The organism is Streptomyces sp. DG2A-72 (genome assembly GCF_030499575.1).
GTDB lineage: Bacteria > Actinomycetota > Actinomycetes > Streptomycetales > Streptomycetaceae > Streptomyces.
In genome coordinates, this window is sequence record NZ_JASTLC010000001.1 from 2,070,001 (window position 1) to 2,185,343 (window position 115,343).

Below are 115,343 nucleotides of genomic sequence, written 5' to 3' on the forward strand. Positions count from 1 at the left end.
GAAGGTGCGACGCTCAAGGACGCTCAGGTCTACGCGGCCGGCAACACGTCGCCGCAGCTGCGGTGGGAGGGCTTCCCGCCCGAGACCAAGAGCTTCGCCGTCACGTGCTACGACCCGGACGCCCCTACGGGCAGCGGGTTCTGGCACTGGGTCGTCTTCGACATCCCGGTCTCGGTGACCGAGCTGCCGGAGGGCGCGGGCAGCGGCAAGTTCGAGGGCCTGCCCGAAGGTGCCGTACAGGCACGCAACGACTACGGCACGAAGGACTTCGGCGGGGCCGCGCCGCCGCCCGGAGACGGACCGCACCGCTATGTGTTCACGGTGTACGCCGTGGACCAGGAGAAGCTGGGGCCGGATTCGGACGCCAGCCCGGCCTTTGTGGGCTTCAATCTGCGGTTCCATACGCTGGCGCGCGCCCAGCTCATCGGTGAGTACGAGGTGCCCGCCGAAGCCTGACGTTCATTGAACGTTTGCCCGTCCCTGGTCTTGGAAGTGATCAGGGGCGGGCATTTTTGTTGCCGGGGGACGCGGGGGCCACCCCCCGTGGGAGCAGCAGATATTGCGTTGTCCATCTCGGCGTGCCCGGCCAGAGTTGATCCCAGCCCGCCACGCGGTGGGCCGGTGCGACACGGGAGGTGGGCTGGTATGCGGGACACGCTGGTACTGAACGCGAGCTTTGAGCCGCTGTCGACGGTGACGTTGAACCGAGCCGTCGTTCTGGTGCTGCAGGACAAGGCCGTCGTCGAGCAGGCCCACCCCGAACTGCGTATGCGCGGAGCCGCTGTCGATATACCGGCGCCCCGGGTGATCAGGTTGTGCAGGTATGTCCGGGTGCCGTTCCGAAGACAAGCTCCGTGGTCGCGGCGGGGTGTTCTGGTGCGGGACCGGCACAGGTGCGCGTACTGCGGTCGTCGGGCGACGACCGTGGATCATGTGGTGCCGCGGTCGCAGGGTGGGCAGGACACGTGGCTGAATACGGTCGCTTCGTGTGCGGAGGACAATCACCGGAAGGCGAATCGGACGCCGGCGGAGGCGGGGATGCCGCTGCTTCGGGAGCCGTTTGAGCCGACGCCGGCGGATGCGATGCTCTTGGCTTTGGGGCAGGACGACTTTGCTGCGCTGCCGGATTGGCTTGCGCAGCCGGCCGCCTAGACCGTAGGGGCACGCGTCTTCGTCTGGCTGCGGGTTGCTTGTGGTTGCTCGCGCAGTTCCCCGCGCCCCTTCGGGGCGCGGGGAGTGACCGTCAGTTGTCAGTCGAGCGTCGGCTTCTCTCGTCGTTCCGTTCCCTGGCCCCCTGAGGCGCCTCCGTTGCCTGAACCTCCGCCCATCGGGCCGAAGTTGCCCATGGCGCCGCTCAGGCCCTTGAGGGCGTCGCCGATCTCGCTGGGCACGATCCAGAGCTTGTTGGCGTCGCCCTCGGCGATCTTGGGGAGCATCTGGAGGTACTGGTAGGCGAGGAGCTTCTGGTCCGCGTCGCCGGCGTGGATGGATTCGAAGACCGTGCGGATCGCCTGGGCCTCGCCCTCGGCGCGCAGGGCGGCGGCCTTGGCCTCACCTTCGGCGCGCAGGATCTGGGACTGCTTCTCACCTTCGGCGCGCAGGATCTCGGACTGCCGGACACCTTCGGCCTGGAGGATCGCGGCGCGCTTGTCACGGTCGGCGCGCATCTGCTTCTCCATCGAGTCCTGGATGGAGGTCGGGGGCTCGATGGCCTTGAGTTCCACGCGGTTGACGCGGATGCCCCACTTGCCTGTGGCCTCGTCGAGGACGCCGCGCAGGGCCGCGTTGATCTCCTCGCGGGAGGTCAGGGTCCGTTCGAGGTCCATGCCGCCGATGATGTTGCGGAGCGTGGTGACGGTGAGCTGCTCGATCGCCTGGATGTAGCTGGCGACTTCGTACGTGGCGGCCCGGGCGTCGGTCACCTGGTAATAGATGACGGTGTCGATGTTGACGACCAGGTTGTCCTGGGTGATCACCGGCTGCGGCGGGAACGGTACGACCTGTTCGCGCAGGTCGATGCGGTTGCGGATGGTGTCGATGAACGGGACGACGATGTTGAGGCCCGCGTTCAGCGTCCGCGTGTAGCGGCCGAAGCGCTCGACGATGGCGGCGCTCGCCTGTGGGATGACTTGGATCGTCTTGATCAGGGCGATGAAGACCAACACCACCAGAATGATCAGGACGATGATGACCGGTTCCATCGTTGCTTCCCCGTACCCTTCTCCGCCTCGGCGCCTTCGGGAGATCTTATGCCTGTTGAAGATCTTGTTGTTGAAGATCTTGCTGGTCGAGTGTGACAGACCGTCGCGTAACTCGTGGGTTCTTCGGTTCAGTTGCGTGATACGCCGACTGACGAGGTCACATGACGATCGCCGTGGCACCCTCGATGTCCACGACATCGACTTCCTGGCCCACTTCGTAGGCGCGGTCGGTGTCGAGGGAGCGTGCCGACCAGACCTCCCCGGCGAGCTTGATCCGGCCGCCTGAGCCGTCGACGCGCTCCAGTACGACGGCCTGTTTGCCCTTCAACGCCTCTACACCTGTGGCGAGTTGGGGTCGCTGCGCTCGATGTCGGGCCGCGATGGGCCGTACGACGGCGATGAGCGCGGTCGATACGACGGCGAAGACCACGACTTGGATGACGGCGTCACCGCCGAAGGCGCCTGCGGCCACCGCCGCCGCGATCGCGCCCACCGCGAGCATGCCGAGTTCGGGCATCGTGGTGATCACAAGCCCGACACCGAGCGCTGCCGCGCCGATCAGCCACCACACCCACGGGTCGATTTCCACAAGGTCATGGTAGGACCGGGGATCGCGCGCGGACAGGGCGCAGATCAGGTCGGCACACGCTTCTTACGTTGTGGGTCCGGGAGTTCAGGACAACGGGAGGCCCTGTGCGGTCCAGCGCTCGCCGACCTGTTCGACGACGAGGGGCAGTCCGAAGCAGAGGGAGAGGTTGCGGGAGGTGAGTTCGAGTTCCAGAGGGCCGGCGGCGAGGACCTTGCCCTGGCGGATCATCAGGACGTGGGTGAAGCCGGGGGCGATCTCCTCGACGTGGTGGGTGACCATGAGCATCGAGGGGGCGATCGGGTCGCGGGCGAGGCGGCCGAGGCGGCGTACGAGGTCCTCGCGGCCGCCGAGGTCGAGGCCGGCGGCGGGCTCGTCGAGGAGGAGCAGTTCGGGGTCGGTCATCAGGGCGCGGGCGATGAGGGTGCGCTTGCGCTCGCCCTCGGAGAGCGTGCCGAACTTGCGCTCCAGGAAGTTGCTCATGCCGAGGCGGTCGAGGAAGGCGCGGGCGCGCTGTTCGTCGATGTCCTCGTAGTCCTCGTGCCAGCCGGCGGTCATGCCGTAGGCGGCGGTCAGCACGGTCTGCAGGACGGTCTGGCGCTTGGGGAGCTTGTCGGCCATGGCGATGCCGGCCATGCCGATGCGCGGGCGCAGCTCGAAGACATCGACCTTCCCGAGGGTGTCACCGAGGACGGTGGCGGTGCCGCTGCTGGGGAAGAGGTAGCTGGACGCGACATTGAGGAGGGTGGTCTTGCCGGCGCCGTTGGGGCCGAGGATGACCCAGCGCTCGCCCTCCTTCACCGACCAGGACACCTGGTCCACGAGAGCCCGGCCCTCCCGGACCACGGATACGTCCTGAAGCTCCAGAACATCGCTCATGAGCGCGTTGTCTCCCCTTGCAGTGTGACCGGTCTCGGCGTCTCGGCTTCTCGCATGCGCCGTCAGGCGCAGCCCTCAACGAAATCTACGCCACCGGCCGCCCGCTCCATTCCATCGGTCCGGTCCTTAGGGTGGACGCATGCTTTCGGAACCGCGTTCAGGACGCCTTGCCGCTTGGGGAAATGCCCTTTTGGCCGGACTTGTCTCTCCGGATGACGCCGTTCTCGCCATCGTCGGCGAGGACGCGGTGCATCGAGTGGAAGGGCTGCCGGGCGAGGCCGCGCCGGTCGGGCTCACGCTCGCGCTGGGGAGGCTGCGGGCGCTCGGGGTGAGCGGGCTGCGGGTCGCGCTGCCCCAGCCCGGGCATCCGCTGGGGCTGAGCGGACCGCCGGAGTTCAATGCGCGGGCGCTGGAGGCCGAGGAGGCGGTGATCTGTTACGGCGCCGCCCTCGGGTTGGTGCCCGAGGTGTACGAGGCCGGGCCAGACGGCGATGTGCATGTCGAGGTCGTATGGCACTGCCTGGCGGTACGGGAAGCTCCGCCCGCGGATGTGCCGTCGCTGGGTGAGGCCGAGCGCGAACTGGCGGAGGCGTTGCGGGACGCGACGGAGGTGCTCTCGCGGCTGGATGTCGCCGGGTCCGGGCCGGTGGCCGAGGCGGCGATCGACGCGTATCGGGCGCGGGCCGAGCGGGGGCGTGAGGTGCTGGCGCCGGGGTATCCGCCGCGGGCGGTGCGGGTGCTGGAGCTGGCGCAGCGCGTGGGGATGCTGATCTCGGTGGCGTACGAGAACGGGCACGGGGGTGCGGTGAGCGCGGGCGAGATGGCGGCTCGGGGGGCTGCGCTGCGGCCGGTGGAGCGGACGGCTCGGCGGGCGCAGGTCGCGGCGTACAACTCGGTGGTGGAGGAGCGGGAGCGAGGGGCGCGGTAAGGGACGGCGCTGGGCGGGCGAGACGCTGACCGGCCTCCCGGGGGGTGGGTGCCCGGGAGGCCGGAGGTCACTGCTGCTCCGCGAGGGAGGTCAGCGGTTGATGCCCGTGTTGCCGAAGGCGGGGTTCAGCACACCGACGACGTTCACGCTGTTGCCGACCGCGTTCACGGGGATGTGCACCGGGGCCTGGACGACATTGCCCGAGACGATGCCCGGCGAACCCACGGCCTTGCCGTTGGCCACAGCGCCGTCGGTGGCGGAGGCCATGCCGGCACCCGCGGCGACCAGCCCGCCAGCCACCATCGTCACGGCCGCTACCTTCTTCAGGTTCTTCACTTCTAAGCCCTCCTTGCGATCGCCGCGGCAGTCGCCGCAGCACGCACTGGAGAACGGCGGAGATCCACAGAGGATGCGCCATCTGGGGGACATTCCCACGACGGTATGAATCTCAGCCCGGAGTGGAACCCTCCGTATTGCCGCTCGGAACGGCCCTTATCCGGCCACACCATGGCGTACCGCCCACAGCGCGGCCTGGGTGCGGTCCGCCAGGTCGAGCTTCATCAGGATGTTCGACACATGGGTCTTCACCGTCTTCTCGGAGAGGACCAGGGCGCGGGCGATCTCCCGGTTGGAGCGGCCGTCGGCTATCAGCCCCAGCACTTCGCGCTCCCGTTCCGTGAGCGAACCGGCTCTGCCCTGGCCCGAGTTGGCCTCCTCCTGGGACAGCAGGGCGCCCGCGACCTCGGGCTGGAGCAGGATGTGGCCGGCATGCACGGAGCGGATGGCGCCGGCGAGGGCGTCCGGGTCGACGTCCTTGTAGACATAGCCGGCGGCGCCGGCGCGCAGGGCCGGGATCACCGTGCGCTGTTCGGTGAAGCTGGTGACGATGAGCACGCGCGCGGGGTTGTTCAGTTCGCGGAGTCTGCGCAGCGCGTCGACGCCGTCCATGCCCGGCATCTTGACGTCCATGAGGACGACGTCGGGCTTCAACTCCTCGGTGCGCGCGACTCCTTCGGCGCCGTCCGCGGCCTCGCCCACGACCTCGATGTCGTCCTGCACTTCGAGGAAGGTGCGCAGGCCACGGCGGACCACCTGGTGGTCGTCGACGAGCAGCACCCTGATTGCGTCAGCCACCGGGGACCTCCATCTCGATCGTGGTGCCCTTGCCGGGCGCCGATTCCACCGTCAGGTTGCCGCCGACCCCGCTCGCCCGGTCCCGCATGGAGACCAGACCGAGATGGCGGCCCGCGCGGCGTATCGACTGCGGGTCGAAGCCGTTGCCGTCGTCGGTGACGCGCAGGACGGCTCCGCTGCCGCGCCGGTCCAGGGTCACGTCTACGTGCTGGGCGCCCGAGTGTCGCAGCGCGTTGTGCAGGGCCTCCTGGGCGACGCGGAGCACGGCCTCCTCCTGGGCGGCGGGCAGGGCCCGTGCCCCGTGCCCGGCGAAGGTCACGCGCGCGGCGTGGGCGCGGTCGAGGACCTGGATCTGGGTGCGCAGGGTGTTGACGAGCCCGTCCTCGTCGAGGGCGGCGGGGCGCAACTCGACGACGGCGGCGCGCAGTTCGTCGGCCGCCTCGGCGGCGAGCAGGGCCACCTGCTGCAGCTCGCCCTTGGCGCGGGACGGGTCGCGGTCGACGAGGGCGGCGGCGGCCTGGGCCGTCAGGCGCAGGGAGAAGAGCTTCTGGCTGACCGCGTCGTGCAGTTCGTGGGCCAGGCGGGAGCGTTCCTCCGCGATGGTCAGCTCGCGGCTGCGTTCATAGAGGCGGGCGTTGGTCAGGGCGATGGCCGCGTGCTGGGCGAGGATGGCCAGCAGCTCTTCGTCGTCCTCGGTGAAGCCGCAACTGCCGTCCGGCTTGGGGCAGTTCTTGTTGGCCAGGAACAGCGCCCCGATCACCTCGTCGCCGTCACGGATCGGCAGGCCCAGGAAGTCGGCCAGATCGGGATGGGCGGAGGGCCAGCCCTCGAACCTGGGGTCCTTGCGCACGTCCGCGAGGCGTTCCACCTTCGCCTCGCGCAGCATCGAGGCGAGGATTCCGTGCTGCCGCGGCAGCGGGCCGATGGCCTTCCACTGCTGGTCGCTGACGCCGTCGACCACGAACTGGGCGAAGCCTCCGTGGTCGTCCGGGACGCCCAGCGCGGCGTACTGCGCGTCGAGCAGCTCGCGGGCCGAGGCGACGATCGTCTTGAGGACGTCGCGCACCTCGAGGTGCCTGCTCATGGCCAGCAGCGCGGAGCTCACCGCGGCGAGGCCGGACCGGGGGCCTTGACTCATGTCCACACGGTACCGGCGGGGTCGGACAACGCGGATCGGACCGTCGGCGGCCACCGCCTAGGGCTGTGGGCCTAGGCCGCAGGTCCCCGGAGGCACGGCTTAGGGCGAAAGGACCCACTCCTTTGCGGCCCGCGTCCGAGGCGGCGACCGCACGGCCGTTCCTACGTTGAGGGCGAGCCGATCACAAGGAGACGTGTGCCATGCCGGTAGCGATCATCACAGGGGCGTCGAAGGGGCTGGGGCGGGCGCTCGCCGAAGCACTGGCCGCGCGGGGCTGGGATCTGGTGCTGGACGCCAGAACGGCGAAGGTGCTGGACGAGACGTCGGCGGCCGTGTCCGCGTACGGCACACGCGTTACGGCGCTGCCCGGCGACGTCACGGACGCCGCGCACCGGGCCCAGCTGGTCGCGGCGGCCTGGAAGCTCGGCGGGGTCGACCTGGTGGTGAGCAACGCGAGTGCGCTGGGCGTCGAGCCGATCGTACGGCTGGACGCGCTGCCCCTGGAGGGGCTGCGGCGGGCGCTGGAGGTGAACGTGGTGGCCGCGCTCGGCCTCGTCCAGGAGGCGCTGCCGCTGCTGCGTGCGTCGGGGGCGGGCGCGGTGATCACGGTCAGCTCGGACGCCGCCGCCGAGGCGTACGAGACCTGGGGCGGCTACGGGTCCTCGAAGGCGGCCCTGGACCACCTCGCGGCGGTGCTCGGCGCGGAGGAGCCCGGGCTGCGGGTGTGGGCGGTGGATCCCGGCGACATGGCCACGGACCTGTACGCGGCGGCCGTACCGGACGACGACGATCCGCGGCCGGCGCCGGCGAGTGTGGTGCCCGCCTTCCTGCGGCTGCTGGACGAGCGTCCGGACAGTGGCCGGTACAGCGCGCCCTCCCTGGTGGAGGGGCGATGACGCTGGCGCTGGAGGTTCCGGAGGAGCTGTCCGCGCGCGTGCCGGTCGAGCAGCGGGGGCCTGGGCTCGACCGGGACTCCGTACGGCTGCTGGTGTCGCATGGCAGTGCTGTGTCACATCACACCTTCACGGAGCTGCCGCGGCTGCTGCGGGCGGGAGACCTGCTCATCGTCAATACGTCACCGACGCTCACCGCCGCCGTGGACGGGCGGATCGGGCACGCGCGCGTGGTCGTGCACTTCTCCACCCTCGGGGACGACGGGCGGTGGGCGGTCGAGCTGCGGGAGCCGGACGGGAAGGGCACCACACGCGCGCGTGCGGGCAGCCCTTCGGGTACCGCGGTGCGGTTGCCCGGGGGCGTACGGCTGGTCCTGGAGGAAGCGCTGAGCGAGCGGCTGTGGTGGGCGCGGGTGGCCGGAGCGGAGGTGCTCGGCATGCTCCGGGAGCACGGGCGGCCGATTCGCTACTCGTACACGGAGAGGGACCAGCCCTTGTCCGTGTACCAGACGGTCTTCGCCCTCCCCACCGCCGACGGCTCGGGCAGCGCCGAGATGCCCAGCGCCGCCCGGCCCTTCACGGCCCGGCTGGTGGCGGAGCTGGTGAGCCGCGGGGTGCAGTTCGCTCCGGTGACGCTGCACACCGGGGTGGCCTCGGCCGAGGTGCACGAGCCGCCGTATCCGGAGCGGTTCGCGGTGCCGGAGGCTTCGGCGCGGCTGATCAATGCGGCGGCGGCCGGGGACGGGCGGGTGGTCGCGGTCGGTACGACGGCCGTGCGGGCTGTGGAGTCGGCGGCCGGGGCCGACGGGATCGTACGCGCGCGTGCGGGATGGACGGATCTCGTCGTCACCCCGGAGCGCGGGGTGCGGGTGGTGGACGGGCTGCTGACCGGGCTGCATGAGCCGCAGGCCTCGCATCTGCTGATGCTGGAGGCGGTCGCGGGGCGCGCGGCGGTCGACCGGGGGTATGAGGAGGCGCTGCGCGAGCGCTACCTGTGGCACGAGTTCGGGGACATGCATCTCGTCCTGTCGGCGGAGAACGCTCACACAGAGCATTGCTCCAGCAACAGCTGGTGAGACTGTCACGCGGCCGATGTGAGGCCGCACATAGGGCGCAGATCACGTACGAAGGAGCATAGGAGACAAAGAGGCCCTGCATGAGCGGGACAGACGCTCCGATCTGTCCCGTTTTGCCCTTCCCTGATCCACTAACAGGGATCGTAGGTCACACCTTTGCATGGCAATTTTGCGGCCGCTAACAATGGCTGCCGTCGCTCAGCGCCGCGGGCATCGCCCCGCGGCGTTTGTGCCGGAAGCACCCGTGTCCCCCTGCCGGACAGCGAGCGACCACCGCGCTATTCGAAGAGGTCCATCTGCCATGCCCAAGATCACCAAGAAGTCTGGTCACAGTCGCGCTCTTACGCGCACGCACAAGATCGCCATCGCCGGTGTCGCCACACTCGGCGCCGCCGCGGTCGCGATCTCCGCGGTGCCGAGCAACGCACAGTCGACCACGGCCGAGGCTGCCCCCGCGGGCAAGGTGGCGTACAGCTCCGAGCAGATCAAGGATGTCAAGGCCAGCGTCACCGACCAGCTCGCCGGCGCCAGCCTGAAGGCCGAGCAGATCGCCGCCAAGAAGCACGCCGCCGCGGCGGCCGAGGCGAAGAAGAAGGCCGCTGCCGAGGCCGCCGCGAAGAAGAAGGCCGCCGTGGCCCACGCCAAGCACAAGGCCACCGTGGCCCACGCCAAGCACAAGGCTGCCGTTGCCGCCGCGAAGAAGAAGGCCGAGGCCGCGCGCAAGGCGAAGGAGGCCGCGAGCCGGTCCGCCAAGCGCGCCGCGGTCAAGCCCGTCGCCGCGAAGACGTACGCCAACAACCTCAACGGCTGGATCAACCACGCCCTCGACATCATGAACGACAAGGGCATCCCGGGTACCTACAACGGTCTGTACCGCAACATCATGCGGGAGTCCTCGGGCAACCCGAACGCCATCAACAACTGGGACATCAACGCCATCAACGGTGTCCCCTCGATCGGTCTGCTGCAGGTCATCAAGCCGACGTTCGACGCCTACCACGTCGCGGGCACGGCCAAGAGCCAGTACGACCCGGTCGCCAACATCGTCGCCGCCGCCAACTACGCGGCCGACAAGTACGGCTCGATCGACAACGTCAACAGCGCGTACTGAGGTCGGCGCGGACCTCAGCCTCGCGTAACGCCGAAGCGCGGCGCCCCCGACGGGGTGCCGCGCTTCGGCGTCGTACGAGAGCGGTGTCGTACGAGAGCGGTTACTTCCGCATGACCTCCGGCTCGTGGCGGCGCAGGAAGCGGGCCACGAAGAAGCCGCAGATCACGCCGATGGCGATCAGGGCGGCCATGTCCATGCCCCAGGCCGCGACCGTGTTCTCCCACAGCGGGTCGCTGCTCTCGCCCTTGGCGGGCGGGCTGATCCGGTTGAAGTCGAGCGTGGCGCCCGCGGCGGCGACCGCCCATCGCGACGGCATCAGGTACGAGAGCTCGTTGACTCCGACCGAGCCGGCCAGGGGGAACAGACAGCCGGTGAAGACGACCTGGACGATCGCGAACATGACCAGCAGCGGCATGGTCTTCTCGGCGGTCTTCACCAGGGCCGAGATGATCAGGCCGAACATCATCGCGGTGAAGCCCAGCGCCATGATCGGAATGCACAGCTCCAGGAGCGTCTGGCTGCCGAAGATCAGGCCCTCGTCGGGGATGGTGCGGGTGGAGAAGCCGATGACGCCGACCATCAGGCCCTGCAACACCGTGATGAAGCCGAGCACGAACACCTTGGACATCAGGTACGCGGACCGGGACAGGCCGGTCGCGCGCTCCCGCTCGTAGATGACCCGTTCCTTGATCAGTTCACGGACGGAGTTGGCAGCGCCGGCGAAGCAGGCGCCGACCGCGAGGATCAGCAGGACGGTGAGGGCCGTGCCGTTCGCGACGGGCTGGCCGGTGTTCGGGTTGATCTCCGTGTTGACCAGGAGGTCCTTGCCCTGGTCGATGAGCAGGCTCACCGAGCCGAGGACGAGCGGCAGGATCACCGTCAGGGCCAGGAAGCCCTTGTTGGAGGCGATGACCGAAACGTAGCGGCGCACCAGGGTCAGGAACTGGGACATCCAGCCCTGCGGCTTCGGCGGCCTCATCGCCTGCATCGGCGGCATCTGTACGGACTGCGCAGCGATCGCGTCGATGTCCGCGGCGTACATCTGGTAGTGCTGCGAGCCCTTCCAGCGTCCGGCCCAGTCGTAGTCGCGGTAGTTCTCGAAGGCGGAGAAGACGTCGGCCCAGGTGTCGTAGCCGAAGAAGTTCAGTGCCTCCTCGGGCGGGCCGAAGTAGGCGACCGCGCCGCCCGGCGCCATCACCAGGAGCTTGTCGCAGATCGCCAGCTCGGCCACGGAGTGCGTGACCACGAGGACCGTACGGCCGTCGTCGGCGAGGCCGCGCAGCAGCTGCATGACATCGCGGTCCATGCCCGGGTCGAGACCGGACGTGGGCTCGTCGAGGAAGATCAGCGACGGCTTGGTGAGCAGTTCCAGGGCCACCGAGACGCGCTTGCGCTGGCCGCCGGAGAGGGAGGTGACCTTCTTCTCCTTGTGGACGTCCAACTTCAGCTCGCGCAGCACCTCGTCGATGCGCTGCTCGCGCTCGCGCGCGGTGGTGTCGGCCGGGAAGCGGAGCTTGGCCGCGTACTTGAGGGCCTTCCTGACGGTCAGCTCCTTGTGCAGGATGTCGTCCTGCGGGACCAGACCGATGCGCTGACGCAGCTCGGCGAACTGCTTGTACAGGTTCCGGTTGTCGTAGAGGACGTCGCCCTCGTTGGCGGGCCGGTAGCCGGTGAGCGCCTTGAGCAGCGTCGACTTGCCTGAGCCGGACGGGCCGATGACCGCGATCAGCGACTTCTCCGGGACGCCGAAGGAGACGTCCTTGAGGATCTGCTTGCCGCCGTCGACGGTGACCGTCAAGTGGCGTGCGGAGAAGGAGACTTCACCGGTGTCGACGAACTCCTCGAGGCGGTCGCCGACGATCCGGAACGTCGAGTGGCCGACGCCCACGATGTCGGCGGGGCCCAACATCTGTGAGCCGCCCTTGGCGATCGGCTGGCCGTTGACGTACGTGCCGTTGTGCGAGCCCAGGTCGCGGATCTCCATACGGCCGTCGGGCATCGAGTGGAACTCGGCGTGATTGCGCGAGACCTGCAGGTCGGAGACGACGAGGTCGTTCTCCAGGGCACGGCCGATGCGCATGACGCGGCCGATCGAGAGCTGGTGGAACGTGGTCGGACTGCGGTCGCCGTAGACCGGCGGCGCCCCCGCGCCACCACCGGGGCCCTGCTGCTGCGGGATATGCGCGGCGGCCTGCTGCGGCTGCTGCCGGCCCTGCTGTTGCGGAACCTGCTGCGGCGGCGCCTGCTGTGCCCAGCCGGGGCTCGCGCTCTGCGCGGCGTACGGCTGCTGCTGGGGCTGGGCGACAGCGGCCGCGGTGCCGGACGCGTTCAGGCACGGGCCGTCGGTCGCGTTGCCCAGGTGTACGGCCGAGCCGGGGCCGATCTCCATCTGGTGGATCCGCTGGCCCTGCACGAACGTGCCGTTGGTGCTGCCGTGGTCCTCGATGACCCAACTGCGGCCGCCCCAGCTGATCGTGGCGTGACGCCAGGACACCCTGGCGTCCTCGAGCACGATGTCCCCCTGCGGATCACGTCCGAGGGTGTATGGCCTGGACGGGTCGAGCGTCCAGGTCCGTCCATTCAATTCCAGTACGAGTTCCGGCACTCCATGCCCCACTGAGTAGTCCCCCGAGTTACCCCCATCACAGGGAGTCTAGGGAGGTCGAACATCGTCGGGAACTATTTCAGGCTCCGCCCCCTGACCGAAAGTCGCGCCTTGTGAGGACCACGCACACACGCTTGGACTGGTTCCGTTGACGGGGTTGAAACCGGCCCGGAGAGTGGTATTCCCACGCGAGGGGGACACACGCGGCGGCAGCGCCGCGCTGCGGATCGGGGGGTCTGCCATGAGGTCATCCATGAGCGTCAGGACGGCGACCTACGACACGAAGGTGCAGTGGGGCGACGTCCTGCTGTCCGCGATCGCCGCCGTCAGCTGGGCGTTGACAGGCATGGCGGGCACGGCCGCGCTCGGCCTGCATCTGCTGGAGGCGGACTCGACGGCCTCGCTCGGACCGATGACCGCGGCGGTGGTGGCACTCGGTGCGGGTGGTTCGGTCACGCCATCGGGCGATGTCTCCGCATTCGGGCTGACCGGCGCGGAGGCGAACACCGCCATCGAGATCACGCCATTGGGAGTGAGCCTGGTCGGCGCGCTGCTGCTGTCATGGTTCTTCCTACGGTCCTTGCGCACGGCCGGAGTTGTGATCTCCCGGTCCGAACTCCTCGCGCGCGCGGGCGCGGTGGTCGCCCTCTTCGTGGCGACGCTCGGCGGACTGGCCTGGGCGGGGCACGACGTCATCACGATCGACGGAGGCGCGCTCGGCCTCGACGACCTGCCCGGCGGTGGCGGGGACGGCGGCCTCGAGATTCCCGGCGTCGGTGACATCGGGGACATCGGCGGACTGCTGCCCGATCAGGTCGGCGACCTCATCGACGCCAAGGCGGCGGTCGGATTCACCGTCGACACGTTGCCGACTCTGCTCGGCGGCCTGTTCTGGTCGGCGGGGGTCCTGCTGATCGCCCTGCTGGCCTCCCGCCGCACTCCCCTGCCGCACGGCTGGGAGATCGTCCACCGAGTGGTACGGCCGGCCGTGTCCGCCCTCGTCACGGTGCTGCTGGTCGCGGTCGCGGCGGGGCTCGCGGCGGCGGCGTACGCGGCGATCGGCGACGACAACCCCAAGCGGATCGCCGGCGCGGCCCTGCTCGGCGCCCCGAACGGCGTCTGGCTGGGCATCCCCATCGGCCTGTTCGTACCGTGGGACGGCCGCGCGTCCGGCCCCTTGGCCGCCCTTCTGCCGGATCCCCTGGACGATCTGCTGAGCTCCGAGGTCGACCAGTCCGTCTCCCTGAGCCGACTGGCCGAGCTGGACGGGCGTGTGTGGCTGCTCGGAGTCGCCGCCGCGATGATGATGCTGCTGGCGGGGGTGCTGCATGCGGTGCGGACGCCTGTGGTGGGGGGTGCGGGGGGCGTACGGGATCCAGGGGCCGTACGAGATCCGGGCGCCCTCGGTTTCGCCGGGCGATGTGCGCTGCGGCTCGGGATCGTGGCCGCGCTGGCGCTGCCGCTGCTCGCGTGGCTCACGGAGGTGTCGGTGGACGCCTCGCTGTCGGTGCTGGGCGTGGACGCGTTCGGGGCGGGGATCGAGTTGCACGGGCATCTCGGCATGGCGTTGCTCCTGGGTGCCGCCTGGGGTGCGGGGGCGGGGGCCGCCGGGGCGCTGCTGGCGCGGGCGACGGGAGCGGCAGGGCGGGCGGCGTCGCCGATGGCACGCGGTGCCGTGGCGGCGGGAGCCGCGGGGGTGACGGTCGAGGGCGGGACGTTTCCGCAGTATGCGGGGCGGTCAGGGCCGTACGTGCCCGGTACGCCGTATCGGCCGCCGAACCCGGCCACCAACCCGTATCTGCGGGTGCCGGACGAGTTGCGGGAGCCGGAGGATGCGCGGCCGGGGCCGGAACGCGGAGAGGCGCGGGCGCCCGGGCAGGAGCCGGGAGCGGCGAGGCCGCCCGGGCAGGAAAGGGCAGACGCGCCGGCCTCCCACGAAGCCCGGCCGGCGAGCGGGGCACCGCCCGGCGGCGACATGTATGGCGCGCCGACGGTGGCCCGGCCGATGGGGCCGCCGCCGCGGCGGTCCGCCAAGTCGCGCCGCAAGGACGGGGAGCAGGCCTCGCCGGACCAGCGGCGGCAACCGCCGCCACCTCCACCGCCTCCGCCGCCACCTCCGAGGGCGCCGAAGGGGCACTGAAGGGACACTGAACCGACGGGCCGGTGGCCGTGCCGTGTCCGTCGGTGGCGGCCGGCCCTCTGTGAGCCGCCCTGTCAGCCGGCTGTCACCCGAGCGACACCCAGAGTTCCGTGTCCGCTGGACGGACCTGCGGGGCGATGGGCACGGGGTGCCGGATACGGTGGGAGCACCATGAGCGCTTCGCAGACCTCAGAGTTCCCCACCCTTCTCGTCAAGATCTTCGGGAAGGACAGGCCGGGCATCACGGCCGGCCTCTTCGAGACCCTCGCCGCCTACTCGGTCGACGTGGTCGACATCGAGCAGGTCGTCACGCGTGGCCGGATGGTGCTGTGCGTGCTGGTGACCGAGCCGCCGCGAGGGCTCGAAGGGGACCTGCGGGCCACCGTCCACAGCTGGGCGGAGTCGATGAAGATGCAGGCGGAGATCATCTCCGGCACGGGCGACAACCGGCCCCGCGGCCTCGGCCGTTCGCTGGTGACCGTGCTCGGGCATCCGCTCACCGCGGAGGCGACCGCCGCGATCGCGGCCCGTATCACGCGCACCGGCGGCAACATCGACCGTATCTTCCGGCTCGCCAAGTACCCGGTGACAGCGGTCGAGTTCGCGGTGTCCGGCGTGGAGACCGAACCGCTGCGCACCGCCCTGGTGACCGACGCGGCGGCACTGGGTGTCGATGTGGCGGTCGTGGCCGCGGGACTGCACCGGCGCGCACAGCGTCTGGTCGTCATGGACGTGGACTCGACGCTCATCCAGGACGAGGTGATCGAGCTCTTCGCCGCGCACGCGGGCTGCGAGACGGAGGTCGCCGAGGTGACGGCGGCCGCGATGCGTGGGGAGCTCGACTTCGAGCAGTCGCTGCACGCGCGCGTGGCGTTGCTGAAGGGGCTCGACGTCTCGGTGGTGGACAAGGTGCGCAGCGAGGTGCGGCTGACGCCGGGCGCGCGCACGCTGATCCGTACGCTGAAGCGGCTCGGCTACCAAGTGGGCGTCGTGTCGGGTGGGTTCACTCAGGTCACGGATGATCTGAAGGAACGTCTCGGCCTGGACTTCGCGCAGGCCAACACGCTGGAGATCGTCGACGGGAAGCTGACCGGGAGGGTCACCGGCGAGATCGTGGACCGGGCGGGGAAGGCGCGGCTGCTGCGCCGATTCGCCGCCGAGGCGGGTGTGCCGCTGGCGCAGACCGTGGCGATCGGTGACGGTGCCAACGACCTCGACATGCTGAACGCGGCCGGGCTGGGGGTGGCCTTCAACGCCAAGCCGGTCGTCCGCGAGGCCGCGCACACCGCGGTGAACTTCCCGTTCCTCGACACGGTGCTGTACCTGCTGGGCGTCACCCGCGAAGAGGTCGAGGCGGCGGACACCCACGACGAGGGCTGAGCGGACGAGGCCCCGTGCGGACGGGGCATGAGCAGGCGAGGCCGTAGAGATGTACGAGGGGCCCGCACCGGTGCGGTGCCGGGCCCCTTTCCGGTCGCGTGGGGTTATTCGGAGGGTGCCCAGTAGTCGCGCAGGGTGGCCGTGCCCGGTTCCAGGGACTTCCAGGAGCCCTCGAAGGACAGGACCGCGAAGGCGGCGGCGGGGAAGCCGCGGCGGCTCAGCCGCTCCAGGGCGTCACCCTCGGCCGAGCCCGCGAGGATCTCGGCGAGGCCCTGGATGCCCGGGTTGTGGCCGATCAGCAGGACATTCTGCGCGTCGTCGGGGGTTTCGTTGAGCACGGCGATCAGTTCGCCGGGCGAGGCCTCGTAGACCCGCTCCTCATAGACGGTTTTCGGCCGGTGGGGGAATTCCTGGACGGCGAGCTTCCAGGTTTCCCGGGTCCGGGCCGAAGTGGAGCACAGGGCCAGATCGACAGGGATGTGGGTGTCGGCGAGCTTGCGTCCGGCGACTGCGGCGTCCATGCGGCCCCGCTCAGCGAGCGGCCGCTCGTGGTCGGTCACCTGTGGCCAGTCGGCTTTCGCATGCCGGAAGAGGACGATCCTGCGGGGTTCTGCGACGCTCATGCGTCCCAGCTTCGCATGAAACACGCCAACGGGCGCAGGGAGTTGACGGGCGGCTCAGCAGGTGTTCAGCGCGATATCAGCTGCAGAATATGCTCGAAGAGCTGGGTGATCGCCGGGTCCGTGGTCGCCGCGTGCGCGTCGGACGGGTTGAGTATCAGCAGGAGCAGGGTGACGAACGCGAGCGCGGGGAGAGCCAGGGCCCACCAGGGCAGCCTGATGTCCGGACGGCCCGAGCGCGCCGGGTGGAGCCGGGTCTGCATAGGGGCCGACATGACGCCTCCGTGAGTCTTCGAGTGATCCGTGTCCGCCGCTCGCGGTCACACCTCGAAGTTACGGACTCCCGGGCCCTCAACCCATCCGGTGATCCACCCAGTTGACCCTGACACTCGCCCCCTAGGGGATGGTGGTGCTAGCCCCACCATCGGACCCGCGGGCGGTCACGGCGAGGCGATCGTCACGGCGAAGCGATCGTCGCGATGATGGCGATGATCACGAAGATGGCGAAGAACGAGCCGAAGACGAGGAGCATCTTCTTCTGGCCGTTCTGCGGGTTCGGGTCGAGCACTGGCGACATGCGCCCAGTGTCGCACCCGTCGAACAGGCCCGGTCTGCGGGGGTGGGGCTCAGCGGGCCGCCTCGTCCTCCACCGTGCGGTCGCGGCCCGCCAGGACGCCCACGACCATCTGGGGGATCATCAAGCCGGTCATGAGCGCGATCGGCAGGCCCCAGCCGCCGCTGTGCTGGTAGAGGACGCCCACCAGGAGCGGGCCGGGGATGGAGATCAGATACCCCGTGCTCTGCGCGAACGCCGACAGCTGGGCGACGCCCGCGCCGGTCCTGGCCCGCATCCCGACCATGGTGAGGGACAGCGGGAACGCGCAGTTGGACACGCCGAGCAGCAGTGCCCAGGCCCAGGCGCCGCCGGCCGGCGCAGCGTACAGGCCGGCGTATCCGGCGAGCCCGCAGACGCCGAGCGCGATCACGATCGGGCCCTGATGGGGCAGCCGGCCGGCCACGCGCGGGATGACGAAGGCGAGCGGCACGCCCATCACCATGGTGGCGGCCAGCAGCAGCCCGGCCGTGCCGGCGGGTACGCCCGCGTCGCGGAAGATCTGCGCCATCCAGCCCATCGTGATGTAGGCGGCGGTGGCCTGGAGCCCGAAGAAGACGGCGAGCGCCCAGGCGGTACGGCTGCGGGTGATGCGCAGAGCGGGCTCCACGCGCGCGTGCGCCTCGGTGCCGGGCTCCACGCGCGGGTGCACCTCGGCAGGCGGCAGCGCCCCCCGCTGCCGTACGAGCGGGATCCACGGCAGTACGGCCACCGCCGCGAGCCCCGCCCACACCGCCAGCCCGGACTGCCAACTGCCGCCCAGCACGTCGGCCATGGGCACGGTCACAGCCGCCGCGGCGGCGGTGCCGAGGGCGAGGGCCATCGAGTACAGGCCGGTCATGGAGCCGACCCGGTCCGGGAACCAGCGCTTGACGATGACCGGCATGAGGACGTTGCTGACGGCGATGCCCATGAGCGCGAGGGCGCTGGCGGCCAGGAATCCGGGCACGCTCCCGGCGTACGGCCGGATCAGCAGGCCCGCGGTGATGGCGGCCATGCCGGCGCAGACGACCGCGCCCGGCCCGAAGCGGCGGGCGAGCCGCGGGGCCATGACGCCGAACACGGCGAAGCAGAGCGGGGGCACCGAGGTGAGCAGGCCGGCCACGCTGCCGCTCATGCCGAGCCCGTCGCGGACCTCTTCCAGGAGGGCACCGAGGCTGGTGATGGCGGGGCGGAGGTTGACGGCGGCGAGCACGATGCCGAGGACGACAAGCCGGGTCGTCCACGCGCGCGTGGAGGTCGGGGATTCGCCTGTCATGGGTGCCGAGCCGCGTATCGTCGGGGGCTTTGTCGTCCGGGTTTCCTCGCGTGCCATGAAGCCCATCATAGAATCATGGGATGATTGGTTGTCCACCCTCCGGCCGCTTCCGGTCGACCGTCCCGTGCGAAGGTGAGCCATGCCCCTGAGTCACCCCCGCAGGTCGGCGCTGTCCGAGCAGGTCATCGCCGCGCTGCGGAACCAGATCACCTCGGGTGAGTGGCCGGTCGGCTCGCGCATCCCGACGGAGCCCGAGCTGGTCGAGCAGCTCGGCGTCGCCCGCAACACGGTGCGTGAGGCCGTCCGCGCACTCGCGCACAACGGCCTGCTGGACATCCGCCAGGGCTCCGGCACCTATGTGGTCGCGACCAGTGAGCTGGCGGGCGTGATGCACCGCCGCTTCGCCGACGCCGACCCGCGGCACATCGCCGAACTGCGCTCCACACTGGAGTCCGGCGCCGCGAGGCTGGCCGCCGAGCGGCGTACCGAGAAGGACCTCAAGCAGCTCGACGCGCTGCTGGTGCGGCGCGAGGAGGCGTGGGCGTCGGGCGACGCGGAGGCCTTCGTGGCGGCGGACGCGACCTTCCACCTGGCGGTGGTGGCCGCCTCCCACAACGACGCGATGACGGCCATGTACGCGGACCTGAGCGAGGTGCTGCGGGACTGGCTGCGCGAGGACGTCGGCCAGGAGCTGACGCCGGAGACGTACATGGACCACACACGGCTCGTCGACGCGATCCGGGCGGGCGACACGGCGGCAGCGGCAGCGGAGGCCGCGAGCTATCCGTTCCTGTGCCGTCCCGGCCGGTTCACAGCGCCCGCTTCCGGTGACTGACCCACACCGAGCGGACCTCTTTCCAGCAGCGGCCGGTCAGCCGCACGGTCTGCGCGGGTCCCGCGTCGACCGCGGCGCCGTCGCTGTCGACGTCCCACCAGCGGTCGCACTCGATGTGCAGACGGACGCTGTCCGTTCGCGGATACGGGTTGTGGCAGAACGCGGTCACGTAGGAGCCGATGACCCTGCTGCGGCACGCCGCGCCGAACGGCTCCGGTGCGGCGGCTTGCCGTACCTTCACGCGCGCGTGGGGCATCGCCTCGTACGACAGGGAGAGCACGAGAGCGACGGCGACGGTCACTGAGGCCAGGCTGCGGGACATGCGCACAACGGGACCTCCTCGGCCGTGCTGGGGAGGGAAGCGTGTGGTGAACGCGTAATCCAGGGTGTGCGGTGGTCGCCCTTCCGCGCCCGGCGGGTGGGCCGAACGGGTGACGTGCCAAGGGCCCGCGCCCCGGAAAGGAACGCGAGCCCTCTGCTGGATCGGTCGTGCGTCACGCACCGATGGCGTGCAGACCCCCGTCGACGTGGATGATCTCGCCGGTGGTCTTGGGGAACCAGTCGCTGAGCAGGGCGACGATGCCGCGGCCGGCCGGGTCCGGGTCCTTGAGGTCCCACTCCAGCGGGGCACGGGTGTCCCACACGGAGGCGAGCTCCGAGAAGCCCGGGATGGACTTGGCGGCCATGGAACCGATGGGGCCCGCGGAGATGAGGTTGCAGCGGATGTTCTGCTTGCCCAGGTCACGCGCCATGTAGCGGCTGGTGGCCTCCAGGGCGGCCTTGGCCGGGCCCATCCAGTCGTACTGCGGCCAGGCGTACTGCGCGTCGAAGGTGAGGCCGACGACCGAGCCGCCGTTCTGCATCAGCGGCAGGCAGGCCATGGTCAGCGACTTCAGGGAGTACGCCGAGACGTGCATGGCCGTGGCGACCGACTCGAACGGCGTGTTGAGGAAGTTGCCGCCGAGCGCGTCCTGCGGCGCGAAGCCGATGGAGTGAACGACGCCGTCGAGGCCGCCGAGCTCCTCGCCGACGATGTCGGCCAGGCGGCCGAGGTGCTCGTCGTTGGTGACGTCGAGCTCGATGACCTTGGTGGGCTTGGGGAGCTTCTTGGCGATGCGCTCGGTCAGCGTGGGCCGCGGGAACGCGGTCAGGATGATCTCGGCGCCCTGCTCCTGGGCCAGCTTGGCGGCGTGGAAGGCGATGGACGACTCCATCAGCACACCGGTGATCAGGACGCGCTTGCCCTCGAGAATTCCGCTCATGGTGATCAGTGACCCATTCCCAGTCCGCCGTCAACGGGAATGACGGCTCCAGTGATGTACGAGGCGTCGTCCGAGGCGAGGAACCGCACCGCCGCGGCGACCTCGTCCGGCTGCGCGTACCGGCCGAGCGGCACCTGCGACACGATGGCGGCCCGCTGCTCGTCGGTGAGCACCTTCGTCATGTCGGTGTCGACGAAGCCGGGCGCGACGACGTTGAAGGTGATGTTGCGTGAGCCCAGCTCACGGGCGAGGGAACGCGCGAAGCCGACCAGGGCGGCCTTGGAGGCGGCGTAGTTCGACTGACCAGGACCGCCGTACAGCCCGACCACCGAGGAGATGAGGACGACACGGCCCTTCTTGGCGCGCAGCATGCCGCGGTTGGCGCGCTTGACGACACGGAAGGTGCCGGTGAGGTTGGTGTCGACGACCGAGGTGAAGTCCTCCTCGGTCATACGCATCAGGAGCTGGTCCTTGGTGATGCCGGCGTTGGCGATCAGGACCTCGACGGGCCCGTGCGCGTCCTCGATCTCCTTGTAGGCCTGCTCCACCTGCTCGGGGTCGGTGATGTCGCACTTGACGGCGAGGAAGCCGGCGGGCGGCTCACCGGAACGGTAGGTGATGGCGACCTTGTCGCCGGCGTCGACGAATGCGCGGGCGATGGCGAGGCCGATGCCCCGGTTGCCTCCGGTGACGAGAACCGAGCGGCTCAACGGATCACCCTTTCACTAGCGGTTGGTACCCCCGCCCGAACACCTGGATGACAGGCGGCTTCCCTCGAAACCTATCGGTCCGCAACATCGGCCGCCGACGTCGGGGATGACAGGGCGAAGGGGTGCTGTCTGTAGGGTTCTCACAGACAGCACCTCTTCGGCGGACACTCGCCCGGCGGGCTCAGTCCGTCATGCCGGGAGCGTGGGCGGGGAGCCCTGCTGACCTGGCTGTGTCCAGCATCCGCTTGTCATAGGTCACCAGCGCCGTGAGGTTCTCTCCCAGACTGAGCGCGCTGGCCACATGAACGGCGTCCAGCGTGCGCAGGCGGCCGGTCAGTGCGGAGGCCGCCCGGCGCACCTCCGCGGTCAGTAGAATCTCACCGACTCCGCGCTCCAGCTCGGCCATGGCGTCAGGGAACGTCCCCGTGAGGTCGAGTGTGCGAGTCGTCTCGACAAAGCCCAGGCTGCTGGTGGCCATGGGGCGGCTTCCCCGGTCGCCGAGAAAGGCGTCCAGCGCGGTCCAGTAGTTGCGCTGTGACATCCATGTGACCAGCGCCGAGGAATCCATGTAGATCACCGGTAGTCCTCCTCGCGCTCCGCGAGGAGGGTGGCGAGCGGATCGACGTCGTCGGGTACGTCGTAGCGCGGCATGCCATGGCGGTCGGCCGCCGTGTACTCGGGCAGCCTGATCTTGCCCTCCGCCACGAGGTGCGCGTATCGCTGCATAGGGCTTTCCGCCGGGGTCACTATGGCGATGACGTTGCCATGGCGGGTGACCTCGACGGTCTCCCCCTTCTCCACGCGGGCGAAGACGGCGCTGGGATTGTAGGAGAACTCACGGACGGAAACGGCGCTCATGACGGGCTCCTTCGCTGCGGCAGGGCACAGCACATTGTGCCTACATCTCTACAATGGTACCCACATCACTGAGGGTGTTCAGGTGATCTTCCGGGAGGTGCCGGCGCTGCCGCATCGCCTGTTCACACCAACGCGGGATTCCCACAGCATTTCTTGTATTTGCGCTCCGAGCCGCACCAACAGGGGGCGTTGCGGGGCGGGGGCCACGCTTCGGTTTCTCCGGTCCGTGCGAGCTCCGCGGCATATGCCGAGCGCGCCGACGGCGCATCGGAGGTGAGGCCCGCCTGCCGTGCGTGCGCTGCGAGACCGGCGACATCGCCGCGGCCGACGGCGAGATGCGTCGCGCCTTCCTCCGACAGCTGCCGCAGGACCTCTTCGACCTGCCGCAGGTGACCGGCGTGGTCGGTGCCGTAGGCGTCCGCGGAAGCGGGCCAGCGAGCTAGGAGCTCCTCGAATTCGTCCGCTGCCCAGAACAGCACGCAGGTCATGCGGGGCTGGGCTTGGGCGGCACGGTAGGCCTCGGCCTCCTGCTGCACGGCCGCGATCTCGGCCTCCATCGCCTCCGGATCGCTCTCCCAGGTGGCACGTTGTCGCCTCGGATCGTGCAGTTCGTCCGGCGGGCGTGCCGCGCTGAACAGGGGACCTCGGGCCTCGTGCAGTTCGTCGGCGAGGTCGTCGCAGTCGTCGTGCGGCTCGCCGAGAAGTCTGCGGACGCGGTGGCGCCCGGTGACGAGTTGCTCGACCTCCATCGCGCGCTCGGCTCCTTCGACGGACGCCGGGGTGAGCGGGGTGCCCGGACCGAGCGCGTGTGTGATCCCGGCGGTGAACCACTCCATGGCCGCCCGGGGTTCGTCCTTCGACTCCAGCAGTTCGGCGACGTAGTGCCAAGGTCCAGGGTCCTTGGGGTGGCGCGCCCGCAGATCGGCGATCGCTTCCCGGGCCTCGTCCGCCCGGCCCATGTCCCAGAGCGCCTCGGACCGGTACGCCGCGACCATCTCCGGTTCCTCGCAGCCTTCTTCCAGCAGCCGGTCGTAGATAGCGAGCGCCCGGTGGAACTCCTTGGCCAGGGTCCATTCACTCGCGGCTTCCAGAAGGGTTTCCTCGCGGTACTCCGGATACTGGTCGGCCGACTCGTCCATCGCGGTGGCAGCTTCCACGCCGGAGGCGTAGAAGCGGAAGGTGGTCTGAGGCGCGTGCTTGCTGCGTACCTGTGCCTTCAACTTCGTCTTCTTCTTGGGGCGGTGCTTGCTGGACATGCTTCCTCAACTTAGCGGCAGGCAAGGGAGACACGCATTCCTCCTCGGAGTGAGCGAACACCAGGGAGGCTGTCAGGAGTCACGGCGTCGGAGCCGCCGACTCCGTCCGGATGCGGAGCAGTACGCCGGCCAGCTCCCCTATTCGGGCGCGCAACTCCCGGTACGGCAGAGAGAGGTCGACCACGTGGCAGTACAGCCGGATCACCTGGCCAGCCACAGGCACCTCCATGACGTTCTCGTTCCCAGCGGCCGATACGAGGTGCCCTTCGCTGGTCCCGAGGCGTACGCAGTAGGCGAACATCTGGTACAGGTCGGGCCGTTTCGTACCGTCCTTGTATTTGGCATCGACGATGATTGCCGGGACGAGTCGGCGGCCCCCGTCAGGGGGTGGCAGATAGTGGATGAGATCAGGCTTCAGCAGTTCCTTCTTGCCCAGGTCGAGGTGGTGGTCCCGGTCGCGGGGCTCAGCACGGCCGCCGGCTCGGCGCTGGAGTTCCTCGCCCAGGGCGGTGGCAAGGAACGTCTCGAACACCCGCCACATCTCCAGCAGCAGACCATCGACGAGGACGCGGCGGCCGTCGTCGAGTTCGTACGACGCGCCGCGCAGGATCAGCTCGGCGAGGCCGAGGGCCCGTTGGTAGCGGCTGTTGAGCCGGGTCGCCGTCCAAGCGGGCAGCGGCGCTCCCGGCCGTGGCGCGGTTACTCCGTCCAGCTGGGCAACGATTCTGCGCAGCCTGGCTCTGAGAGTGGGATCGAGTCCTGGGAGTCTGATCAGACGGCGAGCGGCCCCGAGCAGGAGGCGATTCTCGCCGATGTCGGGTGTGTGGTCGTCGTAGGTGACTTCCAGGGGCAGGGAGAGGCCGGGACGGCGGCGCAGCTGGGCCGGGGCGCGTAGTCGGCCGCGCAGCATCGGAAGGGTGTCGTCGACCTCGCGGTAGCCGAGCAGTACGCCGGGCCGCAGCGCGCGATCCGCGGCCTCGGTGAAGGCATAGCCGACCGCTGGCAGCAGTTCGTGGCGGGCCCCGGCTTCAACCGGCTCGTCCGACCATTTGGCGTGTCCCGAGGCGTAGGCCAGGAGATAGAGGAGCCGGTCCACAGGGATCTTGGGAGCGATGCGCAGCTGTACGGCGGAGTCGTCGCCGCCGAGCCTGACTCCCCCGACCATGGCTTTGGCTCGAAGCTCGTAGCGATCCCTGGTGCCCTTCTTCTGGCGTCCCGCGGGTTTGATGTCGACGAGTTTCGAGGCACGCTCCCCCGTCAGGACGTGCGCCTGCCCTGGAGTGAGGGTCCAGGTGCTCCAGCCCGCGCCCTCGTCGAGGTCGATCCGGGCGAGGGCGGGTGGGGTGGTCATGCGTCGGCCGGGGTCGGTTCGTCATTGCCCGCAACCGGGGAAGCGGCTGCGAGGTCGGCCGGTGCCTGACTCGGAATCGGAACCGGCTCCGGGATCGGGGGAAGTTCTTCGCGCAGCGAGGCCAAGCCGTACTGGGCGTTGATGTCGATGTCGTCACCCCAGTGGTAGTCGGCGAGCAGGGGCAGGATCTGGGTCCGCCAGAGCCGATCGAGTGCCGCCGGGCCGGTGTGCACGGCGGGCCGCATGAAGTACGAGGGCCCGATGCGGAAGTCCCGGTCGCCGGAGGGGTTTTCGCCGATGCGTTCGTTCAGCGCGTCGAGTAGCAGCGCGGCCTCCTGGGACAGCTCCTTCTTCTCCAGCCAGCGGGACAGCATGGAAGCGGTCGGGTCGGTGCTCGGGTGGAGTTCCATGAAGGAGAAGCGGCGGCGCATGGCCGCGTCCATCAGGGCGATGGAGCGGTCGGAGGTGTTCATGGTGCCGAGGATCACCAGGTTGGGCGGGAGCCTGAAGCGGCGTCCCTCGTCCGAGCCGTAGAGGAGGTGGACGAACTCCTTGCGGTATTCGAGGAGGAAGTAGAGCTCACCGAACACCTTCGCGAGATTGCCGCGGTTGATCTCGTCGATGACCAGGACGAAGACCTCGGCGGGGCGTCGGCGGGCGGCGTTCGCCAGCCGCTTCAGAGGGCCTTCGACGAGGTCGAAGGCGATGCCGGAGCCGGTGTCGGTCTGCCCTCGGCCGTCACGCTTGCCTGTGCTGTCGGTGGGCGCGGCACGTACGGCCCGCGGCCTGAAGCCTTCGAAGAAGTCTTCGTAGGAGTAGGCCGGGTGGAACTGAACCAGACGGAAGTTGGCTTCGCGCCCCGCGGTGAGGTGTCGGGCCAGGGCGAGAGCCGTGTAGGTCTTGCCGGTGCCGGGCGGCCCGTGGAAGATCAACTGGGGCCGGTCCCGGAGCAGTTCCACGCATTCCTGGAGCCAGAATGGGTCTTCCATGGTCAGCTCGTCTGCGAGCTCCTGGGTGGCATCGGGCAGCTCGGCCGTCTCGGAGCCCTCCGTGGGCGCCTGGTCCGGTTCCTCGTCGAGCAGGACCTCCAAGTCCCCGGTGAATTCGGTCAGTTCGACCAGCCGTAGATCGGGGTTGCCGAGCGGGCCCTCCATCTCCCTGGGCAGATGCCGGTACAGGTCGAAGGGAGCGTCCAGGTTGCTCCAGCTCACGGTGCGCTGGAGGGTGGCGCCACCGCCTCCGGAGATCTGCTGGGCGGGGCCGGTGATCGTGCCGAGGTAGGTGTCGCTGCCGTCGGTGGTGACCACGATGTCGCCCTCCCGCATGCGGGACAGGAAGGTGTGGAACTCCGTGGCGGTCTGTACGCGCAGGTTCTGGCTCAGGCTTGAGTATGCCTCGTCGACGACCTCCTGTACCCGCTCGGGGCCGGCACCCTCATCGAGGGTCGGCAACCGGTCGGCGGGCACGGAACAGATGCCTTTCTCCTGCCAAAGCCCGTTGATCAGGCTGCTGCCCCGGCTGTCGTCGCCGCGGACCAGCCAGGCCCGGCGTGGCGGCTCCGCGTCGACGGCGACGTCGCCCCGCGCGGGAACCAGGTCCTTGATCTCCGAAGGTTCGAGGGCCCGGTCCAGCAGTGCGCGCACCGCGCTCGCGCTGGACGCGGGTTCGTCGTAGACACCGTCCCTCACGAGCAGGTTGCGCCACTCGTCGAGTTCCACGGGAGAGAGTCCCAGCTCCTCGGAAACCTCCCCGTCCGCCCCAAGGGCGAGGTGCCATCCCTCGGGGCGGGGCCCCAGCAGCCAGGGGAGCAGGAAATCCACGTCCAGCCCGTGGTGCTCCGCCAGATCGGTGACCCGGATCCACTTGCCGGTGTCGGGAAGCGCCGCGAGCGTCTCCGCGACGGCTTCGAAGGCCGCGCGCTCGCTGTCCCAGTAGCCGTAGGACTCCCGCGCTTGCAAGAGGAAATCCACCGCGTCGAACTCTTCGAGCGCCTTACGGCCGGGGCCCGTGAGCCGCCATTGCCGTCCGGTCTTGCGTAGCCAGCCGGCCTTGCCGAGGTTGATGCTCTCGTAACGGAGCCGCTTCTCGACCGCGGTCTCCACCTCGGGGAAGGCCGCGTGCCAGTCGGCTTCCAGATCGGGATCCTCCGCCTGGACAAGCTCCCAGACCTGCCGGAACGCGAGACCGTGCCCTTCCGGCTGCCGCGCCAGGATCCGCGCGGCCACCTGCACCACGCGCGCCGTGAGATCGAATGCGGTGGTCATGGACTCCCCCCTTGTCCCCTTGTTGTCCCCGTACCGGCGTACCGGCCTCGCGAGATCAACTGCCAGTGTCGTACAAGATATCGGCGACCACTGACAATTCCCCGGCCAGGTGTGTTGCCGCAGGTCAGGAACAGTTCGAGTCGCTTACGGCGGAGGCTCGACCGATCAGGCGGGGCAGCCCGTCGGGACCCGGCACCGGATCTGCTTCCCGATCGGCGACCGGCACACATGCCACCCCGGTGCAAGCAGGTCCAGCAGCCCCAGCCCACGCCCCGACTCGGCCTCCGGGTCGTGCAGCGCGATCCCGCGCGGCCTCGGAAGTACGCGCGGGTCCGGGTCGTGCACGTTGACCGCAATCCCGAAGCTGGCCACGTACACCTCCACCACCAGCGGTACGTGATCCCCGCAGGCCCGCACCGAATTGCCGACCAACTCCGAGACGACCAACTGGGCGGTCTCGGCGGCCTCCGTGTCGGCGCCGTAGTCCGCCAGCACCTTGACGATCAGCCCGCGCAGGAGGCGAAAGGCGTCGGCGGACGCGCTGAGGTGCGCGGCGAAGCCCTGGTTGCGGTGGCGGACGTAGAGGCCCGGGGCGGGCGGAGGGAGAGGGTGGATGAGTCGGGGGTCCGGGTCTTCGTCGGGGTCGCGATGGTTGGTGGGGGCGGGAAGGCGGGTTTGGGTGGGGTCGGGCATGGGACCTCCGGCCTGGGATGTGCGCGGGTGCGCGTTGGGCGTTCCGCCGCTGCGCGGGCAAGTGGCCTTCAACGGCGCCTCCTTGAGGTCGAGCATGCAGCTCGAACGACTTGATTCGCAAGTTTGTCACCTGAATTGATGGCTGGACAGTTTGTTCTATCGACTTGCACAACAGCCGAGTGGAAGACTCCCGACATGCCAAACGTGCGCCCCGTACCTACTGTCCGACGCCGACGCCTCGGCGAAGCCCTCCGCCGCTACCGGAACGCCGCCGGGCTGACACTCGACGCGGCAGCCGAGGTCATGGGGTGGATCGGCCCCAAGCTGTCCCGGATCGAGACGGCGAACGCCCACATCCGGCCCGCTGAGGTGTCGCCCCTACTGAAGGCGTACGGCATCGACGACCCCGAGGTGATCAACGCTCTGGAAGGGCTGGCCAAGGACGCCCGCAAGCAGGGCTGGTGGCAGACGTACAGCGGAATCGTGTCGCCCAGCTACGCGGACTACATCTCGTTGGAATCCGATGCCGAGAGCGTCCACGAGTTCGCCCCGCTCCTGATCCCCGGCCTTTTGCAAACCGCCGCGTACGCGCGCGAGACCATTGCTGCCAACGCCATCACCCGCGCGCCCGAGGAAGTCGCCGCCCTCGCGGAGGTCCGCCAGGCCCGCCAGGCGGTACTCACTCGGACCGGGCACCCCTTGAAGGTGTGGGCAGTCATTCACGAGGCCGTCCTGCATCAGCGTTTCGCCGTGCGCCCCAACACTACGCGCGACCAGCTACGACGCCTGCTGGACGTCTCCGAGATGCCCAACGTGACGCTTCAGGTCATGCCGCTCGACGCCACTCCCCACCCGGGAAGTGTGGGCGGCTTCAGCCTCGTCGGCTTCCCCGGCCCCATGCCGGACGTCGTGCTGCTGGAGAATCTCATCGGATCGTCTTACGTTGAAGGCATCAGCGAAGTACGCACTTTCGCCGACGCCTTCGAACGCATCGTCGCCGCTGCCCTGCCGACCGATGATTCGTTGGCCCTGATCGCCCGGATGGAAGAGAGACAACGTAAGTGAACGACGAGCGCAAGGCGGAGCTGTACGCCCACGACCTCTCGGCAGCCGTCTGGTGTAAGGCGTCCGCCAGCGGCGGCGAGGGCAACTGCGTCGAAGTCGCCGACCTCCCCGGCGGCGGCAAAGCCGTGCGTGACTCGAAGCGGCCCCAGGTCGAGCCCTTGCGGTACACCGCGTCCGAGTGGGCCGCGTTCCGCGAGGGCGTGATCTCCGGGGAACTCTGACCCGATGCGCCGCACGCCGATGGCCGCCTCCGAGAAGTACGGGAGGCGGCCATCGGCGTGTCTCAGGACCAGAAGCCGAGCTGTTCGTCGACCCCCAGCTCGGTGACACTGAACAGGCCGCCCCCGGCGTCCGGTTCGTCACTCGGCGGTCTCGCTCCGATCGGCTCGGGAGGCTGCGGGGGCTCGGGGGTGGTCCGTTCTGGCCGGGTGAGCGGACTGCGGCCCGACGCGTGGCGGGGGCCCTTGCCGGGGGGCGGCGTCATGGCCAAGTTCGTGTACGAGCCACCGGACTCGGCCGCCTTCTCCATCTCCCTGTAGATGGTGAGGATCCTGTCCTTGGTCCGCTCGAAGAGTTCCGGCGACTTGTTCCGGAACGCGCGGAAACTGTCCAGGACGAGTTCGATGTCGGCATCTGGGATGCCGTAGAGGTGGAAGTACGCGGCATCCAACTCGGCGCGGATCTCGAAGCGGCGGTCCTCGTTCCAGACGAACGGGGGGTTCTCATCTCCGAGGTGGCGGGCGAAGGGGGCCATCTCGTAGGAGGTGTAGGTGAGTTCGAGGACTCGGTCACGGATCCAGAGCTCGGGGGCACGGCCACCCAGCCATGCGACCGGATGCGCGTAGGTGTCGGGGGACAGAATCGGGAGCTGCTCCAGGTAGGTGTAAGTGAGGTGCACTCCTTGCATCTTCTGTCGAGCGGCAAAGTCCAGGACGAATGTGCTGAGGTTGGCCAGCAGCCCATGCAGTGGGCGATCCGGGCGGGTTGGCAGTATCAGAGGCATCGTGTTGCCAGCTGCAGTGCGCGGCAAGACGGTGGAGATCACCGTTCGCTCGTCCACCGCTCGACAGATGTCACGCCACCCCAACATCCAATCGTGCGGCCACTCTGTCTCAGGTTTGCCAGGTTCCGCCTTCATCCAGTCGTCAACGTGTTCTTCCTCAACCCAGTGGCGCGGCTGAGGAGTCACCAACGGATCGGCATGTTGCTGAGCCGTCAGACGTGGAAGCGTGTTCCGCTTGAGATCTGCCTCTGTCGCTCCAGCGTAGGTACTGAAACGAGCGTCGAGCTGGTGGATCAGCTTCGCTTCATAGAGCGGCAGGGCACGCCGACCATCACGGAAAAAGACCTGCCCGTTCGCCTCCCAGCCCTCTTCAGCCAATACGTCGGCCGAACGGAAGAGCTTCGAGTCGTCGGCCATGTGGAACATCCTCACCAAGCGCAGGGCCCACGGATTTCCCTCCGTCACCCCTCGAAGCCACAGCACTGGCGCACTCTTGTGCATGTCCTCCAGCACTCGCAGATGGTCGGGGCTTTCACACACGGGCGCTGTGCGGGTGTTCGGGTTGATACGCCGAAACCCTGCCCTGTTCAAGGTGAAGCTACGGCTGTCTAGCTGGTCAGGGCGCCGGGCGCGGAAGGCCAGTCGGACCAGTTCCTGACACTGCCGTGGGCCACTGACCGTGAACAAGCAAAAGCGGTACGAGTGATGAACATCTGGGAAGAGCTTTTCCTCGTTCTCCATATCCAGCACCGTCACCAACTGCCGCCGATCCACCAGATCCGCAAAGAAGTCCGACGTCGTCTTGTCCGTAGCGATCCCGGTAGGCAGCACCAGCCCCGACATCCCCTCCGGAGCCAGCAGCATCCGCGCCTTCTCCGCGAATACGGCGTACGTATTGACGTCCCCCTGCCCGGTCAACGGAAAGATCCCCGAGTTCCGGAGCATCAGCGTCGTACCGGCCGCTTCCCGCAACGCCACCTGGAAGCCTTCGAACAGCTCCCGCTCCCCGCGCTCCGCACTCCCCTTCAGCCCGGCGATGAGCTTCTTCCGCTCGCTCGCGTTGGACGCGTCCGCGATCTCGTCCTCCCCTCGCGCCGCGAACCACTCCTTCTCCTGGATCTTGACCCGCTCCCACGGCGGGTTGCCCAGCACACAGTCGAAGCCGCCTTGCCAACCCGTGTCGGGGTTGTGGTCGTCGTCCTCGTCGTCCTCGACGCGAAAGACGCGGGGAAACTCCAGGTGCCAGTGGAAGAAGCGGTTACGGCTGACGATCTCGTCGAGTTGCTTCTCGCCGGAGAGCCTGCGCTCGTCGTCCTCCTCTTCCGCCGTCACCACCACCGCCTCCGCCAAGTCCCCACCATCCACCAGCTGCTCAAGGACCGAACTGGTGACGGCCGCCGGAGCCTTCTCACTCTTCGGCCACAGGAACGCCGCGCACCAGGCGTCCGCGACGCGCTTGAGCCGACGCAGGTGCGGTGACTTGGCGAGGTACTCCTCGTAGGCGCGCGCGTGATCCCGCACGTTGGCCAGGGTTCGGTCCGGGAGCTTGGCCAGAGCCTCGGCCTCCAGGCGGAGTTCCGCCGTGCCCGTACGTGCCAGAGCCGCACCCATAGCCGTCTGGGTGCCCTTTCCGCCCGAGCGTTCCTTCTTGTTGGCGGCCTTCAGAGCGGTGAGGATCTTGGAGTTGTCACCGGCGAGCTTCTTGAACGCCCCGTCCGGGATTCCCTCCGCAATCAGTTTGGGGGTGGTCCCCAACAGCGCATTACCGACCTTGATGCGGTCGTCCAGATAGGCCAGCGGCTGGCCGGGCTCCAAGGACTCCAGCCACAGGGAGACCTTGGCGAGTTCCACGGCCATGGGGTTGATGTCGACACCGTGGACGCAGTGGCGTACGACGTCGGCCATCGCCGCCCGTACCTTCTCCGGGGCCGGCTCCGGCTCCCTCGTATCGAGTTCGGCGTACCGGAGCGCTATGCGGCGGGCTGCGGCGACCAGGACATGCCCGGAACCGCAAGCCGGATCCACCAGGTTGATCTTCAGTAGCTCGCGGGGGTTGCCACTCACCGCGTGCCGCTCGATGACCGGGTCGAGAGCCTGGTCCAGGAGCTTTTCGATGAGGACGGTCGGGGTGTAGTAGGCGCCAGTCGTCTTGCGTTTGTTGCCCGCGAGGGTCTGGAGCCGGAAGCGGCCGGTGGCGGGGTCTCGGCGGGGGCGGAGTTCGAGGAGGGACTCGTAGACGCTGCCGAGCTCGTCGGCTCCCAGGTGCCGGTAGTCGACGCGCTGCCAGCGCCCGCCCTCGTCGCGTACCCGGGCCAGCAGCCGTACGGCCTCCAGCAGATGCTCGTTGGGGAGTTCAGCGGCGCGCAACGGCTCGGCCCTGCCCAGCAGGGTGGCGGCGGCCGAGTCCTCCTTGGCACGGAAGTACAGCCCGCCGAGTTCGGGCAGGGCGAGCTGGGGCGCGCCGCCGTCGGTGCCGAGGGCGTCGAGGACCATGGCGAGGGCGCGCCAGAGGTCGGTGTTGCGGTCGCCGGGACGCCGGAAGGCGATACGGCGCAGGCGCCGGGTGGAGAAGTAGCGCGCGTACCGGTCGCGGGCGTCCTGCGTCTCGGGCGAGTCGCTCCGATCGAGCAGGATGCCCCGGTCCTCCGCGACGAAGAGGAACACCAACTGGTAGGCGAGGCGGAGCAGTTCGTGGTGCAACTCCTCAAGGGCTTCAAGGCCTCTGCGCCCCCTGCCGGAGACTGCGCTATGCAGCTCGGGATTGGCCGCGAGGAAGCCGGTGCCGAGGACGCCGATGGCCTCGGCGACTTGGTCGCGGAGGTTGTCCCGGGCGCGCAGGCCGGTCTCGATGGCGTAGGTGCGCAGCCATTCGATGCGGCAGTCGGCGGCTGTGAGGGCGGGGGCGTCGGAGTCGGGGACCGTGTCCTCGTCCCCGAGCTCCGCCTGGGCAGGCTGGTCTCCCCCTTCCGGCTGCCCCTCCTCGGCGTACTCGGACTCGCTGTCCGGGGCAGCCCCGGCCGCCTGCGGTGTCTGCGCGCGACGGCCGCGGCGCTTCTTCTCCGGCTTGGCGACCAGCTCGAAGCGGGAGGCGTGCAGGAGCGAGTAGAGCAGCACGAAGTCGGAGTACTGCTGACCGTCGAAGATCGCTTCCAGGTCGAACTCGACGTACGCAGAGCCGACCAGGGCGGTGGAGTCGCGCAGGACGCGCAGCACCTGGCCGTTGGAGAGCAGGCCCCACACATGCTCGCCCGAGACGTTCAGCAGTTCCTGGAGCACGGACTGGGGGGCGCGCCGGTTGCCGACTCTGCCGTCCAGGGGGGTGCCCCAGGCCAGCAGATGGACCGGCAGGTGGTCCTGCCAGCGGTGGCTGGCGCGGCAGGTCTCGTCCCGGCCGGGGATCTTGACCGTCACGCCCGCGCCGCTGAGCCGTCCGTAGCCGAGCTCGGTGAACAGCCGCAGCAGCCACGCCTTGCGGGTCAGGGTGGTGGCCGTGCTTGTCTCGGGGGGCCTGGCGAGGTCGTCGCGGAAGACGCGGTAGGCGCCGGTGAGGGCGGCCCAGGCCCGGCCGGCGGCGTCGCCGATGCGTTCGCCGCGGTAGAGGCCGTAGTCGGCGGGGGCGCAGCCGGGCAGTTCGCGGTCTCCGGCGGCGAGTCTGCCGAGCAGGTCGGCGGTGAGGAGCCGACCCTCGACGCGTACGGCCGAGGAGGCGGAGACCGTGGCCGGCAGTTCAGGGGTGAAGACGGTCACCGGGCTCCTCCGGCAGGTACGAACACGTAGACGCCGAGGCGGTCGACGGGGCCCGCGGGCGTCACGGTGATGCGGCGGGCCGCCGCGGCGCCCAGGGCACGGCCGCGTTCGCCCGCGGCCTCGCGGACGCGCAGATGGGCGGCGGCGAGCTGATCCGCCAGCTCCTGGCCGTGGTGCAGCAAGTGGTCGCGTACTTCGGGGAGTTCGAGTTCGCCGAGGGCGCGCCTTATGGTGCGGTGCCGCAGTTCGGGCATGACGTTCCCGTCAGGAGTGGCGGCGAGCAGGGTGGCGGTCTCCTCGTCGTCCAGCCATTCGAGGCCGCCCTCGTCGTCCGGGCGCCAGGCGAGGACACGGGCGTCCTCGGCGACGAGTTCCTTGGGACGCGGGGAGTTCTTCAGGGGCAGGCTGAGCTTGAACCGGTAGCGGGCGAGCAGCAGCACGGTGTAGATGTCGACGGCCTTGCTGCGTACGACGCCGAGACGGCGGGCGGGGCGGTCCTGGTCGCGGATGGCCGGATCGAGCGCTGAGTCCAGCACGTACCGGGCGATGGCACGGACCGCCGGGTCGGTGCGGACCAGGGCCTGTTCGCCCTTGGGAACGGGCAGGTCCTCTCGGAAGACCAGCTCGCGGGGACTGCCGGCAGCGCGGGCCCGCCCCCTGGCGGCCGTGCGGGCGGCGGCGCGTCCGGTGCCCGCGGCAGCGGTGGCCTGGTCGTCGGTGTCGTAGATGCCGAGAGAGTGCCGTAGTCCCGGGGGCAGCGGGCCCGCCTGGACGGTGAATCCGGCCCCTCGGGTGTCCGTGCGGACGGGGGCGCGCAGGGCCGCCAGAGACTCCCGTGTGAAGACGGCGATGTCGCGGGGTTCGCCCAGGACCTGGCGCAGGGCGCGGATCTCGTTCTCGACGTCCTGGGGGCGCAGGGCGGAGTGGGCGAACTTGGTGGGCACCTTGGACTCGCGGTCTGCGGCGCTCTCCCATTCGCGGTGCAGTGCGTCACGGGCCCGGCCCAGTTCCTCGTCGGTGCCGAAGTCCAAGGCCAGCTGGTCGGGGGCCACCGCCTCGGGACGGCCGCGCAGCAGCAGGCTGCGGGTGAGCGCCTGCAGGACACCTTCGCCCGCGTCGGGAACGGGGAGGGCGACGCCGGTCTGGCGGGCGATGTCCTGGTGCTTGCGGATCAGTACTTCCAGGACGATTCCGTCGATGCCGGTGTCCGTCTCGTACAGGGTGACGGCCTTCACGTTCTCGCTGCGCTGGCCGAACCGGTCGACCCGGCCCTCGCGCTGCTCGTGGCGCGTGGGGTTCCAGGACAGGTCGTAGTGGAGGACTGCGCTGAACCGCTCCTGGAGGTTGACTCCCTCGGAGAGGCAGTCGGTGGCGACCAGCACTTGGCGGCCGGAGCGGGCGGCGAGCTCGGCGATGCGCTTCTCGCGGGCCTCCGGCGGGAGATCACCGGTGACCGCCTCGACGTGGACACGGCGTTCGAGTGCCTCCGCCAGATACCAGCGGACGTAGCGGGCGGTGGGAATGTACCGGCAGAACACGATGGGGTCGTGGCCTTCGTCGATGAGGGCGGTGACCTCGTCGACGAGGAGGCGCAGCTTGGCGTCGTGCTCGGGGCCCGCGAGGGCCACGGCGCGCTTGGCGAACGCCTTGAGATGCGGGTCCACGGGGCGGCGCTTGTCCTGGCCCGCCGTGGTCGACTCGCCTGACGTGCCGTCGGGAGCGACCGTCCCGGGCTCACCCTGCCCGACCGGTGTTTCCGGTCCGTTCGCTTCCGCGGTGGCCAAGCCATCCTCCGGTGCGAGGACCGCACCCGGTACCGCGTCCAGGCCCTCCACGGCCTCCTCGTCGGTGGTCTCCAGCACGGACTCGCGGCCGAGCCGGTCGGCCTCCTGCGGGGTGCGGGCCGCGCTGACCGCCGCCCGGGTGGTGAGGGTGGCCTCGGCGGCGTCCGGGGAGGACAGCACGCAGCGCAGCAGGGCCAGCACCGACCACCAGCTCATGCGGTTGCGCAACTCGCCATCGGTGTGACGCACTTGTTCGCGGGCGTAGCCGATGACGTCGGCCACGAATTCCGCGTACGCCGAGTCCAGGCGGTAGGGAACCTCGCGGAGCAGCCGGTCGCCGGGGAACGGAGTGTCCTCGCCGAGGAAGGACTTGATGTCGCGGCGCCTGCGCTGGACCAGGTGGCGGGCGAGGCGGTCGCGGTGTGCGGGGATCGTCGGGTCGAGGGCGGCGAGCTTCGGGTCGAGCAGTCCGGTGAGCTTGGCGAAGGCGTCGCTGTCGCCGCTGTGCGGGGTAGCGGTGACCAGGAGCAGGTGACGTCCGGGATCTTCCGCGAGTCCCTTGAGGAGTTCGTAGCGCTGCTGACGGCCGGCGCCCGCGCCGATGCATGTGTGAGCTTCGTCGACGATGAGCAAATCGGGGCAGGTACGCAGGAAGGCGTCGCGGCGCTCACGCTGCTTGATGAAGTCGGTGGAGACGATCGTGTACGGGTAGCGATCGAAGATCGTCTGGTCGGGGTCGATGATGCCTCGTTCGAGGCGGGCGGCGGTGGACGGCAGGACGAGTTCCGCATCGAGGCCGAACTTGTCGTGGAGTTCGCGCTGCCACTGCTCGGCCAGCGCGGGGGAACACAGGACGGACAGTTTGACAGCCGAGCCCTGTTCCAGGAGTTCCCTGGCGATCAGGGCGGCTTCGACGGTCTTGCCGATGCCGACGTCGTCGCCGATCAGCAGCCGTACGGTGTCCATGCGTAGGGCCACCATGAGTGGCACCAGCTGATACTGGCGTGGCTGTACGGCGATTCCGGACAGGCAGCGGAAAGGGCCCGCGCTGGACGTGGCGGTGATCCGCAGCGCGGTGCGCAGGAGGGACGCGGACGCGAAGTCCCCGATGTCCTCCCCGCCGGGGAACAGGTCCCCGGCGGCCTCGTCGGGGTCCGGAAGCGGCGGCAGACTCGGCGCGGCGAAGCCGGGGTCGGCCGTCTCGTCGGGGAACAGCATGGTGTCGAACTCGCTGTCCCCGTCGAGCGGACGGGCGATCACGAAGTCGTCCGTGGTACCCGGGAGCACCACCCAGTCGCGGCCGCGGGCCGACACCAGGGAGCCGGGGGTGTGCCGGGGGCTCATCGGGTGCCTCGTCCCGGGCCGAAGACGTTCGGGTGTGCGCGCACCGTGCTGTGCCACTCCTTGTCGCTGTCACTGCCGATTTCGATCACCAGCCAGCTGCGGTTCTCCAGCCGCGTCCTGGCTCGTGTGTCGCGCGTGTCGCTCGGAGCGCTGTGACCGGGAAGGTCCAGGAAGACCGCGACGTCCGCGTCCGACAGACGGTAGACGAAGTCCGGCACCGCACGCGCCGAGGCCACCTCCTCGCTGGTGGCGTCGGGAAGCCGGTAGCCGTTCTCGCGCAGCCACCGCACGAAGTCGCCACCGCTGTCATGCGGGCTCCGGGCTGCCAGATCGGCCGCGTGCAGTATGGGGTTGGCGGCCTGCGGCTGCTGCTGGACGGCGCGGCTCTCGGCGAGGTCACGGAGCAGGTCGACCGCGGACAGCCGCCGGATGTCGGGATGGAAGCGCTGGTTGTGGTAGGTGAGCAGGCAGTCGTAGCAGCCGAACTCGCAGCGCTCCCGGGCTCCCTTGGCCTGGCCGAGGTCCGTGCCGTCGGGTTTGACGTGGATGATCTCCAGGGCCTGCTCGGCCACGGCGCCCAGCGCGTCCTCGTCGTCGTGGAGCAACCGCAGGACGCCCGCGCCGCCCTCCGCTCCCTCGACGAAGAGCATGCGTGCCCGACCGTCGGGGTCGGGGAGGTCCTCGCTGTTGAGTTCGGCGTCCTCCAGTTGGTAGTACGCCTCGATACCGCGCTCCAGGGCGTAGCGCAGGGTGACGGCGGTATGGCGGTCGACCGGCGCGGCCAGTCTCAGTACGGCGATGTTCTTGCTGTCCTGGACGTAGGGCACGACCTTGAACGTGCTGCGAGCGCTCTCGAAGGTGGCCAGGGCCTCCTGCTCCGCGGAGCTCTCCGGGCGCTCGGCCGCGGCCTTTCCCTCACTCAGCCAGCGACCGGAGACCGGGTCCAGCCAGAATCCGACATCGCTGCGGATCTTGCGTTTGCGGCGGCCCAGGTTGATCACATGGACGGCGGCGTCTCCGTACGTCAGCTCGGCGACCGCCCGTTCCGTTCCGTCGGGGGCGGGTCGTCTGATGTCGGCCGTCAGACTGCCGTGGTGGAAGCGGTAGGCCGTGCGCAGCTCGAACCCTTCCTTGAGGCGCTCCTCCTCGTCGGAGGAGATACGGCGACGGGGCTCGGCGTACACCGTGGTGAGCTGCATGAGGCGGTTGAGGATCTGGACGAGCGGGGCGCCACAGCCCACACAGGTGTCGCGGCCCTCGCTACGCTCGTGCCAGTAGCCGCAGGCCCGGCAGACCTTGGCATCGATAGTCGCGATCTGCCCGGGGTTGTCACTGATCGGTACCTGGACGTTCGACACCGTGTAGCGGCGGCCCTCGTGGTAGATCAGGGCACCGGGGCCGAACTCGCCGATGGCGATGAACCGGGGACGCTGGATGTAGGCCCCGCGCTTCTGTCCGTACCGGCTCTCGCCGCGCTCCCCGGGAACGTACGCGGCCAGGGGTAGGCGGGGAAACGAGTAACCGGGCAGGAAGCCCTCGGAGGCGAAGTAGCGGTAGGTGTAGAAGTCGGAGAACGAGTCCTCGTGGTTGTCGGAACTCTCGTTGCGCAGCAGCTTCAGCTGGTTCTCGGCCTGGGCACGGCGAGCCTGGGCACGGCGACGGTCGCGTGAGCTACCGGACGTGTCATCGGCGAGGCGGTGCTGTTCGGCGCGCTCCTCGAAGGCCCTGCGGTACAGCCGGCGCCACCGGTCGCAGGCGGCGTCGAAGCGGCGCAGGGTATCCCGGACCCGGTCGGTGACCCAGCCGTCGTACCACCACGAGGTGGTGACGAGATCGTCCGCGAGAGGAGCGAGGAGCTCGGTGCAGCGGGCGATGGCGCGCTGCCGCGCGGTCTCGCTGTCGAGGGCGGTGGACAGCTTCGTGTGGAGGGGCAGGGGCAGCGGCTCCCCGGGCTTCCCGATAGCCCTGATGTCGATGATCTCGGTCATTGAGGAGCCCAGAGGCGCCTGGGTCTCCGCCAGCCAGACAGCCTGGACGTGCGAGCGCAGCAGGTCCTCGTTGGTGAGGTCGATCCGCGGCGGGGCGACGCTGCCGGAGACCATGAGTCCGGAACGGCGGAAGTAGTACTGGTCGTGGGCGCTGCCGGTGGAGCAGTACGTGGTGACCAGAGCGGGCTGGCCGGAACGGCCGGCCCGGCCGGAGCGCTGCGCGTAGTTGGCAGGCGTGGGTGGGACGTTGCGCATCGCCACGGCGTTGAGCTCGGCGATGTCGACGCCCAGTTCCATGGTGGGCGAGCAGTAGAGCAGCGGCAGATCGCCGTCCCTGAAGGCGTCCTCGCGGATCTGCCGCATCGTGGACTCGACCTGGGCCGTGTGCTCCCGGGCTTCCAGACCCCCGAGTTCCGCGGCTGTCTCGCGGTAGAGATCGCGGAAGAACGGATTGACCCGCGCGGTCATCTCCGGGTCGAGGGTCTTGCGTACGGGGTCGGGCTCCGCGCTCTCTCCGTCGCCCGGCTGCCAGATCAGGGAGGAGACGCACAGCTGGCGAGCGGGACGTCCGTCCGGCCCCTCGTCCACGACGGTAAGCAGGCCGGTCCTCGTCAGCACGTCCAGCAGGTGGTGGATGACCACGTCCGCGTCGGCGACCAACATCTCCTTCCCTGCCAGCTGAGGCAGCGCCCCGAATGCTCCGGCCCTGCGGAGATAGCGTCCGTAACCACCTCGGGCACCGAAGTAGACGGCGTCCGCGGACGGGGCGCCCTTGGGTCCGGGGCCCGCGAACGCCACCCGGGAGGGAGTGCGCGGATCGTTCTCCGGGATCGCCCAGATGCCTGCCAGATGCTTCTCGCTGACGGCCACCAACTGATCGTGGCCGAGCTTGGTGAGACGCTTCTCGTCGACGGCCAGGGCACGGCGCAGTTCGTCGAGGAGCGTGCGAGCAATCTCCTCCCGATGGGCCGGGGTGTCGCCCTCAAGAGCCCAGTGGGTGCCCCGCCACTCCTCCTCGTCGGAGGCGATCTCCGCGAGGGACGTGTAGTCGAAGCGGAGCAGGCCTGTCTGGGAAAGGTTGGGCATGGTCAGCCGCCAGCCCCGCTCCAGATCTGCATAGAGCCGATACGTCAGCGCCGACCGCATCGCGGACAGGCTGTCCTCAAGCTGCCGGTACTTCACTTCGGGCTTCTGCGCGAAAGCCGTCAGCGGCAGGGCCAGCGCCTCCGCGACGGCCTCGGGCAGGGTGTCGTGCCGCAGGCCTGCCGGGCCTGCCTCGCGCAGCGCCCGGTACAGCGCGCCCCTGATCTGGGTGACCTGCGCGAAGTCGTTGAAGTGTCCGGCCTGGAGGCTGGCGTCCTGGCGGTTGTCCACGAAGGTCAGCAACTTGCGGGCGCGCGGCTTGAGTTCGGGCTGTCGGCGCAGGGAACGTACGACACTGGCACTCACCAACGACACGGCGGAGCTGCGGCCCTCGGCCGAGAAGGTGGCCAGCTTGGCGAAGTCCCGTACGCGCAGCTGCTCGTAACTGACCCGGCAGCGCGGGCAGAAGCGGAAGGGGGCGGCGATCCACCAGGCACGCAGGCCAGCCCCCGGCTCGGTGGTCACACCGTCGGGCCCTATCCACACCTCCTGGGGCAGATCACCTGAACGGCGCTGGACGACGACGCGCTGTCCGTTGTCGTCGGTCTCGACCCAACTGGCCGGAAGCCGCTCCAAGACCTCTTCCAGAGTGTCGGGCCAGGGCCGCTCCTGGTCGACGTACAAGTAGCCGTCACCCGGCTCGGCGGGGGCGTCGGGATCCTGGCGAGCGACGTACCGCCCGGTCCGGGGGCCTCCCTCGACCGTGACGACCGGGAAGTCGTGGCCGCACTCGCGGCAGAAGGCGAGCGGGACCAGCGGCCACGCCGGGTTGCCGGGCACTCTGACCTGGTACTGGCTGGTCAGGTGCCGGGCATCCGACGGTTCGAGACTGGCGTAGACCGTGTCGCCCTTGGACAGGAACTGGTGCAGGCGGAACGCGAACAGCGGTCGGCCGGCCCGGTCCTTGGTGCGTGCCCCCGCCTCCAGCATGGTTTCGATCGCGCGGGCACAGGCGGTCTCATCCTCGTCGCACTCCTTGCGGAGGTCGACCGCCGCCGCCGGAATGGTGGTGGGGCGGCGGCGCTTGAGACGTCCGGTGCCCGCCTCCTTGTCGAGTCCGAAGGTGTCCTCGATCCAGACGGCGAGCGGATCCTGGCTAAGCGGGAGGTACGTGTCGGGCAGCTCGGCGGAATCGGTCGCGGCACGTCGTACGGCTGCGGCAAGCGCCGCACGTAGCTCGCTGTCGGGCAGTGGCCGACGACCGGGGTCGGTCGCGCGTTGCAGGCTCTCCCCGATCACCCGGTCCGGCCGCACTGGCGTACCGAACAGGCGGCTGGCGACCTCGGACACCGTCTGACGCGTCTCGGCGAACGTCTCGGCGGTGGCCATGGTCGCCGAGGTTCCCACGCACTGAAGGCCGGGGGCCTCACAGGCATCACGCAGTCTTCGCACGAGAAGAGCGACATCGGCGCCCTGGCGCCCCCGGTAGGTGTGGAGTTCGTCCAGGACGAGGAAGCGCAGACCCTTCGCCGCCTCGATCAGCTTCTGCCGTTCCTCAGGGCGGGTGAGCAGGTACTCAAGCATCATGTAGTTGGTGAGCAGGATGTCCGGCTTACGGCTCAGCACGGACCTCTTCTGATCCTTGCGCTCCTGCCCCGTGTACCGGTCGAACGTGACCGCGCCGTGCTGCTCCGGGGGAACCCCCCAACGCAGATAGCGCTCCAGCTCGTTCCTCTGACTGTTGGCAAGCGCGTTCATCGGATAGACAACGATCGCGGAAATGCCGTCGAGGTTGGGCTCTCGCAATACCGAGTCGACGATGGGAATGAGGTAAGAGAGGCTCTTACCTGATCCCGTACCGGTCGTCAGGACGTACGACTCACGCGACCTGGCCGCCTCGATCGCCTTGCGCTGGTGGTGGTAGAGGGTGAGCGTACGGTTGCCCGCGTCCTCCGGGTCCCGCTTCTCACGGAAGTAGTAGTCCCTGCAGTCGCGGTGCAACACGTTGTCGTCGACGAGCCCGTCGACCGTTCCGCCGCTTCGGAAGTTCGGGTTGAGGGAGATCCAGGGATCGGGCCAACGGGTCTTGTCCCTGCGCTCCTCGTCGAGATGGTTCCTGATGGCCGGATCCCGCACCCATACCAAGGAGGTCGTGAAGTCGTCGTAGTCCTTGATGAGCTGCCGATGCGCTCCGAACACGTCCATGCTCTTACCGATCTCCCTTGCGCTTCGGGCGCGGCTACCGCTGCACCATCTGGCGGGCAGCGGAAACAAGACGGGAGGAGGGCCCATTCCCCCCGTGGGCTCCAGTCCTTCACCTTACTGGCCACTGGCGACACTGCTGCCTCATGCGGTGTTCTGCTCGGCGTGAATCCGTTGGAATCCAGAGTGTCAGCGCTGCATGATTCACTGCGAGACGAATACATCTCGCTGACAGTGACAAGGGGAGGCCGCTCGTGGCTCACGAGGTCGATCAGTCATTCCTGGCGCTGCCCTTGCGCGCCCTGGCCGACGCCGCCCTCGCACGCGCGCGTGCCCTGGGCGCCGAGCACGCGGACTTCCGGTTCGAGCGGGTGCGCAGCGCGTCCTGGCGCCTGCGGGACGGCAAGCCCGCCGGATCGTCGGACACCACCGACCTCGGGTACGCGGTGCGGGTCGTGCACGGCGGGACGTGGGGATTCGCGTCCGGCGTGGATCTGACGCTCGACGCCGCCGCCAAGGTCGCCTCGCAGGCGGTGGCGATGGCCAAGCTGTCCGCGCAGGTGATCCGGGCGGCCGGGTCGGACGAGCGTGTCGAACTCGCCGACGAGCCCGTGCATGCCGAGAAGACGTGGATCTCGTCGTACGCGATCGATCCGTTCACCGTGCCCGACGAGGAGAAGACCGGGCTGCTGGCGGACTGGAGCGGCCGGCTGCTGGCGGCGGACGGGGTCGATCACGTCGACGCGTCGCTGCTCACCGTCCACGAGAACAAGTTCTACGCCGACACCGCGGGGACCGTGACGACACAGCAGCGAGTGCGGCTGCATCCGCAGCTGACGGCCGTGTCGGTGGACGCGTCGAGCGGCGAGTTCGACTCGATGCGCACCATCGCGCCGCCCGTCGGCCGTGGCTGGGAGTATGCGACGGGCACCGGCTGGGACTGGGACGACGAACTCGCCCGGATCCCCGAGCTGCTCGCCGAGAAGATGCGCGCCCCCACGGTCGAGCCGGGGCCGTACGACCTCGTCGTCGCCCCCTCCAACCTGTGGCTGACCATCCACGAGTCCATCGGCCACGCCACCGAGCTGGACCGCGCCCTCGGCTACGAGGCCGCCTACGCCGGCACCTCCTTCGCCACCTTCGACCAGCTCGGCAAGCTGAAGTACGGCTCCGAGCTGATGAACGTCACCGGTGACCGCACCGCCGAGCACGGCCTTGCGACCATCGGATACGACGACGAAGGCGTCGAGGGACAGTCCTGGGACCTGGTGAAGGACGGCACGCTCGTCGGCTATCAGCTGGACCGGCGGATCGCGAAGCTGACCGGGTTCGAGCGGTCCAACGGGTGCGCGTTCGCCGACTCCCCCGGCCATGTGCCCGTGCAGCGCATGGCCAACGTGTCCCTGCGGCCCGACCCCGCCGGGCTGTCCACGGAGGATCTGATCGGGGGCGTGGACCGCGGCATCTATGTGGTCGGCGACCGGTCCTGGTCGATCGACATGCAGCGCTACAACTTCCAGTTCACCGGCCAGCGGTTCTTCAAGATCGAGAACGGGCGGCTGGCCGGTCAGCTGCGGGACGTGGCCTACCAGGCGACGACCACCGACTTCTGGGGCTCCATGGCGGCGGTCGGCGGTCCGCAGACCTATGTCCTGGGCGGCGCCTTCAACTGCGGCAAGGCCCAGCCGGGCCAGGTCGCGGCCGTGTCGCACGGCTGCCCGTCTGCCCTCTTCAAGAGCGTCAACATTCTGAACACCACGCAGGAGGCCGGTCGATGAGCGCGCGTACGAGCAAGCCGCACGAGGTTGTCGAGCGGGCGCTGGAGCTGTCCCGGGCCGACGGCTGCGTCGTGATCGCCGATGAGCAGTCGACCGCCAATCTGCGCTGGGCGGGCAACGCGCTCACCACGAACGGTGTCACGCGCGGGCGCACGCTCACGGTCATCGCCACCGTCGACGGCAAGGAGGGCACCGCTTCCGGCGTCGTCTCACGCTCCGCGGTGACCATCGACGAGCTGGAGCCGCTGGTACGCGCCGCCGAGGCCGCCGCACGCGGCGCCGGGCCCGCCGAGGACGCGCAGCCCCTGGTCACGGACGTACCGGCGTCCGAGGACTTCACGGACGCCCCGGCCGAGACGTCGTCCACCGTGTTCGCCGACTTCGCCCCGGCGCTCGGTGAGGCGTTCGCACGCGCGCGTGCGGGTGGCCGCGAGCTGTACGGCTTCGCCAACCACGAGCTGGTGTCGACGTACATGGGTACGTCCACCGGTCTGCGGCTCCGTCATGACCAGCCCAACGGGACGCTGGAGCTGAACGCCAAGTCGCCCGACCGTACGCGCTCGGCGTGGGCGGGGCGGTCGACCCGGGACTTCAAGGACGTCGACCCGGCGGCGCTGGACGCCGAGCTGGCCGTACGGCTCGGCTGGGCGGAACGGCGGATCGAGCTGCCCGCGGGCCGGTACGAGACGCTGCTGCCGCCGACCGCCGTCGCCGACCTGCTGATCTACCAGATGTGGTCGGCGTCGGGGCGGGACGCCACCGAGGGCCGCACGGTGTTCTCCAAGCCCGGCGGCGGCACCCGCGTCGGCGACAAGCTCACCGAGCTGCCGCTGACCCTGCGCAGCGACCCGAACGAGCCGGGCCTGGAGTCCGCGCCCTTCGTGATCGCGCACTCCTCCGGCGGCGACCAGTCGGTCTTCGACAACGGGCTGCCGCTGAAGCCGACCGAGTGGGTGCGCGCCGGTGAGCTGGGGCACCTCATGACCAGCCGGCACAGCGCGGGGCTGACCGGACTGCCGGTGGCGCCCGCGATCGACAACATCATCCTGGACGGCGGCACGGACCGGTCCCTGGAGGACATGGTCGCGAGCACGGACCATCGTGGGCCCTGCCTGCTGCTGACCTGCCTCTGGTACATCCGCGAGGTCGACCCGGCCACGCTGCTGCTCACCGGCCTGACCCGGGACGGCGTCTACCTCGTCGAGAACGGCGAGGTGACCGGCGAGGTCAACAACTTCCGGTTCAACGAGTCGCCGGTGGATCTGCTGGGGCGGGCGGCCGAGGCGGGGCGCACGGAAAAGACGCTGCCGAGGGAATGGAGCGACTGGTTCACTAGGGCTGCCATGCCCGCGCTGAGGGTGCCGGACTTCAATATGAGCTCTGTCAGTCAGGGCGTATAACCTCGTAGTCGGCCGTCACTCGACTGCCGACAAGATCGCTTCAGGGAGATACGAGAACCGTGACGGACATCGTCGACGAGCTGAAGTGGCGGGGGCTGTTCGCCCTGTCCACTGACGAGGACGCTTTGCGCAAGGCGCTCGCGGACGGTCCCGTCACGTTCTATTGCGGTTTCGACCCGACGGCGGCCAGTCTCCACGTCGGCCACCTGGTCCAGGTCCTCACCATGCGCCGGCTCCAGCAGGCGGGGCTGCGCCCGCTCGCCCTCGTGGGCGGTGCGACCGGTCAGATCGGCGACCCGCGCCCGACGGCGGAGCGCACGCTGAACGACCCGGAGACGGTCGCCGCCTGGGTCAACCGGCTGCGCTCGCAGATCGAGCCGTTCCTCACCTTCGAAGGTGAGAACGCCGCGGTGATGGTGAACAACCTGGACTGGACGGCCGGGATGTCCGCCATCGAGTTCCTGCGCGACATCGGCAAGCACTTCCGCGTCAACAAGATGCTGACCAAGGACTCGGTCGCCCGGCGGCTGCAGTCCGAGGAAGGCATCAGCTACACGGAGTTCAGCTACCAGCTGCTCCAGGGCATGGACTTCCTTGAGCTGTACCGGCGGTACGGCTGCACGCTCCAGCAGGGCGGCAGCGACCAGTGGGGCAACCTCACGGCCGGGCTCGACCTGATCCACAAGCTGGAGCCGCACGCCAACGTGCACGCGATCGCGACTCCGCTGATGACCAAGGCGGACGGCACCAAGTTCGGCAAGACCGAGGGCGGTGCGATCTGGCTCGACCCGGAGATGACGACGCCGTACGCGTTCTACCAGTTCTGGCTGAACGTGGACGACCGGGATGTCTCGACGTACATGCGCATCCTGTCCTTCAAGTCCCGTGCGGAACTGGAGGAGTTGGAGAAGCAGACGGAGGAGCGGCCGCAGGCCCGGGCCGCGCAGCGTGCGCTCGCCGAGGAGCTGACGACGCTGGTGCACGGTGCGGAGCAGACGGCCGCGGTGATCGCCGCGTCCCGCGCGCTCTTCGGCCAGGGCGAACTGGCGGAGCTGGACGACCGTACGTTGGCTGCGGCGCTCTCCGAGGTGCCGCATGTGCGGGTTGCCGAGCTCGGGCCGGTGGTCGACCTGTTCGCTGAGGTCGGGCTGGTGGCGAGCAAGTCGGCTGCGCGGCGGACCGTGAAGGAGGGCGGGGCGTACGTGAACAACGTGAAGGTCGTCGCGGAGGACTCCGTCCCGGTGGAGGGGGATCTGCTGCACGGGCGTTGGCTGGTGCTGCGGCGTGGCAAGAAGAATCTTGCGGCGGTGGAGGTTGTTGGCGGGTAGCGCCGTAGGGGTGCGGGGAGCTGCCTGGCTGCGGGTTCGTTGTGGCTTGTCGCGCCCACGCGGCGGAGCCGCATGTCGATACAGCCCCGCGCCCCTATCGGGGCGCTCGTTTCCGCTTGCCCAGCGTTGCCATGTACAGCATGTCGCCCACGCCCACGATGATGATCGCCGCGACGAGTTGGAAGGCGTGGCGGCTCCAGTCGATGCCGGAGGTTTCGTCGACGCCCACTCCTCGGGCGATGGAGTTGCCGACGATGGCGCCGAGCATGCCGAAGATGGTGGTCAGCCAGAGGGGACTGTGCTGTTTGCCGGGCAGGATCGCCTTGGCGATCAGCCCCAACACGAATCCCACGATGATCGCCCACAACCAGCCCATGGCTGCCTCCTCGTACGGCTCGACGTGAGCATTACGCCCAGTGTCGGCCCGGTCGCGCTACGGCGCATGTCGGGTACGGCGCTACACGCTCCGGCGCAGGCCACTCACCGTGGTCGCAGGTGCCCCGGTCTCGTAGGCGACGCAGGTGCGGCGTAACGTGGAGGCTGTCCGGGCTCGGTTGCTCCGCCTGGGCAGGGCGGGTACGGGCCGGGCAGAGTCCGATGCGGGCGGATGGTGAAATGTGATGCGGAAGCAGCATGGTGGCGGCGACGCCCAGGTATTCCGGATCACTGGGGCCCGGGCGAGCCTTCATGAGGACGTGCGCGGGCGGCAACGGCGCTACGTCATCTCGATGTCGGTCCGTACGGTGTCCGTGGTCCTCGCGGCCTCGCTCTGGAACGTCGAACGGCACGTCGCGATCGTGGCGTTGGTGCTCGGGGTGGTGCTCCCCTACATCTCGGTGGTGATCGCCAACGCCGGGCGGGAGAACGCGCCGTCGCTTCCGTCGACGTTCGTGACCGCGCCGACGCCGCCGATGATCGCGCCACCGCGGGACGACGACGGCTTCGCGGAACCGGCGACGGAAGACTCCACGGCCGAACCGGAGCCCGGCGCGAGAAGCGAGCGCAGCGACCGGACGTGAGCTTTACGGGCGCTTTCCAGCCGGAGGTCGGCTCCGTACCAAGCTCAGTAAAAGCTCAGATCAATCATGTTGTTCCGGTGCCGAGCGCGTACTGACCCGTGACATACTTTCTAAGCGCTCCGCATCCCCCGTCGGAGCGACAGACCGACGCCGGGCAGCTCCCCCCGTGGCTGCTCGGCGTCGCCTTTTGTGGGGTTAGGGTCGGGGCGTGAATCTGAACGTCCCCGGCAACGATCCGGCCTCTCCCATCTGCTCCGCCAAGGGCTGCCGTGCCGCCGCCGTGTGGGTGCTGGCTTGGAACAATCCGAAGCTGCACACGCCGGAGCGGCGCAAGACGTGGCTGGCCTGCGAGGAGCACCGGGAACATCTCTCGCAGTTCCTCGGGGTGCGGGGGTTTTTGAAGGACGTGGTCCCGCTGGAGGAGTGGGAGTCCCCCGAAGAGGTCTAGCCCTACCTAGCCCCCGATGGCCGACATCGGCCTGTCCGGCTGGACAAAGGTCGGGTCGTCCAGGCCCGCCCCCGCCTTCTTGCCCCACATCGCCAGGCGCCAGATGCGGGCGATCTCCTCGTCGGGGGCGTCGGAGCGCAGGGCCGCGCGCAGGTCCGTTTCCTCGCGGGCGAACAGGCACGTGCGTACCTGGCCGTCGGCGGTGAGGCGGGTGCGGTCGCAGGCCGCGCAGAACGGGCGGGTGACCGAGGCGATGACGCCGACGCGGTGCGGGCCGCCGTCGACGAGCCAGCGTTCCGCCGGGGCCGAGCCGCGCTGGTCGGAGCCCTCCTCGGTCAGCTCGAAGCGGGTACGGAGGGAGGTCAGGATGTCGCCTGCCGTGATCATGCCGTCGCGCTTCCAGCCGTGCTGGGCGTCCAGGGGCATCTGCTCGATGAACCGCAGCTCGTAGTCGTGCTCGACGGCCCAGGCCAGGAGGTCCGGGGCCTCGTCCTCGTTCAGCCCCGGCATCAGGACCGAGTTGACCTTCACGGGGGTCAGGCCCGCCTCGCGGGCGGCGTGCAGGCCCTCGATGACGTCCTTGTGGCGGTCCCGGCGGGTGAGGGTCTTGAAGACGTCCGGGCGCAGGGTGTCCAGCGAGACGTTCACCCGGTCCAGGCCCGCCGCCTTCAGGGCGCTCGCGGTGCGCTTGAGGCCGATGCCGTTCGTGGTCAGGGACATCTGGGGGCGCGGGTCGAGGGCAGCGACCCGCTCGACGATGCCGACCAGGCCGGGGCGCAGCAGGGGCTCACCGCCGGTGAAGCGGACCTCCTTGATGCCCAGGGAGGTGACGGCTATGTCGATCAGGCGGACGATCTCGTCGTCCGTGAGCAGGTCCGGCTTGGCCAGCCACTGCAGGCCCTCCTCGGGCATGCAGTAGGTACAGCGCAGATTGCACCGGTCGGTCAGCGAGACCCTCAGATCGGTGGCCACTCGGCCGTAGGTGTCAATGAGCACGTGGGCCCCCTCCCTCGCAGCGGATCCATCATTTTCCGACACCTGCGAGCCTACGCGACGCCACTGACAACCAGCAGGCGCCTTTTCCCACCAGGTATGACGCGGCCGCGTCGTAGGGATCTACGACGCGGCCGCGGGGCAGGGTGGGCTCAGTGCGCCCCGGTGCCCGTGAGGGAGCGGACCTCCAGCTCGGCGTACTTGCCGGTGTCCGGCTCCTCCTTGGACAGGTAGGTGCCGATGATGCCCATCAGGAAGCCGAACGGGATGGAGATGATGCCCGGGTTCTTCAGCGGGAACCAGGCGAAGTCGACGTCCGGGAACATCGCCGTGGGGTCGCCGGAGACGACGGGCGAGAACAGCACCAGGCCGACGGCCACGGTCAGACCGCCGTAGATCGACCACAGGGCGCCCTGGGTGGTGAACCGCTTCCAGAACAGGCTGTAGAGGATCGTCGGCAGGTTGGCGGAGGCGGCGACCGCGAAGGCGAGGGCGACGAGGCCGGCCACGTTCAGGTCGCGGGCGAGGGAGCCCAGGATGATGGAGACGGCGCCGATGCCGATGGTCGCCAGACGCGCCGCCCTGACCTCCTCCTTGTCGGTGGCCTTCCCCTTGCGGATGACGTTGGCGTAGATGTCGTGCGCGAAGGAGGACGACGAGGCGAGGGTGAGACCGGCAACCACGGCGAGGATCGTCGCGAAAGCCACCGCCGAGATCGTCGCGAGCAGGATCGCGCCCCAGGCGGAGTCGACGCCGCCCAGGTGCAGGGCGAGCAGAGGCGCCGCCGTGTTGCCGGACTTGTTGGACGCGATGATCTCTTCCTGCGGGATGAGCGCCGCCGCTCCGAAGCCGAGCGCGATGGTCATCAGGTAGAAACCGCCGATGATGCCGATCGCCCAGTTGACGGACTTACGGGCGGCCTTGGCGTTGGGCACCGTGTAGAAGCGGATCAGGATGTGCGGCAGACCGGCGGTGCCGAGCACCAAGGCGACGCCCAGGGAGATGAAGTCGAGCTTGGTGGTGCCGGTCGCGCCGTACTGGAGGCCGGGCTCCAGGAAGGCGGCGCCCTTGCCGCTGTTCTCGGCGGCGGTGCCGAGCAGGTCGGAGACGTTGAAGTTGAACTTCAGCAGCACCAGGAAGGTGATCAGGATGGTGCCGCTGATGAGCAGCACGGCCTTGACCATCTGGACCCAGGTAGTGCCCTTCATGCCGCCGATGGAGACGTACACGATCATCAGGACACCGACGAGGGCGACGATCAGGATCTTGCCGGCGTCGGAGGTGATGCCGAGCAGCAGGGAGACCAGGACGCCCGCGCCCGCCATCTGGGCCAGCAGGTAGAAGATCGAGACGACGATCGTGGAGGTGCCGGCGGCCGTGCGCACAGGGCGCTGGCGCATGCGGTACGCGAGGACGTCGCCCATCGTGTAGCGGCCGGAGTTCCTGAGCGGCTCGGCCACCAGGAGCAGGGCCACCAGCCAGGCGACCAGGAAGCCGATGGAGTACAGGAAGCCGTCGTACCCGAAGAGGGCGATGGCGCCCGCGATGCCGAGGAAGGACGCGGCGGACATGTAGTCGCCGGAGACCGCGAGGCCGTTCTGGAAGGCGCTGAACGAACGGCCGCCCGCGTAGAAGTCGGCGGCGTCCTTGGTCTGGCGGCCCGCCCAGACGGTGATGAACAGGGTCGCGACCACGAAGAGCGCGAACAGGGTGATGATCAGCGGCCGGTGCTCGCTGGCTTCGTTGGCCGCAAGGGTCATCGCGGGGCTCATGCGCCGCCCTCCATCTGGGACTTGATCGCTTCTGCCTTGGGGTCGAGCTTCGCGGCGGCGTGCCGCGAGTACCACCAGGCGATGAGGAACGTGGTGACGAACTGGGCGATGCCGAAGACGAAGGCCACGTTGATGTTGCCGGCCACCTTGGTGCCCATGAAGTCGCCCGCGTAGTTGGACAGCAGGACGTACAGCAGGTACCAGACGATGAAGCCGACGGTCAGCGGAAAGGCGAAGGAGCGGTAGGAGCGGCGCAGTTCACCGAACTCCGCGCTCTCCTGCACCTCGACGAACTCCTCTGTGGAAGGGAGTTGGTGTTGCTCTTTCGAGGGGGGCGGTGCGTCGGTAGCCACGGAGTCTCCTCGCGTTGCGGGTGTGGTTGTACGAGTGGTGATGTGGATCACTTGAACCGGGTGGCGATGTTAGGGCCCCCGAGCGTGATCCGACAGGGGGCTCGATCGTGCTCGGCCTCCTGCCCAAGGTCACGGCGCCACGCGAGGACCGGTTCAACCCTCGGTACTTCTTTTCGAACCAACATCCGGGAAGTCATTGCTGGCCAGCGCAATCGAGGGATAGTTTCGCCCTGCGCCACCCGTCATGTACCTGCCCGAGCACCATCTGTGTCTCGGGCCGGTCTCGTTTCCGGATGATGTGGAGATCCCATGACTCATCTGCGTTCCAGACGTCGGCTCGCTCTCGCCGTGCCCGTCGTCCTGTCGCTGACCGCCTCGCTCGGCTTCCTGCCCGCGGCCGCCTCGGCCGCCCCGCAGGCGGAGCCCGCAACGCAGTCCGCGGACGCACCCGTATTGGCGTACGTCGTCAACACGAAGACGGACCGTCGCACCGTCGCGGCCGTGCAGAAGGCGATCGCCGCGAAGGGCGGCACCGTCGTCGAGACGTACGCGAAGATCGGCGTGATCGTCGTGCACTCGGCGAACCCGGACTTCGGCGCGCAGATCCGCGCCGTGCGCGGGGTGCAGTCGGCGGGTGCCACGCGCACCGCCCCGCTGACCGCCGCCGGCACCACGGACGAGGGCGCCGCGCAGATCCTGACGAAGGAGCAGGCCGCGAAGGTCGCCCAGGCCTCCGCCGCCACGGGCGCGAGCGAGCCTCTCGAAGCCGACCAGTGGGACCTGCGGGCGATCGGCGCCGACAAGGCCGCGCAGATCAACCCGGGCAGCAGGAAGGTCACCGTCGCCGTCATCGACACCGGCGTCGACGACACCCACCCCGACATAGCCCCGAACTTCTCCCGCTCGCAGTCGGCGAGTTGTGTCGGCGGCAAGGCGGACACCAGCGAGGGCTCCTGGCGGCCGTACACCGCGGAGGACTACCACGGCACGCATGTGGCCGGTGAGATAGCCGCGGCCCGCAACGGCATCGGTGTCGCCGGTGTCGCGCCGGGCGTCAAGGTCGCCGGCATCCAGGTGACCGACCCCGTCAACGGCCTCTTCTACCCGGAGAGCGTCGTGTGCGCGTTCGTGTTCGCCGCCGACCACGGCGTGGAGATCACGAACAACAGCTACTACGTGGACCCGTGGCTGTACAACTGCCTGGACGACCCCGACCAGAAGGCGATCGTCGACGCGGTCAACCGGGCCCAGCTGTACGCGCAGGGCAAGGGCACCCTCAACGTCGCCGCCGCGGGCAACTCCAACCACGACCTGGACGCGGACTCCCTCGTCGACGACTCCAGCCCCGACGACTCCACGCCGGTCGAGCGCACCATCGACCCGCACGAGTGCTTCGACGTGCCGACGATGCTGCCGGGTGTCGTCACGGTCAGCGCGGTCGGCGTGAACAACGTCAAGTCGTACTACTCCACCTACGGCAGGGGCGTCGTCGACGTCGCGGCGCCGGGCGGCGACCGGCTGTACCAGATTCCGGACACGCCGTCGAAGAACGGCCGCATCCTGTCCACGATGCCGAACAACTCGTACGGCTTCCTGCAGGGCACCTCGATGGCCTCGCCGCATGCCGCGGGTGTCGCCGCGCTGCTGAAGTCGACGCACCCGAAGGCGACTCCGGCGCAGCTGCGGGCGCTGCTCAAGGCGCAGGCCGACAACCCTGGTTGCCCCGACTCGTACGACCAGGACGGGGACGGCACGCAGGACGCGGTGTGCGAGGGACCGAAGCGGGTCAACGGCTTCTACGGTTTCGGCATCGTCGACGCCCTGGACGCGGTCAAGTAGTCCCAGCGCGCGGCGCGGCCCAAGGCAGGCCGCGCCGCCCGGACTTCCCGCACGGTCCGCCCGTATCACGAACGAACTGGAGAGCCCATGACAGCGCCTCACCCGCGCTACCGCAGAGCCATGGCGATCCCGGTCGGGATGGCCATGGCGACGGCACTCGCCTTCCTGCCGAACGTCACCGCGTCCGCAGCCGACGCGCCCGTCTCGGCCGAGGCCGACGCCACCTCGCTCAGCTATGTCGTCAACGTCCGCCCCGGGCACGGGGTTCCCGGACAGGTGAAGAAGGCGATAGCCGAGGCCGGCGGCACGATCGTGACGTCGTACGACAAGATCGGGGTGATCGTCGTCCACTCGGCGAACCCCGACTTCGCCAAGATCCTGCGCACGGTGCGCGGGGTGGACTCGGCCGGCAACACCCGTAACGCGCCGCTGCCCGCGCAGTCGACGACCGACATCGGCACGCCGAAGGTGCTGAGCGCGGCGGAGGCCGGCGCCGCCGAGGCCGCGGAGGGGCAGGATCCGCTCGAGCCGCTGCAGTGGGACCTGCCCGCCATCAAGGCGGACAAGGCGCACGAGAAGACGCTGGGCAGTTCCAAGGTGACCGTCGCCGTCATCGACACCGGCGTCGACGACACCCACCCCGACATCGCGCCGAACTTCGACCGCGAGGCGTCCGTCAACTGCGTGACGGGCAAGCCCGACACGACCGACGGGGCATGGCGGCCGGGCGCGACGGAGAGCCCGCACGGCACACATGTCGCCGGTGAGATCGCGGCCGCCAAGAACGGCGTCGGCATGACGGGCGTGGCGCCCGGGGTGAAGGTGTCCGGCATCAAGGTGTCCACCACCGCCGGCTACTTCTACACGGAGGCCGTGGTCTGCGGCTTCATGTGGGCCGCCACGCACGGCGTCGACGTGACCAACAACAGCTATTACACCGACCCCTGGTACTTCAACTGCAAGGACGACCCGGACCAGAAGGCGCTCGTGGACGCCGTCTCCCGGGCCTCGCAGTACGCGGAGCGCAAGGGCGCGGTCAACGTCGCGGCGGCCGGCAACGAGAACTACGACTTCGCCGCCGACGAGATCACCGACCCCGTCTCCCCGAACGACGCCACGCCCACCGAGCGGGTCGTCGACCCGTCCGAGTGCCTCGACATCCCGACTCAGCTCCCGGGGGTCGTGACGGTCGCGGCTACCGGCGCGAAGGGCATCAAGTCGTCCTTCTCCAACCACGGTCTCGGCGTCGTCGACATCGCCGCCCCCGGTGGCGACTCGACCCGCTTCCAGACCCCGGCCCCGCCCGCCACCAGCGGCCTGATCCTGGGCACGCTGCCCGGCGGCAAGTGGGGTTACATGGCCGGTACGTCGATGGCGTCACCGCATGTCGCGGGCGTCGCCGCCCTCATCAAGTCGACGTATCCGTACGCCCCTCCGGCCCTGGTGAAGGCCCTCCTGTACGCCGAGGCCGACGCCACGCCGTGCACGGACCCGTACGACATCGACGGTGACGGCAAGGTCGACGCGGTGTGCGAGGGCACGAAGAACCGCAACGGCTTCTATGGCTGGGGCACCGCGGACGCGCTGGACGCGGTGACGAAGTAGTACGGCCTGTGGGGCCGGGCGGTGCTTCCGTCCGGCCCCCGCTGTCCGTGTTGATCGGGTCAACGCCGCATAGTGCTGCGCATGACCGACATCGAGGACATCGAGTACGTCTGGTCCGCGCTGGGCGGCGATCCCGCCCTGGTCCCGCGGATCTCGGTGACCGCCCGCAAGGGTGCGCTCGAAGCACGGCTTCCGGTACGGGAGCTGGCGCGGGCGTGCGTGGGCGCGTGTGCGCTGGCCGCCGCCGAGCTGGGGGCGCGGCGGGGCGGGCTGCGCGAAGTGCCCCGGGTGCGGGTGGACGACGGGGCCGTGGCGACGGCGTTCGTCAGTGAGCGGCATCTGCTCGTCGGCGGGCGGGCGCCGGTCACCTTCGCTCCGTTGTCGCGGCTTTGGCGAACGGCGGACGGGTGGGTGCGGACGCATGCGAACTATCCGCATCACCGGGCGCGATTGCTCGCCGCGCTGGGACTGTCCGACGACCGCGTGTCCGTCGTCGAGTCGGTGCTCGCCGAGCGCTCCGCCCTGGAGGTCGAGGAGTCGTTGTACGCCGCCGGCGGCCTGGCGGTCGCGCTGCGCACGCCCGAGGAATGGGCCGGACATCCGCAGGGCGTCGCGATCGCCGCGCGACCGCTGGTCGAGCGCGGGCGGCTGGACGCCACGCACGCGCGCGTGCTCGCGCCGGTCGACGGCGATCCCCTGCTGCCCGCCGCCGGGCTGCGGGTGCTGGATCTGACCCGGGTGATCGCCGGGCCCGTCGCCACCCGCACCCTCGCCCTGCTGGGCGCCGACGTGCTGCGCGTGGACGCGCCTCAGCTGCCCGAACTGCCCGACCAGCACGCCAACACGGGCTTCGGGAAACGGTCCACGAAGCTGGACCTGAGGGCCGACCGGCGTGCCTTCGAGGAGCTGCTCGCGACGGCGGACGTGGTCGTCACGGGGTACCGGCCGGGCGCCCTGGACCGGTTCGGCCTGTCGCCGGAGGCGCTGGCCGAGCGCAGGCCCGGGGTGGTCGTGGCGCAGCTTTCGGCGTGGGGCGCGTACGGGCCGTGGCGGGAGCGGCGTGGGTTCGACAGCCTGGTGCAGGTCGCGACCGGCATCGCCGCCGTCGAAGGCTCGCCGGAGCGGCCCGGCGCGCTGCCCGCGCAGGCGCTGGACCACGGCACGGGCTATCTGCTGGCGGCGGGGGTGCTGCGCGCGCTGACCGAGCAGTCGTACGAGGGTGGCAGCAGGTTCGTACGGCTGGCGCTGGCGCGGACGGCGGCGTGGCTGATGAGCGGGGTCGGCGGCGCTGACGCGGGGGACGACGTGCACGAGGGGCCGGACGAGTGGCTGGCCGAGACCGGCAGTGCGCTCGGGCGGCTGCGGTACGCGCTGCCGCCGGTGTCCTTCGCGGGCGGTCCGGGCGACTGGGAGCGGGCGCCGGGGGTCTGGGGGTCCGATCCGGCGCGGTGGGTCTGAGGGGCACGACCCGGTTGCGGTGGGTCTGAGGGGCACGACCCGCCTGAGTGCCGGTGCGCCCGAAAACGTACCCATGAGTGGAATGCCGTATTGCCGGTTGCACGGTGCTTGCCCGTTCTGCGGCGGTTGGTGACTATCTTGGGGTGACCTTGACAGGACCCACCTCCGGGGTGGCCGATGAGGGAGCCGTACGGCGCCCCGGTGCCGGCCGGGCCGTCGCCGTTCTCGTTCTCGGGGCGCTGGCGGCGCTGATCCCGCTGCTCGGTCCGTCCGCCGCGCTGCGCGAGACAGGGGAGGCAGCCGCGCCCGGCACGGGTGGCATCGCCCTGCTGCGGGCGGCGCTGTTCGCGGCGCTGTGCGTCCCGGTGGGCGAGCTGTTCGTGAACCGGCTGGCCCGGGCCGTGCCCGGCGATCCCGCGGAGGCGCCGCGCAGTTGTGCGCCCTACGCGGCCGGCGTGGGTTTCGTCGCCGCGCTGGGGCTCGCCTCGGTCGTGGCCACCGGCAATCTGGTGCCGAGCAGCCTCGACGAGATCGACGTCGGCGGCCTGTACGCCTCGCGAGACGGCAAGCTGGCGCTGGTGGAGGTCAACGCGTTCCTCGCGGCGGGCCTCTGCGCGCTCTCGCGGCGACCGGCGACCGTTGTGTGGCCGTTGGCCGCGGTGGTCGTGGCGGAGGCGCTGCGCGCGCATCCCACGACCGAGCACGACCCGCTGATCGGCTCCGGGCTGACGCTCGTTCATCTGGCCTGCGCGGCACTGTGGGCGGGCGGGCTGCTGCACGTGCTGCGCAGGCTGCGCCGCGACACGCCGACGGGAGCGGCGTTGCTGGGGCTCTACGCGCGCGTGGCCGCCGTTCTGCTCGCCGCCATCACCGCGACCGGGGTGTGGAGTTCGCTGCGGCGTATGCCGCCGGACACCGCCCTTGAGCAGTTGACGACGACGGCGTACGGACGCGTCCTGCTCGCCAAGGTGCTCCTCGTGGCCGCGGTCGCCGTGCTCGCCCTGTGGGCCCGTATCCGGCTGCGCAGTGCGGCGGATCCGCTGACCGCCTGCTCCCCCGCGCGGGCGGAGGTCGTGGTGCTGGGGCTGGTGGTCGCGGTGTCGGGGCTGCTGACGGCGCTGCCGGTGCCGATCAGATGGTGAGCCTGAGTTGATGCCTCAGCCGGTGCCTCAGCCGGTGCCTCAGTTGGCGAGGAGCGCCTTGGGTGCCGGTGGCGCTTGGACGGCCACCGGTGTTCCTCCGACCAGCAGGAGCTGGGCGGCCACGTAGGTCAGCATGATCCAGAAGTCGGGTCGCGGCAGCTGCGGCCACTCCGCGACGCCGGTCGCGATGAGCGTGTCGGAGAGCATGAAGAGGGCGCCGCCGAGCCCGGCGAGGGGTGCGAACCGGGTGACGGCTCCGTATGCCATGGCCGTGAGCAGGGCGCTGTAGCCGGCGACGGGGACGCGGAGGTCGGCGGGGAGGTCGGGCCACAGGAGGGCGACGGTGGTGACGAGGGCGGTGTCGTAGGCGATCGCCAGAAGTGCGGCACGCGCGCGTGGGGCGGCGTTTCCGGTGCCGTACCTCTTGAAGAGCATGAGGTAGCAGACGTGTCCGGCCGCGAAGGAGGCCATCCCGGCGAGGAAGGCGGGCTCGGCGTCGGACAGCAGCAGGACATCGCCGCCCCAGCCGAAGAGGAGCGCGGCGAGGAGGAGGCGGGGAGCGCCGCGGACGTATGCGTAGCCGGCGAGGAGAGGCATCAGGAGCGGCTTGGCGACGACGTGCCCGGTGTCGGAGCCGACGGCGAGGAAGGCCAGGTTGGCGACGGCGGCCAGGGCGAAGGCGCCCAGCAGAACGCGGGACGGTCTCACGCGGCCGTCGTCTCCTCGACGGGCGCCGCAGCGGGCGGAGCCGGCTGCCAGCCCGGCCCTCGGAACACCCGCCCGGCACGCTCGCGCCAACTGCCCGCCGCCTTCAGGTCCTTGGCGATGGCGACGTATTCGTGCGTGGCGGCCTTGAGCGTGTTGTACGTGTGGATGTTCTTGGTCAGCCTGTACACCGGCCGCTCGGTCTCGGCGACGAAGGAGCCGAAGAGGCGGTCCCAGACGATGAGGATGCCGCCGAAGTTGCGGTCCGGATAGCCGCCTTGTGCGGCGCCCCCGGCGCAGAACTGTTGGAGTTTTCTCCCGCACCTGACGGGAGACTCTCCCCTGAATCGCTCCGGGGAGTTTGACGGGGCGTACCCGTCCGGGAGCACGGGCGCGCGGAGTGGCGTGAGTTCGTGGATCGCCGTGTAGATGGCGACGATGGGGATCTTCCAGAGCAGGTCGAAGACGAGACTGCCGAGGCCCATGGTGACGCTCGTCGCGGCGTCCTTCGCCTCGTACCCCGCCGCGTCGTCGTCCGGATGGACACGGACGCCGATCATCTCGATCACGGTGAGCAGCACGAAGGCGGGTGTCGACCACAGCACGACATCGGGCAGGTTCGGCATGAGGGCACCGTAGAACCGCTGGTCGTCCGGGGCCAGACGTTGTTACCCACAAGTATTACCGGGGGTACGCGCTTTCCTCTTGGCGATCTCCGCCAAGTCGGGCGACCCGTCACACCCCGGCCGCCCCCAACAATGACCCGGCTCCGTAGGTGACCCCCATCGCCAGCACCCCGCCCCCCACGTTCCGCAGCACCGCGCGCCCGGGCTCCGCCCCGCCCAGCCGCGCACTGCTCCATCCCGTGACGACGAGCGCGACCACCACCGACACCACGGTGACCGCAAGCCGCCAGTCCGCCCCGGGCAGCACGATCGCCAGCAGCGGAAGCAAGGCGCCCACCGTGAAGGCCACAAAGCTCGCCCCGGCCGCGTGCCACGGGTTCGTCAGCGCTTCGGGATCGATGCCGAGCTCCACGCGCGCGTGCGCCTTGAGCGCATCACGCTCCGTCAGCTGGAGGGCGGCCTCCCTGGCCACGTCCCGCGTCAGCCCGCGCTCCTCGAGAAGCTCCGTCAGCTCCTCGAGTTCCTCCTCCGGTCGCTCGTGCAGTTCCCGCTTCTCGACGTCCAGTGCGGCCTTCTCCGAGTCCCGCTGGGTGGACACGGACACATACTCCCCCGCGGCCATCGACATGGAGCCGGCGAGCAGGCCCGCGAGCCCCGCCGTCAGCAGGGCCGAGCGGTCGTCGGTGGCGCCGGCCACGCCGACGACCAGACCGGCGGTGGACACGATGCCGTCGTTGGCCCCGAGGACCGCCGCCCGCAGCCAGTTGAGCCGTGTCCCGAGGGCGCCGCCGTGGGCCTCGTCGTGCGTTGGTTCCGTCACACAGGGGAGGATCGCACCCGGGATGCCGCAGGGGTCGTACCGACGCCCCTGACGCCCCACACGGACATTCGCCCCGCTCGAACACCAGGCCGTGAGACGGCACCTGACGGGCCGGACTGTCGGACCCGGCCCGTATCCTCGGTGACCATGCTCGAAGACCTTACGACCGCAGCGTCCTCCCCCACAGTGTGGCCGGCCGCGTATCCCCAGGGATACGCGGTCGTTGACGTGGAGACCACGGGCCTGGCCCGGGACGACCGGATCATCTCCGCGGCCGTGTACCGGCTGGACGCGCGCGGCGAGGTCGAGGACCACTGGTACACGCTGGTCAACCCGGAGCGGGACCCAGGCCCGGTGTGGATCCACGGTCTGACGAGCGACGTACTCGAGGGCGCGCCCCTCTTCCAGGACATCGCCGAGGAGTTCGCGACCCGGCTGGAGGGCCGGGTGCTCGTCGCGCACAACGCCGTCTTCGACTGGCAGATGATCGCCCGGGAGTACGCACGCGCGCGGAGCGAGCCGCCGGTGCGGCAGCGGCTTTGCACCATCGCCCTCTCGAAGGAGCTGGAGCTGCCGCTGCCCAACCACAAGCTGGAGTCGCTCGCCGCGCATTTCGGCGTCGTACAGCAGCGGGCACACCACGCGCTGGACGACGCGCGCGTGCTGGCGGAGGCGTTCCGGCCGAGCCTGCACGCCGCCGCACAGGGCGGCGTACGGCTGCCGCTGCACGAGTGCCGGCCGTTGACCGAGTGGACGGACCGAGCCGTGCCCCGGCAGCAGTCGAGCTATGGCGCCTACCGGCCCACCAGTTGGCGCCCGGCACGCAGAAGGCCCGCCTGTCCCTATCCCAACCCGGGGCGTTACGAAGACGGCAAACCGCTCAAGCAGGGCATGCGGGTCGCTTTCTCGGGAGACACCTCGGTCGAGCGCGACCTCCTGGAGGACCGGGCGATCGAGGCCGGGCTGCATGTCGCCACCAGCATCTCCCGGCTGACCAGCCTGCTCGTCACGAACGACCCGGACTCAGGCACGTCCAAGGTGGCCAAGGCCCGGCAGTACGGCACGCCGGTGGTCGACGAGGCGGCGTTCGGGCAGCTCCTCGGGGATGTGGAAGCGGCGTCGGAGGGATGACCGTACGGACGGGTGATTGCCGTGCGACTCGCCCGCAGCCGTCTCGCCCCGGCCATGGCGACGGCCCACCCTGTGGCGCATGGCGACATGTGAAGTTTGCGGCAATCACTACGGAATGACCTTCGAGGTCCATGCACAGGGCGCGGTACACGTCTTCGACTGCTTCTCCTGTGCGATCCACCGCATGGCACCCATCTGCGAGCACTGCCGCGTCCAGATCATCGGGCAGGGCGTCGAGGTCGAGGGCCACTGGTTCTGCGGGGCCCACTGCGCCCGCGCGGAGGGGAAGGTGGGGATCGTCGACAAAGTGTGAGCCCGCCCCGGCCCCGAACCCGGACCCATACCCGCCTGAACACACCCCACGACCGAGTTGTACGGTCGTGGGGTGTACCGCTTCCTGTTGTCCCGGCAGTGGGTGATCCTCACGCTGGTCGCTCTCCTCCTCATCCCCACGATGATCAGGCTGGGCATCTGGCAGATGCACCGCTACGAGACGCGCACCGCCCGGAACCAGCTCGTCGCCGACGCGCTGGCCGCGAAGCCGGTACCCGTGGAGAAGCTGACCTCCCCCGGACACACCGTCACCGACGACGAGCGCTACCACAGGGTGACCGCGAAGGGCCGCTTCGACACCGACCACGAGGTCGTCGTCCGCCGCCGCACCAACTCCGACGACGAGGTCGGCTACCACGTCCTGACCCCGTTCGTCCTCGACGACGGCAAGGTGCTGCTCGTCAACCGCGGCTGGATCCCCGCGGACAGCCCCAGCCAGACCACGTTCCCCAAGATCCCCGCACCGCCCCGCGGCGAGGTCACCGTCACCGGACGGCTGATGCCCGACGAGACGACCGAGGCGAGCGGCATCAAGAACCTCAAGGGCCTGCCGGACCGGCAGATCATGCTGATCAACAGCGAGCAGGAGGCGCAGCGCCTCGGCGCCCAAGTGCTCGGCGGCTACATCGCCCAGACGGCACCCGAGCCGAAGGGCGACACCCCGGAGCTGCTCGGCAATCCCGGCAACGAGGACGCGGCGCTGAACTACGCGTACGCCATCCAGTGGTGGCTGTTCGCCGCGGGCGTCCCTGTCGGCTGGGTCATCCTGGTCCGCCGCGAGATGCGCGAGCGGACGCAGAAGAAGGACGGGGCGGACGACACCGCGCCGGCCGAACCCGCGACGGTGTAGACCGACCGCCGCTCTCCCCCGGCCCATCACTCTCCCGGCTCCCCACGGGATTGCCCCTCACCCCTGCCGGGAACCCGGAACCCCGTGCACCCCCGTATCGAGGACTACGCCCTCATCGGCGACAAACAGACGGCGGCCCTGATCGGCCGGGACGGCTCGGTCGACTGGCTGTGCCTGCCCCGCTTCGACTCGGGCGCCTGTTTCGCCAAGCTGCTCGGCGACGAGGAGAACGGCCACTGGCGGATCGCCCCCAAGGGCGCGAGCGGCGGGTGCACGCGCCGCGCCTACCGTCCCAACACCCTCGTCCTGGACACCGAGTGGGACACCGACGAGGGTTCGGTCCGCGTCACCGACCTGATGCCGCAGCGCGACCGCGCCCCCGATCTCGTACGCGTCGTGGAGGGCACCGGCGGCCGGGTCACCGTCCACAGCACACTCCGGCTCCGCTTCGACTACGGCTCCATCGTGCCGTGGATGCGCCGCTCCGACAGCCACCACGTGGCCGTCGCGGGCCCGGACTCGGTGTGGCTGCGCAGCGAGCCCGAGGTGCGCACCTGGGGCGCGGGCCGCGCCACGCACGCGGAGTTCACGGTAGAGGAGGGCGAGAGGGTCGCCTTCGTCCTGACCTGGCACCCCTCGCACGAGCCGCGTCCGCCGCTGGTCGACCCGTACGAGGCACTGGACGCGAGCGTCGGGGACTGGCAGGCCTGGGCCAAACGCTGCCGCTACGACGGCCCGCACCGGGACGCGGTCGTACGCTCCCTGATCACCCTCAAGGCCCTCACCTACAAGCCGACCGGCGGCATCGTCGCCGCCCCCACCACCTCGCTGCCCGAGGAACTCGGCGGCATTCGCAACTGGGACTACCGCTACTGCTGGCTGCGCGACTCCACCCTCACCCTCGGCGCGCTGGTGGCGGCCGGTTACCGCGAGGAGGCCGAGGCCTGGCGCGACTGGCTGCTGCGCGCGGTCGCCGGCAACCCGGCGGACCTGCAGATCATGTACGGCCTCGCGGGCGAGCGGCGGCTGCCGGAGTACGACCTGCCGTGGCTGTCCGGCTTCGCCGGGACATCGCCCGTGCGGATCGGCAACAAGGCCGTGAACCAGCTGCAGTTGGACGTGTACGGCGAGGTGATGGACTCGCTGGCGCTGGCCCGGCGCGCGGGCATGGCCGCCAAGCCGCACATGTGGGCCCTGCAGCAGGAGCTGCTGGAGTGGCTGCGCGAGAACTGGCAGCAACCGGACGAGGGGCTGTGGGAGGTGCGCGGGGGCCGCCGCCAGTTCGTGCACTCGAAGGTGATGGTGTGGGTGGCCGCGGACCGGGCTGTGCGTGCGCTGGAGGAGAGGCCGAAGCTGCGCGGCGACCTCGACGGCTGGCGGTCCCTGCGCGACGAGGTGCGTGAGGAGGTGTGCGAGAAGGGCTATGACGCCGAGCGGAACACCTTCACCCAGTACTACGGCTCACGCGAACTCGACGCCTCCCTGCTGCTGATCCCGCGTGTCGGCTTCCTGCCCGCGGACGACCCGCGCGTGATCGGCACCGTCGACGCGATCCGCGCGGAGCTGAGCCACGGCGGTTTCATGCGCCGCTACAGCGCCGAGGAGACGGTCGTCGACGGGCTGCCGGGCGGTGAGGGCACCTTCCTGGTGTGCTCCTTCTGGCTCGCGGACGCGCTGCACATGACCGGCCGCACCGAAGAGGCGCGCGAGCTGTTCGAACGGCTGGTCGGGCTCACCAACGACGTGGGGCTGCTGTCGGAGGAGTACGACCCGGTCGCCGGCCATCAGCTCGGCAACTTCCCGCAGGCGTTCAGCCACGTCGGTCTGGTGAACACCGCCCTCGCCCTGTTCGGGGGCGACACGGCAGGATAGGACCCATGGATCTTGGACTGAAGGACCGGGTGTACGTCGTCACCGGGGCCACCCGTGGGCTGGGCAAAGCGGCCGCGCGTGAACTCGTCGCCGACGGGGCGAAGGTGATCATCACGGGGCGGAACGGCAAGGCCGCGAGCGAGGCCGCGGGCGAGCTGGGCGCCAACGCCGTCGGCGTTGCCGCGGACAACGCCGATCCGGAGGCACCGGCGCGGCTCATCGCGGTCGCGCGCGAGCACTTCGGAGGGTTCGACGGGGTGCTGGTGAGCGTGGGTGGGCCCGCACCGGGGTTCGCTGCCGACAACACGGATGAGCAGTGGCAGGCGGCGTTCGAGTCGGTGTTCCTCGGGGCGGTGCGGTTCGCTCGGGCGGCGGCCGGGGAGTTGGAAGCGGGCGGGGTCATCGGATTCGTACTGTCTGCGTCTGTGCACGAGCCGATTCCGGGGCTGACGATTTCCAATGGGCTGCGGCCGGGGCTTGCCGGGTTCGCGAAGTCGCTGTCGGACGAGTTGGGGCCGCGGGGGATTCGGGTGGTGGGGTTGCTGCCGTCTCGGATCGATACGGATCGCGTGCGCGAGCTGGATGGGATGTCGGCGGATCCGGAGGCTACTCGGGCGGGGCATGAGTCGCGGATTCCGTTGCGGCGGTATGGGGCGCCTGAGGAGTTCGGGCGGGTGGCGGCTTTTCTGATGTCGCCTGCCGCGTCCTATCTGACGGGGATCATGTTGCCTGTGGATGGTGGGGCTCGGCACGGGTTCTGAAGCGCCGTTGCCGGGTGCGGGTCTGCGGGGGCTGGTCGCGCAGTTCCCCGCGCCCCTATCGGGGCGTCAAGTCACCCTTTCTGCACGGTGCTTGACCGCCCTCAGTCGTACCTCCGCCGGTAGTGACTTGAGGCCCGCCGAATCCCTCGCGTGGGCCAGGGCCTGGGTTGTGAGGTGGTTGAGGGCCTCGGCCGGGTCCACGTGGGGTTCCAGGAGGAGTCGGACTCGGGCCTCGGGGGTGCTGCGGCGGCCGGTGAGTTCGGCGTGGGCTCGGGCTACGCCGTTCAGTTGGCTCGCGTCTCCGGCGAGTACGCCCTCCAGGGCCCTGCCACGCAGCAGGGCGCCCTCGCCGTCGCCGGTGTCGACCAGGACCTCGGCGAGGCGGCGTCGGCGCAGTTCGGCGGTGAGCCACCACAGGGCGAGCAGGAGGAGGACGGCGAGTACGGCGATGACGGTCGGCCACCACCAGCCGTCGTCCCGCCAGCGGGTGCGTTCGGCGTCGCTGAGCAGTACGTCGTGCCGGCCGTCGTGGATCCACCAGGAGGGCGGGTTCAGACCGAGGCCTACGGCGAGCACGGAACCGCCGATCAGGATCAGCACCAGGCCGACGATGCCGAGCAGCACGCGATTGACGATCCTGAGCACCGCGCTCACCCCTTCCGTCCGGGGCGCCGGACATGCACCGACAGGGCGGGGGGCCGGGCGAGCCCCAGGCCCTTGATCGCGTCGGCGAGTGTGGTGTCCAAGTCGGCGCGTACGTCGTCCAGTTCGCGGAAGTGGGAGATCGCGCGGACGTCGGCCCGGGCGCGGCCCATCCGGACCCGTACCGATTGCACGCCGGACACCTCCATGGCCCGGTCGCGCAGCACGAGGGCGGCCGCGTCCCGGTGGAGGCCGGCGCGTACGTCGGGGTGGGTGCGCCGCATGGGCAGTACGGCGCGCAGGCCGGGCGTGGCGGCGAGCAGGATCAGCCAGAGGCCGAGGGCCGCGGCGATGCCCGCGCCGACCAGCACCCAGGTGTCGTCGAGGGGACGTTCGGCGAGTTGCGTGGCGAGTTCGCGGCGCCACGCCATGGCGGGCCGGTCGGCGCGCACGGCGGCGATGTCGTAGAGGAAGGCACCGGCGACCAGCAGCAGGAGCAGCGCGACGATCGCGGCCGGGACGCGGCGGGCCGACCAGAAGCGGCCGCCGTTCTCTCCGCCGACGGGTTCGTAGTCCGCCGCGGAGGCGGACTGGCTGTGTCCGCCCTCGTCGGCCTTCTCCAGGACGGGCAGCCGCTGAGTGCTCTCGGCCCCCTGGGACTCGCTCATAGGGTCCTCCCCTGTGCCACGCCGGGTACCGCGACCGGATGCAGCCGCTCCACGTGTACGGCCACTTCGTGCACCTCCATCCCCACGAGAGCGCTTACCCGCTGGGTGACGTGCCGACGCACGGAGCCGCACTGACGGCCGACGTCGGAGGGGTAGCCGAGGTCGAGGCTGACGCGGACGCGGGCGGTGTCGTGGTGGACGACGACCGAGGCGTGCGGCGGTGAGGCGTCCGGCGGCAGTGCGCCCAGCGCCTCACGCGCGGCCTGCGAGGCGATCTTCGCCACCACCCGGTCGGCGATCCGCGTGGCACCGCGCTCTCCTGGCGGTACGGCGATCCCGGGTCTGGGGAGTTCGGCGGCCCCTTCGCTCACGGACGTCACCGCCGTCGGTCGTCACGCGAGCGGAAGAAGTCGCCGATGTCCAGGTCTCCCTCCAGGAACCGGCCGACCACGAACCCGACGGCGCCCAGCGCCGCCACCAGCAGGAAGGCGCCGAACCCGCCGAAGTACCCGGCGAAGCCCAGGGCCATTCCTGCGATCATGCCGATCACAGCCATGCTCATGGTGCGCTCCTTGGCGGTTCGGTCGCCGACGGGTCACTGGATCCGCGGTTCCTGCTCCTCTTCTTCTTCCTCCGGCAGCTTCACATCACTCACCGCGATATTGACCTCGACGACCTCGAGCCCCGTCATCCGCTCGACGGCCGCGATCACGTTCTCGCGCACATCCCGTGCCACATCGGCGATCGACACGCCGTAGTCGACGACGATCTCCAGATCGAGCGCGGTCTGTACCTCTCCCACCTCGGCCTTCACGCCTCGTGTCACGGACTTGGTCCCGCCGGGCACCCGGTCCCGTACGGCTCCGAAGGTCCGCGACAGCCCGCTCCCCATGGCGTGCACGCCCAGGACATCCCGGGCGGCCAGCCCGGCGATCTTCTCCACTACCCCGTCGGCGATGGTGGTGCGCCCCCGGGTCGCCGGTTCCCCGCCCCCGCGTTTGGTTGCCTTACGGGTCTGTACCGGCGGCTCGTTCTCGCCCTCCGGGGTCTGCGTCCGGTTCCGCTCCGTCATATCGGTCATCGCCGTACGTCCCTTTCGGTCGTCGTCCTTCGACCACGGTAAGCGCGGTTCCGCCCTCGCGCGCCGTGGATGCGGCAGGCTGGAGCAATGACGTCCGACCGGTTGGCGCAGACAGTTCGACAGCAGCTGGGGCTGGGCCGGCTCCTCCCCCTGGGCGGCCCGCACGACGGCGCGTGGATCACGGAGGCGGCGGCCGAGGCGTTGCTGCGGCGCGCGGCGGAGCCGGTGCGCGGGGTACGCCTCGGCGCACTGCGGATCGCGCTCACCGATCCGGACGCCGCCCACGAGCCCGCCGTACCGCCTCCGCCGAGCGCACTGCCACCCGGCCCGCTCCGCCTGACGGTGGACTTCGGGGCAACATCGTCGGCTCCGCTGCCAACGACGGCTTCCCGCCTGCGTACGGCCCTTGCCTCGGCGGCGCGGGAACGACTCGGTCTGGCGGTCACGGAGGTCGACCTACGGGTGACGGCCCTGCTGGACGAGGACACGGAGCCCGAGCCCGTACGACCGCCCGAGCCGCGGCAGGCTTCGGAAGTCCGGGACGGTGACGAAGCCCGCGCGGCCGAGGCGGCCCTCGGCGTCCCGGGCGTGACCGCCCTGACGGGCACGCTGGGGCGGGCGGTCCACATAGAGGAACGGCAGGTCGACGACACCGCGCTGCCGCACCGTCATGTACGCCTGGAACTGGCGGCGGACGCGGACCGCCCGGCCGTGCGGGTGGCCCGGGAGGTCCGCGTCGCGGTGTCGAGCGCGCTTCAGGACAGCCCGACGGTGGCGGTGCTGGTCACCGCGGTCATCTGACTGCTCATTCGCCCAGCCCGGCCAGCTCCCTGAGCCGCCGGGCCTGCGCGGCCCGCTCCGCCGCGCGCTGCTCCTCGTAGGTCCGCTCACCGGCACCCCGCAGCAACGCCTTCGTCTCGATCACGGCATCCCGGGGCGCGGCCAGGATCGCGGACGCCAGATCCGCCACGGCCGCGTCCAGCTGCTCACCCGGCACGGCGAGATTCGCCAGTCCCGTACTCACCGCTTCCTCGGCCAGGACAAAGCGCCCGGTCACGCAGATCTCCAGCGCCCGCGCATACCCGACGAGCCCGACCAGCGGATGCGTGCCGGTCAGGTCCGGCACCAGTCCCAGGCTGGTCTCGCGCATGGCGAACTGCACGTCGTCGGCGACGACGCGCAGATCACACGCGAGGGCAAGCTGGAACCCGGCCCCGATGGCATGCCCCTGGACGGCGGCGATGGACACGATGTCGCTCTGCCGCCACCAGGTGAAGCCCTCCTGGAACCCGGCGATGGCCGCGTCCAGTTCGGCGTCGCTGCCGCGCGCGAGGTCGATGAACGACTGCTCGCCCTCGATGCCTTCGGGCGTGAACATCTGCCGGTCGAGACCGGCGGAGAAGGACTGGCCCTCCCCGCGCAGCACGACGACCCGCACGCTGCCCGGCAGCAACCGCCCGGCCTCGCCCAGCGCACGCCACATCGCGGGGCTCTGGGCATTGCGCTTGGCCGGATTGGCCAGCGTCACCGTGGCGATCGCGTCGTCGACGGTGAGCCGTACGCCGTCCTTGTCGAGTACGGGACCTTCGGGACCTCGGGACACAAGGTCCTGGTCGGGCGAAGCCATGGGGCGCCTCCGATGTGTGCGGTCGTCCTGGATGCCGTACCAGACGGGCAGGCATCCTTAAGTGACTGCACAGTAACCACCCGGCCGCTCAGAAGACCGACCGGGTGGCCACCATCGAAAGCGAGGGGCCGCCCGGACTCAGGACGATGCGGCCTTCTTGCCCCGAGTCGCCCCGCCGCGCCCACGCAGCGTGACGCCCGACTCGCTGAGCATCCGGTGTACGAAGCCATACGAGCGGCCGGTTTCCTCGGCCAGCGCCCGGATGCTCGCACCGGAGTCGTACTTCTTCTTCAGGTCTGCCGCGAGCTTGTCGCGCGCGGCGCCGGTTACCCGGCTGCCCTTCTTCAGAGTCTCGGCCACCCGTGCCTCCTCATGGGAAGTGCGCTCTGGTCCCCTCATGATCACCCCTCCGGGCCTTGATGGCCACCCATTCGGCAAGGTCCGTAAGACAGGGTTTTGACGACAGGAGCGCATCCCCACATACGGAATCTGTAATTCAGCGGAGAGTTGTCCGTACGGCCGAACGGGTTGTTCCGCGAAGCGCCTGGTCAGGGACGCAGGACGGCCGAGCCCTTGTCGATAAAGGACTCGGCCGTGAAATCGATGTAGGACACACCTCGGTACGAGGAGATCTCACACAGATGATGGATCAAGGATGAGCCGAATGATCCATACGCTGTGGATCACGCTTTCGATCAAGCCAGGGCGACGAGATCCGCGTAGTCGGCACCCCAGAGGTCCTCGACTCCGTCCGGAAGCAGAATGATCCGCTCCGGCTGGAGCGCCTCGACCGCGCCCTCGTCGTGGGTGACGAGGACGACCGCGCCCTTGTAGGTGCGCAGCGCGCCGAGGATCTCCTCGCGGCTGGCCGGGTCGAGGTTGTTGGTCGGCTCGTCGAGGAGCAGGACGTTGGCCGACGACACCACGAGGGTGGCGAGGGCGAGGCGGGTCTTCTCGCCGCCGGAGAGGACACCGGCCGGCTTGTCGACGTCGTCGCCGGAGAACAGGAACGAGCCGAGCGTCTTGCGGACCTCGACCAGGTCGAGGTCGGGGTTGGCGGAGCGCATGTTCTCCAGGACCGTGCGCTCCGGGTCGAGGGTCTCGTGCTCCTGCGCGTAGTAGCCGAGCTTGAGGCCGTGGCCCTCGACGACCTCGCCGGTGTCGGGCTTCTCCACGCCGCCGAGGAGACGCAGCAGGGTCGTCTTGCCGGCGCCGTTGAGACCGAGGATGACGACTCGGGAGCCCTTGTCGATGGCCAGGTCGACGTCCGTGAAGATCTCCAGCGAGCCGTACGACTTCGACAGGCCCTCGGCCATCAGCGGGGTCTTGCCACAGGGCGCGGGCTCGGGGAAGCGGAGCTTGGCGACCTTGTCGGAGGCGCGGACCGCTTCGAGTCCGGCGAGCAGCCGGTCGGCCCGCTTGGCCATGTTCTGCGCGGCGACGGTCTTGGTGGCCTTGGCCCGCATCTTGTCGGCCTGCGAATGCAGTGCGGCGGCCTTCTTCTCGGCGTTCTGCCGCTCGCGCTTGCGGCGCTTCTCGTCGGCCTCGCGCTGCTGCTGGTAGAGCTTCCAGCCCATGTTGTAGTAGTCGATCTGGGCCCGGTTGGCGTCCAGGTAGAAGACCTTGTTGACGACCGTCTCGACCAGGTCGACGTCGTGGGAGATCACGATGAAGCCGCCGCGGTACGTCTTCAGGTAGTCCCGCAGCCAGACGATCGAGTCCGCGTCGAGGTGGTTGGTCGGCTCGTCGAGCAGCAGGGTGTCGGCGTCGGAGAACAGGATCCGGGCCAGCTCGATACGGCGGCGCTGACCGCCGGAGAGCGTGTGCAGGGGCTGGCCCAGCACCCGGTCGGGCAGGTTGAGCGCGGCGGCGATGGTGGCGGCCTCGGCCTCGGCGGAGTACCCGCCCTTGGTGAGGAACTCGGTCTCCTGGCGCTCGTACTGCCTGAGGGCCTTCTCCCGGGTGGCGCCCTGGCCGTTCGCGATGCGCTGTTCGTTGTCGCGCATCTTCTGGATCAGTACGTCGAGGCCGCGCGCGGAGAGGATGCGGTCGCGGGCGAGGACGTCGAGGTCGCCGGTGCGGGGGTCCTGCGGGAGGTAGCCGACCTCGCCGGAGCGGGTGATGGTGCCGCCGGCGGGGTTGCCCTCACCGGCCAGGCACTTGGTGAGGGTGGTCTTGCCGGCGCCGTTGCGGCCGACCAGGCCGATGCGGTCGCCCTTGGCGACTCGGAAGGTGGCGGACTCGATGAGGACGCGGGCACCGGCGCGCAGCTCGATACCGGAGGCGGAGATCACGGTCAGACTCCAGGGCGGAGGGGGTTGGCAGGTGGGCGGCTGAGGACGTTCCCGCCGTCTAATGCGCGAGGAGAATGGCCATAGCGGCAATTCTAACGGGGCGGTGCAACCACTTTTCCGGCGTTCCGGCGTTCGGACCGCCCGCCGCGGACCCCGTTGCTGCCGCGAGGCCGCGGTGCGAGGTGATCCTGCCCAGGTCGTCGACGGCGACGGGCCGCGCGGTCCCCACGGGGCGGTGCGACGAGCAGTGCCCCGCCGTGACGTACGGCACGCTCGGGCGGCTGGGCGCACCCTTGCGCGCGTGCGGCTGCGGGGGCGGGCGCGCGTGACACGGCGGACCGGCCGCGCCCCGTCGCCCGTTCGGACGTCCGTCCGGAGCCCGGGCCGTGGCGCCGGGCGAGGATGGCCGAGGAACGACGCACGCAGAAGGTGATGGCACCGTGCAGTTCGACGACGACGCCCGGCTGGACAGCTCCGAGGTGCAGGACGTGCGCGGCGGCCGGATACCCGGCGGCAAGGCGACCGTGGGCGGGCGCCGGTCTGACCGCCCTGCTCCTCGGGCGGCGACGAGCCGGTGGCGACGCTTCGGCGGCGGCTCAAGTGCAGCAGTTGTGCCGGACCGGACAGGACGCCAACACGGACGAGTCGACCGGGCGGCCCCTGATCACCAGCCTCACCGAGGCCGACATCCGGGACGGGCTGGACGCGGCGGTGGCCGTGGGCGACGACCGGATCCAGGAGCGGTTCCAGGGCCGGGATCGGACGGGCGACATGGGGCGTTGCAATACCTTCCGCACCTTCCGCTGAGGGCCGCGCCGCGGTCGGGAGGGCGTTGTCAGTGGTGGGTGCGAGACTGGCGACAGGCAGCAGGATTCCGGTGATTTCCAGCGGTTTTCCGCTCGACGCACCAGCGAGACACACAGGCGCGACGCACAAGGGAGTGATCGTCATGGCGGGCACGGGCGGCGCGAGTCCGAGCATCTACCCGACGGTGCTGTACGCGGACGCGAAGGCGGCGATCCGGCAGCTCACTCAGGCCTTCGGCTTCACCGAGCTGTCGGTGTACGAGGGCGAGAACGGCATGGTGGCACACGCGGAGCTGGTGCAGGGCAACGGCGCGGTGATGCTCGGCTCGAAGGGCCGCGGCGGCCGTTTCGACGAGCTGATGAAGGGCGCGGGCCCCGCCGGGGTGTATGTCGTGGTGGACGACGTCGACGCCCACCACCAGCGTGCCGTGGACCACGGCGCGGAGATCCTGATGCCCCCGACGGACCAGGACTACGGCTCGCGGGACTACATGGCCCGGGACGTCGAGGGCAACATCTGGAGCTTCGGCACGTACGCCCCAGAAATAGGCGGCTGAGCGGACTCGACTGCGGTCCGGGAGCGCCCCGAAGGGGCGCGGGGCTGTGTCAATATGCGGCTCCGCCGCGTGGGCGCGACAAGCCACAACGGCGCCGCAGACGAAAGACGACACACATCGCGGCGCCACCAGCGGAGCGCTCACCCGCCAGTGTGCACCTGGAAGGCCGCGCGGCGTACGGCCTTGGCCAGGGCGGGATCGGGGTGTGCCGCGGCGAGGGCGACCAGGACCTGCACGGTGCGAGGGTGCCCGACGGCACGTACCTCGTCGAGCAGCATGGGGACCGTCGGCTGCACCGCGGACTCCAGGTGCCGCACGAGCATCGGGGCCTCACCGTGGTCGGCGACGGCGGCGGCCGTGTCGACCCACAGCCATGTGGCCTCTTCCCGGGTGAGGACCTCATGGGCGTCCTCCGGGTCGAACCCGTCGTGCTCGGCGAGCCACAGCAAGGCGTACGGCCTGAGCGTCGGCTCGTCGGCCACAGCGCGTACGTCGGGCTCGGCGGGGGCGCCGACGACGCGCAGTGCCTCGAAAGCGAGGCCGCGCAGCAGGGCGTCATCGCCGCGGGCGGCGTCGAGCAGTTCGGTGACGGCGCTGCCGACGGGGCGGGCGGCGAGCCAGGCGCGGTACTCGTCGCGGGCCGCCTTCGGGCGGAGCTGGGCGCAGCCGCGGAGCATCTCCTCGGCGGCGACCTCGATGTTCCCGGCGGGGCTCTGGGCGGCGACGCAGATCTGCTCCAGCTTGACCCAGACCGCCCAGCTGCCGAGCGGGGTCAGCGTGGCCTGTCCGTCGCCACAAGTGAGGGCGCCGACCGAGGCCAGGGCGTGCAGGGCCCAGTCGAGAAGCGGGTCGAGGGGGGTGTCGGCGAGCTCCGCCGCCGGCTCGGGCTGCGGACCGTAGGGAATCTCGCAGCGCTCGGTGCGAAGTTCGGTGACCCGCTGCTCCAGGAGGTCGAGGAGCTGCTCGACCGGGACGGGACCGGCGGAGAGCTGGAGGAAGGAGAGCACCTGGGGCATGGCCGAGACGACCTCGGCGACGGCGGCGGGCTCGTGGTCCGCGGGTTCCGGATGGGCGAGCGACCAGGCGTCGAAGAGAGCGACCCAGCCGCGCAGTACGGCGCTGTCGTCGCGGTCCCAGGCGCGCAGCCGCCAGCCGGGGCGGGCGCTGTCGCCATGCACCTCGACGAGGCCGGCGAGGCGGGCGGTGTCCCAGTCGGCGCGGACCTGAGCCGGGGTCAGGCCCAGGTCCCTGGCCGCCAGTTCGGCGGTCGTGTCGGAGAGGGTGCCCTTGCCGTCGGGGCTCGCACCGTAACGGCCGGGGTGCAGCGCGGCGTCGGCCCAGTGGGCGACACGGGCAGCGGAGGCCAGACCGGAGCGAGCCATTCTGGCCAGCTCCGCCCGGGCCGGAGTGCCCTCCGGTGGGCGCGGGGCGGGGCGGCTTGAGCGCCGCTGGTTCATCGCTCGGGGGGCGGCGGCCAGGGGTCGCTGGCGGACGAGTCGAAGCCTGGAGTCGCGCGGGATACGGGACGTCACGGGGGCAGTCTTCCGGTTGACGGTCCGAAAACCCAAACGGAATGTCACGGCGGGCGACGGGGATGGCCAACGCACGGGGTCCTGCGGGCGGTGGAGGGCCGAGAACAGGCCCGAGAACAGGCCAGTGATACCGCGTTAAACGGAATCTGCGGGACCGGGTGGGATCGGGGCGGACGGGAGGTCACATCAGCGGGGTCAGAAAGCGGCGCAGCGTCTCTTCGTAGGACTGCGGGTCGGCGTTCCACATGGCTGCGTGCGGGGCGCGCTGGACCGTGTGGAGGGAGATCAGGTCGGTGCGGCTGTCGGCGAGGCGGCGGGAGAGGGCCCAGGGGGCCACCGTGTCGTCGGGGCCGTGGAAGATCAGCGTCGGCACCGAGAGCCGGCCGGGGTCGGCGGCGTCGGTGATGCGGTCGCCGTGCAGCCCGGTGCGGCCCTGTGCGGCGCGGACAGCCAGCGGCAGCAGGGCACCCGGGGTGCGCCGGGCCGAGGCCAGGGCGCGCAGCGTGGTCTCCCAGCTGAGCACCGGGGAGTCCAGGACGAGCCCCGAGACGCGCTCACGCAGCCCCGAGTGGGCGGCGGCGCGCAGCGCCATGGTGGCGCCGGTGGACCAGCCGTGCAGGACGACCTGCTTGGCGCCGTGGCGCACGGCGTAGCGGATCGCCGCGTCCAGGTCGCGCCACTCGGTCTCGCCGAGGTGGTTCAGGCCGTCCGGGGAGCGGGGGGCGCCGAGGTCGCCGCGGTAGGCGGGGGCCAGCACCGGGAAGCCGCGGCGGCCCAGGAACTCCATGAGGTTCATGGCGTGCTCGCGGGTGGTGCCGAGGCCGTGCACCGCGATGATCCAGATGTCCCGTACGCCGGGCACGAACCAGGCGGGCAGGGAGCCGAGTTCGCCGGGTATGTCGACGTCGGCGTGGTCCAGGCCGAGGGCGGCGCCGGGGTCGCCGACGTACACGTTCGGAGTGAGCCACACCTTGTCGCCGGGCTCGAGGGTGCCGTGGGTGACGCGTTCCAGGCGGCGTACGACGGTGTCGGCGGAGTGGTTCGCCGCGCCGAGGACGGGCCCGACGACGGCGTGCGAGGCGTCGCCGGTGAGGCCGTAGGTGCCGGGGCGCAGGGAGGCCAGGGCCCGGGTGAGCGCGATCTGGCCCGCCGCCGTCGCATGCACGGTGAGCCGGGGTTCGCCGGGCAGGGGCCGTCCTGGTGCCACCTTCAGCGCGGCGTCGCTGGCGAACCGTCCGGCGGCCACGCTGGCCGCGCCGGCCGCCAGGGCCACGGTGACGGCCGCGGCCGCCGTTTTGACAGTGCGCACGGGTTCAGTGTCCTGGCGGACCCGGCTGTCGGCCAGCCGGGGGACATGGTCGCGGCTGATCGAAGGCGACCGGCGGGGCAATCGGCGACCGGTGCCCCGACACCCCTCTCAGCCCCGCTGCCCATACTCCCGCAGCTTCTCCCCCGCCTCCCGCAGCTGTTCCTCCGACAGCAGGCTCGGGGACAGGCCCGGTACCGAGGAGGCCGTGAGCCAGAGGCGGCACATCCACTCGAGTTGGGCTGTGCGGTCGTAGGCCTGGTCGAGGGTGGTGCCGTAGGCCATCGTGCCGTGGTTCTGGAGGAGGCAGGCGGAGCGGTCGGTCAGGGCCTGGAGCATGTTCTCGGCCAACTCGTCGGTGCCGTACGTCGCATATGGGGCGACTCGGACGGGTCCGCCGAGCGCCCCGGTCATGTAGTGGATCACCGGGAGCTCGGTGACGAGGGTGGAGACGGCCGTGGCGTGGACGGCGTGGGTGTGCACGACGGCGCGGGCGTCGGTCGTGCGGTGGACGGCGAGATGCATGGGCAGCTCGCTGGTCGGGACGAGGGTGCCGAGCACCTGCCGGCCGTCGAGGTCGACGCCGGTCACGTCGTCCGGCGTGAGGCGGTCATAAGGCACGCCCGAGGGCGTGACCAGGACCGTGTCCCCGACGCGCAGGGAGACATTGCCGGACGTGCCGACGACCAGACCGTCGGCCACGGTCCGACGGGCGGTGGCGACCAGCTCCTCCCAGGCGCGCACCTCCTCCTGGAGCGCATCCCTCCCCCACGGGTCCCCCACAACCTGCGACTCCTCCCGGGCCTCCCGCCCGTCTCCCTGATCCCGCCGCTGCTCAGCCATGCCGCGATCCTGCCAGGCGCGGCGTCAACCCGCCGTCAGGCGGGGGCACTTTAGGGCGGAGGACCGACCTCCGGAAGGGTGCATACAGGCACATACACCCCTCACCCCCCGGCTTGGCCGGAGATCGATGAGCATTCAAGGACGTTCCAGTACTCTCCGGGGGATTTGACGCGCATGTCGCCATTCCGGGGGGAAATATGGCTCGTGATCGCAAACCGTTCCGTCGCCGCGCCCATGTGATAGCGGCCTCCGTGACGGCGTTGACCGTCGGGGGAATCGCCCTCACCGAGGTTCCGGCCTTCGCCGCGAGCAAGCCGAAGGGACACGACGTCTCCTCGCACCAGAAGAACGTCGACTGGCGGAGCGCGGCGAGCAAGGGCGCCAAGTTCGTCTACGTCAAGGCGACCGAGTCCCACACCTACCGCAACCCGTACTTCGGCCAGCAGTACAACGGCTCGCGCACCGCGGGCCTGATCCGCGGGGCCTACCACTTCGCGCTGCCCAACAAGTCGTCGGGCAAGACCCAGGCCGCCCATTTCGTGCGCAACGGCGGCGCCTGGCGGGCGGACGGCTGGACTCTGCCGCCGGCGCTCGACATCGAGTACAACCCGTACGACAAGCGGCACAAGTGCTACAACATGAGCAACTCCAGGATGGTCGTCTGGATCAAGTCGTTCAGCAACGAGGTCAAGCGGCTCACCGGACGCCGCCCCGTGATCTACACGACCGCTCACTGGTGGAACGCGTGCACGGGCAGCAGCCGGGCCTTCGCCTCGGACCATGCGCTGTGGGTCGCCCGCTACAACTCCTCGACGGCGGGAACGCTGCCGGCGGGCTGGGGGGCCTGGACGTTCTGGCAGTACGACAACAGCGGCAGCCTGCCGGGTGACCAGAATCTCTTCAATGGGTCCCTGTCCCAGCTGAAGAAGTTTGCCCGAGGCTCCTAACCCTTGGGCCGTCTGGGCCGCGCGGGTTCGACGGTGCGACAACCGTCACGCCAGGACACCGTGCGGCCCTGCCCAGTTCATCTTCCGTTCACTCAGGTTACCTACGTTCAACCGGCCAACGACCTCGAACGATTGCCTGGGTAAATGGAAAGCTTCTCGCTGATCCTCGCGATTGTGGTGATCACCGCTCTCGCGTTTGATTTCACGAACGGTTTCCACGACACCGCCAACGCGATGGCCACGACCATCTCGACCGGTGCGCTCAGACCCAAGGTCGCGGTGGCGATGTCCGCCGTCCTCAACCTCGTCGGCGCCTTCCTCTCGGTGGAGGTCGCCAACACCATCTCCAAGGGTCTCGTCGACGAGACCGGCATACGTCCCGAGGTCATCTTCGCCGCCCTGGTCGGCGCGATTCTCTGGAACCTGCTGACCTGGCTGGTCGGTCTCCCGTCCAGTTCCTCGCACGCGCTCATGGGCGGTCTGATCGGCGCCACCATCGCCTCGGCCGGCGTCGGCGCGGTCCACGGCGACGTGCTCGTCACCAAGGTGCTGATCCCGGCGATCGCCGCCCCGCTCGTCGCGGGCATCGCCGCACTGCTCGCCACCCGCCTGTCGTATTCCCTGGGCTCCCTCGGCAAGGACGCCGACGGCAAGGCCGCCGCGAAGGGCTACCGCGCCGGGCAGATCGCCTCCGCCGGTCTGGTCTCGCTGGCCCACGGCACCAATGACGCGCAGAAGACGATGGGCATCATCACCCTCGCCCTGGTCACCGGCGGCGCGATCGCCCCCGGCTCGAACCCTCCCACCTGGGTGATCCTCTCCGCGGGCGTGGCCATCGCACTCGGCACCTACCTCGGCGGCTGGCGCATCATCCGCACCATGGGCAAGGGCCTGACCGACCTCCAGCCGCAGCAGGGCTTCGCCGCCCAGACCAGCGCGGCCACGGTCATCCTGGCCTCCTCCCACCTCGGCTTCTCCCTCTCCACCACGCACTCCGTCTCCGGCGCGGTGATGGGCGCGGGCCTCGGCCGCAAGGGTGGCGTCGTCCGCTGGTCCACGGCCACCCGGATGTTCGTCGCCTGGGGCCTGACGCTGCCGGCGGCGGCGCTGGTCGGCGCGATCGCGGAGTACGTGACGGGCTTCGGCAGCTGGGGCACCGCCCTGGTCGCCGTCTTCCTGATCGCCTCCAGCGCCGCGATCTGGCAGCGCTCCCGCCGCGAGGTCGTCGACCACACGAACGTCAACGACACGACGGAGGAACCGGCCGGCGTCGTGACGACGGCGATCGCCGCGGTGACCCCGCCGCCCGCGGGCACCGCGACCGACGAGCTGACGGCCACGATCCCCGCCCCGGCCTCCGAACCGGCGCCTTCGCAGGCCAAGGTCTGACCCCCACCCGGTTTCCCCAGAAAGCGAAAGCAGCAACATGAAGATCGACTGGGCGGCCCTCGGCTCCGTCTTCGGCGTCAGCCTCGTGGTCACCGTGGCCCTCGTGTCCCTGTTCACCCTCGGCGTCGCAGGCCTCTCCCGCCGCGAACGCGCCGTGTCCCAGGGCGACTCCGCCGCGCTCGCGGTCACCGGCGCGTACACCTGCTTCGCGGCCTGCGCGGCGGCGGTGGGCTACGGGATCTATCTGATCGTCGCGTGACACGCGGAGCGTGAAAGCACCCGGGGTGCGGGACGGACCACCGTCCCGCGCCCCACGCGTGTGTGGGCCTCAGCACACTCTCCCGCCGCAGGTCAACGGCAAGTTGACGGCCCTTCCAACCCCATGGTGGACTGCCGGGGCCATGTACGGCGGCAGAAGAGGAAGCCGGTGTGAGTCCGGCGCGGTCCCGCCACTGTCACCGGGGTAGAAAGCCCCGGGAGCCAGGAACTCTCGCCGCCGGTCTCGTCGAACCAGGGCGTGGACACCCTGAGTGAGGACATATCGCGATGCTCGGCTGCCGTTCGAGGTGCAGTACCAGGTCTCTGTCTGACCCCGCGGTCGGCTGAGCTCCATGCGTGCCGATCGCGTCTTCGCGTACGGCGCCGCCGCCGGACTCCTCGGCGACCTGCTGCTCGGCGATCCGCGCCGGGGGCATCCGGTCGCCGCGTTCGGGCGGGCCGCCGGGGCCGTGGAAAAGGTGTTGTGGCGCGACCATCGCGGGTGGGGCGCGCTGCACACCGCCGTCTGCGCCGGTGGCGCCGTGGCCGTCGGGGCGCTCGCCGCCCGTGTCGTACGTACGTCTCCCGCCGCCTCCGTCGCCCTGACCGGCACGGCCACCTGGGCGGTCGTCGGGGGGACTTCGCTCGCCCGGGAGGCCCGGGGCATCGGGCGTGCCCTGGATGCGGGGGACGTCGAGGGGGCGCGGGCACGGCTGCCGCATCTGTGCGGGCGGGATCCGCAGGCGCTCGATGCGGACGGGATCGCTCGGGCCGTTGTGGAGTCCGTCGCCGAGAACACCTCCGATGCCGTCGTGGGGGCGCTGGTGTGGGGCGCTGTGGGGGGCGTTCCCGGGCTCGTCGGGTTCCGGGCCGTGAACACGCTCGACGCCATGGTGGGGCACAGATCGCCCAAGTACCGGCGGTACGGCTGGGCTTCGGCGCGGCTCGACGACGTGGCGGGGTGGCCGGGATCGCGGCTGACCGCCGTACTCGCCGCCGTCGCCGGCGGTGACCCCCGCGGGGCCGTACGAGCCTGGCGCGCCGATGCCGCCAAGCACCCGAGCCCCAACGCCGGGCCCGTGGAGGCCTCGTTCGCGGGGGCGCTGGGCGTGCGGCTGGGCGGGACGCTGTCGTACGGCGGACGGGTCGAGCACCGGCCCGTGCTGAACGGGGCCGGGCGGACCGTCGGTACGCAGGACATCGAAGCGGCCGTACGACTGTCCAGGCGCGTCGGCTGGCTCGCGCTCGGCGTCTGTGTCGCCGCGCGCCGCATCGTGAAGGGGCGTACCTCATGACAGGCGGTGGTCTCCTCGTCGCCGGCACCACCTCCGACGCCGGCAAGAGCGTCGTCACCGCCGGGATCTGCCGGTGGCTGGTGCGGCAGGGCGTCAAGGTCGCGCCGTTCAAGGCGCAGAACATGTCCCTCAATTCGTTCGTGACCCGGGAAGGCGCGGAGATCGGGCGGGCGCAGGCCATGCAGGCGCAGGCCTGTCGCGTCGAGCCGACCGCGCTGATGAATCCCGTGCTGCTCAAGCCGGGTGGCGAGCAGAGCAGTCAGGTCGTGCTCATGGGGAAGCCCGTGGGGGAGCTGAGTGCTCGGGGGTATCACGGGGGGCGGCAGGAGCGGCTGCTCGGGACCGTGCTCGACTGTCTTGCCGAGTTGCGGGGCACGTATGACGCGGTGATCTGCGAGGGGGCCGGCTCTCCGGCCGAGATCAATCTGCGGCGGACCGACATCGTCAACATGGGCATCGCCCGCAATGCCGGGCTGCCGGTGCTCGTCGTCGGCGACATCGACCGCGGCGGCGTCTTCGCCTCCTTCTTCGGCACGGTGGCGCTGCTGTCCCCCGAGGACCAGGCACTCGTCGCCGGGTTTCTCGTCAACAAGTTCCGCGGCGACGTCTCGCTGCTCGAACCCGGGCTCGACATGCTGCACGACCTCACGGGGCGGCGGACGTACGGCGTCCTGCCCTTCCGGCACGGGCTCGGCATCGACGAGGAGGACGGGCTGCGGGTGTCCCTGCGGGGGACGGTCCGGGAATCGCAGGTCTCCTCCCCCGTCGGCGAGGACGTGCTGCGGGTCGCCGTCTGCGCCGTCCCGCTCATGTCCAACTTCACCGACGTCGACGCCCTCGCCGCCGAACCCGGCGTCGTGGTGCGGTTCGTGGACCGTCCGGAGGAGCTGGCGGACGCGGATCTGGTGGTGATCCCGGGTACTCGGGGAACCGTCCGCGCGCTGGAGTGGCTGCGGGAGCGCGGCCTCGCGGATGCCCTCGTCCGGAGGGCCGCCGAACAGCGGCCCGTCCTCGGTATCTGCGGTGGGTTCCAAGTCCTCGGCGAGCACATCGAGGACGAGGTCGAGAGCCGGCGCGGGCAGGTCGAGGGCCTCGGGGTGCTGCCCGTCCGGGTGCGGTTCGCCCGGGAGAAGACCCTCACCCGGCCTGTCGGCGCGGCTCTCGGCGAGCGCGTCGAGGGGTACGAGATCCATCACGGGGTCGCCGAAGTCTACGGCGGGGAACCCTTCTTGGACGGCTGCCGGGTCGGCCAGACCTGGGGTACGCACTGGCACGGCTCGCTGGAGTCGGACGGTTTCCGGCGGGCCTTCCTGCGTGAGGTGGCCGGCGCCGCGGGCCGCCGCTTCGTGCCGGCCCCCGACACGTCGTTCGCCGCGCTGCGCGAGGAGCAACTCGACCGGCTCGGCGATCTGATCGAACAGCACGCGGACACGGACGCGCTCTGGGGGCTCATCGAGTCCGGCGCGCCGCAAGGACTGCCTTTCATTCCACCGGGAGCGCCCGCATGAGCACAGTGTTGTTGTTGTCGACCGCCGACACGGATCTGTTGGCGGCCCGGGCCGCTTCCGGTGCCGACTACCGGATCGGCAACCCGACCCGTGTGGACGTCGACCAGGAACTCCCCGGCCTCATCGGGGCCGCGGACATCGCCGTCGTACGGCTGCTGGGGGGCAAACGGGCCTGGGAGGACGGGCTCGCCGCGCTCAAGGCGTCCGGCATTCCCACCGTGCTGCTCGGTGGAGAGGCCGTGCCCGACGCGGAGTTGATGGCCGAGTCCTCCGTGCCCGCGGGTGTGGTGGCGGAGGCTCTGCGGTACCTCGTCGAGGGCGGGCCCGCCAACCTCACCGAGCTGGCGCGGTTCCTGTCCGACACCGTGCTGCTGACGGGTGAGGGGTTCGTCGAGCCGCAGAAGATGCCCGAGTACGGCGTCCATGGCGAGCGTTCTCTTGTCGCGGGCCGGCCCACCGTCGGTGTGCTCTTCTACCGGGCCCATGAGCTCAGCGGCAACACCTCCTTCGTCGACACGCTCTGCGACGCGATCGAGGCGCGAGGCGCCAACGCCCTTCCCGTGTACTGCGGTTCACTGCGCGGGGCCGACGCCGGGCTGTACGAGATCCTCGCGAAGGCCGACGCCCTGGTCGCCACCGTCCTCGCCGCCGGCGGCACGCACGCCTCGCAGGCCTCGGCAGGCGGTGACGAGGAGGCCTGGGACATCGGGGCGCTCGCCGACCTCGATGTGCCGGTGCTGCAAGGACTTTGCCTTACGTCGTCGAGGGCCGTGTGGGACGAGTCCGACGCCGCCCTCTCCCCCATGGACGCGGCGATGCAGGTCGCGATCCCGGAGTTCGACGGGCGGCTCATCACGGTCCCCTTCTCCTTCAAGGAGCAGGGCCCGGACGACGTCCCCGTGTACGTCGCCGACCCCGAGCGAGCCGCGCGGGTCGCCGGGATCGCCGTACGACACGCGCGCCTCAAGCACAAAGCCAACTCCGACAAGAAGCTCGCGCTCGTCTTCACCGCGTACCCGACGAAGCACTCGCGCGTGGGCAACGCGGTCGGCCTCGACACGCCCGCCTCGGCCATTCAGGTGCTGGACGCCCTCAAGGACGCCGGATACAGCCTGACCGAATACCCCGACAACGGCGACGAGTTGATCCACCGGCTCATCGAGGCAGGCGGTCACGACGTCGAGTGGCTGACCGAGGACCAGCTGGCCTCCGCGCCCGCGCGCGTCCCGCTCGCCGACTACCGGGCCTGGTTCGACAAGCTGGACCCGGAACTCCGGGACGCCATGCTGGAGGCGTGGAGCGAGCCGCCGGGCTCGCTGTACGTCGACGGGGACGACATCGTGCTCGCCTCGCTCCAGTTCGGGAACGTCGTCGTCATGATCCAGCCGCCGCGCGGCTTCGGCGAGAACCCGATCGCGATCTATCACGACCCGGACATGCCGCCGTCCCACCACTACATGGCGGCGTACCGATGGCTGGAGAACAGCTTCGGCGCGGACGCCATCGTGCACATGGGCAAGCACGGCACGATGGAGTGGCTGCCGGGCAAGGGGCTCGGCCTCAGCGGAGGCTGCGCGCCGGACGCCGTGCTCGGTGAACTCCCGCTGATCTACCCGTTCATCGTCAACGACCCGGGCGAGGGCACCCAGGCCAAGCGCCGCGGCCACGCCACCGTCGTCGACCACCTCGTACCGCCGATGGCCCGTGCCGACACATACGGCGACCTGGCCAAGCTGGAGCAGCTGCTCGACGAGTACGCGCTGGTCTCCGACCTGGACCCGACGAAGGCACCGGCGGTCCGCGCGCAGATCTGGACGCTGGTCAAGGCGGCCGAGCTGCACCACGACCTGCATGTGGACGACCAGCCGGACGACGACGCGTTCGACGAGTTCGTCATGCACATCGACGGCTATCTGTGCGAGATCAAGGACGTGCAGATCCGCGACGGGCTGCACATCCTGGGCGGCGGACCGGTCGGCGAGCCGCGCGTGAACCTCGTGCTCGCCGTGCTGCGCGCCTCACAGGTGTGGGGCGGACAGGCGAACGCCCTGCCGGGGCTCAGGGCTTCCCTCGCCGCCCATTTCGGGCTCAGCGAGAAGGAGTTGCTGGCCGAGCCGGGGGCTCCGTTGAAGGTTCCGGTGGAGCTGTCGGACCTCGTGGGAGGTCCCTCCCGTTCCGCCGCCGACGCGATCGACCTGCTGGAGCAGCTGTGCCGGCGGATGGCGGAGGGGATGGAGGAGCGCAACTGGGCGGTCTCGGAAGCTCGTTCGCTGGCCGCCGACGTCCTCGGCACCGAACTCCCGGACGCCGTAGCCGTGTTGGAGTTCGCCTGCACCGAGGTCGTGCCGCGGCTCGCCCGCACCACCGACGAGATCGGGCACATCCTCAAGGCCCTCGACGGCGGATACGTCCCTGCCGGCCCCTCCGGCTCCCCCACCCGCGGTCTCGTCAACGTCCTGCCGACCGGCCGCAACTTCTACTCCGTCGACCCCAAGGCCATCCCGTCCAGGCTGAGTTGGGAGGTGGGGCAGTCCCTTGCGGACTCGCTGGTGCAGCGGTACCTCCAGGACACCGGCGAGTACCCGAAGTCCGTCGGCCTGACGGTCTGGGGTACGTCCGCGATGCGCACCCAGGGCGACGACATCGCCGAGATCCTCGCGCTGCTCGGCTGCCGACCGGTGTGGGACGATGCCTCGCGCCGTGTGACGGGCTTCGAGATCGTGCCCCTCACCGAGCTGGGCCGTCCTCGCATCGACGTCACGGTCCGTATCTCCGGCTTCTTCCGGGACGCGTTCCCGCATGTGGTCGGGCTGATCGACGACGCCGTACGCAAGGTCGCCGAACTGGACGAGCCCGCCGACCAGAACTACGTACGCGCCCATGCCGACGCGGACACCGCCGAGCACGGCGACCGACGGCGCGCGACGGCCCGTGTCTTCGGCTCGAAGCCGGGTGCGTACGGCGCCGGGCTGCTCCCGCTCATCGACGCCCGCAACTGGCGGTCGGATGCGGACCTCGCCGAGGTGTACGCCGTCTGGGGCGGCTACGCCTACGGGCGCGGGCTCGACGGGCGGGCGGCGCGCGGGGACATGGAGACGGCGTTCAGGCGGATCGCGGTCGCCGCGAAGAACGTCGACACACGCGAGCACGATCTCGTCGACGCCGACGACTACTTCCAGTACCACGGCGGCATGGTGGCCATGGTGCGCCATCTGACGGGCACCAGCCCCGAGGCGTACGTCGGCGACTCCGCCACGCCGGACCAGGTCAAGACCCGGACGCTGGGCGAGGAGACGCACCGGGTATTCCGGGCGCGGGTGGTCAACCCGCGCTGGATGAGTGCCATGAGGAGGCACGGCTACAAGGGTGCCTTCGAGATGGCGGCGACCGTGGACTACCTCTTCGGGTACGACGCCACGGCCGGGGTCGTGGACGACTGGATGTACGAGAAGTTGTCGGCCGAGTACGTCTTCGACCCGGAGAACCAGGAGTTCATGAAGCGATCGAATCCCTGGGCGCTGAGGGGCATCACCGAGCGCTTGCTGGAGGCGGCTGACCGAGGGCTCTGGGCGGAGCCGGACCAGGAGACCCTGGACCGGCTCCGGGCGACCTACCTCGAGCTTGAGGGAGATCTGGAGGGAGACCAGTGATCTCCCTGGGAACCCCCGCGTCGGCGGGGAGCAAGCAGCGATCCGCCGTCACGGATACAACGGCGCCGGACCACCCCCGCGTCGGCGGGGAGCTGGGTCACAGCTTGTCAGCCGTGCACTGCGCACCCGGCCGCCTCCGACAGCAGTCCTTCGAAGGAGTGATCCAGGCATGAGCATGCCTTTCCCATTCACAGCCGTCGTCGGACAGGACAATCTGCGCTTGGCGCTGCTCCTCAACGCGGTCAGTCCAGCAGTGGGCGGTGTGCTGGTGCGCGGTGAGAAGGGCACGGCCAAGTCGACGGCGGTGCGGGCGCTTTCGGTGCTGCTGCCGGAGGTGGACGTGGTCGCCGGGTGCCGTTTCTCCTGCGACCCGGGTGCGCCCGACCCTGGCTGCCCCGACGGACCGCACGAGACCGGCAGCGGTACCACGCGTCCGGCCCGTATGGTCGAGCTGCCCGTCGGCGCGTCCGAGGACCGGCTCGTCGGCGCGCTCGACATCGAGCGGGCGCTCGCCGAGGGCGTCAAGGCCTTCGAGCCCGGCCTGCTCGCGGACGCGCACCGCGGAATCCTCTACGTCGACGAGGTCAACCTTCTCCACGACCACCTGGTCGACCTGCTCCTGGACGCGGCCGCGATGGGTGCGTCGTATGTCGAGCGGGAGGGGGTTTCGGTCCGGCACGCCGCGCGTTTCCTGCTCGTCGGGACCATGAACCCCGAAGAGGGCGAGCTGCGGCCGCAGTTGCTCGACCGGTTCGGGCTGACCGTGGAGGTCGCGGCGTCGCGGGAGCCGGAGCAGCGGGTGGAGGTCGTACGGCGCAGGCTCGCCTACGACGACGATCCGGCCGGTTTCGCGGCCCGTTGGGCGGACGAGGAGGCGGCGGTACGTCAACGCATCGTCGCCGCACGGGAGTTGCTGCCGTCGGTGCGGCTCGGCGACGGGGCGCTGCGGCAGATCGCGGCGACCTGTGCCGCCTTCGAGGTGGACGGCATGCGGGCCGACATCGTGATGGCGCGAACGGCCACCGCGCTCGCGGCGTGGGCCGGGCGGACCGAGGTGCTGGCGGAGGACGTACGGCAGGCCGCGCTGCTCGCGCTGCCGCACCGGCGGCGACGGAATCCCTTTGACGCGCCGGGACTTGACGAGGACAAGCTCGACGAGACGCTGGAGGAGTTCTCCGGCGACGGCGACCACGATCCCGATCCCGATCCTGATGACGGTGGGCCAGGTCCGGGCGGGGGTGGCGGGGAGCCTGCTCCGGACGAGGATCCGCAGGGTGGTGACACGGGCGCTCGGCCCGAGGCCGGTGACGATGGCGAGCCGCAGGCCTCCGGCGCCGGGGAGCAGTCGGCCGTACGGGCCTCCGAACCGTTTCGTACGAAGGTGCTGAGCGTCCCCGGTATCGGGCAGGGTGCCGCCGGGCGGCGTTCGCGGGCGCGGACCGAGCACGGGCGGACGACGGGGGCGCGGCGGCCACGGGGGGCGCTGACCAAGCTGCATCTGGCGGCGACCGTGCAGGCGGCGGCGCCGCATCAGCGGGCGCGTGGGCGGGTCGGGCGTGGGCTCGTCGTGCGGCGGGACGATCTGCGGCAGGCGACGCGGGAGGGGCGCGAGGGGAATCTCGTGCTGTTCGTCGTCGACGCGTCCGGGTCGATGGCGGCGCGGCAGCGGATGAGTGCCGTGAAGGGTGCTGTGGTGTCGCTGCTGCTCGATGCGTATCAGCGGCGGGACAAGGTGGGGTTGGTGACGTTCCGGGGGGCGAGCGCGGAGGTGGCTCTGCCGCCGACCTCGTCCGTGGATGCGGCTGCGGCTCGGCTGGAGACATTGCCCACCGGTGGGCGTACACCGTTGGCCGTGGGGCTGCTCAAGGCGCATGACGTGCTGCGGGTGGAGCGGCTGCGGGATCCCGCTCGGCGGGCGCTGGTTGTGGTGGTGACGGACGGGCGGGCCACCGGTGGGCCGGAGCCGGTGGTGCTGGCGGGGCGTGCGGCTCGGTTGTTCGCGGCCGAGGGGATCGCTTCGGTGGTGGTCGACTGCGAGTCCGGGCCGGTGCGGCTGGGGCTCGCCGGGCAGCTTGCCGGTGAGCTGGGGGGTACGGCCGTGACGCTGGACGAGCTGCGGGCGGACTCCATCGCCGGGCTGGTGAAGGACGTACAGAGGAGGGCCGCGTAATGCCTCAGGGGCAGCCGAGTGTCGTGCCGGACGATGGGCTGACGACTCGTCAGCGGCGTAATCGGCCGTTGGTGGTGGTGCACACCGGGGTCGGGAAGGGCAAGTCGACCGCTGCTTTCGGGCTGGCGCTCAGGGCCTGGAATCAGGGGTGGCCCATCGGGGTGTTCCAGTTCGTCAAGTCGGCCAAGTGGAAGGTCGGCGAGGAGCGGGCGCTTCGGGTGCTCGGGGACTCCGGTGAGGGTGGATCCGTCGCCTGGCACAAGATGGGCGAGGGGTGGTCCTGGGTGCAGCGGGACTCCCAGATGGACAACGAGGAGAAGGCGCGCGAGGGCTGGGAGCAGGTCAAGCGGGATCTGGCCGCCGAGACGTACCAGCTGTACGTGCTGGATGAGTTCGCCTATCCCCTGCACTGGGGGTGGGTCGACGTCGATGAGGTCGTGGCTGTGCTGCGGGACCGGCCGGGGACCCAGCATGTCGTGATCACCGGGCGGAACGCGCCCGAGAAGCTCGTCGATTTCGCCGATCTCGTGACCGACATGTCCAAGGTCAAGCATCCGATGGACGTCGGGCAGAAGGGGCAGAGAGGCATCGAGTGGTGATGTCTGTTCCTCGGGTGGTCGTCGCCGCGCCGTCGTCGGGCAGCGGTAAGACCACCGTTGCCACGGGGTTGATGGCCGCGTTCGCTGCGCGGGGGCTTGTTGTGTCTCCGCACAAGGTGGGGCCGGACTACATCGATCCCGGGTATCACGCGCTGGCGACCGGGCGGGTGGGGCGGAATCTCGATGCGTATCTGTGCGGGCCGGAGTTGATCGGGCCGTTGTTCGTGCATGGGGCGCGGGGGTGTGACATCGCCGTGGTCGAGGGGGTGATGGGGCTGTATGACGGGGCCGCGGGGGAGGGTGAGCTGGCGTCGACCGCGCATGTGGCGAAGTTGCTGCGGGCGCCGGTGGTGTTGGTTGTCGATGCGTCGTCGCAGTCGCGGTCCGTGGCGGCGTTGGTGCATGGGTTTGTGTCTTGGGATCCGGAGGTTCGGGTCGGGGGCGTGATCCTGAACAAGGTGGCTTCGGATCGGCATGAGGAGTTGTTGCGGGAGGCGTTGGAGTCGGTGGGGGTGCCGGTTCTGGGTGTGTTGAGGCGGGCGCCGCAGGTGGACACGCCTTCGCGGCATTTGGGGTTGGTTCCGGTTGCGGAGCGGCGGGGGGAGGCGGAGGCGGCTGTTGCGGCGATGGGTGCGCAGGTCTCCGACGGGTGCGATCTGGATGCGGTGGTGGCGCTGGCGCGGAGTGCGGGGGCGTTGGCTTGTGCGGGCTGGGATGCGGCTGAGGTCCTGGCTTCTTCGCCCCCGCCGCCCCTACCCGTCCCATCCTCCAGGGGCTCCGCCCCTTCGACCCCGCCAGAGGGCTCCGCCCCCTGGACCCCCGCGGGGCTTCGCCCCTGCACCCCACCGGGGCTTCCCCCCCGCACCCCACCGGGGCTTCCCCCCGCACCCCACCGGGGCTTCCCCCCGCACCCCACCGGGGCTTCGCCCCCGGACCCCTACCGGGGCTTCGCCCCTGGACCCCATCGGCCTTCGGCCTCGTCCTCAAACGCCGGACGGGCTGGATGATGCCGGACTGGACTTGAAAGCTCCCGTGGTCGCCGTCGCCGGAGGCCCCGCCTTCACCTTCTCCTACGCCGAGCACACCGAGCTGCTTGCGGCCGCTGGCGCGGAAGTCGTCGTCTTCGATCCCCTCCGCGATGAACAACTCCCTGACGGCACCTGCGGGTTGGTCATCGGGGGCGGGTTCCCCGAGGTGTACGCCGCTGAGCTGTCCGCCAACGAACCCCTGCGCAAAGCCGTCGCCGCCCTCGCAGAGTCCGGTGCTCCTGTCGCCGCCGAATGTGCTGGGCTGCTCTATCTGTGCCGGGAGTTGGATGGGCTGCCCATGTGCGGGGTGCTCGATGCGGCCGGCCGGATGAGCGGGCGGCTCACGCTCGGGTATCGGGATGCTGTTGCCGTGAGTGACAGTGTGATCGCGGGCGCGGGCGTGCGGATGCGGGGGCATGAGTTTCATCGGACGGTCGTCGAGCCGGGGGCGGGGGCCGCTCCCGCATGGGGTGTGCGTGCTCCTCGGCGGCGGGTCGAAGGTTTCGTACAACAGGGTGTGCATGCGAGTTATCTGCACACGCACTGGGCGTCCGAGCCCGGTGTCGCCCGTCGGTTCGTGGAGAGGTGCCGGACGTCATGAGCAGCAGCAGGTTGATCGGAGTCGGGGTGGGTCCCGGCGATCCGGAGCTGGTGACCGTCAAGGGCGTCAATGCTCTGCGTGCCGCCGATGTCGTCGTCGTGCCGGTGATGGATACCGGTGAGCGGGGGCGGGCCGAGGCCACCGTCTTGCATTACGTGCCCGTGGAGAAAGTCGTGCGGGTTGTCTTCGCGCTGAACGAGCGGAGCGATCGGGGGCGGCGTGAGGCCGCCTGGGATGCTGCCGGGGAGCGGGTGGCCCGACTCCTCACGACGTACGGGGCCGTTGCCTTCGCCACCATCGGGGATCCCAACGTCTACTCGACGTTCACCTATCTCGCGCAGACCATCGGCGAGTTGGTGCCGGGGGTGGTCGTGGAGACCGTGCCCGGGATCACCGCCATGCAGGATCTCGCCTCGCGGTCGGGGGCCGTGCTCACCGAGGGGACCGAGCCGCTCACGCTCGTGCCGGTGACCGCGGGGGCCGCCGTGCTCAAGGACGCGCTGGCCGGGCCGGGGACCGTCGTCGCGTACAAGTTCGGGCGGCAGGCCGGGGAGGTCGCCGAGGCGCTCAGGGAGACCGGGCGGCTGGGCGACGCCGTATGGGGGTCGGCGCTCGGGCTGCCGGAGGAGTCCGTGCGGCCTGCCGCCGAGCTCGACGGTGCACCTCTCCCCTATCTGTCGACGCTGATCGCGCCCGCGCGGCGCGACGGCGGGCGGGGCGGCAAGCTGTGAACCGCCGTGGTCTGTCCCGCTCAGCCGGAGATGCCCACCACCAGCCAGATGAACGCCGCTCCGGCGACCGTGCAGAGCAGGGTCGAGCGGGCGGGGCGCAGGTGGTGGGCCTCGGGAAGGATCTCGGACGCGGCGAGGTAGAGCAGTGCGCCGCCGAACAGGCCGAGGTAGTAGCCGAGCAGTTCCTCCGGGATGGTGAACAGGAGCGTCGAGGCCGCGCCTACGACGGGGGCCGCCGCGTCCGCCACCAGCATGGCGAGCGCCCGGCGGCGGGCGTTCCCGTACAGGCGGGTGATCGTGTACGTGTTGAAGCCGTCCGCGAAGTCGTGCGCGATGACGGCGAGCGCGACCGCCACCCCCATGTCCCCGCCGACCTGGAACGCGGCGCCGATCGCGATGCCGTCCATGGCGCTGTGCCCGACCATCGCGGCCCCCGCCGACAGGCCCACCTCGGGTGTCCGGCCGTTCGGCTCGTGCGCCGCGCGTGCGGCCAGCAGCCGTTGCGCCAGGTGGGCGAGGAGGAAACCCGCCACGAAGAGCACCAGGGCCGCCGGTACGCCGAAGACGTCCGCGTCCGCCGCGTCCAGCGCCTCCGGCAGCAGGTCCAGGCCGACCACGCCCAGCATCAGACCGCCGGCCAGGCCCAGGACCAGATGACGGCGGTCGGTCACGCGCTGTGCCGTCCAGCCGCCGGCCAGCGTCATCAGGAACGCGCCGAGCGCGACGAAGACCGCCATAGGGCTTTGCTATCCGATCACCCTGCGTGCGCGCATGTCCGGCACTCCCGTACGCACTGACTTTTCGCCCGACTTCGTAAGACCGCTTTGCAGCTTGTACGAGAGGACCGATTCCCCATGGCCGATGCCACCGCCGGCAAGGTGACCTTCGTCGGTGCCGGCCCCGGCGCCGCCGATCTGCTGACGTTCCGTGCCGCGCGCGCCATCGCCGAGGCCGACGTCGTGATCTGGGCGGCCAGCCTGGTCCAGGCGGACGTCCTCCAGCATGCGCGCGAGGACGCCGAGATCCTCGACTCGGCGACGATGTCCCTGGAGGACGTGGTCGCCGTCTACAAGCGGGCCCGCACCGATGGTCTGCGGGTCGCCCGTATTCACTCCGGCGATCCCGCTCTCTGGGGCGGTACGCAGGAGCAGCTCGACCGGTGTGCCTCGCTCGGCATCGCCACCGAGGTCGTGCCCGGCGTCTCCGCCTTCTCCGCGGTCGCCGCGCTCGTGCAGCGGGAGCTCACGATCCCCGAGGTCTCGCAGTCCGTCGTGCTGACCCGGCTGGGCGGCGGCAAGACGCCGATGCCGCCCGGGGAAGAGGTGCGCGAGTTCGCCAAGCACGGCACGACCATGGCGATCTTCCTGTCGGCCGCCCGGAGTGGACAGCTCGTACGGGAGTTGCTGGAGGGCGGCTATCCGACGTCGACCCCGGTCGTCATCGCCTACCAGGCGACCTGGCCCGAGGAACTGGTCGTCCGGTGCACGATCGCGACCCTGGAGGAGACGGTCAAGGAGCACAAGCTCTGGAAGCACACCCTCTTCCTGGTCGGCCCCGCCCTCGACGCGCAGGGCACCCGCTCGCACCTGTACCACCCCGGCCATTTCCACGGCTACCGCAAGGCCGACCCCGAGGCCCGCAGGGCGCTGCGTGAGCGAGGGGCGAGTACATGATCACGGTCGTCGGTACGGGGACGGGGGCGCCGCCTGACGAGGACGTCCTCGGCGCCGCGGAGCTGGTGGTCGGCGGGCGGCGGCATCTGGACGCCGTACGGCTGCCGTCGGACGCCGAGCAGGTCGTGCTCGGTCCGTTGGCGCCCGCGCTCGACCGGATCGAGGCGTACGTCGCCAAGCAGGCGCCGGTCGTCGTGCTGGCCTCCGGCGACCCCGGGTTCTTCGGGATCGTGCGGGTGCTGGCCGAGCGCTTCGGTGCCGGCCTGCTCGACATCCGGCCGGGCGTGTCCTCCGTGGCCACCGCCTTTGCGCGGGCCGGGCTGACGTGGGACGACGCGGTGGTGGTCAGCGCGCACGGGCGGGAGCCGCGGACGGCGGTCAATGTCTGCCGGGCGCATGCGAAGGTCGCGGTGCTGACCGGGCCCGGGGCCGGTCCGGGCGAGCTGGGGGCCGCGTTGCTGCACAGTGAGCGCGTCCTCGTCGTCGCGTCCGCGCTGGGCGACCTCGGGCGGGAGCGGGTGGAGCGGGTGACTCCGCGGGAGGCCGCCGCGCGTGACTGGGGGACGGCGGTGAGTGTGGTGCTGTGCCTGGACGAGGCGCGGTTCCCGGCGGGTGTGCGTACGGTCGCCGGGCCCGGCGTCGGGCCCGGCCGATGGGCGCTGGACGAGGCCGAGTTCGCGCATCGCGACTCGATGATCACCAAGTTCGAGGTACGCGCGCTCGCGCTGGCCCGGCTGGGGCCGCGCCTCGGCGATCTGGTCTGGGACGTCGGCGCGGGCTCCGGTTCCGTGGCCGTCGAGTGTGCGCGGCTCGGGGCCGCCGCCGTCGCGGTCGAGAAGACCGGGGACGGCGTCGAGCGGATCCGCGCGAACGCCGCCGCACACGGGGTGGACGTACAGGTGGTCCACGGGAGCGCGCCGGACGTGCTGTCCGAACTCGACGATCCGGACGCGGTGTTCGTCGGCGGGGGCGGGGGTGACCTGCCTGACATCGTCACCGCGTGTGCGCGGCGGGCGCGGCAGACGGTGGTCGTCGCGATGGCCGCGCTGGACCGGGTCCCGGCGGTGCGCGAGGCGCTCACCGCGGCCGGGTTCTCCTGCGACGGCGTTCTGCTGCAGTCGTCCCGGCTGGCGCCGCTGCCGGGGGACGTGACCCGGCTCGCGGCGACCAATCCCGTCTTTCTGCTGTGGGGCGTCAGGCCTCAAGTATCCAACGACATCAAGGGAGTTGCCCAGTGATCGGCCTCATTTCCGCCACCGCGGCGGGCGCGGCTGCGCGGGACCGGCTGGCCGCGGCCTGGCCGGAGCGGACTCGGGTGTACGACGGCCCGGTCGGGGACGCCGTACGGGCCGCGTTCGCGGAGTGCGAGCAGCTGGTGTGTTTTCTGGCCACGGGGGCGGTGGTGCGGCTGGTCGCTCCGCTGCTGTCGGACAAGCGGGCCGATCCCGGTGTGGTGTGCGTCGACGAGAGCGGGCGGTTCGCGGTTTCGCTGGTCGGTGGGCATGAGGGCGGGGCTAATGAACTCACCCTGGAAGTGGGTGAGTTGTTCGGCGCGCAACCCGTGGTGACCACGGCCACCGATGCCGTCGGACTGCCGGGCCTCGACACGCTCGGGCTCCCGGTGGAGGGGGCCGTACCCGCGGTGTCCCGTGCCCTGCTGGACGGTGAACCCGTCGCCCTCGTCACCGAGGTGCCGTGGCCGCTGCCTGCGCTCCCCGTGGCAGCGCAGGGTGCGTACACGATCCGCGTCACCGATCGCACGGTCGAGCCCGCCGAGCACGAGGTCGTGCTGCGCCCGCCGTCCCTCGTCGTCGGCGTCGGCGCCTCGCGGAACGCCCCCGTCGACGAGGTGCTCGGGCTCGTCGAGGGCGCGTTGCGGGAGGCGGGGCTGTCCGGCCGCAGCATCGCCGAACTCGCCACCGTCGACGCCAAGGCCGAGGAGCCCGGCATCGTCGCGGCGGCCGAGCGGCTGGGGGTGCCGCTGGTGACCTACCCGGCCGAGGAGCTGGCCGCCGTCGAGGTGCCCAACCCCTCCGACGCGCCGCTCGCCGCCGTCGGCACGCCGTCCGTGGCGGAGGCTTCGGCGCTCATCGGCGGCGGTGAACTGCTCGTGCCGAAGCGGAAGTCGGCGATGGCCACGTGTGCGGTCGTACGACGCCCCGCGCGCGGCCGTCTCGCGGTGGTCGGGCTCGGACCCGGCGCCCGGGATCTGCTCACCCCGCGCGCGAAGGCCGAACTCCAGCGCGCTGCCGTGCTCGTCGGCCTGGACCAGTACGTCGACCAGATCCGCGATCTGCTGCGGCCCGGCACCCGGGTGCTGGAGTCGGGGCTCGGCGCGGAGGAGGAGCGGGCGCGGACCGCGGTCGCCGAAGCCCGGCGCGGGCAGGCCGTCGCGCTGATCGGCAGCGGGGACGCGGGCGTGTACGCGATGGCCTCCCCCGCGCTCGCGGAGGCCTCCGACGACATCGACGTCGTCGGCGTACCCGGCGTGACCGCCGCGCTCGCCGCCGCCGCGATCCTCGGGGCACCGCTCGGCCACGACCATGTGTCGATCAGCCTGTCCGACCTGCACACGCCCTGGGAGGTCATCGAGCGGCGGGTGCGGGCGGCGGCCGAGGCGGACATCGTCGTGACGTTCTACAACCCGCGCAGCCGGGGCCGCGACTGGCAGCTGCCGAAGGCGCTCGCGATCCTCGCCGAGCACCGGTCGGCAACGACGCCGGCCGGAGTCGTACGAAACGCCTCACGGCCGGACGAGTCCGGTCGGCTGACGACCCTGGCCGCCCTGGACCCGGCGACGGTCGACATGATGACCGTCGTGACCGTGGGCAACACGGCGACCCGCGAGATCGCGGGACGCATGGTGACGCCGCGCGGCTACCGCTGGCAGGAAGCGCAGGAGGGCGCCGAGTGAACCGTGTGGTCCACCCCATCGAGCTGGAGTCCTTCCGGCGGCTGCGCGCCCGCCTGGACACCTCGCACTTCCCGCCGCTGACCCGGGCGGTCGTGGAGCGGGTCATCCACTCCGCGGCCGACCTCGACTACGCGGCCGACCTCGTCATGGACGAGTCCGACTTGGCCGGCGCCCATGCCGCGCTGCACGCCGGGGCGCCGGTCGTCGTGGACGTCGAGATGGTCGCGGCCGGGATCACCCGGCGCGAGACCGTGTGCCGGCTGAGAGACGCCGAGGCCGGGCCAGGGCTGACCCGTTCGGCCCATGCGATCCGGCTCGCCTACGAGCAGGTCGGTCCGGGCGCCCTCTGGGTCGTCGGCAACGCGCCCACCGCGCTGGAGGAACTGCTGACGCTGGACGCCTCCCCCGCACTCGTCATCGGTCTGCCCGTCGGCTTCGTCGGCGCGACCGAGTCCAAGGCCGCGTTGCGCGAGAGCGGGCTGCCCGCTGTCAGCAACGTGTCCGAGAAGGGCGGTTCGGCGGTCGCCGCCGCCGCGCTCAACGCCCTGCTGTACCACCCCACTTCGCCATCCGAGGAGAAACAGTGACCACCGCGCCGCCCGCCCTGCTCATCGCCGGCCACGGCACCCGGGACGACGCCGGAGCCGAGGCGTTCCGCGACTTCGTACGGGAGTTGGGGCTCCGCCACCCCGGACTGCCGGTCGCGGGCGGCTTCATCGAGCTGTCCCCGCCGCCGCTCGGCGACGCGGTGACCGAGCTGGTGGAACGGGGGGTGCGGCGGTTCGCCGCCGTTCCGCTGATGCTGGTGTCCGCCGGACACGCCAAGGGGGACATCCCGGCGGCGCTGGCCCGCGAGAAGGAACGGCACCCCGGGATCTCGTACACCTACGGCCGTCCCCTGGGCCCGCACCCGGCGCTGCTGAACGTGCTGGAGCGGCGGCTCGACGAGGCCCTGGGCGGGCGCCGCCCCCAGGACCGGGCGGACGTCACCGTGCTGCTGGTCGGGCGGGGGTCCACGGATCCCGACGCCAACGCCGAGGTGCACAAGGCGGCCCGGCTGCTGTGGGAGGGCCGCGGATACGCGGGCGTGGAGACGGCGTTCGTGTCGCTGGCCGCGCCCGACGTGCCGAGCGGGCTTGAGCGGTGCGTGAAGCTGGGCGCGCGGCGGATCGTCGTCCTCCCCTACTTCCTGTTCACCGGCATCCTGCCGGACCGGGTCAAGCAGCAGACCGAGGGCTGGGCCGCCGCGCACCCCGAGATCGAGGTGCGGTCGGCCGAGGTCATCGGCCCGGAGCCGGAGCTGCTCGATCTGGTGATGGAGCGGTACGAGGAGGCCGTCAAGGGCGATCTGCGCATGAACTGCGACTCCTGCGTCTACCGCGTCGCACTGCCCGGCTTCGAGGACAAGGTCGGCCTGCCGCAGCAGCCGCACTTCCACCCGGACGACGACGGCCACCACCATCACGGTCACCACCATCACGGCGGACACGCCCATGCACACTGACGGCGGCCACGACCTGCGGCACCACGGTGACGCCGAGGTACGCGACGACGGCTCGGCCCTCGTCGACCTGGCCGTCAACGTCCGCGCCGACACACCTCCGGCGTGGCTGCGCGACCGGATCGCCGCCTCGCTCGGCGGGCTCGCGGCCTACCCGGACGGGCGTTCCGCGCGGGCGGCGGTGGCGGCACGGCACGGGATCGCGCCGGACCGGGTGCTGCTGACCGCGGGGGCCGCCGAAGCGTTCGTGCTGCTGGCGCGGGCGCTGAAGGTGCGTCAACCGGTCGTCGTGCACCCGCAGTTCACGGAGCCGGAGGCCGCGCTGCGGGACGCGGGCCACACCGTCGACCGGGTGTCGCTCCGGCCGGAGGACGACTTCCGGCTGGACCCGGCCGCCGTACCGGAGGAGGCCGACCTGGTCGTGATCGGCAACCCGACCAACCCCACCTCGGTGCTGCATCCGGCCGACGCGATCGCCGAACTCGCCCGCCCCGGACGGGCGTTGGTGGTGGATGAGGCGTTCATGGACGCGGTGCCGGGTGAGCGGGAGGCACTGGCCGGCCGGACGGACGTACCGGGCCTGGTCGTCCTGCGCAGCCTCACCAAGACCTGGGGTCTGGCGGGCCTGCGCATCGGCTACGTGCTCGCCGCCCCGGAGACCATCGCCGACCTGGAACGGGCCCAGCCGCTGTGGCCGGTGTCCACGCCCGCGCTGGCCGCGGCACAGGCGTGCGTGGAGCCACAGGCGCTCGCGGAGGCGGCCCACGCGGCTCACCGCATCGCCGCCGACCGGGCCCATCTCGTCGCCGGGCTGGCGGAGTTCGACGGACTGCGGGTCGTGGCGCCCGCCGAGGGACCCTTCGTCCTCGTACGACTGGCGCACGCGGCCGACGTGCGGCGCCGGCTGCGTGAGCTGGGGTTCGCGGTGCGGCGCGGAGACACCTTCCCGGGTCTGGACGCGGAGTGGCTGCGGCTGGCGGTACGGGACCGGGCGACGGTCAACTCCTTCCTCCACGCCCTGCGTCAGGCACTGGCCGGTCCTTGAGCACCCGCTCCCGGGTGCCGTCCGGGAAGCGGATCTCCACGGTTCCGTCGTCGGCCACCGTCGCGCTCGCGCCCGTGTGCGAGGCGAGCGGATCGGCGCTGAGCATCACCAGGGTGACCAACAGCGGGGTGGTGTGGGCGAGTTCGAGGTACGGGGTGGCCGAGTGCTGTCCGTAGGCGTTGGTCCCGACGGTCTGCGCGACCGCGCCCTCGGCCTCGCCCCAGCCGTACAGCCCGACGAGCGCACTGGTCAGTCCGTCGGCCCGGCGTGCGAGCGCCCAGCCGGGTCCGGTGCGGCCGACGGGCGGCGCGGCGTCGTCGGCGACCGCCCAGCCACCCTCCCGTACGGCTGTGCCGGGGGGTACCTCGAGACGGTGCACCCTCACCTCCCACGGGCCGTGCACGACACTGACCGTCTCGATCCCGTGGGCCTGACGTGAGGCGGCATGGCTGCCCTCGGCACCCAGGGGATGGATACGGCCGCGAGGGGAGGGCGTACCGTCCGCCGCGAGCAGGGCGATGTGGTTGTCGGGCCCCGGTGTCTCGGGAGCCGTGGCGCTGGAATAGGCGAGCCTGGCGTAGTGCGGGCTGTCGTCGGCGGTGGCGGGCGGGGGCGGGAGCCGGTCGCTGCCGTGATTGACGAGTCGTACGATCCCGTCGGCCGCCGTGGAGTGCAGCAGCCAGCCGGGCGCGGGCAGGGCGAGGCAGGTGTCGGCCGTCTCCACCGGACCGGGCTCCTCGGTCGCCGTCCACACGGGGTGGGTCTCGGGCAGCAGCAGGCCGAGGAAGGCCTTGCTCGCCCAGTACGGGGAGGCGGGCCCCGAGTAGCTCTGGATCACCCCCCGAAAGGGCCGGTACCAGCCGAGGGTGAGCAGCCCGCGTTCATCGGGCACACCGTGCTCGGCGAAATGCTTCAACGCACCCGAGGCGAGACGCCGGGTGCGGCCGGGCGACAGCGGACTGGCATCGGCAAGAACCCCCGCCCACAGCGGAGCCGCCGTCGCGAACCGGTAGATGAGCGAGCGGCCCTGATGGACAGGCGCACCATCGGAACCGAAGAAGTGCTGGTGGGCGGTGAGGAATTCACGCAGCCGGGCGTGGTGCCGGGCCACCCGCTCCCCGTCGGCACGCGGCCCGGCGATCCGCTCCCACAGCACCGGATACAGGTGCAGAGCCCACGCGTTGTAGTAGTCGAATTTCCGCCCGTCGCCGTCCGTGTACCAGCCGCCGCCCCGATACCAGTCGTCCAGCCGGTCGAGCCCGGCATCGATCTCGGCACGGCTGTGCGGGGCGCCGACAGAGGCAAGGAACTCCTCGGTGATGACCTGGAAAAGCCGCCAGTTGGAGTCGTTGACGTCCGCACCGACGAACTGGCCGAGCCACTCGGCCACTCGGCCACGCACGGAGTCGTCCAGGTGGTCCCACAGCCAGGGACGGGACTCATGCAGGGCGACGGCGATCGACGCTGCCTCGACCATCGGCTGAGCACGGTCCGTGATGGGCGGCCAGTGTTCCGGGCTGCGCGGATCGCACCCGGCGTCGAGCCCGGCGGCGTACCGCTCGATGAGCCCCGGATCGACACGCCCCTGTGCTCCCGCGATACGGAATGCGGCGAGCAGAAAGGAGCGGGCGTACCCCTCAAGACCGTCCGACCAGGCCCCGGAGTGACTGGCCGGACCAGGCAGCCGGTACTGGGCAAAACCGGGCGAGGCATACGGCAGCACCCCGTCGAGCAGCCGATCGGCAACCGCCTCCCAGTGGGCGCGGGTCCAGCCGGTGATGGGTGAGAGAACAGGGAGCGACACATCAGGGGCGGTCATATGGGCGTGCATCCTCCATCTACCGGGGGTGGTACAGCGCCCCGATAGGGGCGCGGGGAACTGCGCCACCAGCCACACACAACCCGCAGCCTCACGACGGCGGACAGACACTACGGCGCACAACAATGTGCGTACCGAGCAAGTGATGACTCCCAGCCGCATGCTCGGGATCCCGCAAAGCGATCCGCACAGCAGCCCGCCCCAGTTCCTCCGCAGGAGTCCGCACAGTCGTCAACGGCGGATTGAAATCCTCAGCAAGCGGAATGTCGTTGTATCCCACGACGGAAACATCACCAGGAACGCTCAGCCCCGCGTCGGCAATAGCGCGGAGCGCCCCCGCAGCAACCATGTCGTCGCCGGCGAACACCGCCGTGAACTCCCGCGTCTCCTTGAGAAGTTCCGTCATCGCCCGCACCCCCGCAGCCCTCCCGAGCCCGCAGTCGATGACCCGCGCCGCCTCCGCAGGCAGCCCGTGCTCGGCAAGCGCGGCCCGATACCCGGCGACGCGGGCGTCCAACGCGGTATTGCCAGGCAGCCCACCCAGAAACACGATCCGCCGATGCCCCGCCGACAACAGATACCCGGTGATCGCCCGAGCCCCGGCCTCATTGTCGAACTCGACGACCAGCGCCGGAATCTCAGGATCCGGCGCCGGCCGCCCGCACAGCACGAGCCGCGCACCCGACGCATCGAGGGCCTGCGCATAGTGCGCCACGCGCGAGCGATACGCCTCGTCCTCGACCACCCCGCCGACCAGGATCACCAGCCGCGCCCCCTCCTCCCGCATCAGCTGCACGAACTCCATCTCCCGCTGCGGATCCCCGCCCGTCGCGCCGACGACGCACAGCCACCCCCGGTCGGCGGCCTCCGCTTCCACGCCCTCGGCGACCTGTGCGTAGAAGGGGCTGGTGACCTGGCGGACGACGACAGCGGCCATCTTGCGTCCACCCCCCACAAGCGCCCGCGCATGCGCGTTGGCGACGTAGTCGAGCTCACGCGCGGCACGCAGAACGCGGGAGCGGGTCGCGGCGGGCACAGGATGGTTGCCGCTGAGCGCACGCGACGCGGTGGCCATCGACACGCCCGCCCGCTCGGCGACCTCGCGGATCGTGACCCGCCCCTTGGACACCATGTCGTTCCCCATCCCCCGCGCTCCTTCTCCCACCGGCCGGTGCAGACCCGGCGTGGTCTCGTGCCAACCGGCCGATACGGCTCATGTGTTGGCCGCGTAGTCCTTCGCGAACTCCTCGGCCATTCTGTCGCCGCCGCGGGACCGCCACGTCTTCACCGTCGCGTCCCATTCGGACAGCGGCAGACGCCCGGCGATGATCCCGGTGGCGGTGTCGTCGAGGAGGGCCTTGAGGGTGGTGCCCTGGGCGTTCTTCGTACGGGACTGGAGTCCGAAGGAGGCGTTGCGGATGGCGTGCGGCACGGTCTTCTGCTGCCAGGCGTGCAGGGCCCGTACGGCATCCGGCTTGCCCGGCACGAACAGCACCTGGGGGCCTTCGGCGAGGTACTTCAGCGGCAGGTTGGTGTTGTTCTCGACCTCGCCGAGCTTGGTGGGCGTCGGTGAGCCGTCCTTGGCGCGGGTGAAGTGGGTGCCCTCGATGCCGTAGTGGACGAGTTCCCATTCCTTGCTGCCGAAGGGGGCGGCGAGGTAGTCGAGGATGCGCAGCAGCAGCTCGATGCGTTCCTTCTTGGCCTTCTTCAGCACGGTGTAGCCGAAGGAGCGGCGGGCCGCGATGATGCCGCCCGGTTCGCCGCCGACGCTGTACGGGAGCGCCGCGGCCGGGGTCATGCCCTGCGGGGCCTCCAGGTGCTTGGGCAGGTAGGCGCCGAAGCCGTCCTGCATGGAGCCGACGGTGCCGTTGTAGTAGAGGGTGGTCAGGTCGATCTGGGAGATGGACGTGGCGTCGGGGTGGTAGCAGCCGTCCTTGCGCAGCCGCGCCTGGAAGGCGATCGCCGCCTTGTGGCGCTCGTCGGCATAGCCCGGCTCGAACGTGCCGTCCTTGGTGACCGCCCACTCATAGGGCGCGTTGTGCGCTGCCGCGTGCACGGCACCGCCGAAGACCGAGGCCGCGGCAGCCCCGAGGGCGTACGTACGGCCGCTGGTCGCGCGCTTGGCCACGGCCGCGAAGTCGTCGGACGTCCAGCCCTCCGCCATGCCCGCGTCAGCGAACATGTCCTGGTTGATCCAGAGGGTGGAACCCGGCCGCGGGCGCTCCAGCGGGATGCCGTAGATCCGTCCGCCGATGCGGCCCATGTCCTGCCAGGCGTGGGTGGGGATGTTGGCGAGGTTGGGGTACTCGGCGATCGCGTCGCCGGAGAGGAACGGGGTGAGGTCCTCGGCACGGCGCTGCACGAACTCCGGCTCACGGGGCAGCACGAAGCCGGAGAAGACGTTGATGATGTCCGGGAGGGTGTCGCTGTCGCCCGCCATCACCGTCGCCATCTTCTTCTGGTAGTCGGCCTGGGAGATGATCGTGTACTCGATCTTGACGCCGAGCTCCTTCTCCACCGCCGCCCAGAACCGGTTGGCGGAGGCGGGCTTGGGCGGGGTGCCGAACGACACCGACATGACCTTGACGGTGGAGCCGTCGCCGGGGGTGCGGGAGACCGACTTGACCAGGTCGGCGGGGTAGGAGGTGTATCCGGGCTGGACACCTTCCGCGGTGGGGGCGAGGTCGGGCTTGGGGCCGGTCGCCGGCTTGTACGTCGGCCAGGGCGCGAGCTTCTTGCCCGCGTTGGAGACGTCGCTGTCGCCGGAGCTGCTGGAGCAGGCGGTCAGCAGTCCCGGGATCGAGACAGCCGCCATGGAACCGAGCAGGGTACGTCGGGACATGCGTGGCATGGTGAATCACCTCGTGTCGGCTTGTGTCAGCTCTTGATGGCGCCGGTGAGCACGCCCTTGGTGAAGTACTTCTGCAAGAAGGGATAGATGAGCAGGATCGGCACGGTGGCGATGACGAGGACCGCCATCTGCACAGTCTGCGGAGCGGTGATCGTGCCCTCGCCGGTGGTCGCGTCGGTGAGTCCGGACCCGGCCACCACATAGGTCCGCAGCACCTGTTGCAGGGGCCAGTGATCGCTCTCCAGGTACAGCGAGGCGTAGAACCAGGAGTTCCAGTACGCCACCGCGTAGAACAGGCCTACGACGGCGAGCGCGGCCTTGGACAGCGGCAGTACGACCGAGAACAGCACCCGCCAGTCCCCCGCGCCGTCCAGCCGTGCCGCCTCGTACAGCTCCTCCGGGATGCCCTGGAAGAAGCCGCGCAGGACGACGAGGTTGAAGACGTTCACCAGGACGGGCAGGACCAGCGAGGCGTAACTGTCCAGCAGGCCCAGCTCCTTGACCAGCAGGAAGCTCGGGATCATGCCGGGCGGGAAGAGGAACGTGAACAGGATGAGCAGCAGGACCGGTTTGCCGCCGAAGACGCCGGGTCGGGACAGGGCGTAGGCGAGGGTGACGGTGCAGGCGAGGCTCAGCAGTGTGCCGACGATGGTGACGCCGGCGCTGACGCCGAGGGCGTGGGTGACGATGCCGCCGTCGAGGATGTCGCGGTAGGCGTCCAAGGAGGGCTCGGTGGGCCAGAGCACCCAGCCGCCGTTGTCGACGACCTCGTCGGTGGAGGCGAGCGACGTCGACACGATGACGAGGAACGGCACGCACACCAGCAGGACGACCGTGGCGAGGGCCACGGCTTTCGCGGCCTGGGTGAGCGGCTTCGGCTTCTCCATCCAACCGGGACGGACATGGCTGCTCATTTGTAGACCCCCTGTTCGCCGAGGCGGTGGGCGACCTTGTTGGCGGCGTAGACGAGGAGCGCGCCGATGATGCCCTTGAACAGGCCCGCGGCGGCGGCGAATCCGTAGTCGCCGCCGACGATGCCCTGGTAGTAGACGAAGGTGTCGATGATCTCGGCGGCCTCGGGGCCGACGGCGTCACGCTGGAGCAGCATCTGCTCGAAGCCGACGGAGAGGATGTCGCCGAGCCGCATGATCAGCAGCAGCACGATCACCGGGCGGATCGCGGGCAGGGTGACGTGCCAGAAGCGCCGCCAGGGTCCGGCGCCGTCGATGGCGGCGGCCTCGTACTGCTGCTCGTCGACCTGGGCGAGCGCGGCGAGGAAGATGATCGTGCCCCAGCCGGCGTCCTTCCAGATGACCTGGGCGACGGTGAGCGGCTTGAAGACGTCGGGGTTGCCGATGATGTCGACGGTGTGCAAACCCATGCCGTCCAGACCGGAGTTGAGCAGTCCGGTGTCGCCGAGCAGCTGCTGGAAGAGGGCCACGACGATCACCCACGAGATGAAGTGCGGGAGATACGCCACCGACTGCACGAAGCGGCGGACCGAGCTCCAGGTCAGGGTGTGCAGGAGCAGGGCCAGGCCGAGCGGCACCGGGAAGTAGAACACGAGCTGGAGGACGGCGATCCAGACGGTGTTGAGGACGGAGTCCCAGAAGGCGCTGTCCTCGAACATGCGCTGGAAGTTGCCCATGCCGACCCAGGGGCTGCCCCAGAGGCCGTCGAAGGGGACGTACTCCTTGAAGGCGATGACGTTGCCGACGAGCGCGCCGTAGTGGAAGAGCAGGAAGTAGGCGAGGCCCGGCAGCATGAGCAGGACGGGGACGGACGTGGCCCTGCCCTGAAAGCGTTTTCGCGGTGCGGCTGCCAAGGTTCCCCTCGCTTCTGGACGTGCTGGTGGACGTCGAGGCGAGGAGGAACGTAAAACGCTTTCATTCCGCGGTCAACAGTTCTGACACAGAAACAGAGTTGGCCCATGTCAGCGCGGTGCGCCGAGCATGGACCAACGGTGAAAACGCTTGCCAGTCAGCTCCGGCGACGACGTGACAGCACCACCGCCCCGCCGCCCGCCACGACCAGGGCGATCGCTCCGCCCGCGATGTACGGGGTCGCCGAGTTGCCTCCGGTCTCGGCCAACCCGTCCTCGGCCGGGGCCCCTTGGGGCTTCACGTCGGCCGCCGGGTTCTCGCTCGGGGCGGCCGACCCGGCGGGCGCCGCCGGTGCCTCGCAGGTCGCCTCGGCGAGTGTGAGCGTGCCGGTCACCTCGGCCACGTTGAGCTTCAACGGGTTGACGGAGACGGTGAGTTCGAGGGCGGTGGCGGCCGCCGTACGGGACGTCGTCTCGGTCTTCGACAGATCCAGCCGGACCTCGCCGACGCCGGGCACCTTCACGTCCGTCGTGCCGCCGGTGGACACCGTGACCTTCTTGCCCAGTACGGTGACGGCTCCCAGCAGGTTGGAGGAGGCGCTCGGCGTCTCGCCGGCCTTGCAGGTGGCCTTCGACGTCACGCCCTCGAGCTCGATGAGCGACAGCAGCGGCAGGCCGGGGACATGGACCTTCGCGTGGGCGAGGTTGGTGGAGGCCTGCGCCGTGCCGTCGGCGACGGTCGCCTTCGACGCCGCCGCGTCGGCGCGCAGCACCTGGATCGGCCGTCCGCCCTCGACGCCGTCCAACTGGGCGGTGAGCGCGGTCTTTTCGGCGCTCTGCGGCGCCCGCACCTCGTTGAGGGAGACCGTGAGCGGGACGTTCACGGTCTTGTTGAGCAGGGACACATCGAGCCCGGTGCGCAGGACGACGGCGCTCGCACGGCCGTCGTCGGTCGCGTGGGCGGGCCCCGCGCCGGCCAGGGCCGTGGGACCGGCGGCCAGGGCGGTGGCCGTCGCGACGGTGGCGAAACGCCGTGCGGGCATACGGAAGCTGGTGCCGTTCAAGGTGGGGGACCCCCAGAAGAGACAGGCTTGGGACCCGGCAAGGATTACGCACTGAGAGTGAACCGGCGGGATTCCGGTGCCACTTCACCCCATCGTGGGTTTTCCGTGAACGCTTTCGAATCATGCGGCACGGGTGTTCCACGACTTCACCCGATCACCGTCGTTCAGTCGCGGGTCGCACTCGACACCCGGGAGTGCGAGCGGGAGTGCACAACGAGACGGCGCACCGGACCGTCACGCTCCGTCAAGTCCGGAACTCACCCTTCTCTTTGGCATGTCATTGACATCTCTTGGGTGGGACTTGGTAAGACGTCGGTGCCCGGCGATTCCTGTGCGATGACTGTGCCCACGGGGACAAGGAGCACTTGACATGGCAGCCTCGTTACCTCGACTCTCGCGCGGCCGGTCACGCCGCGCCCGACTGCGTGCCGCGGTGATCGGCGCCGTCGCCTCAGCGATGGTCCTCACCGTCACTCCTGCGACACCCGCCCGCCAGGCCGAGGCGAGACCCGCGGCCTCCCCCGACACCAGCGACCCCAGAGAAGGCTGGCGCCCCAACAGCGAACGCGCCGCCGAGGCCAAGAAGGACCGTGGCCTGTGGGACAAGATGTTCGGGGACGACGAGAAGAACGACGCGGACTGGAACGACGACAAGTCCGTCGATCCCCGCACCCTCACCCTCGACCGCACCCGCGGAGCCGTTGCCGCCGCCGCCCGCTGGCGGGTGACCGGCACCGCCGAGGGCGTACGCCTCACCGCGCCCCGCACCGTCCACGCCACCGGCGCCGACCTCGCCTGGACGCCGTACCAGGGCGACGACCTGCTGGAGTACGAGGTCCACCGCTCCACGGCCAGGTCGTTCAAGCCCACCGCCGAGACCCTCGTCGCCCCCGTCGAGCGCGGCACCCGCACCTTCACCGACCGCTCGGCCGCCGGCTCGCCCGACGGGGGCCGGACGCATCACTACCTGATCGCCGTCCGCACCCAGCAGGGCAAGCTCCTGACCAGCCCCGCGCGCACGGTCGAGCTGCCCGCGATCGGCAAGGTCGCGCAGGGTACGAAGCTGCTCGCCGCGCCCGAGTCGGAGACCTACCACCTCCCCTTCACGCCCGCCCGGGTCGTCCCCGGCGAGACCAACACCGTCGAGGCGACGCTCACCAACACCACCGGCACGGTGTGGAAGAAGGACGAGCGTGTCCTGTCGTACCGCTGGACGCTGGACGGCAAGGACGTCACCGGGATCCTCAACCGGGACGCCACCGGCCTGCCGAAGGACGTGCCGCCCGGCGAGTCCGTCACCTTCGACGCCGAGCTGAAGTCGCCCGTCCTCGTCGACCCGCTCGACAAGCGGCTGACCTTCGGCCTGGAGTGGGACCTGTACGACAGGGCCACGCACAAGTGGCTGTCCGAGTCGGACGGCGTGCCGCCGTCGAAGCACCAGGTGACCGCGGAATACCCGACCTCCGACCAGCTGGGTCTGGAGAAGTTCTACTCGTACGCCGGGAAGAACACCGGCGCCGGCTCGGGCGTGATGAACAACCTGTACGCCGGCAACGCGGTCTGGTCGTACAACGCCTTCTCCAACCCCTCCCTCGGGTTCTCCACCTTTCTGCGCCTGGCCTACAACTCGCAGGACGCGTCCGTCACTCCGGCCGGTCCCGGCTGGTCGCTGCAGGCGTCCTCGCCGGTGCGGCTGGGCACCCCGCTGGCCTTCCATCCGTCGCCGCTGCTGCCGGTGAGCATCACGCTGACCGACGGCGACGGCACCAGCCATGTCTTCAGCAAGAACAAGAAGGGCGGCTGGGACTCCCCGTCCGGGGTGCACTTCCGGGTCAGGCAGCTGGAGAAGCACTGCCTGCTGCATCCGCACGAGCGCGAGGCGTGGGAGTTCCTGCGCCCGGACCGCACGCGGTTCCTCTTCGACTGCGACGGCTATCCGAGCGCGATGGTGGACCGCAACGGCAACCGGATGGAGTTCACGTACGAGAAGCAGCTGCTCGGCGAGAAGCTGCTGAAGTACGTCACCGACGCCGAGGGCCGGCGCACGCTCACCCTCGGCTACTGGGAGAAGGGCGAGGCGTACTCATACCTCGACGAGGACGGTGAACTGCGCACCGGCGACCACCTGTTGAACCCGTTCATCACCGGCAAGGTCCAGTCGGTGACGGACATCTCCGGGCGCCGCGTCGACTTCACGTACACCGAGCACGGCCGCCTCGGCCGCCTGACGGACGGCGCGAACGCCGACGCCAAGCTGCGCAAGGTCTTCAACTTCGGCTACGGCAAGGAACTCGACCTGCCCTCGGTGAAGCTGACCGAGGTCACCGACCCGCGCGGCCACACCACCAAGCTGGACTATGTCGGCCCGCACGACGACAAGGACCAGCTGCACTTCCTCGGGTACACCAAGGCGGTCAAGGACCGGCTCGGCGGTCTCACCCGCTACCGGTACGAGGACGCCGACGGCCACGACGGCAAGCAGGTCCGCACGGTCGTCACCGACGCCGAGAACAACGCGGGCACCCAGCTGCTGGACAGCTACGGCCGCCCGGTGAAGCTGACCAACGCCAAGCAGCAGACGACGAAGCTCGCCTGGGACGCGGACAACAACGTGACGCGCCTGGAGGAGAACAACGGCGCCGCCCGCACCTGGAAGTACGACCCCAAGACGGGCTATCCGCTCCACCTCAGGGACGCCGAGTCCGTCAAGAACGACCGTCCCGCGACCGAACTGACCTACGCCACCGGCGAGGACGGCTATATCGCCGACCTGGTCCAGCGCATCTCCCCGGAGGGCCGCGCCTGGCGCTTCGGCTACGACAGCGCGGGCAATCTGACCTCGGTCACCGACCCCAAGGGCGTCGAGTCCGAGCCCGCCGACGACTTCACCTCCACCAACACCTACGACGCGCGCGGCCGGATGACCTCCGCGACCGACGCCAACGAGCACACCACCCGGTTCACGGACTACGACCCGTCCGGCTATCCCCGCGTCATCGAGGACGCGCTCGGCAACCGCACGCTGACCACGTACGACGTACGCGGCAACGTCACCGAGCTGGAGGAGGCCAACGGGGCGACCACGACCCAGACGTACGACGTCTTCGGGCGTCCGCTGGAGAACCGGGCGCCGCTGGACCAGGAGGCCGGCGAGTTCATCGTCACGCCGGCGCCTCAGTACGACCCGAACGACAACACCCTGAAGTTCACCGCGCCGAACGGGGTGGAGACCACCAGCACGTTCGACGCGGCCGACCAGCGCGTCCGGCAGGACCAGCCCGGCGACGAGGAGGGCGCCGCCCCGCGCGTGTCGACCTTCACCTACGACAAGGTCGGCAACCTCCTCAGCTCGACCGAGCCGAAGGGCAATCTGACCGAGGAGCCGGGCGACTTCACCTCGACGACCAGGTACAACGAGATCTACGAGCCCGTCGAAGCGGTCAACGCGGCCGGCGGCCGGGCCAGCGCCGTCTACAACGACGTCGGTGACCTGGTGAAGGTCGTCGACGCCCGCAAGAACCAGACCGAGGACCCGGACGACTACACCTCCAGGTTCCGCTACGACCTCGACCATCGGCTGCTGGAGACGACCGACGCGGCCGGCGAGTCCACCACCAGCACCTACGACTGGGACGGCCTGACCACCGCCACCACCGACGCGGACGGCAACCGCACCGAGATGGTGCTGGACGCCCGCGCCGCGCTCGTCGAGGCCCGTTCGCCGCACGACGAGGACGTGGTGCGCACCACCCGCTTCGAGTACGACGAGGTCGGCAACCAGACCCGGGTCATCACCCCGCGCGGTATGGAGACCGACGACCCGAAGGACTTCGCCGCCGAGACCGTCTACGACGAGCTGAACCGGGTCAAGGAGACGCTGACCCCGTTCGACCCGGACGACGAGCGCTACAACACACCGGACCGCACGACGTACGAGTACGACAACGTGAGCCGGCTGACCAAGGTCAGCGCGCCGCCCTCGGAGGGCCAGACGGTCCGCAACGAGACGCGCTACACCTACTTCGACACCGGTTGGATCAAGACGTCCACGGACGCCTTCGACATCAAGAACAGCTACCGGTACAACGAGCTGGGCCAGCAGATCCAGAACACGCTCACGAGCGCGGGCGGTTCGGTCTCGCGCACGCTCGACACCGCGTTCTACCCGAGCGGCGCGATGAAGTCCCGCTCGGACGACGGTGTCCCGGTCGGTCTGCAGGTCGCGCTGGTCGACAACTCCGACGTCAACAACACGGCGACGCAGGGCACATGGACCGAGCAGGCCGTGGACGGCAACTACGGCTTCAATGTGCACACGCACGCCGCGGGCACCGGCGAGTCCCGGTTCGCGTGGCAGCTGAACATCCCGCAGAACGGCGACTACACGGTCTACGTCCGGTACCCGAAGGTCGACGGCGCGGCGAAGGACGCCACGTACGAGATCAAGCACAAGGACGGCACCGGGACCAGGACGCTCGACCAGACCGAACTGCCCGGTGAGTGGCGGTCGTTGGGCAAGTACGCCTTCGACGAGAACACCGGCCAGGCGGTCACGCTCACCGACAAGGCGACCGGCACGGTCGTCGCGGACGCGGTGCGGCTGGTGCGCGACAACTCCGGCGACACCGACAACGAGCAGAAGGATTTCTCCTACCGCTACGACGCCAACGGCAACCAGACCGAGATCGTCGACCGCAGCCCCGGCGTCGAGACCGACCGCTACACCCTGCAGTACGACGGTCTCAACCAGCTCACCAAGGTCGTCGAGCACGACGGCGACACGGTCCGCGACACCACCGAGCTGACCTACGACGCCAACGGCAACACGCTCACCACGCAGCACGACCTGACGTGGAGCAAGCTGGAGTACGACGTCCTGGACCGAGTGCACCGGATCACCAACGCCGACTCACCCACGGCCGGCGACCAGCAGATCACGACGCTGGACTACACCGCCCGGGGCGAACCGGCCAAGCAGACCAAGCCCAACGGCAACGTCGTCACCTTCGACTACTACCTCGACGGTGCGACGAAGCAGACCAGCGAGAAGAAGGCCGACGGCACGGTCGTCGCCGAGCACGCGCTGAAGTACAACGCCAACGGTCACCGCACCGAGGACGTCCTGAAGCTGATGGACGCCGACGACCACGGCGACACCATCGACAACACCTACGCGTACACCTACGACCCGCAGGACCGCATCGCCAAGGTCGCCAAGTCCGGCGACGACGAGGCGACGGAGGAGTACCGGCACGACTCGGCCGGAAACGTGGTCCGGCAGGTCGTCGACGGCACCACGACCACCCACCGCTACGACCGCAACCGGCTGCTCACCTCCACGGCCGACGGCGCGTCCTCGACGTACAACTACGACCCGCTGGGCCGTCTCGACACCGTCTCCTTCGGCGGCGAGACGATCCAGAAGACCCGCTACGACGGCTTCGACCGCCCCGTCTCGATGACCGCGGGCAGCGGCGAGGCCGCCAAGACCACGCGCATGACGTACGACGCGTTCGACCGCACGGTCCGTGAGACGGCGGGCGAGGGCGACGACGCGAAGAAGACGCTCTTCACCTACCTCGGCATCACCTCCCACTCGCTGCGGGAGGAGGTGACCGACGAGGGGGTGACGGCGTTCCAGTACGCCTCCTGGGGCCAGAAGCTGACCCAGATCAAGGACGAGGAGGACGAGGCCCCGGAGACGACGCAGTACGCCTACCACCCGCACGGTGACGTCGAGGCGCTGACCGACAAGGACGGCAACACCAAGACGACGTACGGGTACACCGCGTACGGCAAGAACGACGCAGCCCAGTTCAGCGGCCCCGACAAGCCCGGTGCCGGCGGGGAGGAGCCGGAGGACCCGTACAACTCGTACCGCTTCAACGGCAAGCGCTACGACACCGGTTCGGGCACGTACGACATGGGCTTCAGGACCTACGACCCGGGTCTGAACCGCTTCCTGACGCGCGACATGTACGGCGGCGCGCTGGCGGACATGGGCCTGACCACGGACCCGTTCACCGGCAACCGTTACGCCTTCGCGGGCGGCAACCCGGTCTCGTTCATCGAGATCGACGGCCACCTGTTCGGCATGTCGTGGTCGGACATCGGGCACATCGCGCTGGATGTCGTCGGCCTGATCCCGGTCGTCGGCGAGGTCGCGGACCTGGCCAACTGCGGCTGGTACGCGGCCGAGGGCAACTACCTCGACGCGGGCCTGTCCTGCGCGTCGGCGATCCCGTTCGCGGGATACGGGGCGACCGCGGCCAAGGCGGTCAAGTACGGCGACGAGATCCTGGACGCGGCGGACACCGCGAACGACGTCCGGCGTACGACGGACAACGCGGCGCCGCCCGGCGGTGCGGCCCCGGACGCGCCCAGCGCCCCGAAGGACCCGGCACCGGCCGATCCGGCGCCCGCCAACCCGGCACCGGCAGCCCCGGCACCGGCCGCGGCTCCCGCCCCGGCTCCGCCGAAGGTCCCGGAAGCACCCCCGGCCAGCGGTGCCGCCTGCCGCGTCGGCAACAGCTTCACGACGGGCACGAAGGTCCTGATGGCCGACGGCACGACCAAGGCCATCGAGGATGTGCGGGTCGGTGACAAGGTCGCCGCGTCCGACGTGGAGACCGACGACGCCCAGACCCGCACGGTCACCCGCACCATCACCGGCGACGGCACCAAGCACCTCGTCACCCTCACGGTCGACACCGACGGCAGCGACGGCGGCCCGACGTCCACCATCACCGCCACGGAAGGCCACCCCTTCTGGCTCCCCGACGTCGGCCAGTGGGCGGACGCCGGCGACCTGAAGCCCGGCCAGTGGCTGAGCACGGGCAGCGGCAGCTGGATCCGGATCACGGCGGTCGAGGCCCGGACGGCCGAGACGACGGTTCACAACCTGACCGTCGCGGGTGTGCACACGTATCAGGTGATGGCCGGTGCCACGCCGGTCGTGGTGCACAACTGCGGCACTCTCGAAGGTGTCGCGCAGAACCTCGGTTCGCGTGGCCCCGGTGATCCCACCAGGGGCCAGGTCGTCAACATCGGAAGCAGCGGGGTCACTCCGGTCGGCAATGCGATACAGAGCGGCCGCAGCGGTGTCACGGACGACATCAACGACTTCCTGATGGGCTCGCCGGACATCCCCAACCCCCGCTCGGGACCGCACGCTTCGGCCACGCACGTGGAGACCACGGTGGCGTGGTTCATGCGCCAGCACGGAGTGCAGAACGCGGACCTGGTGATCAACCACCGGGGAGGCCCCTGCACAGGTCCCTTCTCCTGCACCAGCGCGGTCGGGGCCATCCTCCCGGAGGGCTCGATGCTGAACGTGTGGTTCCCGAACGCGACCGGTGGAATGACGAATGTACCGTTGAGGGGCCGGGCCCGATGAGGGCTGTGGTCCGCGATCAGAGAGTTGACCGAGCGTGATCCTGAGCGTGTCGTACGGCCGTGCCTGGCACTACGCGCAGTCCTGGGACGAGATGTCCCGGCTGGTCGCGGAGGTCCTGGCCGGCCTGGAACCGGAGGGCCGGGCGGGCGAGTGGTACTCGCCCGGCGAGGACGCCTGGTTCTGCCTCGCCGAGCAGCGGCTCGACGACGGGAACCCGGTGGGCGACAACTACCTCCGTGTCGCGGTCAACAGGTCGACGGGGTACGGCGCGTTGGTCTGGGGCGTCACCGAGGACAGTCCCCGCAGGGGCGGCATCTTCGACTCCGTCTGGGTGTCCGACAATCCGCAGCCACCGGACTTCGATCCCCGGGTAGTGGCGGACCCCGGTGCTCCCTCGTTCCACGACCCGCGCAGCGCTTTGCCGACTCCACAAGTGCGGGCCGCGGTGGAGGAGTTCTGCCGCACGGGCACAGGTGACCGCCCGGAGTGCGTGCGCTGGGTCGAGGGGCACATGAACGGTCAGCGCCTCGACCGGGAGCCCGTGACCGGCTTCGTGGAGAACACCGACCCGTTCGCCTGAGTGAGCGGTGCCAGTGAGCGAGGGTCCCGCCGGATGCGTCCGGCGGGACCCTCGCACGTTCAGCCGACGACGTGTCCGTTCAGCACGACCCTGCGCGGGTCCGCCAGCACCCGTACGTCGGCCCGTGGGTCCGCCTCGTACACGACGAGGTCCGCCGGTGCGCCCTCCTCAAGACCCGGGCGGCCGAGCCACCGCCGCGCCCCCCACGCCGTCGCCGACAGGGCCTCCACCGGCGGGATCCCGGCCGTGACCAGTTCCGCCACCTCGCCCGCCACCAAGCCGTGGGCCAGGGAGCCGCCCGCGTCCGTGCCGACGTAGACGGGGATGCCGGCGTCGTAGGCGTTGCGGACGGTGTCGTAGCGGCGTTCGTAGAGGCGGTGCATGTGGGCGGACCAGCGGGGGTAGCGGGTCTCGCCGCCGGCGGCGAGTTGGGGGAAGGTGGCGATGTTGACGAGGGTGGGGACGACGGCGACGGAGCGTTCGGCGAAGAGGGGGATCAGGTCGTCCGTGAGGCCGGTCGCGTGCTCGATGCAGTCGATGCCGGACTCGACCAGGTCGCGGAGGGAGTCCTCGGCGAAGCAGTGGGCCGTCACGCGGGCGCCGAGGCGGTGGGCCTCCGCGATCCCCGCCTCCACGGCCTCCCGCGGCCAGCACGCCGACAGATCGCCGAGGTCGCGGTCGATCCAGTCGCCGACCAGCTTGACCCAGCCGTCGCCGCGCCGGGCCTCCTGGGCGACGTAGGCGACCAGGTCGTCCGGTTCGATCTCGTGGGCGAAGTCGCGGATGTAGCGGCGGGTGCGGGCGATGTGCCGGCCGGCCCGGATGATCTTCGGCAGATCCTCGCGGTCGTCGATCCAGCGGGTGTCCGAGGCCGAGCCCGCGTCCCGGATCAGCAGGGTCCCGGCCTCCCGGTCCGTCAGCGCCTGCTTCTCGGCCACGTCCGCATCGACCGGTCCGTGCGGGCCGAGGCCGACATGGCAGTGCGCGTCGACCAGGCCGGGCAGGGCCCAGCCCTCGACCGTACGGATGTCGCGGACGCCGGCGGGACGGTCGTACGAGATCCTCCCGCCGATCACCCAGAGTTCGTCGCGGATGTCGTCGGGCCCGACGAGGACCCGGCCCTTCACGTGCAGCACCGCACCCTGGTCGCTCATGTACGGCACCCTAGCCAAGCCGCTACTCGGACTTCCCCACCTGGTCCGACGTCTCCTCCTCCACCTCCGCCATCGCCGGGTCGAGCAGGCGGGAGAGGAAGTGGCGGGTGCGTTCGTGGGCCGGGTCGGCGATGACCTGGTCCGGGGGGCCGTCCTCGACGATCACTCCGCCGTCCATGAAGACGACGCGGTCGGCGACTTCGCGGGCGAAGGTCATCTCGTGGGTGACGACCATCATGGTCATGCCCTCGTTGGCGAGCATGCGCATGACGGCCAGGACGTCCCCGACCAGCTCCGGGTCAAGCGCCGACGTGGGTTCGTCGAACAGCATCACCTCGGGGCCCATCGCCAGCGCCCGGGCGATCGCCACCCGCTGCTGCTGGCCGCCGGAGAGGGACGACGGGTAGGCGTCCGCCTTCTCGGACAGGCCCACCCGGGACAGGTTCTCGGCTGCGACCTTCGCGGCCTCCGCCTTGCCCCGCCCCAGCACCCGCCGCTGCGGCAGCGTGAGGTTCTCGGTCACCGAGAGGTGCGGGAAGAGGTTGAACTGCTGGAAGACCATGCCGATACGGCGGCGTACCGCGTCGATGTCGACATCGGGGTCGGTGAGCTCCGTACCGCCGACGAAGACCTGGCCCTTGGTGGGTTCTTCGAGCAGGTTCACGCAGCGCAGCAGCGTGGACTTGCCGGAGCCGGACGGGCCGATCACGCACACGACCTCGCCCTGGTTGATCTCCAGGTCGATGCCGCGCAGCACCTCGTTGTCGCCGAAGGACTTGTGCAGGTCCCGGACGTGGATCTCTGGACGGGTCACTTGACGGCCTCCTGGGCCTTCGCCTCCATGCGGCGTACGACGAAGCCGAGCGGGATCGTGACGAGCAGGTAGCACAGGCCCGCGACCAGGATCGGCGTGGAGTTGGCGGTCTGGCTGGCCAGGTCGCGGCCGAACTTGGACAGTTCCCGCTCCTCCAGTGTGACGCCGAGGAACAGCACGAGGGAGGAGTCCTTGAACAGGAGCACCAACTCGTTGGTCAGCGGCGGGAGGATGATCCGGAAGGCCTGGGGGATGATGATCGAGATCATCGCCCGCGCCGGTGAGAAGCCCAGCGAACGGGCCGCCTCCAGCTGCCCCTTGGGCACCGCCTGGATGCCCGCGCGGATGGTCTCCGCCATGTAGGCCGCGGACACCAGGCCGAGCGCGAGCGCGACCTTGCCGTAGGTGCCGCCGGGGATCTCCGTGCCCGGGAAGGCGAGCGGCACGGCCACGCCGACGAAGATGAAGATCAGCAGGGCGGGCAGGCCGCGGAAGATCTCGATGTAGACGCTCGCCAGCCAGCGGTACGGGCCGACGGACGACAGCCGCATCAGCGCGATCACCATGCCGAGGACCAGTCCGAAGACGAAGCCGGACAGGGTGTACAGCACGGTGTTCTTCAGCGCCAGCGTGATGACGTCCGGGAACATCTGCTCGGCGATGTCCACCTGCGCGAACTGGTTCTGCAGCCGGTCCCAGTCGGCCGAGACCGCGAAGGCGATCACGGCCGCGACGAAGACGGTGTACTGGATGCCGCGCGAGACCCGGCGCTTCTGGCGCCGGGTCAGGCCCTTCTTCTTCGGCTGTACGGTGACGTCGGTCATGAGGCGGACGGGGAGGCCGCGGACTCGTCGTACGGGCCGATCCACTGCTCGTACAGCTTCTTGTACGTCCCGTCCGCCTTGGCGTCCGCGAGCGCCTTGTCGATGGCGTCGACG

Annotated in this window: 96 protein-coding genes, 3 pseudogenes and 1 riboswitch (2 of these 100 only partly in view); of the genes and pseudogenes, 47 read left to right on the plus strand and 52 right to left on the minus strand. The window is 70.3% G+C overall.

Features of this window, described 5'->3' with window-relative positions:
• Together QQY66_RS09940 and QQY66_RS09945 are read left to right on the plus strand one after the other, a co-directional pair.
• Positions 1–456, plus strand: partial view of a YbhB/YbcL family Raf kinase inhibitor-like protein gene (locus QQY66_RS09940; RefSeq protein ID WP_301978764.1) — the 3' portion only. It extends 84 nt beyond the left edge of the window; 456 of the gene's 540 nt are visible here — the last part of the coding sequence; the start codon falls outside the window, past its left edge; the stop codon is at positions 454–456.
• A gap of 189 nt (positions 457–645) precedes the next feature.
• A complete protein-coding gene (locus QQY66_RS09945; RefSeq protein ID WP_210575534.1) occupies positions 646–1,152 on the plus strand; it encodes an HNH endonuclease in 507 nt (168 codons plus the stop codon).
• Positions 1,153–1,250: 98 nt separating this feature from the next.
• Here the strand turns inward: QQY66_RS09945 and QQY66_RS09950 are convergent, their stop codons facing one another.
• The 3 genes from QQY66_RS09950 to QQY66_RS09960 all read right to left on the minus strand — a co-directional run bounded on the left by QQY66_RS09950 (position 1,251) and on the right by QQY66_RS09960 (position 3,666).
• Positions 1,251–2,201 carry an SPFH domain-containing protein gene (locus QQY66_RS09950; protein ID WP_301978765.1) on the minus strand — a complete coding sequence of 317 codons (951 nt, stop codon included), beginning with the start codon at positions 2,199–2,201 and terminating at the stop codon, positions 1,251–1,253.
• Positions 2,202–2,358: 157 nt separating this feature from the next.
• On the minus strand, positions 2,359–2,790 hold the full coding sequence (locus QQY66_RS09955) for an NfeD family protein (protein WP_301978766.1): 432 nt from the start codon (positions 2,788–2,790) through the stop codon (positions 2,359–2,361).
• An 84-nt stretch (positions 2,791–2,874) separates the two neighbouring features.
• The gene (locus tag QQY66_RS09960) at positions 2,875–3,666 is read right to left on the minus strand and encodes an ABC transporter ATP-binding protein (protein ID WP_301978767.1); all 792 of its coding nucleotides are present in this window, start codon (positions 3,664–3,666) and stop codon (positions 2,875–2,877) included.
• Between the two features lie 139 nt (positions 3,667–3,805).
• Between QQY66_RS09960 and QQY66_RS09965 the strand changes: the two genes are divergently transcribed.
• Positions 3,806–4,594 (plus strand): hypothetical protein, encoded by a 789-nt coding sequence (locus tag QQY66_RS09965; RefSeq protein ID WP_301978768.1) that lies wholly within the window; start codon positions 3,806–3,808, stop codon positions 4,592–4,594.
• 90 nt (positions 4,595–4,684) lie between these two features.
• On the opposite strand, the gene chpE is transcribed toward QQY66_RS09965, so the two are convergent.
• The 3 genes from chpE to QQY66_RS09980 form a co-directional block, all read right to left on the minus strand.
• Positions 4,685–4,930: a chaplin ChpE gene (gene chpE, locus QQY66_RS09970; RefSeq protein ID WP_301978769.1), complete on the minus strand. Its 246-nt coding sequence runs from the start codon at positions 4,928–4,930 to the stop codon at positions 4,685–4,687.
• Between the two features lie 156 nt (positions 4,931–5,086).
• Positions 5,087–5,728, minus strand: a complete 642-nt coding sequence (locus tag QQY66_RS09975) for a response regulator transcription factor (protein WP_301978770.1) — start codon at positions 5,726–5,728, stop codon at positions 5,087–5,089.
• Positions 5,721–6,866: a GAF domain-containing sensor histidine kinase gene (locus QQY66_RS09980; RefSeq protein ID WP_301978771.1), complete on the minus strand. Its 1,146-nt coding sequence runs from the start codon at positions 6,864–6,866 to the stop codon at positions 5,721–5,723. Before QQY66_RS09980 ends, QQY66_RS09975 begins: the two co-directional genes overlap by 8 nt.
• Before the next feature lie 200 nt (positions 6,867–7,066).
• Here QQY66_RS09980 and QQY66_RS09985 point away from each other — a divergent pair, with 200 nt between their 5' ends.
• The 3 genes from QQY66_RS09985 to QQY66_RS09995 all read left to right on the plus strand — a co-directional run bounded on the left by QQY66_RS09985 (position 7,067) and on the right by QQY66_RS09995 (position 9,946).
• Positions 7,067–7,762 carry an SDR family oxidoreductase gene (locus QQY66_RS09985; protein WP_301978772.1) on the plus strand — a complete coding sequence of 232 codons (696 nt, stop codon included), beginning with the start codon at positions 7,067–7,069 and terminating at the stop codon, positions 7,760–7,762.
• The gene (locus QQY66_RS09990; protein ID WP_301978773.1) at positions 7,759–8,835 is read left to right on the plus strand and encodes an S-adenosylmethionine:tRNA ribosyltransferase-isomerase; all 1,077 of its coding nucleotides are present in this window, start codon (positions 7,759–7,761) and stop codon (positions 8,833–8,835) included. The genes QQY66_RS09985 and QQY66_RS09990 overlap by 4 nt, the downstream gene beginning before the upstream one ends.
• 301 nt (positions 8,836–9,136) lie before the next feature.
• Complete coding sequence (locus QQY66_RS09995; RefSeq protein WP_301978774.1) at positions 9,137–9,946, plus strand: transglycosylase SLT domain-containing protein; 810 nt, start codon at positions 9,137–9,139, stop codon at positions 9,944–9,946.
• 100 nt (positions 9,947–10,046) lie between these two features.
• Here QQY66_RS09995 and QQY66_RS10000 read toward each other — a convergent pair whose 3' ends face one another.
• Positions 10,047–12,551, minus strand: a complete 2,505-nt coding sequence (locus tag QQY66_RS10000) for an FHA domain-containing protein (protein WP_301978775.1) — start codon at positions 12,549–12,551, stop codon at positions 10,047–10,049.
• Positions 12,552–12,804: 253 nt separating this feature from the next.
• On the opposite strand from QQY66_RS10000, the gene QQY66_RS10005 reads away from it, so the two are divergent.
• Complete coding sequence (locus QQY66_RS10005) at positions 12,805–14,691, plus strand: streptophobe family protein (RefSeq protein ID WP_301978777.1); 1,887 nt, start codon at positions 12,805–12,807, stop codon at positions 14,689–14,691.
• A gap of 171 nt (positions 14,692–14,862) precedes the next feature.
• A complete protein-coding gene (gene serB / locus QQY66_RS10010; protein ID WP_301978778.1) occupies positions 14,863–16,071 on the plus strand; it encodes a phosphoserine phosphatase SerB in 1,209 nt (402 codons plus the stop codon).
• Between the two features lie 104 nt (positions 16,072–16,175).
• Here the strand turns inward: serB and QQY66_RS10015 are convergent, their stop codons facing one another.
• The 4 genes from QQY66_RS10015 to QQY66_RS10030 all read right to left on the minus strand — a co-directional run bounded on the left by QQY66_RS10015 (position 16,176) and on the right by QQY66_RS10030 (position 18,631).
• Complete coding sequence (locus QQY66_RS10015; RefSeq protein WP_301978780.1) at positions 16,176–16,694, minus strand: histidine phosphatase family protein; 519 nt, start codon at positions 16,692–16,694, stop codon at positions 16,176–16,178.
• Between the two features lie 65 nt (positions 16,695–16,759).
• Complete coding sequence (locus QQY66_RS10020; protein ID WP_301978781.1) at positions 16,760–16,966, minus strand: hypothetical protein; 207 nt, start codon at positions 16,964–16,966, stop codon at positions 16,760–16,762.
• A gap of 182 nt (positions 16,967–17,148) precedes the next feature.
• Positions 17,149–17,268, minus strand: coding sequence for an SGM_5486 family transporter-associated protein (locus QQY66_RS10025; RefSeq protein WP_260859621.1), 120 nt, complete (start codon positions 17,266–17,268; stop codon positions 17,149–17,151).
• Between the two features lie 49 nt (positions 17,269–17,317).
• Positions 17,318–18,631 carry a CynX/NimT family MFS transporter gene (locus tag QQY66_RS10030; protein WP_301978782.1) on the minus strand — a complete coding sequence of 438 codons (1,314 nt, stop codon included), beginning with the start codon at positions 18,629–18,631 and terminating at the stop codon, positions 17,318–17,320.
• A 70-nt stretch (positions 18,632–18,701) separates the two neighbouring features.
• Between QQY66_RS10030 and QQY66_RS10035 the strand changes: the two genes are divergently transcribed.
• Positions 18,702–19,397: a FadR/GntR family transcriptional regulator gene (locus QQY66_RS10035; RefSeq protein ID WP_301978783.1), complete on the plus strand. Its 696-nt coding sequence runs from the start codon at positions 18,702–18,704 to the stop codon at positions 19,395–19,397.
• Here the strand turns inward: QQY66_RS10035 and QQY66_RS10040 are convergent.
• From QQY66_RS10040 to QQY66_RS10080, 9 genes are all read right to left on the minus strand, one after another.
• Positions 19,372–19,725 carry a hypothetical protein gene (locus QQY66_RS10040; RefSeq protein ID WP_301978784.1) on the minus strand — a complete coding sequence of 118 codons (354 nt, stop codon included), beginning with the start codon at positions 19,723–19,725 and terminating at the stop codon, positions 19,372–19,374. The genes QQY66_RS10035 and QQY66_RS10040 overlap by 26 nt on opposite strands.
• 166 nt (positions 19,726–19,891) lie before the next feature.
• Positions 19,892–20,659, minus strand: coding sequence for an enoyl-ACP reductase FabI (gene fabI, locus QQY66_RS10045; protein ID WP_301978785.1), 768 nt, complete (start codon positions 20,657–20,659; stop codon positions 19,892–19,894).
• Between the two features lie 5 nt (positions 20,660–20,664).
• Entirely contained in the window at positions 20,665–21,369 is a 705-nt protein-coding gene (gene fabG, locus QQY66_RS10050; RefSeq protein WP_301978786.1) for a 3-oxoacyl-[acyl-carrier-protein] reductase, read from the minus strand.
• 181 nt (positions 21,370–21,550) lie between these two features.
• A complete protein-coding gene (locus tag QQY66_RS10055; RefSeq protein WP_301987255.1) occupies positions 21,551–21,937 on the minus strand; it encodes a PIN domain-containing protein in 387 nt (128 codons plus the stop codon).
• A 5-nt stretch (positions 21,938–21,942) separates the two neighbouring features.
• On the minus strand, positions 21,943–22,227 hold the full coding sequence (locus QQY66_RS10060; protein WP_301978787.1) for a type II toxin-antitoxin system Phd/YefM family antitoxin: 285 nt from the start codon (positions 22,225–22,227) through the stop codon (positions 21,943–21,945).
• A 122-nt stretch (positions 22,228–22,349) separates the two neighbouring features.
• Positions 22,350–23,483, minus strand: a complete 1,134-nt coding sequence (locus QQY66_RS10065) for an SEC-C domain-containing protein (protein WP_301978788.1) — start codon at positions 23,481–23,483, stop codon at positions 22,350–22,352.
• A 79-nt stretch (positions 23,484–23,562) separates the two neighbouring features.
• Positions 23,563–24,834: an McrC family protein gene (locus QQY66_RS10070; RefSeq protein ID WP_301978789.1), complete on the minus strand. Its 1,272-nt coding sequence runs from the start codon at positions 24,832–24,834 to the stop codon at positions 23,563–23,565.
• Positions 24,831–27,098: an AAA family ATPase gene (locus tag QQY66_RS10075; RefSeq protein ID WP_301978790.1), complete on the minus strand. Its 2,268-nt coding sequence runs from the start codon at positions 27,096–27,098 to the stop codon at positions 24,831–24,833. Before QQY66_RS10075 ends, QQY66_RS10070 begins: the two co-directional genes overlap by 4 nt.
• 165 nt (positions 27,099–27,263) lie before the next feature.
• Positions 27,264–27,791, minus strand: a complete 528-nt coding sequence (locus QQY66_RS10080; RefSeq protein ID WP_301978791.1) for an ATP-binding protein — start codon at positions 27,789–27,791, stop codon at positions 27,264–27,266.
• 195 nt (positions 27,792–27,986) lie between these two features.
• On the opposite strand from QQY66_RS10080, the gene QQY66_RS10085 reads away from it, so the two are divergent.
• Positions 27,987–28,856, plus strand: a complete 870-nt coding sequence (locus QQY66_RS10085; protein WP_301987257.1) for a helix-turn-helix transcriptional regulator — start codon at positions 27,987–27,989, stop codon at positions 28,854–28,856.
• Positions 28,853–29,077, plus strand: a complete 225-nt coding sequence (locus tag QQY66_RS10090; RefSeq protein WP_301978792.1) for a DUF397 domain-containing protein — start codon at positions 28,853–28,855, stop codon at positions 29,075–29,077. The genes QQY66_RS10085 and QQY66_RS10090 overlap by 4 nt, the downstream gene beginning before the upstream one ends.
• 62 nt (positions 29,078–29,139) lie before the next feature.
• Here the strand turns inward: QQY66_RS10090 and QQY66_RS10095 are convergent, their stop codons facing one another.
• From QQY66_RS10095 to QQY66_RS10105, 3 genes are read right to left on the minus strand one after another with little or no spacing between them, the layout of a single operon-like run.
• Positions 29,140–33,606 carry an N-6 DNA methylase gene (locus QQY66_RS10095; RefSeq protein WP_301978793.1) on the minus strand — a complete coding sequence of 1,489 codons (4,467 nt, stop codon included), beginning with the start codon at positions 33,604–33,606 and terminating at the stop codon, positions 29,140–29,142.
• The gene (locus QQY66_RS10100) at positions 33,603–36,734 is read right to left on the minus strand and encodes a helicase-related protein (RefSeq protein ID WP_301978794.1); all 3,132 of its coding nucleotides are present in this window, start codon (positions 36,732–36,734) and stop codon (positions 33,603–33,605) included. The genes QQY66_RS10095 and QQY66_RS10100 overlap by 4 nt, the downstream gene beginning before the upstream one ends.
• Positions 36,731–42,010, minus strand: a complete 5,280-nt coding sequence (locus tag QQY66_RS10105; RefSeq protein ID WP_301978795.1) for a DEAD/DEAH box helicase — start codon at positions 42,008–42,010, stop codon at positions 36,731–36,733. The genes QQY66_RS10100 and QQY66_RS10105 overlap by 4 nt, the downstream gene beginning before the upstream one ends.
• A gap of 251 nt (positions 42,011–42,261) precedes the next feature.
• On the opposite strand from QQY66_RS10105, the gene QQY66_RS10110 reads away from it, so the two are divergent.
• Genes QQY66_RS10110 through tyrS form a run of 3 tightly spaced genes read left to right on the plus strand, consistent with a single transcriptional unit; the run spans position 42,262 to position 46,513 of the window.
• Positions 42,262–43,785, plus strand: a complete 1,524-nt coding sequence (locus QQY66_RS10110) for a TldD/PmbA family protein (RefSeq protein WP_301978796.1) — start codon at positions 42,262–42,264, stop codon at positions 43,783–43,785.
• Positions 43,782–45,185, plus strand: a complete 1,404-nt coding sequence (locus tag QQY66_RS10115) for a metallopeptidase TldD-related protein (RefSeq protein ID WP_301978797.1) — start codon at positions 43,782–43,784, stop codon at positions 45,183–45,185. The genes QQY66_RS10110 and QQY66_RS10115 overlap by 4 nt, the downstream gene beginning before the upstream one ends.
• 59 nt (positions 45,186–45,244) lie before the next feature.
• Positions 45,245–46,513 carry a tyrosine--tRNA ligase gene (gene tyrS, locus QQY66_RS10120; RefSeq protein ID WP_301978798.1) on the plus strand — a complete coding sequence of 423 codons (1,269 nt, stop codon included), beginning with the start codon at positions 45,245–45,247 and terminating at the stop codon, positions 46,511–46,513.
• 94 nt (positions 46,514–46,607) lie between these two features.
• Here the strand turns inward: tyrS and QQY66_RS10125 are convergent, their stop codons facing one another.
• On the minus strand, positions 46,608–46,889 hold the full coding sequence (locus QQY66_RS10125; protein ID WP_301978799.1) for a GlsB/YeaQ/YmgE family stress response membrane protein: 282 nt from the start codon (positions 46,887–46,889) through the stop codon (positions 46,608–46,610).
• A 244-nt stretch (positions 46,890–47,133) separates the two neighbouring features.
• On the opposite strand from QQY66_RS10125, the gene QQY66_RS10130 reads away from it, so the two are divergent.
• Both QQY66_RS10130 and QQY66_RS10135 read left to right on the plus strand, forming a co-directional pair.
• Positions 47,134–47,532: a DUF3099 domain-containing protein gene (locus QQY66_RS10130; protein WP_301978800.1), complete on the plus strand. Its 399-nt coding sequence runs from the start codon at positions 47,134–47,136 to the stop codon at positions 47,530–47,532.
• Positions 47,533–47,740: 208 nt separating this feature from the next.
• Positions 47,741–47,980, plus strand: coding sequence for a hypothetical protein (locus QQY66_RS10135; protein ID WP_301978801.1), 240 nt, complete (start codon positions 47,741–47,743; stop codon positions 47,978–47,980).
• Between the two features lie 6 nt (positions 47,981–47,986).
• On the opposite strand, the gene moaA is transcribed toward QQY66_RS10135, so the two are convergent.
• The 3 genes from moaA to QQY66_RS10150 form a co-directional block, all read right to left on the minus strand.
• Positions 47,987–48,976, minus strand: coding sequence for a GTP 3',8-cyclase MoaA (moaA, locus tag QQY66_RS10140; protein WP_301978802.1), 990 nt, complete (start codon positions 48,974–48,976; stop codon positions 47,987–47,989).
• A 149-nt stretch (positions 48,977–49,125) separates the two neighbouring features.
• Positions 49,126–50,745, minus strand: a complete 1,620-nt coding sequence (locus QQY66_RS10145; RefSeq protein ID WP_301978803.1) for a cation acetate symporter — start codon at positions 50,743–50,745, stop codon at positions 49,126–49,128.
• Positions 50,742–51,098, minus strand: a complete 357-nt coding sequence (locus QQY66_RS10150) for a DUF485 domain-containing protein (protein WP_301978804.1) — start codon at positions 51,096–51,098, stop codon at positions 50,742–50,744. The genes QQY66_RS10145 and QQY66_RS10150 overlap by 4 nt, the downstream gene beginning before the upstream one ends.
• Positions 51,099–51,407: 309 nt before the next feature.
• Between QQY66_RS10150 and QQY66_RS10155 the strand changes: the two genes are divergently transcribed.
• From QQY66_RS10155 to QQY66_RS10170, 4 genes are all read left to right on the plus strand, one after another.
• Positions 51,408–52,937 (plus strand): S8 family serine peptidase, encoded by a 1,530-nt coding sequence (locus QQY66_RS10155; RefSeq protein ID WP_301978805.1) that lies wholly within the window; start codon positions 51,408–51,410, stop codon positions 52,935–52,937.
• An 87-nt stretch (positions 52,938–53,024) separates the two neighbouring features.
• Complete coding sequence (locus tag QQY66_RS10160; protein ID WP_301978807.1) at positions 53,025–54,542, plus strand: S8 family serine peptidase; 1,518 nt, start codon at positions 53,025–53,027, stop codon at positions 54,540–54,542.
• A gap of 81 nt (positions 54,543–54,623) precedes the next feature.
• Positions 54,624–56,000, plus strand: coding sequence for a CoA transferase (locus QQY66_RS10165; RefSeq protein WP_301978808.1), 1,377 nt, complete (start codon positions 54,624–54,626; stop codon positions 55,998–56,000).
• A 143-nt stretch (positions 56,001–56,143) separates the two neighbouring features.
• On the plus strand, positions 56,144–57,142 hold the full coding sequence (locus QQY66_RS10170; protein WP_301978809.1) for a CopD family protein: 999 nt from the start codon (positions 56,144–56,146) through the stop codon (positions 57,140–57,142).
• A 39-nt stretch (positions 57,143–57,181) separates the two neighbouring features.
• Here QQY66_RS10170 and QQY66_RS10175 read toward each other — a convergent pair whose 3' ends face one another.
• The 3 genes from QQY66_RS10175 to QQY66_RS10185 all read right to left on the minus strand — a co-directional run bounded on the left by QQY66_RS10175 (position 57,182) and on the right by QQY66_RS10185 (position 59,293).
• Positions 57,182–57,850 (minus strand): lysoplasmalogenase, encoded by a 669-nt coding sequence (locus tag QQY66_RS10175; RefSeq protein WP_301978810.1) that lies wholly within the window; start codon positions 57,848–57,850, stop codon positions 57,182–57,184.
• A complete protein-coding gene (locus tag QQY66_RS10180; RefSeq protein WP_301978811.1) occupies positions 57,847–58,473 on the minus strand; it encodes a sterol desaturase family protein in 627 nt (208 codons plus the stop codon). The genes QQY66_RS10175 and QQY66_RS10180 overlap by 4 nt, the downstream gene beginning before the upstream one ends.
• A 109-nt stretch (positions 58,474–58,582) precedes the next feature.
• A complete protein-coding gene (locus QQY66_RS10185) occupies positions 58,583–59,293 on the minus strand; it encodes a VIT family protein (RefSeq protein WP_301978812.1) in 711 nt (236 codons plus the stop codon).
• A 147-nt stretch (positions 59,294–59,440) separates the two neighbouring features.
• Here QQY66_RS10185 and QQY66_RS10190 point away from each other — a divergent pair, with 147 nt between their 5' ends.
• The 5 genes from QQY66_RS10190 to QQY66_RS10210 all read left to right on the plus strand — a co-directional run bounded on the left by QQY66_RS10190 (position 59,441) and on the right by QQY66_RS10210 (position 64,240).
• Complete coding sequence (locus tag QQY66_RS10190) at positions 59,441–60,424, plus strand: DEDDh family exonuclease (protein WP_301978813.1); 984 nt, start codon at positions 59,441–59,443, stop codon at positions 60,422–60,424.
• A gap of 79 nt (positions 60,425–60,503) precedes the next feature.
• Complete coding sequence (locus QQY66_RS10195) at positions 60,504–60,737, plus strand: hypothetical protein (protein WP_301978814.1); 234 nt, start codon at positions 60,504–60,506, stop codon at positions 60,735–60,737.
• A gap of 72 nt (positions 60,738–60,809) precedes the next feature.
• Positions 60,810–61,607 (plus strand): SURF1 family protein, encoded by a 798-nt coding sequence (locus QQY66_RS10200; RefSeq protein ID WP_301978815.1) that lies wholly within the window; start codon positions 60,810–60,812, stop codon positions 61,605–61,607.
• Between the two features lie 84 nt (positions 61,608–61,691).
• On the plus strand, positions 61,692–63,479 hold the full coding sequence (locus QQY66_RS10205) for a glycoside hydrolase family 15 protein (protein WP_301978817.1): 1,788 nt from the start codon (positions 61,692–61,694) through the stop codon (positions 63,477–63,479).
• A gap of 5 nt (positions 63,480–63,484) precedes the next feature.
• The gene (locus tag QQY66_RS10210; protein WP_301978818.1) at positions 63,485–64,240 is read left to right on the plus strand and encodes an SDR family oxidoreductase; all 756 of its coding nucleotides are present in this window, start codon (positions 63,485–63,487) and stop codon (positions 64,238–64,240) included.
• A gap of 66 nt (positions 64,241–64,306) precedes the next feature.
• Here QQY66_RS10210 and amaP read toward each other — a convergent pair whose 3' ends face one another.
• The 5 genes from amaP to QQY66_RS10235 are packed head-to-tail and all read right to left on the minus strand — an operon-like array spanning position 64,307 to position 66,631.
• Positions 64,307–64,885, minus strand: a complete 579-nt coding sequence (amaP, locus tag QQY66_RS10215) for an alkaline shock response membrane anchor protein AmaP (protein WP_301978819.1) — start codon at positions 64,883–64,885, stop codon at positions 64,307–64,309.
• Between the two features lie 5 nt (positions 64,886–64,890).
• Positions 64,891–65,550 carry a DUF6286 domain-containing protein gene (locus tag QQY66_RS10220; RefSeq protein WP_301978820.1) on the minus strand — a complete coding sequence of 220 codons (660 nt, stop codon included), beginning with the start codon at positions 65,548–65,550 and terminating at the stop codon, positions 64,891–64,893.
• On the minus strand, positions 65,547–65,930 hold the full coding sequence (locus QQY66_RS10225; RefSeq protein ID WP_301978821.1) for a hypothetical protein: 384 nt from the start codon (positions 65,928–65,930) through the stop codon (positions 65,547–65,549). The genes QQY66_RS10220 and QQY66_RS10225 overlap by 4 nt, the downstream gene beginning before the upstream one ends.
• Positions 65,927–66,112, minus strand: coding sequence for a hypothetical protein (locus tag QQY66_RS10230; RefSeq protein WP_301978822.1), 186 nt, complete (start codon positions 66,110–66,112; stop codon positions 65,927–65,929). The genes QQY66_RS10225 and QQY66_RS10230 overlap by 4 nt, the downstream gene beginning before the upstream one ends.
• A gap of 33 nt (positions 66,113–66,145) precedes the next feature.
• Positions 66,146–66,631, minus strand: coding sequence for an Asp23/Gls24 family envelope stress response protein (locus QQY66_RS10235; RefSeq protein WP_301978823.1), 486 nt, complete (start codon positions 66,629–66,631; stop codon positions 66,146–66,148).
• A gap of 87 nt (positions 66,632–66,718) precedes the next feature.
• On the opposite strand from QQY66_RS10235, the gene QQY66_RS10240 reads away from it, so the two are divergent.
• Positions 66,719–67,432, plus strand: coding sequence for a nucleopolyhedrovirus P10 family protein (locus QQY66_RS10240; RefSeq protein WP_301978825.1), 714 nt, complete (start codon positions 66,719–66,721; stop codon positions 67,430–67,432).
• Between the two features lie 4 nt (positions 67,433–67,436).
• Here the strand turns inward: QQY66_RS10240 and QQY66_RS10245 are convergent, their stop codons facing one another.
• From QQY66_RS10245 to QQY66_RS10255, 3 genes are all read right to left on the minus strand, one after another.
• Positions 67,437–68,258 carry an enoyl-CoA hydratase/isomerase family protein gene (locus tag QQY66_RS10245; RefSeq protein ID WP_301978826.1) on the minus strand — a complete coding sequence of 274 codons (822 nt, stop codon included), beginning with the start codon at positions 68,256–68,258 and terminating at the stop codon, positions 67,437–67,439.
• Positions 68,259–68,396: 138 nt separating this feature from the next.
• Positions 68,397–68,618 (minus strand): helix-turn-helix domain-containing protein, encoded by a 222-nt coding sequence (locus QQY66_RS10250; RefSeq protein ID WP_004002281.1) that lies wholly within the window; start codon positions 68,616–68,618, stop codon positions 68,397–68,399.
• Between the two features lie 335 nt (positions 68,619–68,953).
• Positions 68,954–70,552 (minus strand): ABC-F family ATP-binding cassette domain-containing protein, encoded by a 1,599-nt coding sequence (locus QQY66_RS10255; RefSeq protein WP_301978827.1) that lies wholly within the window; start codon positions 70,550–70,552, stop codon positions 68,954–68,956.
• 440 nt (positions 70,553–70,992) lie between these two features.
• On the opposite strand from QQY66_RS10255, the pseudogene QQY66_RS10260 reads away from it, so the two are divergent.
• Positions 70,993–71,308, plus strand: a pseudogene (locus tag QQY66_RS10260) (hypothetical protein); the annotation flags it as partial.
• A gap of 193 nt (positions 71,309–71,501) precedes the next feature.
• Positions 71,502–71,915 carry a VOC family protein gene (locus QQY66_RS10265; protein ID WP_301978828.1) on the plus strand — a complete coding sequence of 138 codons (414 nt, stop codon included), beginning with the start codon at positions 71,502–71,504 and terminating at the stop codon, positions 71,913–71,915.
• 140 nt (positions 71,916–72,055) lie between these two features.
• On the opposite strand, the gene QQY66_RS10270 is transcribed toward QQY66_RS10265, so the two are convergent.
• The 3 genes from QQY66_RS10270 to QQY66_RS10280 form a co-directional block, all read right to left on the minus strand.
• Positions 72,056–73,447 (minus strand): hypothetical protein, encoded by a 1,392-nt coding sequence (locus tag QQY66_RS10270; protein ID WP_301978829.1) that lies wholly within the window; start codon positions 73,445–73,447, stop codon positions 72,056–72,058.
• A 181-nt stretch (positions 73,448–73,628) separates the two neighbouring features.
• Positions 73,629–74,756 (minus strand): alpha/beta hydrolase, encoded by a 1,128-nt coding sequence (locus QQY66_RS10275; RefSeq protein WP_301978830.1) that lies wholly within the window; start codon positions 74,754–74,756, stop codon positions 73,629–73,631.
• A gap of 108 nt (positions 74,757–74,864) precedes the next feature.
• The gene (locus QQY66_RS10280; RefSeq protein ID WP_301978831.1) at positions 74,865–75,596 is read right to left on the minus strand and encodes a class II aldolase/adducin family protein; all 732 of its coding nucleotides are present in this window, start codon (positions 75,594–75,596) and stop codon (positions 74,865–74,867) included.
• 197 nt (positions 75,597–75,793) lie between these two features.
• Here QQY66_RS10280 and QQY66_RS10285 point away from each other — a divergent pair, with 197 nt between their 5' ends.
• The 11 genes and pseudogenes from QQY66_RS10285 (at position 75,794) to cobI (ending at position 89,772) form a co-directional block, all read left to right on the plus strand.
• The gene (locus QQY66_RS10285) at positions 75,794–76,543 is read left to right on the plus strand and encodes a lysozyme (RefSeq protein WP_301978832.1); all 750 of its coding nucleotides are present in this window, start codon (positions 75,794–75,796) and stop codon (positions 76,541–76,543) included.
• Positions 76,544–76,687: 144 nt separating this feature from the next.
• Positions 76,688–77,932, plus strand: coding sequence for an inorganic phosphate transporter (locus tag QQY66_RS10290; protein ID WP_301978833.1), 1,245 nt, complete (start codon positions 76,688–76,690; stop codon positions 77,930–77,932).
• A 37-nt stretch (positions 77,933–77,969) separates the two neighbouring features.
• Positions 77,970–78,191, plus strand: a complete 222-nt coding sequence (locus tag QQY66_RS10295) for a hypothetical protein (protein WP_301978834.1) — start codon at positions 77,970–77,972, stop codon at positions 78,189–78,191.
• Positions 78,192–78,309: 118 nt separating this feature from the next.
• Positions 78,310–78,442: riboswitch (cobalamin riboswitch) on the plus strand.
• A 101-nt stretch (positions 78,443–78,543) separates the two neighbouring features.
• Positions 78,544–79,485, plus strand: a complete 942-nt coding sequence (locus QQY66_RS10300; RefSeq protein WP_301978835.1) for a cobalamin biosynthesis protein — start codon at positions 78,544–78,546, stop codon at positions 79,483–79,485.
• On the plus strand, positions 79,482–80,993 hold the full coding sequence (locus QQY66_RS10305) for a cobyric acid synthase (protein ID WP_301978836.1): 1,512 nt from the start codon (positions 79,482–79,484) through the stop codon (positions 80,991–80,993). Before QQY66_RS10300 ends, QQY66_RS10305 begins: the two co-directional genes overlap by 4 nt.
• A complete protein-coding gene (cobN, locus tag QQY66_RS10310; protein WP_301978837.1) occupies positions 80,990–84,643 on the plus strand; it encodes a cobaltochelatase subunit CobN in 3,654 nt (1,217 codons plus the stop codon). Before QQY66_RS10305 ends, cobN begins: the two co-directional genes overlap by 4 nt.
• 169 nt (positions 84,644–84,812) lie before the next feature.
• Positions 84,813–86,813 carry a putative cobaltochelatase gene (locus tag QQY66_RS10315; RefSeq protein ID WP_301978838.1) on the plus strand — a complete coding sequence of 667 codons (2,001 nt, stop codon included), beginning with the start codon at positions 84,813–84,815 and terminating at the stop codon, positions 86,811–86,813.
• Positions 86,813–87,412 (plus strand): cob(I)yrinic acid a,c-diamide adenosyltransferase, encoded by a 600-nt coding sequence (gene cobO / locus QQY66_RS10320; RefSeq protein ID WP_301978839.1) that lies wholly within the window; start codon positions 86,813–86,815, stop codon positions 87,410–87,412. The genes QQY66_RS10315 and cobO overlap by 1 nt, the downstream gene beginning before the upstream one ends.
• Positions 87,412–88,197, plus strand: a pseudogene (locus QQY66_RS50275) (cobyrinate a,c-diamide synthase); the annotation flags it as partial. The gene cobO and the pseudogene QQY66_RS50275, both read left to right, overlap by 1 nt.
• A 157-nt stretch (positions 88,198–88,354) precedes the next feature.
• A pseudogene (locus QQY66_RS50280) lies at positions 88,355–89,041 on the plus strand (cobyrinic acid a,c-diamide synthase); the annotation flags it as partial.
• Complete coding sequence (gene cobI, locus QQY66_RS10330) at positions 89,026–89,772, plus strand: precorrin-2 C(20)-methyltransferase (protein ID WP_301978840.1); 747 nt, start codon at positions 89,026–89,028, stop codon at positions 89,770–89,772. The pseudogene QQY66_RS50280 and the gene cobI, both read left to right, overlap by 16 nt.
• A gap of 20 nt (positions 89,773–89,792) precedes the next feature.
• On the opposite strand, the gene QQY66_RS10335 is transcribed toward cobI, so the two are convergent.
• Positions 89,793–90,509: a ZIP family metal transporter gene (locus tag QQY66_RS10335; protein WP_301978841.1), complete on the minus strand. Its 717-nt coding sequence runs from the start codon at positions 90,507–90,509 to the stop codon at positions 89,793–89,795.
• 117 nt (positions 90,510–90,626) lie between these two features.
• On the opposite strand from QQY66_RS10335, the gene cobM reads away from it, so the two are divergent.
• From cobM to cobC, 6 genes are read left to right on the plus strand one after another with little or no spacing between them, the layout of a single operon-like run.
• The gene (cobM, locus tag QQY66_RS10340) at positions 90,627–91,445 is read left to right on the plus strand and encodes a precorrin-4 C(11)-methyltransferase (protein WP_301978842.1); all 819 of its coding nucleotides are present in this window, start codon (positions 90,627–90,629) and stop codon (positions 91,443–91,445) included.
• Positions 91,442–92,683 carry a precorrin-6y C5,15-methyltransferase (decarboxylating) subunit CbiE gene (gene cbiE / locus QQY66_RS10345; RefSeq protein ID WP_301978843.1) on the plus strand — a complete coding sequence of 414 codons (1,242 nt, stop codon included), beginning with the start codon at positions 91,442–91,444 and terminating at the stop codon, positions 92,681–92,683. Before cobM ends, cbiE begins: the two co-directional genes overlap by 4 nt.
• Positions 92,680–94,359, plus strand: coding sequence for a precorrin-3B C(17)-methyltransferase (gene cobJ / locus QQY66_RS10350; RefSeq protein WP_301978844.1), 1,680 nt, complete (start codon positions 92,680–92,682; stop codon positions 94,357–94,359). Before cbiE ends, cobJ begins: the two co-directional genes overlap by 4 nt.
• Positions 94,356–94,946: a precorrin-8X methylmutase gene (locus tag QQY66_RS10355; RefSeq protein WP_301978845.1), complete on the plus strand. Its 591-nt coding sequence runs from the start codon at positions 94,356–94,358 to the stop codon at positions 94,944–94,946. The genes cobJ and QQY66_RS10355 overlap by 4 nt, the downstream gene beginning before the upstream one ends.
• Complete coding sequence (locus QQY66_RS10360; protein WP_301978847.1) at positions 94,943–95,863, plus strand: sirohydrochlorin chelatase; 921 nt, start codon at positions 94,943–94,945, stop codon at positions 95,861–95,863. Before QQY66_RS10355 ends, QQY66_RS10360 begins: the two co-directional genes overlap by 4 nt.
• Positions 95,853–96,905 carry an Rv2231c family pyridoxal phosphate-dependent protein CobC gene (cobC, locus tag QQY66_RS10365; RefSeq protein ID WP_301978848.1) on the plus strand — a complete coding sequence of 351 codons (1,053 nt, stop codon included), beginning with the start codon at positions 95,853–95,855 and terminating at the stop codon, positions 96,903–96,905. The genes QQY66_RS10360 and cobC overlap by 11 nt, the downstream gene beginning before the upstream one ends.
• Here cobC and QQY66_RS10370 read toward each other — a convergent pair.
• The 6 genes from QQY66_RS10370 to QQY66_RS10395 form a co-directional block, all read right to left on the minus strand.
• Complete coding sequence (locus QQY66_RS10370) at positions 96,859–98,724, minus strand: DUF2264 domain-containing protein (RefSeq protein WP_301978849.1); 1,866 nt, start codon at positions 98,722–98,724, stop codon at positions 96,859–96,861. The two genes, cobC and QQY66_RS10370, sit on opposite strands and share 47 nt — an antisense overlap.
• A gap of 91 nt (positions 98,725–98,815) precedes the next feature.
• A complete protein-coding gene (locus QQY66_RS10375) occupies positions 98,816–99,856 on the minus strand; it encodes a LacI family DNA-binding transcriptional regulator (protein WP_301987259.1) in 1,041 nt (346 codons plus the stop codon).
• Positions 99,857–99,937: 81 nt separating this feature from the next.
• Positions 99,938–101,575, minus strand: a complete 1,638-nt coding sequence (locus QQY66_RS10380; protein WP_301978850.1) for an extracellular solute-binding protein — start codon at positions 101,573–101,575, stop codon at positions 99,938–99,940.
• Between the two features lie 26 nt (positions 101,576–101,601).
• Positions 101,602–102,489 (minus strand): carbohydrate ABC transporter permease, encoded by an 888-nt coding sequence (locus tag QQY66_RS10385; RefSeq protein WP_301978851.1) that lies wholly within the window; start codon positions 102,487–102,489, stop codon positions 101,602–101,604.
• A complete protein-coding gene (locus QQY66_RS10390; protein ID WP_301987260.1) occupies positions 102,486–103,340 on the minus strand; it encodes a sugar ABC transporter permease in 855 nt (284 codons plus the stop codon). The genes QQY66_RS10385 and QQY66_RS10390 overlap by 4 nt, the downstream gene beginning before the upstream one ends.
• Before the next feature lie 215 nt (positions 103,341–103,555).
• Positions 103,556–104,461, minus strand: a complete 906-nt coding sequence (locus QQY66_RS10395; RefSeq protein ID WP_301978852.1) for an SCO1860 family LAETG-anchored protein — start codon at positions 104,459–104,461, stop codon at positions 103,556–103,558.
• Between the two features lie 370 nt (positions 104,462–104,831).
• Here QQY66_RS10395 and QQY66_RS10400 point away from each other — a divergent pair, with 370 nt between their 5' ends.
• A complete protein-coding gene (locus QQY66_RS10400; RefSeq protein WP_301978853.1) occupies positions 104,832–111,857 on the plus strand; it encodes a DddA-like double-stranded DNA deaminase toxin in 7,026 nt (2,341 codons plus the stop codon).
• Between the two features lie 34 nt (positions 111,858–111,891).
• Entirely contained in the window at positions 111,892–112,437 is a 546-nt protein-coding gene (locus QQY66_RS10405) for an Imm1 family immunity protein (RefSeq protein WP_301978854.1), read from the plus strand.
• A 59-nt stretch (positions 112,438–112,496) separates the two neighbouring features.
• On the opposite strand, the gene QQY66_RS10410 is transcribed toward QQY66_RS10405, so the two are convergent.
• The 4 genes in view from QQY66_RS10410 to QQY66_RS10425 are tightly spaced (at most 22 nt apart) and all read right to left on the minus strand, a layout consistent with a single transcriptional unit that may run on beyond the window.
• A complete protein-coding gene (locus QQY66_RS10410) occupies positions 112,497–113,591 on the minus strand; it encodes an amidohydrolase family protein (protein WP_301978855.1) in 1,095 nt (364 codons plus the stop codon).
• A 22-nt stretch (positions 113,592–113,613) separates the two neighbouring features.
• Positions 113,614–114,405 (minus strand): amino acid ABC transporter ATP-binding protein, encoded by a 792-nt coding sequence (locus tag QQY66_RS10415; protein ID WP_301978856.1) that lies wholly within the window; start codon positions 114,403–114,405, stop codon positions 113,614–113,616.
• Positions 114,402–115,229 carry an amino acid ABC transporter permease gene (locus tag QQY66_RS10420; RefSeq protein WP_301978857.1) on the minus strand — a complete coding sequence of 276 codons (828 nt, stop codon included), beginning with the start codon at positions 115,227–115,229 and terminating at the stop codon, positions 114,402–114,404. Before QQY66_RS10420 ends, QQY66_RS10415 begins: the two co-directional genes overlap by 4 nt.
• Positions 115,226–115,343, minus strand: partial view of a transporter substrate-binding domain-containing protein gene (locus tag QQY66_RS10425; protein WP_301978859.1) — the 3' end only. It continues 728 nt past the right edge of the window; only the last 118 of its 846 coding nucleotides appear in the window; its start codon lies off the right edge, out of view; it ends in the stop codon at positions 115,226–115,228. Before QQY66_RS10425 ends, QQY66_RS10420 begins: the two co-directional genes overlap by 4 nt.

Bases quoted from the DNA above. Each gene is read 5' to 3' on its own strand.
- QQY66_RS10210 (WP_301978818.1), top strand. From the start codon at position 63,485: ATGGATCTTGGACTGAAGGACCGGGTGTACGTCGTCACCGGGGCCACC.
- QQY66_RS10230 (WP_301978822.1), bottom strand. From the start codon at position 66,112: ATGAGCATGGCTGTGATCGGCATGATCGCAGGAATGGCCCTGGGCTTC.
- QQY66_RS09965 (WP_301978768.1), top strand. From the start codon at position 3,806: ATGCTTTCGGAACCGCGTTCAGGACGCCTTGCCGCTTGGGGAAATGCC.
- QQY66_RS09990 (WP_301978773.1), top strand. From the start codon at position 7,759: ATGACGCTGGCGCTGGAGGTTCCGGAGGAGCTGTCCGCGCGCGTGCCG.
- QQY66_RS10220 (WP_301978820.1), bottom strand. From the start codon at position 65,550: ATGAGCGAGTCCCAGGGGGCCGAGAGCACTCAGCGGCTGCCCGTCCTG.
- QQY66_RS10080 (WP_301978791.1), bottom strand. From the start codon at position 27,791: ATGCCCGACCCCACCCAAACCCGCCTTCCCGCCCCCACCAACCATCGC.
- QQY66_RS10005 (WP_301978777.1), top strand. From the start codon at position 12,805: ATGAGCGTCAGGACGGCGACCTACGACACGAAGGTGCAGTGGGGCGAC.
- QQY66_RS10075 (WP_301978790.1), bottom strand. From the start codon at position 27,098: ATGACCACCGCATTCGATCTCACGGCGCGCGTGGTGCAGGTGGCCGCG.
- QQY66_RS10240 (WP_301978825.1), top strand. From the start codon at position 66,719: ATGACGTCCGACCGGTTGGCGCAGACAGTTCGACAGCAGCTGGGGCTG.
- QQY66_RS10030 (WP_301978782.1), bottom strand. From the start codon at position 18,631: ATGATGGGCTTCATGGCACGCGAGGAAACCCGGACGACAAAGCCCCCG.
- QQY66_RS10380 (WP_301978850.1), bottom strand. From the start codon at position 101,575: ATGCCACGCATGTCCCGACGTACCCTGCTCGGTTCCATGGCGGCTGTC.
- QQY66_RS09985 (WP_301978772.1), top strand. From the start codon at position 7,067: ATGCCGGTAGCGATCATCACAGGGGCGTCGAAGGGGCTGGGGCGGGCG.
- QQY66_RS10420 (WP_301978857.1), bottom strand. From the start codon at position 115,229: ATGACCGACGTCACCGTACAGCCGAAGAAGAAGGGCCTGACCCGGCGC.
- QQY66_RS10280 (WP_301978831.1), bottom strand. From the start codon at position 75,596: ATGGCTGAGCAGCGGCGGGATCAGGGAGACGGGCGGGAGGCCCGGGAG.
- QQY66_RS10265 (WP_301978828.1), top strand. From the start codon at position 71,502: ATGGCGGGCACGGGCGGCGCGAGTCCGAGCATCTACCCGACGGTGCTG.
- QQY66_RS10015 (WP_301978780.1), bottom strand. From the start codon at position 16,694: ATGAGCGTCGCAGAACCCCGCAGGATCGTCCTCTTCCGGCATGCGAAA.
- QQY66_RS09950 (WP_301978765.1), bottom strand. From the start codon at position 2,201: ATGGAACCGGTCATCATCGTCCTGATCATTCTGGTGGTGTTGGTCTTC.
- QQY66_RS09980 (WP_301978771.1), bottom strand. From the start codon at position 6,866: ATGAGTCAAGGCCCCCGGTCCGGCCTCGCCGCGGTGAGCTCCGCGCTG.
- QQY66_RS09995 (WP_301978774.1), top strand. From the start codon at position 9,137: ATGCCCAAGATCACCAAGAAGTCTGGTCACAGTCGCGCTCTTACGCGC.
- QQY66_RS10055 (WP_301987255.1), bottom strand. From the start codon at position 21,937: ATGGATTCCTCGGCGCTGGTCACATGGATGTCACAGCGCAACTACTGG.
- QQY66_RS10235 (WP_301978823.1), bottom strand. From the start codon at position 66,631: ATGACCGATATGACGGAGCGGAACCGGACGCAGACCCCGGAGGGCGAG.
- QQY66_RS10155 (WP_301978805.1), top strand. From the start codon at position 51,408: ATGACTCATCTGCGTTCCAGACGTCGGCTCGCTCTCGCCGTGCCCGTC.
- cobC (WP_301978848.1), top strand. From the start codon at position 95,853: ATGCACACTGACGGCGGCCACGACCTGCGGCACCACGGTGACGCCGAG.
- QQY66_RS10400 (WP_301978853.1), top strand. From the start codon at position 104,832: ATGGCAGCCTCGTTACCTCGACTCTCGCGCGGCCGGTCACGCCGCGCC.
- cobM (WP_301978842.1), top strand. From the start codon at position 90,627: ATGGCCGATGCCACCGCCGGCAAGGTGACCTTCGTCGGTGCCGGCCCC.
- QQY66_RS10100 (WP_301978794.1), bottom strand. From the start codon at position 36,734: ATGAGCCCCCGGCACACCCCCGGCTCCCTGGTGTCGGCCCGCGGCCGC.
- QQY66_RS10025 (WP_260859621.1), bottom strand. From the start codon at position 17,268: ATGTCGCCAGTGCTCGACCCGAACCCGCAGAACGGCCAGAAGAAGATG.
- QQY66_RS10375 (WP_301987259.1), bottom strand. From the start codon at position 99,856: ATGGTGTCCAAGGGGCGGGTCACGATCCGCGAGGTCGCCGAGCGGGCG.
- QQY66_RS10085 (WP_301987257.1), top strand. From the start codon at position 27,987: ATGCCAAACGTGCGCCCCGTACCTACTGTCCGACGCCGACGCCTCGGC.
- QQY66_RS10195 (WP_301978814.1), top strand. From the start codon at position 60,504: ATGGCGACATGTGAAGTTTGCGGCAATCACTACGGAATGACCTTCGAG.
- QQY66_RS10300 (WP_301978835.1), top strand. From the start codon at position 78,544: ATGCGTGCCGATCGCGTCTTCGCGTACGGCGCCGCCGCCGGACTCCTC.
- QQY66_RS10130 (WP_301978800.1), top strand. From the start codon at position 47,134: ATGCGGAAGCAGCATGGTGGCGGCGACGCCCAGGTATTCCGGATCACT.
- QQY66_RS10180 (WP_301978811.1), bottom strand. From the start codon at position 58,473: ATGCCGAACCTGCCCGATGTCGTGCTGTGGTCGACACCCGCCTTCGTG.
- serB (WP_301978778.1), top strand. From the start codon at position 14,863: ATGAGCGCTTCGCAGACCTCAGAGTTCCCCACCCTTCTCGTCAAGATC.
- QQY66_RS10285 (WP_301978832.1), top strand. From the start codon at position 75,794: ATGGCTCGTGATCGCAAACCGTTCCGTCGCCGCGCCCATGTGATAGCG.
- QQY66_RS10190 (WP_301978813.1), top strand. From the start codon at position 59,441: ATGCTCGAAGACCTTACGACCGCAGCGTCCTCCCCCACAGTGTGGCCG.
- QQY66_RS09960 (WP_301978767.1), bottom strand. From the start codon at position 3,666: ATGAGCGATGTTCTGGAGCTTCAGGACGTATCCGTGGTCCGGGAGGGC.
- QQY66_RS10035 (WP_301978783.1), top strand. From the start codon at position 18,702: ATGCCCCTGAGTCACCCCCGCAGGTCGGCGCTGTCCGAGCAGGTCATC.
- QQY66_RS10065 (WP_301978788.1), bottom strand. From the start codon at position 23,483: ATGTCCAGCAAGCACCGCCCCAAGAAGAAGACGAAGTTGAAGGCACAG.
- QQY66_RS10115 (WP_301978797.1), top strand. From the start codon at position 43,782: ATGAGCGCGCGTACGAGCAAGCCGCACGAGGTTGTCGAGCGGGCGCTG.
- QQY66_RS10160 (WP_301978807.1), top strand. From the start codon at position 53,025: ATGACAGCGCCTCACCCGCGCTACCGCAGAGCCATGGCGATCCCGGTC.
- QQY66_RS09945 (WP_210575534.1), top strand. From the start codon at position 646: ATGCGGGACACGCTGGTACTGAACGCGAGCTTTGAGCCGCTGTCGACG.
- QQY66_RS10060 (WP_301978787.1), bottom strand. From the start codon at position 22,227: ATGAGCGCCGTTTCCGTCCGTGAGTTCTCCTACAATCCCAGCGCCGTC.
- cobN (WP_301978837.1), top strand. From the start codon at position 80,990: ATGAGCACAGTGTTGTTGTTGTCGACCGCCGACACGGATCTGTTGGCG.
- QQY66_RS10070 (WP_301978789.1), bottom strand. From the start codon at position 24,834: ATGACCACCCCACCCGCCCTCGCCCGGATCGACCTCGACGAGGGCGCG.
- QQY66_RS10145 (WP_301978803.1), bottom strand. From the start codon at position 50,745: ATGAGCCCCGCGATGACCCTTGCGGCCAACGAAGCCAGCGAGCACCGG.
- QQY66_RS10315 (WP_301978838.1), top strand. From the start codon at position 84,813: ATGAGCATGCCTTTCCCATTCACAGCCGTCGTCGGACAGGACAATCTG.
- QQY66_RS10295 (WP_301978834.1), top strand. From the start codon at position 77,970: ATGAAGATCGACTGGGCGGCCCTCGGCTCCGTCTTCGGCGTCAGCCTC.
- QQY66_RS10390 (WP_301987260.1), bottom strand. From the start codon at position 103,340: ATGCTGCCGGGCCTCGCCTACTTCCTGCTCTTCCACTACGGCGCGCTC.
- QQY66_RS10385 (WP_301978851.1), bottom strand. From the start codon at position 102,489: ATGAGCAGCCATGTCCGTCCCGGTTGGATGGAGAAGCCGAAGCCGCTC.
- cbiE (WP_301978843.1), top strand. From the start codon at position 91,442: ATGATCACGGTCGTCGGTACGGGGACGGGGGCGCCGCCTGACGAGGAC.
- QQY66_RS10335 (WP_301978841.1), bottom strand. From the start codon at position 90,509: ATGGCGGTCTTCGTCGCGCTCGGCGCGTTCCTGATGACGCTGGCCGGC.
- cobO (WP_301978839.1), top strand. From the start codon at position 86,813: ATGCCTCAGGGGCAGCCGAGTGTCGTGCCGGACGATGGGCTGACGACT.
- QQY66_RS10370 (WP_301978849.1), bottom strand. From the start codon at position 98,724: ATGACCGCCCCTGATGTGTCGCTCCCTGTTCTCTCACCCATCACCGGC.
- QQY66_RS10125 (WP_301978799.1), bottom strand. From the start codon at position 46,889: ATGGGCTGGTTGTGGGCGATCATCGTGGGATTCGTGTTGGGGCTGATC.
- QQY66_RS10245 (WP_301978826.1), bottom strand. From the start codon at position 68,258: ATGGCTTCGCCCGACCAGGACCTTGTGTCCCGAGGTCCCGAAGGTCCC.
- QQY66_RS10165 (WP_301978808.1), top strand. From the start codon at position 54,624: ATGACCGACATCGAGGACATCGAGTACGTCTGGTCCGCGCTGGGCGGC.
- fabI (WP_301978785.1), bottom strand. From the start codon at position 20,659: ATGAGCGGAATTCTCGAGGGCAAGCGCGTCCTGATCACCGGTGTGCTG.
- QQY66_RS10410 (WP_301978855.1), bottom strand. From the start codon at position 113,591: ATGAGCGACCAGGGTGCGGTGCTGCACGTGAAGGGCCGGGTCCTCGTC.
- QQY66_RS10020 (WP_301978781.1), bottom strand. From the start codon at position 16,966: ATGTCGGCCCCTATGCAGACCCGGCTCCACCCGGCGCGCTCGGGCCGT.
- QQY66_RS10290 (WP_301978833.1), top strand. From the start codon at position 76,688: ATGGAAAGCTTCTCGCTGATCCTCGCGATTGTGGTGATCACCGCTCTC.
- QQY66_RS10305 (WP_301978836.1), top strand. From the start codon at position 79,482: ATGACAGGCGGTGGTCTCCTCGTCGCCGGCACCACCTCCGACGCCGGC.
- QQY66_RS10105 (WP_301978795.1), bottom strand. From the start codon at position 42,010: ATGGACGTGTTCGGAGCGCATCGGCAGCTCATCAAGGACTACGACGAC.